Below are 111,562 nucleotides of genomic sequence, written 5' to 3' on the forward strand. Positions count from 1 at the left end.
GCTACCGGCCCGAGACCTTCGCGGAGGTCATCGGGCAGGAGCACGTCACCGAGCCGCTGCGGGCTGCGCTGGCCGCCAACCGGGTCAACCACGCCTATCTCTTCTCCGGCCCCCGCGGCTGCGGCAAGACGACGAGCGCGCGGATCCTGGCCCGGGCGCTCAACTGCGAGAAGGCGCCGATCTCCGACCCGTGCGGCGAGTGCGAGAGCTGCCGCGACCTGGCCCGCAACGGCCCGGGGTCGATCGACGTGATTGAGATCGACGCGGCCTCCCACGGTGGTGTGGACGACGCGCGCGACCTGCGCGAGAAGGCGTTCTTCGCGCCGGTGAAGAGCCGCTACAAGGTCTACATCATCGACGAGGCCCACATGGTCACCACGCAGGGCTTCAACGCCCTGCTCAAGCTGGTCGAGGAGCCGCCGCCGCACCTGCGGTTCATCTTCGCCACGACCGAGCCCGAGAAGGTCATCCCGACCATCCGCTCGCGCACCCACCACTACCCGTTCCGGCTGATCCCGCCGCGCCTGCTGACGTCGTACCTCACCGAGCTGTGCGACCGCGAGGGCGTCTCCATCGAGCCGGCCGCGCTGCCGCTCGTGGTCCGCGCGGGCGCGGGCTCCGCGCGCGACACCCTCTCCGTGCTCGACCAGCTGCTCGGTGGCGCAGGGCCACAGGGCGTGACCTACGACCTGGCCAGCGGGCTGCTCGGCTACACCCCCGACACCCTGCTCGACGACGTCGTGTCCGCGTTCGCGGCCGGCGACGGCTCGGCCGTCTTCGGCGTGGTCGACAAGGTGATCGAGACCGGGCAGGACCCGCGCCGGTTCACCGAGGACCTGCTGCGCCGGCTGCGCGACCTCGTCATCATCTCCGCGGTCCCCGACGCCGCCGCGTCCGGACTGCTCGACCTCTCCGGCGACCAGGCCGACCGGCTCGTCGCGCAGGCGGCCGCCTTCGGCCGGGCCGAGCTGACCCGCGCCGCCGACCTCGTCGCCGCCGGCCTCACCGACATGCGTGGCGCCACCGCGCCCCGCCTGCTGCTCGAGCTGATCTGCGCCCGGATCCTGCTGCCGGCCGCCGACCACACCACCGAGGGGGTGCTCGCCCGCCTCGACCGGCTCGAGCGCCGCGCCTCGATCAGCGGTACGACGTCCGCCGAGTCCGCTCCGGCCCCGGCCCCCGCCGCGGTGCCCGCCCAGGACCGGCCGGCGCCCTCCCGCCACGAGCGGGCCGCGCCCGAGCGGGTCGAGGCGCCGGCTGCCGCGGCTCCCGCGCCGATCGCTCCCGCGCCCGTCGCTGCGCCCACCCCCGAGCCTGCTCCTGAGCCGGTCCGCACGCCCGAGCCGGTGCCGGTCGCGGCTGCCCCGGAGCCGCCCGCTCCTGCTCCCGTTCCCGCCGCACCTGCTGCCGTGGCGCCCGCTCCCGTGGCTGCCGCTCCGGCGGAGCCTGCCGGAGGCGGCAGCGGTCTCACCCTGGTCGACGTCCGCCGGCTGTGGCCCTCGGTCATCGACCGCGTCAAGAGCGTCAAGCGGGTCACCTGGATCCACCTCACCCAGAACTCCCAGGTCGTCGGCTTCAACGGCAAGGTGCTCAGCCTGGGCTTCCAGTCCGACGGCCCACGCCGTTCGTTCGAGTCCGGCGGCCACGCCGAGATCGTCCAGCAGGCGGTCATCGACGAGATCGGTGCCGACGTCCGGATCGAGGCGATCGTCGACCCGGCCGCCGACCCCAATGCCCGCGTCCCCGAGCCGGCCGCTCCGCCAGCCCCCGCAGCGCCCGCTGCCCCGGCGGCCGACGCCGGCGGCTGGCCCGAGGTCACCGCGCCGCCGGGGGCCTCGGCCGCTCCCTCTGCGCCGGCGCCCGCGTCGGTCCAGGACGCCGCCCCGGCGCCGCCCGCGCAGCTCGCGCCGCAGGACGACCCGCCGCCGTGGGCCACCGAGCCGCCGCCGACGGACGGGCCGCCCGAGCCGGAGCCCGAGTACGAACCGGGCGCGCGCCGGCAGATGATCGCCGACATCCAGGCCCGGGCCGATGCCGCCGCGGACGCGCCGCCGGAGGACCCCGACGCCGCCGTCGACTTCAACGACCAGGAGGTCGACGCCGAGTCCAGCGCGGAGCTCCTGGCCCGCGAGCTGGGCGCCCAGCTGATCGAGGAGATGCCGCGCGGCGACTGATCCGCCCGGCCCTCGACGTACCCCACCACCTTCCGCACAGACACAGAGAAGAGTCCCCATGAGCCAGAACCCCTTCGACGCGCTCGCCGGTGGCGGCGGCCTCGGCGGCCTCGACCTGGGCGCGCTGCTCCAGCAGGCCCAGCAGATGCAGGACCAGCTCCAGGACGCCCAGCAGCGCCTGGCCGAGACCACCGTCGACGGCACCGTCGCCGGCGGTGCGGTGACCGTGACGCTCACCGGTTCCGGCGAGCTGACCGCCGTGCAGATCAAGCCCGAGGCACTCGACGGCACCGACGCCGAGGCGCTGGCCGACCTCGGCGACCTGGTCGTCGCGGCCTTCCGGGACGCCCGCACCAAGATCGACGAGCTCGCCGAGCAGACCCTCGGCCCGCTGGCCGGCGGGATGCAGGACCTGGGCGGCGGCCTGCCGTCGCCCGGCCAGCTCGGCTTCTAGTACGGCGACCAGCCATGTACGAAGGCGTCGTCCAGGACCTCATCGACGAGCTCGGGCGGTTGCCCGGGGTCGGGCCGAAGAGCGCCCAGCGGATCGCGTTCCACCTGCTGCAGGCCGACCCGGCCGACGTACGCCGCCTCGCCGAGGTCCTGATCGAGGTCAAGGACAAGGTGAAGTTCTGCTCGGTCTGCTTCAACGTGGCCGAGGACGACCAGTGCCGGATCTGCCGCGACCCGCGCCGGGACCCGACGGTGCTGTGCGTGGTCGAGGAGTACAAGGACGTCGTCGCGATCGAGAGGACCCGTGAGTTCCGCGGCCGCTACCACGTCCTGGGCGGCGCGATCTCGCCCATCGACGGCATCGGGCCCGAGCAGCTCCACATCCGCGAGCTGCTCACCCGGCTCGGCGACGGCACCGTCGTCGAGGTGATCCTCGCCACCGATCCGAACCTCGAGGGCGAGGCCACGGCGACGTACCTCACGCGCATGCTCGGCCCCCTGGGGTTGCGCGTGACGCGTTTGGCCAGTGGACTTCCGGTGGGAGGAGACCTCGAGTACGCCGACGAGGTCACCCTCGGTCGGGCATTCGTGGGAAGGCAGGCAGCGACATGAACGGGAACATGAGCGACAACAGCACCACCACCGAGCAGCTTCCGGGCCTCGCCGCGCTGGAGGCGCTGATCGCGGTCGAGACCGAGACCGTGCGCTTCGCCGACGACATCGCGGCGTCCGTGCGCTCCTTCCTCGACGGGGTCAGGGTCGTCGCCGCGCAGGCGAGCGGCGGGCAGGCCGTGTCCCTGCTGCTGCTCCAGATCAGCCAGATCGCCCTCACCGGTGCCCGGCTGGGCGTGCACCGCGACTTCGCGCCGCGCGACGAGTACCAGCCCGACGACGGCCCGGACCCCGACGACATCGACGAGCTGCGACTCCAGCTGGCCGCGCTGCTCGGCGAGCTCGACACCTACAGCTACGTCTTCGACCCGTACGCACCCGAGGTGGTCGAGGGCCTGCTCTCCGACGACCTCACCAGCATCGCGGCCGACCTCGCCGTCGGCGTACGCCACTACGACGCGGGTGACGTCGAGGAGGCGCTGTGGTGGTGGCAGTTCTCCTACGTCTCCTCGTGGGGGACCCTGGCCGGCTCGTCGATGAAGGCGCTGCTCTCGGTGGTCGCCCACGACCGCCTCGACGTCGATCTCGACACCACGCAGGAGCTCGCGCTGGTCGAGGTGGCGTCCGCCGTGCTGGACAGCGCGGAAAACGGCTAGCCCGCTCTCGTAGAATCGGGGGTGGCCCCGTCGTCGTGGCCTTGCCCTAGAAGTAGCACCTTCCCCCGAGACCACCGCCAGGAGTGAGCCCCCGTGGGCATTGTCGTGCAGAAGTACGGCGGCTCGTCGGTCGCCGATGCCGCCGGGATCAAGCGCGTCGCGCAGCGCATCGTCAACACGAAGAAGGCCGGCCACCAGGTCGTCGTCGTCGTGTCCGCGATGGGGGACACGACGGACGACCTGATCGACCTCGCCAACGAGGTCTCCCCGCTGCCCCCCGCGCGCGAGCTGGACATGCTGCTCACCGCCGGTGAGCGGATCTCGATGGCCGTGCTGGCCATGGCGATCCACGACCTCGGCCACGAGGCGCGCTCGTTCACCGGCTCCCAGGCCGGCGTGATCACCGACGCCGAGCACGGCCGGGCGAAGATCATCGACGTCACGCCGGGCCGGATCGAGGCCGCCATCGGCGAGGGCGCGATCGCCATCGTCGCCGGCTTCCAGGGCGTCTCGCAGACGACCAAGGACATCACCACGCTCGGCCGCGGCGGCTCCGACACGACCGCGGTGGCGCTCGCCGTCGCGCTCAAGGCCGACGTGTGCGAGATCTACTCCGACGTCGACGGCATCTTCACCGCCGACCCGCGCATCGAGCCGCGCGCCCGCAAGGTCCCGCGGATCTCCTACGAGGAGACCCTCGAGATGGCCGCGCAGGGCGCCAAGATCCTGCACCTGCGGTGCGTCGAGTACGCCCGCCGCTACGACATGCCCATTCACGTCCGCTCCTCCTTCTCCGACAAGGAGGGCACCTGGGTCGTCAAGGCCGAGGATGTAGTCCAGGAGGGTTCCATGGAAGCCGCGATCATCACCGGCGTCGCCCACGACCGCAGCCAGGCCAAGATCACCGTGGTCGGCGTACCGGACAAGCCGGGCGAGGCGGCCGCGATCTTCCGCGCCGTCGCCGAGGCGCAGATCAACATCGACATGATCGTGCAGAACGTGTCGGCCGCGGCGACCAGCCTGACGGACATCTCCTTCACGCTGCCCGCCGGCGAGGGCCAGACCGCCATGACGGCGCTGTCGCGCCTGCAGGACTCGGTCGGCTTCGAGTCGCTGCTGTACGACGACAGCGTCGGCAAGGTGTCCATCGTGGGCGCCGGCATGAGCTCGTCGCCCGGTATCTCCGCGCGCTTCTTCGAGGCGCTCTCGGAGGCCGGCGTCAACATCGAGATGATCTCCACCTCGGAGATCCGCGTCTCGGTCGTCGTGGCCGAGACCCAGGTCGAGGCGGCCGTCAACGCCGCCCACGCTGCGTTCGACCTCGGGTCGGACGAGATCGAGGCCGTCGTGTACGGCGGAACGGGGCGCTGAGCCATGGGCATCAACATCGGAGTCGTCGGCGCGACCGGCCAGGTCGGCGTCGCCATGCGCCAGATCCTGCTCGAGCGGAACTTCCCGGTCGACCAGATCCGCTTCTTCTCCTCGGCCCGCTCGGCCGGCAAGGTGCTCCAGTTCGGTGACCGCGAGGTCGTCGTCGAGGACGCCGAGACCGCCGACCCGACCGGGCTCGACGTCGCGCTGTTCTCCGCCGGCGCCACCGCGTCGCGCGCGCTGGTGCCCCGGTTCGTCGACGCCGGCGTGATCGTCGTCGACAACTCCTCGGCCTTCCGCAAGGACCCGGCGATCCCGCTGGTCGTCTCCGAGGTCAACCCGGAGGCCGCGGCAGCGGTCATCGAGGCCGGACGCGGGATCATCGCGAACCCCAACTGCACCACCATGGCCGCGATGCCGATCCTCAAGCCGCTGCACGAGGAGGCCGGCCTGGTCCGGCTGATCGCGTCGACGTACCAGGCCGTCTCCGGCTCCGGCATCGCCGGCGTCGAGGAGCTCGCCACCGGCGTGACCGCGGCCGGCGACAAGGCCCGGGAGCTGGCGTACGACGGCGAGGCCGTCGCGTTCCCCGAGCCGGGCGTCTACAAGAAGACGATCGCCTACAACGTGCTGCCGTTCGCGGGCAACCTCGTCGACGACGGCCTGAACGAGACCGACGAGGAGCAGAAGCTCCGCAACGAGTCCCGCAAGATCCTCGGCATCCCCGACCTGCGGGTCTCCGGCCTGTGCGTCCGGGTCCCGGTCTTCACCGGCCACTCGCTGGCGATCAACGCCGAGTTCGAGCGCGCGCTGACCCCCGAGCGGGCCCGCGAGCTGCTCGCCTCGGCTCCGGGCGTGGAGTTCGCCGACATCCCCAACCCGCTCGCCGCAGCCGGCAAGGACCCGTCGTACGTCGGCCGGATCCGCCAGGACCCGGGCGTCGACGGGGACCGCGGCCTCGCGCTGTTCGTCTCCAACGACAACCTGCGCAAGGGCGCCGCGCTCAACACGGTCCAGATCGCGGAGCTGATCGCCGCCTCGCGCTGACTGCGTCGGATTCACCACGGGATGTAGGTGAACTCGCGCTTCTGTAGTGGAGTTCCGCTACAGAAGCGGGGATTCGGCTACATCCCGTGATGAACAGGCGAAGCTCGCGTCGACTACTCGTTGGCCGGGTCCACGAAGGTCTTCGTGACCCAGACCGAGGCGAGGTACGCGCCGATGCTGAGGATCGGCACGATGATCAGCGTCGACCAGTGGTCGAGCAGGTCGATGAGGAACAGCAGCGCCACCACGGCGACCAGGCCGACTGCCAGGAAGCTGCTGCTGCCCGGGTCGGGGATCGCGAACGCCTTGAGCAGCTGGGCGCCCAGCACGACGCACAGGGCGAACGTGGCGACCAGCAGCAGGAAGCCGGGGCCGCCACCGCACGAGGACGTCCCGCGGACGGCCTCGCAGCCGCGCAGGGACAGCCAGGTCAGCACGACCATCGCCGCGCCCACCACGAGCCCGGTGAGCGCTGCGGCGCGGTAGACCGTCAGCAGCGTGCCGCCGTCGCCCAGGGCGGCGATCTCGGCGTCCTCCAAGGCCGCGGAGCTCACCGGCTCGGGCTCGACGTCCACGACGACGGGCTCGGGCTGGGGGACGGGCTTCGGGGCCGGCTTGGGCGCGGGCTTCGGCGCGGGCTTGGGTGCGGGCGTGGGTGCCACGACGACCGGCTCGGGCTCGGGCTCGGGCTCGGGCACCAGCTCCGGCTCGGGCTCCGCGATGACGACGGGCTCCGGCTCGGGCTCGGGCTCCGGCTCCGGCTCCGCGATGACGACAGGCTCGGGCTCGGGCTCCGGCTCGACGACCTCGGGCAGGACCGCGGTCGGCTCGGACTCCGGCTCGGGCTCCGGCTCGGGCGTGACGACAGGACGAGCAGCGCGCTCCTCGGCGACCCGGGCGGGCGCCGGGGCGGGCTCGGCGGGCTTCTTCTTCCGCCCGAACAGCTTGGGCGGCTCCAAGCTGAGCTTCAGCTTGTCCTGCTCGTCTGACATGGCATGCAGTGTGTCACGAACGCGCAGGTGAGCGACGCGTGGCCGCAGGGCGACACGGCGACGGGCGCTGGGTAAAGAATCGCAGCAAAACGTCGAAGGGCGGACCCGGTCTCACCGGATCCGCCCCTCGCGCTGTCGGGCTGACAGGATTTGAACCTGCGGCCTCCTCGTCCCGAACGAGGCGCGCTACCAAACTGCGCCACAGCCCGCCGATCATGAGCTCCGAAGAAGCCCACTCACAAGCACGGGAGCATAGCGGAGCGAGGGCCCGGACCCGCAATCGGGATACCCCTCCCGACCGATCCGCCGGGCAATCACCGCGGCTGGAGAGTGAGCAGCGTGGCCTCGGGGCGGCAAGCGATCCGGACCCGGGTGTAGGGGTTGGTGCCGAGGCCGGCCGACACGTGCAGCCACGCCGAGCCGGGCTCGCCGGGGCGCGAGTCGGCGGGGTGGCGGTGCAGGCCGCGGGCGCGGGCCGGCTCGAGGTCGCAGTTGGTGGCGTAGGCGCGCGAGCCGCCCGGCCACGGCAGCCGGACCTGGCCGCCGTGGGTGTGGCCGGCGACGATGGCGTCGTACCCGTCGGCGGCGAACTGGTCCAGCACCCGCAGGTACGGCGCGTGCGCGACCGCGAGCCGCAGGTCGGCCGTGGTGTCGGCGGGGCCGGCGACCGCGGCGAGGTCGTCGTACTCGAGGTGCGGGTCGTCGACCCCGGCGAAGGCCAGCACCGCTTCGCCGACCTTGACCTGCTCACGGCGGTTGGTGAGGTCGACCCAGCCGGCGCCGGTGAGGCCGGCGCTGAGGTCGCGCCACGGCAGCTGGGGGACGTGGGTGTGGCGGGTGCCGTCGTCCGGGAGGAGGTAGCCGATCGGGTTGCGGAAGCCGGGCTCGAAGTAGTCGTTGGAGCCGTGCACGAAGACGCCCGGGCGGTCGAGCAGCTCGCCGAGGCTGTCGAGCACGGCGGGCACGGAGTCGCGGTGGGCGAGGTTGTCGCCGGTGTCGATGACCAGGTCCGGCTCCAGCCGGGCGAGCCCGCGCACCCACTCCTGCTTGCGGGTCTGGCCGGGGGTCATGTGGAGGTCGCTGAGGTGCAGCACCCGCAGCGGCCGCATCCCGGCCGGCAGCACCCGCAGGTCGAGCCGGCGCAGCGTGTACTGACGCGCCTCCCAGAGCGCGTACGACGTCACCGCCGCCCCGAGGGTCCCCCCGGCGCCGGCCGTCCGCAGCAGCGTCGTCCCGAATCCCATTCGTCCAGTCTCGCCCACGGCGGGCAGAATCAAGGCATGAGCACCCTCAAGGACCAGCTGCGCACCGACCTCACGACCGCCATGAAGGCCCGCGACGAGGTCCGGTCGTCGACGCTGCGGATGATCCTGACCGCCGTCACGAACGCGGAGGTCGCCGGCAAGGTCGCCAAGGAGCTCACCGACGACGAGGTCCTCACCGTGCTCTCCGCCGAGGCCAAGAAGCGCCGCGAGGCCGCGGTCGCGTTCGAGGAGGGTGACCGGCCCGAGAGCGCCGCCAAGGAGCGCGCCGAGGCCGCGGTCATCCAGGACTACCTGCCCGAGCAGCTCGGTCCCGACGAGATCGCCGCGATCGTCACGGCCGCCGTCGAGCAGGCCGGTGCCGCGGGCGCCGGGCCCAAGGCGATGGGCCAGGTGATGGGCATCGTGCAGCCGCAGGTCAGGGGTCGCGCCGACGGCGCCGCCGTGGCCGCGGAGGTACGCCGCCAGCTCGGCTGACGGCGTACAAACGGCGACGGTCGGGGTCAGCCCCGGCCGTTCCCGCGGCCCTTGTTCTTCTTCCCCTTGCCCTTCTTCTGCTTGGGCGTGCCGTCGGAGACGTAGAGCGTCACCGTGTCGCCCGAGGCGAGCCGGGCGCCGGTGCCGGGGGCGGAGTAGGCGACCAGGCCCTGGCCGACGGCGGAGTCGACGATGCCGCCGTTGACGACGGTGAAGCCGAGGCCCTCCAGGGTCGCCTTCGCGTCGTCGTACGACTTGCCGGACACGGCCGGGACCGTGATCAGCAGGCCGCGGACGTCGGACGAGGACGGGCGGGTGAAGTCGACGTCGTCGAGGAACGGGGCCACGGCCTTGAACGCGTCGCCCCAGATCGGGCCGGCGGTCGTGGAGCCGGACGACGAGTAGAGGGTCCGGCCGCCCACGGCCTTGCCGTCGAGCGACTCGGGGTGACCCTGCGGGTTCACGCCGGCGACCATCGCCGCACCGGCGAGGTTGGGGGTGTAGCCGACGAACCACACGGCCTTGTTGTCGCTGGTCGTACCGGTCTTGCCGGCCGCCGGCTGGCCCGGGTACTGCGCGGCGGCGAAGCCACCCGAGGACACCACGCCGCGCAGGACGTCGTTGACCGCGTTGGCGACGGGACTGGCGAGCACCTGGGTGCACTGCTTCTCGTACTTCTTGAGCACGTTGCCCTGGGCGTCGGCGATCTCGGTGACGGGCCGGGCGTCGCAGTGCAGGCCCTGGGCGGCGAAGGTGGCGTAGGCCTCGGCCATCTCCAGCGGGCTCACGTCGGCGATGCCGAGGGTGAACGACGGGACCTGCGCGGCCTTGGTGAGCTCGGTGATGCCCATCTCGCGGGCCAGCTTCCACGGCTCGCAGATGCCGGTCGCCTTCTCGAGGTTGACGAAGAAGGTGTTGACCGACTTCTGGGTGCCCTCGTAGAGGTTGGGGGAGGCCGAGGCGCTGGTCGAGTTCTTCGGGCTCCACGTCTCACTGCTCTGGTAGGGCCCGTCGCAGGTCGTGAAGTCGCGGAGGTTGACGGTCAGGGTCGGCGGCGCGGGGAAGCGCTGGGTCAGCGGGATGTCCTGGTTGATCGCCGCTGCGAGCACGAACGCCTTGAACGTCGAGCCGGGCTGGAAGCCGGCCGCGTCGCCGTACTGGGTCGGCACGGCGTAGTTGAGGAAGGTCTCGCCCTTCTTCTTGCCCATCGGCCGCGACTGGGCCAGGCCCTTCACGTCGCCGGTCCCGGGCTCGATCAGCGCGAGACCGCCGATGGCCTGGTCGTCCTTGTAGACGTGGGAGGCGACGGCCGCGTTGGCGGCCTTCTGGTAGCGCAGGTCGACCGTCGTCTTGATGGTGAGGCCGCCGTTGAAGATCAGCCGCTTGCGCTCCTGCTCGGTGGCGCCGAGGGCGGGGTCGGCCATCAGCCAGCGAACGACGTAGTCGCAGAAGAACTGGGCCTCGGAGTTCACGCAGCCGTTGGGCTGCTCCTGCACGTGCAGGCCGAGCTTGCGGTCCCTGGCCTTGTCGGCGTCGGCCTGCGAGATCACGCTCAGCTGGGCCATCCGCTCGAGCACGATGTCGCGACGGACCTTGGCCTGGGCGGCGTTCCGGGTCGGGTTGTAGGCCTCGGGGCTCTGCACGAGACCGGCCAGCAGCGCGGCCTGGCGCAGCTTGAGGTCCTTGGCGTTGACGCCGAAGAAGTGCTGGGCGGCCGCCTGGATGCCGTACGCGCCGTCGCCGAAGTACGCCGTGTTGAGGTACCGCTCGAGGATCCAGTCCTTGCTGTGCCGCTTCTCGAGGGCGATCGCGTAGCGCAGCTCGCGCAGCTTGCGGCCGTAGCTGTCCTCCTTGGCGGCCCGGATCGCCTCCTTGTCGCCCTCGGCCTGGGTGATCAGGGTCAGCTTCACGAGCTGCTGGGTGATCGAGGACCCACCCTGGGCGACGCCACCGGCTGCCTGGTTGGTGAGCAGGGCGCGCAGCGTGCCCTTCAGGTCGAGCGCGCCGTGCTGGTAGAAGCGGAAGTCCTCGATCGCGACGATCGCCTCGACCATGGTGCGCGAGATCTGGCGCAGCGGGACGTTGACCCGGTTCTGGTCGTAGAGCGTCGCGATCGTCTTGCCCTCGGCGTCCTGCACCTCGGTGCGCTGCGGCAGCTGCTCGGTCTCCAGCTCCTGCGGCAGGTCGTCGACCGACTCGGACACGTTGCGCGCGGAGAAGCCGAGCACGCCGGCGAACGGGATCGCCAGGCCGGAGACGACGACGCCGAGCACGACAGCGACGAGCAGCATCACGCCGAGGTGGGATGCGACCTTCCCTGGGGGCAGGCCGTCGAACCGGGTGCGAGACATGCGGTCAGGGTACGGGACCCTGCCCCACGTCCCCGACTCGTCGGGGGTCAGGCACTCGTCCCCTGTCTAGTCCGATGTGACTAGACAGGTTGGGCCCAATGAGCGATATCAGTATTGGCGATCCTCCTTTACTTTGGTCCAGTCGAGGAGACCGAGCGCTGTGGGGGCGACGGCTCTTCGGATGTGGGAAGTACAGGGGACACACATGTGGGTTGAGGATTGGGCGCCGCGCGCCGCCTGCCGGGACCAGCAGCCGGACCAGCTGTTCGTCCGTGGCGCTGAGCAGAACAAGGCGAAGCAGGTCTGCACCAGCTGCGCCGTACGCACCGAGTGCCTCGCCGAGGCACTCGACAACCAGATCGAGTGGGGTGTCTGGGGCGGTATGACCGAGCGGGAGCGTCGTGCTCTCCTCCGGCGTCGTCCCGCTGCCTCGTGGCGCAAGGTCCTCGAGGACGCGCGCGACGAGCAGATCATCCCCGTCGTCTGACGGAGACAACTGACGGAGACAACCGCCTTCTCCGGCGTTGCTGACCTCGGTCAGTGGCGCCGGGCGAGGAGGTTGCCGACCCGGCGCAGGCCGTCGAGGTCGTGCACGTCACCGGCGAGCGCCGGTACGACGGCCGTCGCCACCTGGGGGTGCGCGGTCGCGAACCGGTCGCGCAGCGTGCGCTCGCGCTCGACCATGCGCACCCGGTCGGCGTGCAGCCGGAGCAGCCCGGCGGTCAGCGAGCCGTCGTCGGTACGACGCAGCCGCTCGGCCGCGGTCATCGCCTCGTCGGCCGACAGCGCGTCGCCCGGGTCCGGGCTGGCGCGGTTGACGACCAGGCCGGCCAGCGGCATGTCGTCCTCGCTGAGCCGCTCGACGAAGTACTCCGCCTCGCGCAGCGCGTCCGCCTCGGGCGCGGCGACCACGAGGAACGCCGTACCGTCGGCCTTGAGCAGCGAGTAGGTCTGCTGCGCCCGCTGCCGGAAACCGCCGAAGACGGTGTCGAGCGCGGTCACGAAGGTCTGGAGGTCCTTGAGGAACTGAGCGCCCAGGATCTTGGTCAGCGCGTTGGTGATCAGGCCGATCCCAGCCGTCATCAGCTTGGCCGGACCCTTCGCGGGCATCAGCAGCAGCCGCACGAACCGGCCGTCGAGGAAGCTGGAGAGCCGCTCGGGGGCGTCGAGGAAGTCGAGCGCCGAGCGCGACGGCGGGGTGTCGACCACGATCAGGTCGTAGGTCCCGGCGTCCTGGCCCCCCGCAACAGCCGTTTGCGGAGAAACGTTTTCACGGTACAGCTGGCCGAGCTTCTCCATCGCCATGTACTCCTGCGTGCCCGCGAACGAGCTCGACAGCGCGATGTAGAAGGGGTTGGCCAAGATCTGCCTGGCCTTCTCCGGGCTGGCCTGGGAGAGCACCACCTCGTCGAAGGTGCGCTTCATGTCGAGCATCATCGCGTCGAGGTGGCCGCTGCCCTCCACGCCGGTGACCGGCCGCGGGGTGTTGTCGAGCTCCTCGATGCCCATCGACTGCGCGAGCCGGCGGGCCGGGTCGATGGTGAGCACGACGACCTTGCGGCCCCGCTCGGCCGCACGCAGCGCGAGCGCGGCGCTGGTCGTGGTCTTCCCGACGCCGCCGGAGCCGCAGCACACGATGATCCCGGTGCCGGGGTCGTCGAGCAGGGCGTCGATGTCGAGGGGGTCGGCGTGGTGGCCGGGGCCGGTGGCCGGGCCGACGCGGGAGGGACGGTGGGCGCTGCTGCGGGCCATTACGCCATTCCCTGCTCTCGGAGGAGGCCGGCGAGCTCGTAGAGCCCGCCGAGGTCGATGCCGCCGGCCATCCGCGGCAGCTCGTACGACGGCACGTCGAGCCCGGCGACCAGCTCACGTTGCGAGTCCTCGAGCGCCCGGCGCTCGGCGTGGTCGGCGGCCTCGGCGAGCAGGCCGTCGACGAGGGTCGGGCTGACGGTGATGCCGCCCGCGGTGAGGTCGGCCTCGATCCGGCCGCGGTCGAGGGTGCCGGCGCGGGCGGCGGCGAGGTCGTCTGCGTCGAGGTCGCGCGGCCGGACCTGGTTGACGATCACGCCGCCCACGGGCAGCTTCGCCGCCCGCAGCTCGGCGATGCCGTCGGCGGTCTCCTGCACCGGCATCTCCTCGAGCACGGTGACCAGGTGCACCGCCGTGCGCGGCGAGCGGAACAGGGTCATCATCGTGTCGGACTGGGCCTTGATCGGCCCGACCTTCGCCAGCCCGGCGAGCTCGTTGCTGACGTTGAGGAACTGGGTGATCCGGCCGGTCGGCGGCGCGTCGAGCACGACGGCGTCGTACTCGATGGCGTTCTTGTTGCGGCTGTTGCGCTGCACGGCCTCGTAGACCTTGCCGGTCAGCAGCACGTCACGGACGCCGGGCGCGATGGTGGTGGCGAACTCGATGACGCCGAACCGGTCGAGGGCCTTGCCGGCGCGGCCGAGCCGGTAGTACATCGAGAGGTACTCCAGCAGCGCGGACTCGGCCTCGATGTGCAGCGCGTGGACGACGCCGCGGCCGCCGTCGTCGTCCGGGAGGCCCGTCGTGAGGCGGCGCTCCTGGTAGGGCAGCGGGTCGACGTCGAACATCCGGGCGATGCCCTGGCGGCCCTCGACCTCGCACAGCAGCACGTTCTTGCCGCGGGTCGCGAGGGCGAGCGCGAGGGCCGACGCGACCGTCGACTTCCCGGTGCCGCCCTTGCCGGTGACGACGTGGAGACGCACCTTCGGCCAATCGCTCACCCGACGGAGCCTAGCGAGGCTCCGTCGGGTGAGGGAGTCAGTCCAGCGAGAGCCCTGCGGCCGGTGTGATCCGGGACGCCTTGCGCGACGGGAGGACCGCGGCGACCAGACCGGCCAGGGCGGAGATCGTCACCACCGCCGCGAGCTGGCCCCAGGGCAGGACCAGGCTGGCGCCGTCGACCGCGGGCTGCACGATCGCTCGTACGCCGGTCCAGGCGAACAGCACGCCCAGCGCGGTGCCGATGAGCGTCGCCACGACGGACAGCAGGACCGCCTCGGCGGCGAGCATCCGGCGTACCTGGCGGCGGGTCAGGCCGAGCGCCCGCAGCAGCGCGTGCTCGCGGCCGCGCTCCAGCACGGACAGTCCGAGGGTGTTGCCGATGCCGACCAGGGCGATGAGGACGGCGATGGCGAGCAGGCCGACGACACCGCCGGTGAGCACGTCGAGCTGGGTGTCGACGTACGCCCGCCGGGCCAGGCCGTTCTCCACGCCCGCGTCGAGCGGCGAGGCCACCGCCTCGACCGAGCCGGCCAGGTCTTCCGGGTCGGCGTCCTCGGCGGCGCGCAGCCAGACCGCCTGGATGCCGGCGTCCGGGGCGAGCCGGTCGAGCGTCGTACGGCGGACCAGGGCGGCCTCGCCCCAGCCCTCACCACCGGCGACCCGGAGCTCGCGACTCCTGTCGCCGACGGTGACCCGGACGACGTCGCCGACCTCGATGCCGTCGCCGATCAGGTCCCACGGCACCAGCACCTGCCGCGGACCGGGCGTCGGGAGGTCGCCGTGCAGCACCTTCGCGGCTCCCGTGGTCGCGGCGGGCAGGAGGGGGAGCGGGGCGAGGTCGCCGATCCGGGCGACCGCACCGGGGACGGGTACGGCGGCCACGACCCCGTCGATCGCCCGCAGCCTGGCCTCCGCGTCGGCGGGCAGTGGAGCGGTGCCGGTGACGGCGAGGTCGATCGGGTGCTGCTGGTCCGTGTCGGCGGCGAGGGCACTGCGGGAGCTGGCCATGCCGGTGAGCACGGCGGTGGTCAGGGTGACGCCGACGAGCAGCGAGGCCGCGGTGGCGGCCGTCCGGCGGGGGTTGCGTACGGCGTTGCCGGCAGCGAGGCGTCCGGCCGGCCCGAGCAGCCGCTGCGTGAGCGGCCCGGCCGAGCGGATCAGGGCGGGCACCAGGACCGGTCCGAAGAGCAGCACGCCGGCGAAGACGAGGGTGCCGCCGACGGCGAGGGCGCCGACGTTGGCGGTGGCGATCGCCGCGGCCAGGCCGAGGGCACCGGTCGCGAGGGTGAGGGCGCCCAGTGCCAGCCGGATCCGGCCGGTGCGGGTGCGGACCCGGGTGCTGTCGTCGGGGCGCAGCGCGGCGAGCGGGCTGACCTGAACGGCCCGGCGGGTCGGCAGCCAGGCCGCCACGAGGGTGACCACGACGGCCACGGCAGCGGAACCGGCGAGCCAGGCCGCGGTCACGTGGGGCTCGCCGAGCCGGGTCTCCGGCCACTGCGCACGGACCAGTGCGACCAGGCCGTGCCCAGCCCCGAGCCCGGTCAGCACCCCGATGACGGCGGCGAGCACGCCGAGAGCGAGCGACTCGAGCCGGACCGAGCGCAGCACCTGGCGCCGGGTCGCGCCCACACAACGCAGCAGTGCGAAGTCGCGGCTGCGTTGCGCGAACAGGATCGTGAAGGTGTTGTTGATGACCAGGACCCCCACCACGAGGGCGATCGCGCCGAACAGCAGCACGACGACCTGCACGATGTCGACGCCGTTGTTGACCTGCTTCTGGAGGTCCTGGACGTAGCCGTCGACGGACTCCACCTCGGCGTCCGGCACGACGTCGTGGATCGTGGTGGTCGCGTCCGTCCCCGCCCAGGCGAGGCTGGTGACGAACAGCTGGTCCTGCCAACGGGCGAGGTCCGACCACAGCACGTAGACCGAGGCGTAGGCGTACGTCGACGGCGAGTCGACCAGGCCGACGACGGTGACGTCGAGGGCGTCGCCGCCGGTGCCGATCCGCAGCCGGTCGCCGACCGCGATCTTCTCGACCTTGGCGGTGTTGGTGTCGACGACCGCCTCGCCCGCGCCGCCCGGGAACCGGCCCTGCACGAGCTCCTGCCAGCGACGGCTCGGTCGGTCGGGCAGCTGGCCGATGTCGGTGTCGGTGTCGATCACCTTGCCGGCGACGGCCACCTGTTGCATCGTCCAGCCGATCAGCCACGCATCGGCGCCGTCCTGCTGGGAGGCGTCGAGGAGCCTGCCCGCGTCCGCGGCCGACGGGCTGTCGACGACGACGCTGGCGCCGTCGTACGGCTCACCGAGGCCCGCGGTCAGGCCCGCCCGCATCGACGAGGACAGGGCTGCGGTGACCACGATGAACGCGGAGCCGATGACCACGGCGAGGAGCGCGGCGCCGTACCGCCGGGTGTGGGTGCGCAGCGACGCCAGGATCACGGTGCGCATCAGGCCGCGACCTCACGGCGCTCGGTGATCCGGCCGTCGGCGAGGACGACGATCTCGTCGGCGTACTGCGCCGCCTCGATCTCGTGGGTGACCATCACGACGGTCTGGCCGAGCTCGCGGACGGACTGCCGCAGCAGCGAGAGCACCTCGGCCGAGCTGGTGCTGTCGAGGTTGCCGGTCGGCTCGTCCGCGAACACGATCGCCGGCCCCGCCAGCAGCGCCCGCGCGATCGCGACCCGCTGCTGCTGGCCGCCCGACAGCTCCGCCGGCCGGTGCCCGAGGCGTTCGGTGAGGCCGAGGGTCTCGACGATGGCGGCGAACCGCTGCTGCGCGTCGTTGCTGCGGACGCGGCCGGCGAGCTCGGTGGGCAGCCAGATGTTCTGCTCGGCGGTGAGCATCGGCAGCAGGTTGAACGCCTGGAACACGAAGCCCACGTGGTCGCGCCGGAACCGGGTCAGCGCGTCGTCGCCGAGGTTCTCCAGGGGCTGGCCGGCGACGGAGACGGTGCCGTCCGTCGGCTGGTCCAGGCCGGCCAGGCAGTGCATCAGCGTGGACTTGCCGGACCCGGACGGCCCCATGATGGCGGTGAAGCGGCCGGCGGGGAGGTCGAGGTCGACGCCGCGCAGGGCGTGGACGAGGGTGTCGCCGCGGCCGAAGGACTTGGTGAGGCCGCGAGCGCTGGCGGCGAGCAGGGAGGTCATGACACCGAGCCTCGCCGGGATCGGCGGGTGGATCGTCAGGCCACGGGTTGATCCGGGGTACGACGACGGGTGGACCTCAGGTGGACGTGAGGTGCGGTCTCGCCAGCGCCAGCAGGGCGGTGTGCGTGGACGAGTCCGCGGCCGCGACCAGCCCGCGACCGGTCTCCACGGCGTCGCCGTGCAGGTCGGTCACCACGCAGCCCGCAGCGCGGCACAGGGCGATCCCCGCGGCGAAGTGCACGCTGTCGACGACCTGCCCGTCGGTCACGTACGCCGCCCGCGCTCCGGTCGCGACCCACGCCAGGGCGAGCGTCGAGGACACCACCCGTGGCCCGAATGCCCGGCGGAAGGCGGGATCCGCGATCAGCTGCGCCCCGAGGAAGGGCCGGTCGGTCGGGCCGTCACAGTTCACGTCGACCAGTCCCGAGACGGGATCCGGGGCCGGCGGTGCGTCCGTCGACCAGGTCCGGTCGGCGATCGGGTCGACGACCACACCGACCGTGGTCCGGCCGTCGACCTGCAGGGCGACGTTCACCGCCACCAGCGGTGTGCCGGCGGCGAGGTTGAGCGTGCCGCACAGGGGGTCGACCAGCCACCGCCGGCGCGACGTCGCATCGCCGGTGCTGCCGCCCTCCTCGCCGATCCGCAGGTCGTCAGGACGCTCACGAGCCAGTACGGCGAGGATCGCGGCCTCGGCGTCGAGGTCGACGTCGGTCGCGAAGTCGGTGCCGGTCTTCGCGTGCCGGACCAGGCGGCCGCCGTACCTGCTCCGGACGACGGACGCACCCGCGGCGGCCGCTGCCCGGGCGACCTCGGCGTCGGAGGTCACGGCCGGACCAGCCCCGTCTCGTACGCCAGCACGACCAGCTGCACCCGGTCCCGCGAGCCGGTCTTGGCGAGCAACCGCCCGATGTGCGTCTTCACGGTGGCTTCCGAGACCACGAAGTCCGCGGCGATCTCGGCGTTGGACAGGCCGCGGCCGACGAGGACGAGGGTCTCGCGCTCGCGGTCGGTGAGGGCGTCGAGGCGGTCGTCGGGGGCCGGGGAAGCAGGGTCGGGCAGGGTGCCGGCGAAGTGGTCGAGGAGGCGGCGCGTCGTGCTGGGGGCGACGACGGAGTCGCCGGCGTGGACGGTGCGGATGGCGTCGAGGAGGGTGTCGGGGGTGGCGTCCTTGAGCAGGAAGGCCGCGGCACCGGCACGGATCGCGGCGAAGGCGTACTCGTCGAGGTCGAAGGTGGTCAGCACGATCACCTGGGGCGCCTCGGGCCACTCGGCGAGGCGGCGGGTGGCCTCGACGCCGTCGAGGCGCGGCATCCGCACGTCCATGAGGACGACGTCGCAGCGCGTCACCGAGAGCTGCTCCAGCGCCTGACCGCCGTCGCCGGCCTCGCCGACGACCGTCAGGTCGGGCTGGCTGTCGATGAGCATCCGGAAGCCCGCGCGGACCAGGTCCTGGTCGTCGACGAGGAACACCCGGATCTGCTCGCTCCCAAGGTCCGTCACAGGGGGATCCTCGCGCACACGCGGAAACCGCCGCCCGCCGACGGACCGGTCGTCAGGGAGCCGCCGTGGGCGTCGACCCGCTCGCGCATGCCGGCCAGGCCGAGTCCGCGCCCGTCGTCGTGCGCCGCCGCGCCGCGCCCGTCGTCGGTCACCTCGACCACCACGGCACCCGCCTCGACCCACACCCCGACCCGGGCTGCGGCGCCGGGGCCCGCGTGCTTGCGGACGTTGCTCAACGCCTCCTGCGCGATCCGGTACGTCGTCAGCGCGACCCCGTCCGACACGGACGGCAACGGGGCGAGCTGGGCGTCGACCACCGTCCCCGCCGCGCGCGCGTCGTCCAGCAGCGCCGGCAGGTCGGCGAGGCGCGGTTGGGGCACGGTCGTCGCCTCCTCCGCGCGCAACAGGCCGAGCATCCGGCGCAGCTCGGCGATCGCCTCCCGACCGGTGGCGGCGATGGTGGACAGGGCGGGACCGGTCACGCTCGGGTCGTGGGCGGCGGCGGCCCGGGCGCCGTCGGCCTGGACGACGATCGTGGTCAGCCCGTGCGCCACCACGTCGTGCATCTCGCGCGCGATCCGGTGCCGCTCCTCCATCGCGGCCAGCGCTGCCTGCTGGGCGGCCTCGCGCTCGAGCCGCTCGCCGCGCTCGACCAGCGCGTCGACGTACGCCTGGCGGGTGCGGCCGAGCGTGCCGAGCGTCCAGGCGACGACCACGAAGAGGCCGATCGTGACCGAGTAGGCCGCGATGTTCTCCGGGGTGAGCATGTTCGCGCCGAAGCCGCGCAACCAGTCGACGGCGGCGATCGCGGCGCCCAGCAGCCCGGTGCCGAGGGCCGCGGCCGCCCAGCGCGGGCCGGCATAGCGGGCGACGGAGTACAGCGCGATCGGGAACGCGAACTGGCTCCACAGCGGGTGGTCGGTCACCAGCGCCTGGACCGCGCTGCCCGCGGCGACGGCCGCGAACACCGGGACCGGCCGGCGCCGGCGTACGACGAGCGGGGTGATCTGGACGAGCATCAGCAGGCCGTCGGTGGCGTCGACGAAGAACAGGTACGGGAGCACCGGCAGCAGCAGGCACCCGGTCAGGCCGAGGTCGAACCACCGCTCGCCGCGCGGCCCGAGGCGCCAGGGTTGCCGATGCACCGGGCCACCGTAGACGGGCGCGGCCGCCCGGGCGTCAGACCACGGGTGGATCTGCCGCGGCTGACGTACCATCGAAGACGTCGGAAGGAGTTGCCATGGCCGAGCAGTCCCGGCTGGAGCGCTACAAGCACCTGCCGCCGCCGATCGAACCGGAGACGCTGCGCACCACGCAGGACGTCGACCCGCCGCCTCCGGACGATGACGACGCCTACCGCGAGCTGCTCTGGGTCGTGAACCGCTACGGCTGAGAGGCTCAGCCGGCGATCTTGTCGGCCAGCACCACCCAGGTGAAGAAGCCGATCCCGAGCAGCATCCCGACGTGCCCGAGGATCGACAGCGACGGTCCCTCGGCCCAGGTGTCGCCCGTGGTGTCGGCGGCGTGCTTGCCGGGCCGCGCGAACCACCGCGCCAGGATCAGGATCCCGAGCAGCACCTCGAGCCACCAGGCGACCAGCGCGAGCGCGCCGATGCCGCCGCTGGGCGAGGTGAGGTAGTAGATCCACACCGCCAGCGCGACCACCCCGATGAGCGTGTGGGCGTTGACCACGGCGAGGGGGACGACGGCGTGGCCGGACTGGGCGTGCTCCGAGGAGAGCCGCATCCTGGTCAGGAGCACGACGACCGCGGCCAGCGCGGTCAGCATCCAGACGGCGTTGTCGAGGCTCACCGCGGCATCGTTGCACACCCTGTGACCCGCGTCACATGACGCGCCCGCTGAGTAAGGTCAGCCCATGACCAAGTGGGAGTACCAGGTGGCGCCCGTCCTCAACCATGTCGCGGCGCAGATCCTCAACAACTTCGGCCAGGACGGCTGGGAGCTCGTGACCCTGATCCCGGGCCAGGGCGGCAACGACATCGCCTACTTCAAGCGCCCGGTCGAGGGCTGAGCCGTGACCGCGCACAGCACCCCGGACGAGCGCCTGGCCGAGCTCGGCCTGACCATCCCCGCTGTCGTTCCGCCGGTGGCGGCGTACGTCCCCGCGGTCCGCAGCGGCAACCACGTCTACACCGCCGGCCAGCTGCCGATGCGTGAGGGCGCACTGATGGCGACCGGCAAGGTCGGCGACACGGTGAGCGCGGAGGACGCCTACGCGTGCGCACGCCAGTGCGCGCTCAACGCGATCGCCGCGATCCGCTCCGTTGCTGGTGATCTCGCCAACGTGCGGATCGTCAAGGTCGTCGCGTTCGTCGCCTCGACGCCCGACTTCACCGGCCAGCCCGGTGTCGCCAACGGCGCCTCCGAGCTGTTCGGTGACGTCTTCGGCGACGCGGGCATCCACGCCCGGTCCGCGGTCGGCGTACCCGTGCTGCCGCTGGACTCGCCGGTGGAGGTCGAGGTCGTCGCCGAGATCATGGCGGCTCTGTGAGGATCCCCCTGCCGCCGATCCCGCTGCCGGCACACGTCGCGGACCTCGCGGCGGAGTACGGCGACGGGCGGCGCGAGGCTGCCGAGCCGAGGGATGCCGCGACCGTGGTGCTGCAGCGCCCGGACGCGCAGGGGCGCCCGGAGATCTACATCCTGCGCCGCCACACCACGATGGACTTCGCCGGGGGCATGTGCGTGTTCCCCGGCGGCGGTGTCGACCCGCGCGACTACGACCACTCCGTCGCCTGGGCAGGTCCGCAGCCGGCCGAGTGGGCGGCCCGGCTCGGTACGACCGAGGACGTCGCCCGCGCGCTCGTCTGTGCCGCGGTCCGCGAGACCTTCGAGGAGTCGGGCGTGCTGCTCGCCGGCACCTCCGCCGACTCCGTCGTCGCCGACACCACCGGTGACGACTGGGAGGCCGACCGGGTCATGCTGGAGTCGCGCGAGCTGTCGATGACCGACTTCCTGGACCGTCGCGGGCTGGTGCTGCGCACCGACCTGCTCGGCATCTGGAGCGGTTGGCTGACGCCGGTCTTCGAGCCGAAGCGCTACCGCACGTGGTTCTTCGTCGCCCACCTGCCCGAGGGGCAGGTCACCCGCGACGTCTCCTCCGAGTCCTCCGAGGTCGTCTGGCTCGCCGCCCACGACGCGGTCGCGCAGACCGAGGCCGGCGCGATGGCGATGCTGCCGCCGACGTACCTCACCTGCCTGGAAGTCGGCGCGATGGGCACGGTCGACGCCGTCATGGCCGCGACCCGGGACCGCACGGTCAGCATGTTCATGCCCGAGGTCGAGCCGCTCGGCGACGGGTTCACGCTGTCGATGCCCGACCAGCTGCGTCCCCTGCTGGCGGCGCGGAGGTCCTGACGTGGATCCGTGGACCGGAGGCGAGTACGGCGACCGCGGCCGCTGCGTGCTCGCCCCCAACGCCGGCATCATGACCCTCGACGGCACCAACACATGGGTGCTGCGCGAGCCCGGCTCCGGCCGCTCGATCGTGGTCGACCCGGGCCCGCTGCACGACGACCACCTCGATGCCGTGTCGGAGGTCGCCGGCCAGGTGGAGGCCGTCGTGGTCACGCACCACCACCTCGACCACACCGAGGCCGCGCGCTCGTTCGCCGAGCGGATGGGCTGCGGCGTCCGCGGCCTCGATCCCGCGCAGTGCTGGCGCTCCGACCCGTTGGCCGACGGTGAGGTGCTGTCGGTCGGCGGGCTCGACGTCGAGGTGCTCACCACCCCCGGCCACACCACCGACTCGGTCTCGCTGCTCGTCGAGGCCGACGGCGCGTTGCTGACCGGCGACATGGTGCTCGGCCGCGGCACGACCGTGATCGTCCACCCCGACGGCGACCTCGGCTCGTACTTCGACTCGATCGCCCGGATGCGCGCTCTCGTCGCCGAGGGCCGGGCGAGCTCGCTGTGGCCCGCCCACGGTCCGGTGCTCCCCGACGCCGCCGGCGTCCTCGACCACTACGTCGTGCACCGCCGCGAGCGCCTCGCCCAGGTCGAGTCCGCGCTGCAGCGCCTCGGGCTGTCGCCGGCCCGGTTGCCGGCCGACGTCGCCGAGGACCCCGCGCTGCCGCGGCAGGTCGTCGAGGTCGTGTACGCCGACGTCGACGAGTCGCTGTGGGGCGCCGCGGAGTCGTCGGTGCGAGCCCAGCTCGCCTACCTCGCGCGGCGCTGACCAAGTCGATCAATTGCGCGGTTGGCTCGTCTGTTGGTGCCGCTGACCCGGGCGAACCGATCAATTGCGCCAGTTGGGTGCGGGGTTTGCGTCGGCCGAACCTGCCGCCTGTGGATGACGCCTGCCGGAATGATCGCCGTTCATCATGCTCGAGTCCGTGACCGACGAACTCGACCTCAACCGTCCTTTCCTGACCAAACAGTTCGAAGCGGCAGGACGCCATCGACGCGAGCTCAGGACCAAGGAGTTCCGGCAGCTGACGAGGTGCGTATGGGTGCGGGAAGCGGCGTACGACAGCGACTCTCTCTACCGAGCGGCGCTGGCGTTGCACCCACCGTGGGCGTTCGTCAGCCGTCTGAGCGCGGTCGCTGTGTTGGGACTCCCGGTGCCAGACCACCCATTCGTCCACGTCACCGTCCGCAAGGAGTCCGAGCGTCGCTTCCGACCTCAGATCAAACCCCACGTCACGTGTCGAAAGCGGCGGATCATCGTGGTGCGTGGCATGCGGGTCAGCGATCCGTGTGAGACCTTCATCGATTGCGCCGGGACCTTGAGCTTCGTCGACCTGGTCGTGCTCGGGGACGCGCTCTGCCGGAAGTACAAGATCAAGGCCGCCGCCCTCCGCGAGGTGTGTGCCGGCACAGACGCCTACTACGCCGGCCTTGCGCGGGACGCCGCATCGTTCGTGCGGGACGGCGTGGACTCGCCGATGGAGACTCGTCTGAGGCTGCTGATCGTCCTGGCCGGACTACCGGAGCCCTCCGTCAATGTCATCCGGCGCTGGGAGGACGGAGCTTGGCGCCGGCGATATGACCTCTGCTACGAGCGCGTCAAGGTCGTCGTCGAGTACGAGGGCCGGCAGCACGCCGAAGACCCCCGGCAGTGGCAGTCAGATCTCGAGCGCCGCGAGGAGTTCGACGACGAGGGATATCGCGTCCTGGTCGTGACGGCAGATGGGATCTATCGGCGCCCGCTGCGGACGCTCGAGCGGGTACGCCGGCAGTTGGTCCTGCGTGGCTGGGGGGACGTTCCGCAGCTCAACGACCGCTGGCAGGTGCACTTCGCGGCGTGAGCCCCGGCTGCCGCCTCTCGGAGGCGAGACCCAACTGATCGATCGATCGGTTCGATCAGGTTCGAGGCCCCGAAAACCGATCAAGCTGCTCGATCGAGCAGCTTGATCAGGTGGTCGAGCAACGGGCTCAGCGCGCGCGGCGCGACATCCGCTCCATGTCGAGGATGACCACGGAGCGAGGCTCCAGGCGCAGCCAGCCGCGCGAGGCGAAGTCGGCGAGCGCCTTGTTGACCGTCTCGCGGGAGGCGCCGACCAACTGGGCGAGCTCCTCCTGGGTGAGGTCGTGGTGCACGTGGACGCCGTCGTCGGCGGTGCGGCCGAAGCGGTCGGCGAGGTCGAGCAGCGCCTTGGCGACGCGGCCGGGGACGTCGGAGAACACCAGGTCCGCGACGACGTCGTTGGCCTTGCGCAGCCGGGCGGCCAGCTGGGCGAGCAGCCCGCGGGCCACGGTCGGGCGACCCTCGAGCCAACGCAGCAGGTCCTCGTGGGACAGCGACGCGAACTCCGCGTCGGTCACGCAGGTGACGGTCGCCGAGCGCGGGCCCGGGTCGAAGAGCGACAGCTCGCCGAACATCTGGCCGGGGCCCATGATCGCGAGCAGGTTCTCGCGCCCGTCGGAGGAGGTGCGGCCGAGCTTCACCTTGCCCTCGAGCACGACGTACAGCTTGTCGCCGCTGTCGCCCTCGTGGAACAGAACCTCACCACGGCGCAGCCGGGTCGTGGCCAGCGACGTGCGCAGCCCTGCCATTGCCTCGTCGTCGAGGGCACTGAACAGTGGCGCCTGACGGAGTACGTCGTTGTCCACGCTTCCTCCAAAGAACGTAAAACCCGGTCGGCGGCATCCTAGCCAGTGCGGCATGTCACATCTAACCCGACGCGCAGGGCGGGACTGTCGTACCCACACCGTAGGGTGGCGTCCGTGCGGCCGATCGACACCACCGAGGAGACGTCGACCCAGCTCGTGAGGCGGGCGCGGAAGATCGACCGGGTGCTGGGGGAGACCTACCCCGACGCGAAGGCCGAGCTCGACTTCGACAACCCCTTCGAGTGCCTCGTGGTCACCGTGCTGTCGGCGCAGACCACCGACAAGCGGGTCAACGCGGTGCGCCCGACGCTGTTCGCGGCGTACCCCGACCCCGCGTCCATGGCCGCCGCCGACCGGGCCCACCTCGAGCAGATCGTCGGCCCGCTGGGCTTCTTCCGGGCCAAGACCGAGTCGCTGCTCAAGCTGAGCGCCGCCCTCGTGGAGAAGTACGACGGCCAGGTGCCCGCGAGGCTCGACGACCTCGTCACCCTCCCGGGCGTGGGCCGCAAGACCGCCAACGTGGTCCTCGGCAACGCCTTCGACGTCCCCGGCATCACCGTCGACACCCACTTCGGCCGGCTCGCCCGGCGCCTCGGCTTCACCGACGAGACCGACCCGGTGAAGGTCGAGCACGCCGTCGGCGCGCTGTTCCCCAAGCGGGACTGGACGATGCTGTCGCACCACCTGATCTGGCACGGCCGGCGCCGCTGCCACGCCAAGAAGCCCGCGTGCGGTGCCTGCCCCGTCGCTCGGTGGTGCCCGTCGTACGGCACCGGCCCGACGGACCCGGTCGAGGCCGAGAAGCTGGTCCGCACCGAGGGGCCCAACTGATGCGTCTGCGCGCCGCCGCGGTGGCCCTGCTCGCCGCCGGGGTCCTCCTCACCGGCTGCGACAGCGTCGCGCCGAGCTTCGCGTGCAAGGTCGACGTCGCCTCCAAGGACCTCGTCGGGGACCGGGAGGCGGCGGGCATCGCCAGCTGCCGGACGATCCCGGCGACGGGCACCGACACCGGGCTGCCGTCGGTCAACCTCGACTGCCTCGGCGAGAAGGGCAGCGTGCGGCTGAACGCGATCAAGGGGCCGGCGATCCTCAACTTCTGGGCGTCCAACTGCGGTCCGTGCCGCAAGGAGATGCCTGCCCTGCAGGACTTCTACGCCGCGCACGGCGACCAGGTCCAGGTGATCGGCGTCAACTACCTCGACACCTACCCCGGTGCGGCGATCGACCTCGCCCAGCAGAGCGGCGTCACCTACCCGTCGCTGGCCGACGCGTGCGGCGACCTGCAGAAGACCGACGCCGAGCTCGGCAAGGGCCTGCCGTTCTTCCTGTTCGTGTCCGCCGACGGCACCGTGTCCCGCCCCCACGTCGGCGGGGTCACCACGGCCGACGAGGTGGTCGCCCTGGTCCGCGAGCAGCTCGGCATCGACGTCACGAAGGGCGCGAAGTGAGCGACCTGCCCGCCGACCTTCCCGACTGGCTGCTGCCGGTCGCAGCCGGCGCGCGCGCCATCCAGGGCAGCGACCTGACCGCCTTCCTGCCGCCGAAGGACAAGCCCGTACGCCGCGGCGCCGTGCTCATGCTCTTCGGCGACCACGACGTGCTGCTCACCGAGCGGGCCCACGACATGCGCTCCCACCCGGGCCAGGTCTCCTTCCCGGGCGGCAGCATCGACCCCGGCGAGACCGTGGTCGAGGCCGCACTGCGCGAGGCCGACGAGGAGATCGGGGTCGACCCGGCCGGCGTGGAGGTCTTCGGCACGCTGCCCGAGCTGTGGCTGCCGCCGTCCAACTTCGCGGTCACCCCCGTCCTGGGCTGGTGGCGCGACCCGGCGCCGATCGAGGTCGCCTCCCCGGAGGAGGTGCACGCGATCCACCACGTCACGCTCGAGGAGCTGTTCGCCCCCGAGCACCGGATCCAGGTGCGCCACCCCGGCGGCTGGATGGGGCCCGGCTTCCTCATCGGCCCCGACAAGGACGTGATCCTGTGGGGCTTCACGGGCGGGATCCTGACCCGGTTCTTCGACTTCCTCGGGTGGCTCCCACCAGTGGCGGACCCGCCGGTGCATGATCTCCCGGACTACATGCTCGCCGAGCACGTCCGCCGGACGGCCGCCGCGGCAGCTGCCGACGAGGACGCGGGGGACGGCATGGACATCCTGGAGCCCAACGAGTGAGCCGCCGAGTGAGCCTCGCGTGAACGTCCTCGACTGGCTGCTCGTCGTCCTCGTCGCGGCGTACGCCCTGTCCGGCTACTGGCAGGGCTTCATCACCGGCGCCTTCGCGACGATCGGCCTGCTCTCGGGCGGTCTCGGCGGCATCCTGCTCGCGCCCTTCGTCCTCGGCAACTTCAAGCCGTCCCTGGCGGTCTCGCTCGGCGCGCTGTTCATCGTCATCCTGTGCGCCTCGCTGGGCCAGGCCGTGCTGCAGTACGCCGGCGCCCGGGTCCGCGAGCGGATCACCTGGCAGCCCGCGCGGGCGCTCGACGCCATCGGCGGCGCGCTGCTGAGCGGGCTCGCCGTCCTGCTCGTCGCGTGGGCGCTGGGCGTCGCGATCTCCGGCACCCGGATCGGCTCGGTCACCTCGATGGTGCGCAGCTCGGTCGTGCTCTCGAAGGTCAACGAGGTGCTGCCGGAGTCGGCGCCCAATGCGTTGCAGGCCTTCAACAACGTCGTCGGCACCGGCTTCTTCCCCCGCTACCTCGAGCCCTTCGCCCCCGAGCGGATCGTCGAGGTCGCGCCCGGCCCGACCGACCTGCCCGGCACCGAGCCGGTCAAGGCGACCCGGTCCAGCGTGGTCAAGATCCGCGGCGCCAACGACTGCGGTCGCGGCGTCGAGGGCACCGGCTTCGTCTTCGCCCCGGACCGCGTGATGACCAACGCCCACGTCGTGGCCGGCGTCGACGACCCCGAGGTCAGCATCGGTGGCGGCACCGAGCTGGCCCGGGTCGTGCTCTACGACCGCGAGCTCGACATCGCCGTCCTGGCGCTGGAGACCGACGACGCCCCGGTGCTGAAGTTCGACACCACCGTCGGCGCCGAGGACCCGGTCGCGATCGTCGGCTACCCGCAGGACGGGCCCTTCGACGTCCAGACCGGGCGGGTCCGCGCGATGCAGAACCTCCGCTCGCCCGACATCTACGGCAACGGCACCGTCGTCCGCGAGGTCTACTCGCTGCGCGGCCTGGTCCGCCCCGGCAACTCCGGCGGCCCGATCGTCACGCCGCAGGGCAAGATCGCCGGCGTCGTCTTCGCGGCCTCGGTGACCGACCCGGAGACCGGGTACGCCCTCACCGCCCAGCAGGTGCAGGCCAGCGCCCGTGCCGGCACCGCGCCCGGCACCGACGACGGCGAGGTCGACACCGGCGACTGCGCGTCCTAGCAATTGGCCGAGCGCGTCTCCGGCGACGCGAAAGCAAAGCAAGTTCCCGGAGGTCGCCTCCCGCCGCGCTGCCGGCATCCGCCCTGCGCCATCATGGGCGCCATGACCGACAGCTTCGTGCGCTACGAGTACGCCGCCGGCGTCGCCCGGATCACCCTCGCCGACGGTGACCGCGGCAACCCGATCCACCACGGCTCGGTCGCCCAGCTGCACGACGCCGTCCGCACCGCACAGCGCGACGGCGCGCGGGTCGTCGTGCTGGCGGCGGAGGGGCGGTTCTTCTCGGTCGGTGGCGACCTCGGCGCCTTCGCCGGTGCCGACGACGTGGCCGGCTTCATCGACGACCTCGCCGAGGCGCTGCACCGCGTCGTCAGCGAGCTGGTCCGCTCGGACGCGATCGTCGTCAGCGCCGTCCAGGGCACTGCGGCCGGCGCCGGCTTCCCGCTCGCCGCCGCGGCCGACGTCGTGATCGCCGCCGACAGCGCGAAGTTCAGCCTCGCCTACACGAAGGTCGGCCTCTCGCCCGACGGCGGCAGCTCGCTGCTCGTCCACACCCTCGGCCTGCACCGCGCCCTGCGCCTGGCCCTGCTCGGCGACCTGCTCACCGCCCAGGACGCGTACGACGCCGGCCTGGTCGCCCGCGTCGTACCCGCTGACGAGCTCGCCGCCACCGTCGACCAGGTGGTCGACGCCCTCGCCGCCGGCTCCGCCACCGCGAACGCCGCGGCCAAGCGGCTGCTGCGAGAGGTCGCCGCGCCGACGCCGGAGACCGCGCTGCGCAAGGAGACCCTGTCGATCCGCACCCTCGCCGAGAGCCGCGACGGGCGCGAGGGCGTGGCGGCCTTCGTGGAGAAGCGGGCGCCGAGGTTCAACGGCTGAGCCGGTCGCGCTGGAGGTACCGCGTCCTGCAGCCCGATCACCGTCGTACCTGACGATTGGGTTGCAGATCAGCACGTTGTGCAGCCCATTCGTCAGGTACGACGCGCTGACCCGGGCCACACTGACCCGAAATCCCCGTGAACCGAACGGGGGTCTCGACGGAACAGACCAGTGTGACCGAAGACCGACGTACCGACCGCGAGCTCATCGCGGCGATCGCCGAGCGCGACCGCGGGGCGCTGCACGAGCTGTTCGTGCGGCACCAGCCGTGGCTGTCGGCGCGCGCGTCCCACCGGTGCGGGGACCCCGAGATCGTCGCCGAGGCGGTCAATGACACCTTCCTCGTGATCTGGCAGAAGCCGGGTTCCTACCGCGGGGAGGGCGAGGTCGCCGCCTGGATCTGGGGGATCGCGATCCGGACCCTGCTCCACCACGTCCGCCCGCGGAAGTCCGTGGTCGAGCGGCTCACCCGGTTGCGGCACGACGACGTCGTGTCGACCGAGGAGACCGTGCTGCTCGCGCTGCACAACAGCGACGTGGGCCTGGCGCTCGGGCGGCTGGCGCCCGAGCTGCGCGCCGTCGTCGAGGCCACCGTCCTGGACGGCCTCACCACCCGGGAGGCCGCCCGGCTGCTCGGGATCCCCAGCGGCACCGTGAAGAGCCGGATGAGCCGTGCGCGGCTCCAGCTGAGAGAGGCACTGCTGTGACGACCCAGCCCACCTGGCACCTGTCCGCCGAGGACCTGCGGTCCTACCTCGGGTCGGCCGGCCAGCGCACCCTGCGCGACAGCTCCGCCGAGACCCACCTGCTGGCGTGCGCCGACTGCCGCTCGCTGCTGGCCACCCTGAGCGACACCAGCACGACCGAGGCGGCCTGGCTGCGTCTCGCCGACGACGTCGACCGGGGATCGCGGCACGGGGTGCTGCGGCTGGCGGGGACGCCGGGCCTGTTCCGGACCGCCGTCGCCACCCCGCCGCTGCTCCGTGCCGCGGCCGCCGCCGCGCTGGTCCTCGGGCTGGTGCCGCTGCTCGGCTCCGCGATCGCCGGTGAGGGCGGGCTGCTCGCGCTCCTCGTGCTCGCCCCGCTCACGCCGATGGCGGCGGTCACCCTCGCCTACCGTCCCAGCCACGACCCGGCCGGTGAGATCGGGCTCGCGACGCCGGTCGCCGGGCTGCGCCTGGTCGCGCTGCGGGCGCTCGTCGTCTCGGCGCTGGCGCTGCCCGTGGTCTACGGATCGCTCGCCCTCGTGAGCGCGCTCGGGCAAGCGGTCCCGGCCACCGACGTGGTCGCCTGGCTGCTGCCGGGCGCCGCCCTCGCCGCGATCACCCTCGCGCTCGGCACGACCCGGATCGACCCGCTCCCCGTCGCACTCGGCATCGCCGCCGTCTGGGCCACCGTCGCGATCGCGCTCGGCCGCTCCGGTGGGGGCATCGACGTCGGCTCGATCACCGCTCTGCTCGCGAACCCGGCCACCCAGTGGGGCGCGCTCGCCGTCGCCCTCGGCGGCGCGTCCCTGGCCGTCGTACGACGCGACGCCATCGGCTACCGGAGGAGCATGTGATGGGCATCAGCCTGGACCACGTCACCAAGCGCTACGGCGGGCAGACGGCCGTCGACGCCGTCTCGCTCGCTGCCGAGCGCGGGATCGTCGGGCTGCTCGGGCCGAACGGCGCCGGGAAGAGCACGCTGCTGCGGATGGCGGCGACGGTGCTCGCCCCCGACAGCGGTGCGCTGTCGGTCCTCGGCCGCGACCCCGCGGACCCGCGGGAGCTGGTCGAGATCCGGCGCCGGATCGGCTACCTGCCGCAGAACCCCGCCCTGTACGCGGGATTCACGCCCTTCGACTTCGTCGACTACGTCGCCGTCCTCAAGGAGCACAGCGACGCCACGTGGCGTCGTACCGAAGCCCGGCGGGTGCTGGAGGCGGTCGGGCTCGAGGACGTGATGCACCGCAAGATCCGGCGGCTCTCGGGGGGCATGCGGCAACGGGTCGCCCTCGCTGCGTCCCTCGTCGGGCGCCCGGAGCTGCTCGTCCTCGACGAGCCGGCCAACGGCCTCGACCCGGACCAGCGGCTGCGGCTGCGCGCGCTGCTCGCCGACACCCCGACCGTGCTGCTCTCCACCCACAACATCAGCGAGGTCTCGGCCCTGTGCCAGCACGTCGTCGTGATGCTCGAGGGGCGCATCGTGTTCACCGGTACGCCGTCCGAGCTGGCCGCGCTGGCCGCCGGCCGGGTCTGGGAGGACGATCGCCAGGACCCGCAGGCGCTGCGGAGCTGGCTCACGTCGGGCGGCAGCTACCGCCACCTCGGGGAGCCGCCGTCCGGCGCCACCGTGGTCGAGCCGACCCTCGACGACGGGTACCTCCTGCTCGCCCGCCGGGAGCACCGGTGACGGCCTGGGTGGTGCCGACCGCGCGCTCGACCCCGTGGTCCCCGCTGCTGGCCTCGGCCGCTGCCCTGGCTGCGCTGTCGCTCGCGACGGCTCCGCTCCACGTCGGGCGGGCCGGCCTGCTGGGCATCGCGTCCGCGGCGCTCGCCGCGGCGGTGGTCGGTGGGCTGCACGACCGTGCCGCGGACCTGCTGGCGGCCGTCCCCGTCTCGGAGGTACGACGCCGGTCCCGCCGGCTCGCGCTGCTCGTGCCCGCAGCCGCAGGCGCGTGGGGCGTCTACGTCGCGGTCGAGCACCTGCACGGGGCGCCGGGCTGGCCGCTGGGTCAGCCGGCCGCGCTGCTTGCCGCCGGCCTCGCCGTGACCGCGTGGGTCCCGGGCGTGACCGGGGTGAGCGCGGGCGCCGCCGTACCCCTGGCCTGGGGGTTCGCGGCCGTTGCCGCTCCCCGCGGGACGTTCGGCGAGGTGCTCTTCGCCTGGCAGTCCCACCCCTGGCCGGCCTGCCTGGCCGCCACCGCCGTCGGGCTGCTCGGGATCGCCCGCTCCATCCAGCATCCTCGGAGGACCCGATGACCACCGCTCCCCTCACGACCGACCGTCCCGGTGCGGTCCGTGCCCTGGCCCTGATCGAGGCCCGCCGCCTGCTGCTGCACCCGGCGCCCTGGCTCGGCATCCTGGCCACCGCGTGGTGGCTCCGCCAGACCGGCGACGACTGGGCCAGCGCCCGCTACCAGGGCTACCAGGCCGCGCTGGCGCCGATGTGGCTGGGCTTCTCGATCGCCATGACCGGCTGCTTCTCCCGGTGCCGGTCCGGCGTCGCCGACGACGCCCCGATGACGCCGGGCGCTCGGGCTGCGGCCCGCCTGCTCGCCGGGCTGGTCCTCGTGCTGGTGGCCGCTGTCGTCGTCGCTGCCGGCGCCCTGACCCTCGAGGCCACCGGTGGCGTGCGCCTGGGCGACGAGCCGGGTCGTACGGAGCACGCCTTCTACACGCCTCCCGAGCTGGTGCAGCTCGTCCTGCTCGCCGCCTTCGCGGTCGCCCTCGGAGCCGCGGTCGTGAAGGTCGTGCGCAGCAGGGTGGCGAGCACTGTGCTGCTCACGGTCTTCTGGTTCCTGTGCGGCGCGACGTACTGGGCGTTCTCCGGGGACCTCGCCCGGTTGATGGCGCCGCTGCAGGTGCAGCCGTTCCAGGTCCGGGTCGGCGCCTGGGACGCCGACCCGACGACCTTCCCCGCCGACTGGCTGCTGTCCGTGCCGGGTGAGTACCAGGACTACTGGGCCCGCCTGGTCGTGTCGCCCTGGCTCGCGGCCTGGCACGACCTGTACATCGTCGGCCTCGTCATCCTCGCCACCGGGATCGCGCTCGGTGGCCGGCCGCGCCGGGTGCTGCTCGTCGCCGGCCTGGTCGTGGCCGTGCTCGGCGTAGGGCTGCAGCAGGCCGTCGCTCCGTGAGAGCACCTGCTCTCGCGGCCATCCTGGGTGCTGCGTTGCTCGTGGCGTGCGCGCCGGTCGACGACGACGGGGAACGAGTGCCCACCGGGCCGCTCGAGCTGGCTGCGGCCAAGACCGCCGAGGCGCGGCCGGTCGTCGTCGACACCGACCTCGGCCGCGACGACCTGGTCGCGATCGCCCTGCTGGTGCGCCATCCCGACGTCCGCGTCGAGGCCGTGACGATCGCCCCGACGGGGCTGGTCGGCTGCGAGGAGGGCCGCCCGATCCTCGTCGCACTGTTCCGCGACCTCGACACTCCGGCGCCGCCGGTCGCCTGCGGTACGGCGGACCGCGGCCCCGGCGGCCACCCGTTCCCCGCGCAGTGGCGGGTCGACGCGGCCGCGGGGTCCGGCCTGGACCTCGACGTCGAGCCGGTGCCGCTCGCGGCCGCCGACGCCACGACGCTGCTCGCCGGCCTGGCGGCCAGCCGGCCCGGCCTCTCCGTCGTCGCCCTCGGCCCGCTCACCGACCTGGCCGAGCTCGCCCGGCGCGCGCCGGCGGCGTACCGCAGCCTGGCCGGGATCCACGCCATGGCCGGTACGACGCACAACGACGACGACGGCATCGCCGAGTGGAACGCCGCCGCCGACCCGGCCGCGCTCGTCGCGGTCCTCGACCCGGCGCTGGCCGCTCAGGTGCCGGTGACGCTGGTGCCGGCCGACGCCGTCCCTCTCGGTACGCCGGACGCGCTGGCGGCGCCGGTGGTGGGCGGGATCGCCGTGCCCGGCGCCCTCGACCAGTGGTGGGACGTCGCGGCCGCCGCGTCCTTCGTCGACGCTCGGCACGACAACACCCTGCGCGGCACCTGGCGCACCGACGGCAACGGGTTGCTCGTCCGTGACGGGGACGGCCCGGTCACCGTCGTCCGCGAGGTCCCGCGGGCGATGGTCGAGAAGGCCTGCGCAGCGGCGTTCTGAGCCGGGGCGGAGGTCAGGCCGTGGCGTCGTGTCGCACCGGGCAGCCACCGACGCCGGGAACCGGGAAGGTGCCGAGGTCGGAGAGCTGGAACCCGTCGGGGTAGCTCTTGATCCGCGGCAGGTCGGCCGTGTAGGTCGGCACGCGGTTCGACGGCGTGTAGCGCAGCAGGCGGGCCCGGACCCGCATCGCGCCGACGCTGAGCCGGCGAACGACCGGGCCGGGGTCGGTGTAGGCGAAGGCGTCGAGCAGCGGCTTGTCCATCAGCCCGCGGCTGAACAGGTCGACCGGCCTGCGCAGCGGGCGCGGGTAGAAGGTCGTGAGCAGGCGCAGCGTGGAGTCGGCGACCCGCCGCCCGCCCGCGTCGAAGTCGAAGTTCGCGCGCTCGTAGTCGTCCATCAGGTGCATGAACGCGTCGTACGTCTCCGGGATGTCCTTGATCCCCATGTGCCGCCCGAGCGCGCGGTAGTAGTTGACGCTCGCGCGCAGCTCGGTGTCGGTGAGCGCGCGCCAGCCGTAGTCGTCGAGCCAGCGCTTGGGTACGACGACGAAGGTCGAGAGCACGTAGCGGAAGTCGTCGTTGGAGATGTCGTACATGCGGTGCATCTGGTTGATCCGCCGCATCGCGGCCTTGCCGGCCTCGGAGTCGAAGCCGTGCACGAACGGCGCCTCGAGGAGCAGCGCCGTGTCGTCGTACCGCTTCTGGACGGCGCCGGTGAACGCACCGGTCTCGTCGAGGAGCCGGCCGATGCTCGGGACGGCGTAGGTCCGGAACAGTGCGAAGCTCAGCGCCTGGGTGAGGTCCCAGGTGAACTCGTAGAGCGCCAGGTTCTGGTAGATCTCGACGTAGTCCGTCTCCGGGTCGAGCGATTCGTTGCGGTCCCGCCAGAGCGTCTTGGCCATGCTCCGGAGCCTAGGACGGCGCCGCGTCCCAGCAATAGATGACGAGTTCTCACTTTTCTCTCGCTTTTCGCCCGGGCAACTTTCTAGAACGTGTTCCAGTTCACGACTAGAGTGCGCCGCGTGAGCATTCCCGACGTCTTCGCCCCCGTCGACCTGGGTCCGGTCCGGCTGCGCAACCGCACGGTCAAGGCCGCGACCTTCGAGGGGCGTACGCCGGACGGCGTCGTCACCGACGAGCTGATCGCCTACCACCGGGCCCCGGCTGCCGGCGGCGTCGGACTGACGACCGTCGCCTACCTGGCCGTCGCACCCGACGGCCGCACCCACCACGAGCAGATCGTCGTGGGGGAGCGCACCCTGCCGGGCCTGGCCCGGCTCGCCGACGAGATCCACGCGACCGGTGCTGCGATCGCCGGGCAGGTCGGCCACGCCGGCCCGGTCGCCAACGGTCGCTCCAACGGCGTGCACGCGATCGCGGCCAGCCGGATGCCGAGCCCGCTGTCGATGCAGATGATCCGCTCGGCGTCGGAGAAGGACCTGACCCGCGTCACCCGCGCGTACGTCGACACCGCCCGCACCCTCGTCCGCGCCGGGTTCGACGTGCTCGAGCTGCACATGGCGCACTCGTACCTCATCTCGTCGTTCCTCGCCCCCGGCCTCAACCGCCGCCGCGACCGCTGGGGCGGCTCGCTCGAGCGGCGGGCCCGGCTCGCGCGGCAGGTCGCGCGCGTCGTCCGCGAGGAGGTCGGGGACGCCGTCGCGGTGACCGCCAAGGTCTCCGTCTCCGACGGCTTCACCGGCGGCGTGACGACCGCGATGAGCATCGAGCTGGCCCAGCTGCTCGAGGCGGACGGCCACCTCGACGCCCTGCAGCTGTCGGGCGGCTCGTCGCTGATGAACCCGATGTACCTCTTCCGCGGCGACGCGCCGGTCGCGGAGTTCGCCGAGACCATGCCGCCGCTCGTGAAGTGGGGGATGAGGACGCCGGCGGGCCGCGGGTTCATGAAGCGCTACGCCTTCGAGGAGGCGTACTTCCGCCCCAAGGCGCTGGAGGTCCGCTCCGCCGTCGCGATGCCGCTCATGCTCCTCGGCGGCATCAACCGGCTCGAGACCATGCGGCAGGCGATGGCCGACGGCTTCGACTTCGTCGTGATGGGCCGGGCGCTGCTGCGGGAGCCGGACCTGGTCGACAAGCTGCGGGCGGGTACGGCGGCCGGCGGGATCTGCATCCACTGCAACCGCTGCATGCCGACCATCTACTCGGGCACCCGCTGCCCCGAGTGGTCGCCGACCGAGGTGATCCCGGGGCCGCGCTGACCCCCTGGCGTTGGCGGTATTTCGCCGTACACTGGAGACATGGCGACGAAGGTGGAGCGCCTCGATCTGCGGATGACCGAGGCCGAGAAGGACCTGATCGTGGCGGCGGCCGAGCTGCGCGGAACCACGGTGGCGGGATTCGCCCTCGCAACCCTGATCGGGCAGGCGCGGGTCGACATCGCGCGTCGCGAGGGCGTGACGCTGGCCCTGGACGAGGCGGCGTGGTCGGAGTTCTCGGCAGCACTCGACAAGCCGGAGGTTGCGGACGGAATGCGTGACCTGCTCACGACGCCCGGCATGTTCGATGCGGTGTGACTCCCCTGTCCACCTGGGAGACGAGCACGACCTGAGCGGCTTCGCCTGCGGAGTCGCTGAGCTCGATGACTGGCTTCGGCGCTGGGCGCGCAGGGCCGAAGCCGGCGCCACGGCGCGAACCTATGTGTCGGTGGAGCACGGAAGTGATCGGGTTCGCGGCTACTACTCACTGGCTGCGTCGGCGATCCGTCGCAGCGACATCGGAGGGGGAGGGCTGCAGCGCAATGCGCCCGATCCGGTGCCGGTGATCCTGCTCGGTCGACTGGCGGTCGACGAGCGCGCTCACGGACGCGGGCTCGGGCGGGCGCTGCTCAAGGACGCGGTCGTCCGTGCGGCCGGAGTGGTGCCCGTGCTCGGAGCGCGGGCTCTGCTCGTGCACGCCATCGATGACGCGGCTGTCGGGTTCTATTCGCGGTTCGGCTTCCGGGCGGTGCCGTCGAGTGCACGCACGCTCTTCCATGCGCTCGAGCCGATCGGGAGCTTGCTGTCCGAGGCCCTTCCCAGAAACTAGAACTCGTTCTAGATTGACCTGCATGTCACAGGTCATCCCGGAGAAGCCCCTGCGGGTCGTCGTCTGGTCCACGGGGACGATCGGTCGGCACGCGATCGTCGGCGTCGACGCCCACCCTGACCTCGAGCTGGTGGGGGTGTGGACCTCGACGCCCGAGAAGCACGGCCAGGATGCCGGCCTGCTCGCCGGGCTCGACCGTGAGCTCGGCATCAAGGCGACCACCGACCGCGACGAGCTGGTCGCGCTGCGACCGGACTGCATCGTGCACGGCGCGATGACCGACGACCGGGTCTTCGAGTCGATCGCGGACCTCACCGAGCTGGTCCGCGACGGCGTCAACGTCGTCTCCTCGGGGCCGGTCATCCTGCTCCACCGCGAGGGCACGCTGCCCGACGAGATGATCGAGGCCATCGACGAGGCTGGCCGGCAGGGCAACGCCAGCCTGCACGTCAACGGCATCGACCCCGGCTTCGCCAACGACGTGCTGCCGCTGGTGCTGACGTCGCTGTCCCAGCGGATCGACCACGTCGTGGTCAGCGAGATCGCCGACTACTCGACGTACTACCAGCCCGTCGTCATGCGTGACCTGTTCGGCTTCGGGCAGCCGATGGACGCCAAGCCGCTGCTGTGGGAGCCCGGGATCCTCACGACTGCCTGGGGCCCGGTGGTGCGCGTGATCGCGGCCGGGCTGGGCGTGACGCTCGACGAGCCGCTGATCGAGGAGGTCGACCGGCGGCCGGCCGGGCGGGACACGAAGACCGTGTCGCTGGACGTGGCGGAAGGCACCATGGGGGCCGTCCGCTTCCGCGTCATCGGCACCGTCGACGGGGTCCCGCGGGTCACCCTCGAGCACGTCACGCGTACGGCGCCCGACCAGGTCCCGGAATGGCCCACGCCCGCGGAGGGTGACGGCTGCTACCGGATCGAGATCACCGGCGAGCCCTGCATGAAGCTCGAGTTCACCCACCACGGCGAGCACGGCGACCACAACGTCTCCGGGATGATCGTCACCGCGCAGCGGCTGATCAACGCGATCCCCGCCGTCGTCGCGGCCAAGCCCGGCCTGATCACCGCTCTCGACCTGCCGCTGGTCACCGGCCGCGGGCTCGTCACCGGCACCGTCACGGGCACGAAGGAGAAGCGATGAGCATCCTCGACCGGTTCCGCCTCACCGACCACGTCGCCGTCGTCACCGGCGCCGGCCGCGGCATCGGTGCCGCCACCGCCGTCGCGCTCGCCGAGGCCGGTGCGGACGTCGTCATCTCCTCGCGCACCGAGGCCCAGCTCAAGGAGGTCGCGGTGCGGATCGAGGACGCCGGGCGCCGCGCGCTCGTCGTCCCCGCCAACCTCGCGCACACCGACGAGGTCGCCGCCCTCGCCGGGGCGGCCTTCGACGAGTTCGGGCGGCTCGACATCGTCGTCAACAACGTCGGCGGCACCATCCCGAACGCCTTCCTCGACACCGACGTGGCGTACCTGGAGGAGGCCTTCCACTTCAACGTCGCCACCGCGCACGCGCTCAGCCGGGCCGCCGTACCGCTGATGCTGAGGTCCGCGGGCGAGGGCCGGCAGAAGTCGATCACCTCGATCTCCTCGGCGATGGGCCGGCTGGCCGGGCGCGGGTACCTCGCCTACGGCACCGCCAAGGCGGCGCTCGCGCACTGGTCGCGGCTGGCCGCCACCGACCTCAACCCGGAGATCCGGGTCAACGGCGTCTTCGTCGGCTCGGTGATGACCAGCGCGCTGGAGTTCGTGGCCGGCGTGCCGGAGATGAAGACCCAGCTGGAGGAGTCGACGCCGCTCGGCCGGATCGGCGAGGCCGAGGACATCGCGGCCGCGGTGGTCTACCTCGCCTCGCCCGCCGGGAAGTACGTCACCGGCAAGCTGCTCGAGGTCGACGGCGGCATCCAGGAGCCGAACCTCGACCTCCGGCTACCCGATCTGCGGCCGGATGTGAACGCCACCTAGAGTGCGGTCATGAGCACTGGAGGGATCGCCACCGGACATGCCGTCTCGCCCGACTCGGGCCGGCACTGGGCCGACGAGGGCGCCTGGGAGGTCGCGGAGGGCATCCACCGGATCCCGCTGCCGCTCCCGATGGACGCGCTCAAGGCGATCAACGTGTACGTCGTCCAGGGCGACGACGGGCTCACGCTGATCGACGGCGGCTGGTCGATCCCGGTCGCCCGCGAGCTGCTCGACACGTCTCTGCGCTCGATCGGCTCGGGCTTCGGCGACATCAAGCGGTTCCTGGTCACCCACGTGCACCGCGACCACTTCACGCTCGCCACCGTCCTCGGCCACGAGTACGGCGCCGACGTGGTGCTCGGCCGCCACGAGCAGCCCGCTCTCGAGCTGCTCCACCGGGCCGGACGCGACGGACTGGAGGAGAGCCCGTTCCTCGCCGTGCTGCGCACTGCCGGCGCGGAGGAGATCGCCGAGCTGTGGGCGGCCGGCCCCGGCGAGCTGCCGAAGCCCGTCGACTGGGCGTTCCCCGACACGTGGCTCGAGGGCGACCGCACCTTCGACATCGGCCGTCGCCAGCTGGACGCCGTGCACACCCCCGGCCACACCCCCGGCCACTACGTCTTCGCCGACCAGGCCGAGGGCGTCCTGTTCTCCGGCGACCACGTGCTCCCCACGATCACCCCGTCGATCGGGTTCACCGTCCCGCCCGCCGACCAGCCCCTCGGTCAGTTCATGGCCTCCCTCGCCCGGGTCCGCGAGCTCCCCGACCTGCGCATCCTGCCCGCGCACGGCCCGGTCGCGCCGTCGTCGTACGAGCGCGTCGACGAGCTCCTCGCCCACCACGAGGACCGCCTCGACCTGTGCCTGGCGTCGCTGAAGGAGCGCCGCTCCGCGACCTCCCTCGTCGTCGCCAGGGACCTCGGCTGGACCCGCCACGAGCGGGCTTTCGGCGAGCTCGACGTGTTCAGCCAGGGCATGGCCGCGATGGAGACCAAGGCGCACCTCGACCTGCTCGTCGCTCGGGGGCAGGCCACTGCCGTCGACCTGCCGGACGGCGTGGTCTACAGCGCGTCATGACCGCGGGCGACTGGCTCACCGTGGCCGACGGCGCTGACGAGTCGACGGTCGCGGCGGCGTACCGCGGTGCGCTGGCGGCCGTTCGGCACCGGCTGGGGCGTGTCGACATCGACCTGGTCTCCGACAAGCCCTGGCCCGACGAGGTGCAGTGGGCGGTCCGCGAGGGCGCGCGGCTGGTCGAGGAGCGACGGCCGCGGCGACCCAGGTGGTGGCCTGTCGGGTCCTCGACGATCCTCGGGGTGGACCCGCGGGACGAGGACCAGCTCGCCGTGGCGTCCGCGCTGGCGCCGTACACGATCGGCGGCACCGGCCTGAGCGCCCGCGGTCGCACCGTGTGGAGCGTCAACGACACCGGGACCAGCGCGGCCTTCCGGCTGACCGACGACGAGCTCGCCGAGGTGCGTGCTGCGGTGGCGGCGGCCGGTGGCGATCCACGGATGCTGGTCTGCCTCGAGCCGCACGGCGGGCGCGTCCTAGACTGACGACGTCAGACAGGGGAGCACCATCCGGGTGCTGAGAGTGCGGCGTGGGCCGCAGACCCTCCGAACCTGATCCGGTTAGCACCGGCGAAGGGAGTCAACCGATGCGTACGCGCATGCTCACCGGCCGCCTCACCCTGGTGGCCCTCTCGACCACGGTCCTGCTCGCCAGCGGCTGCTCGCTGATCAGCAGCGAGAGCGACAACGAGAAGGCCGACGACAAGACGGTCACGCTGGTGACGCACGAGTCGTTCGCGATCCCTGACGAGCTGGTCAAGGCGTTCGAGATGGACACCGGCTACGACCTGAAGATCAGCAAGCTCGAGGACGCAGGCGCGCTGACCAACGAGCTGGTCCTGACCAAGGACAAGCCGGTCGGCGACGTCGTCTTCGGTGTCGACAACACCTTCGCGACGCGGGCGATCGACGAGGGCGTGTTCGCGTCGTACGCGCCGACGCTGCCGAAGGGCGCCGACGCCTACGAGCTCGACGGCGACGATGACCACGCGCTCACCCCGGTCGACACCGGGAACGTCTGCGTCAACGTCGACGACGCGTGGTTCCAGGCCAAGGGCATCCCGGCGCCCACGACCCTCGATGACCTCACGAAGCCCGCCTACAAGGACCTCTTCGTGATCCCGGGCGCCAGCACCAGCTCGCCCGGCCTGGCCTTCCTGCTGGCCACGATCGCGAAGTACGGCGACGACTGGGCGTCGTACTGGACCAAGCTCGTCGACAACGGCGCGAAGGTCGTCAAGGGCTGGTCCGACGCGTACTTCACCGACTTCACCTTCTCCGGCGGCGACCGGCCGATCGTCGTGTCCTACGACTCCTCGCCGGCGTTCACGCTGACCAAGGCGGGCGACCGGACGACGACCAGCGCGCTGCTGGACGGCTGCTTCGAGCAGGTCGAGTACGCCGGCGTGCTGCACGGCGACACGACCAACACCGCCGGCGCGCACGCCGTGATCGACTGGCTGCTCTCGCCCGAGGTCCAGGCCGCGCTGCCCGAGTCGATGTACGTCTTCCCGGTCGACGCGTCCGTCGAGCTGCCCGCGGACTGGGCGACGTTCGCGAAGCGGCCCGAGACCACCGAGCAGGTCGCGCCGGCCGAGATCACCGAGAAGCGCAAGGCGTGGCTGGAGCAGTGGACGGAGATCGTCTCGCGATAGGTGGTACGACGGTGACCCGACGACTCGCGCTGGGACTGCTCGCCGCGGTCCCGGTCGCGGTCCTCGCCGTCTTCTTCGTGCTGCCGGTCGGCGCGATGCTCCACCGCGGCGTGTGGCCGGAGGGCTCGTTCGACCCCGGCGCCGTGCTCGACGTGCTGCGGCGCCCGCGGACCGGCCGGGTGCTGTGGTTCACCGTGTGGACCAGCAGCGTCGCGACCACGCTCGCGGTGCTGCTCGGCCTGCCGGCGGCGTACGTCCTGCACCGACTGCGCTTCCCCGGCCGGGCCCTGATCCGTACGGCGCTGCTCGTGCCGTTCGTGCTGCCCACCGTGGTGGTCGGGCTGGCCGTGCGTGAGCTGATCTCGTCGTCGGGGCCGCTCGGGTTCCTCGACCTCGACGGCACCCCGGCCGCCATCCTGATCGGCCTGGTCTTCTTCAACGTGGCGGTCGTGATCCGCACGGTCGGCGTCGCCTGGGAGGGCCTCGACCGCAGGCCCGGTGAGGCCGCGGCCGCGCTCGGCGCCACGCCCCTCCAGGTGTTCCGCACCGTCACCCTGCCCGCGCTGCGCCCGGCGATCGTCTCCGCGGCCAGCGTGGTGTTCCTGTTCTGCGCGACCGCGTTCGGCGTCGTGCTCGTGCTCGGGGGCGTGCGGTACTCCTCGGTCGAGACCGAGATCTACCTGCTCACCGCCGACCTGCTCGACCTGCCGGCCGCTGCCGCGCTCTCGCTCGTGCAGATGCTGGCGGTCGTGGCACTGCTCGTCGTGGTCGGCCGACTGCGCGCCGTACCCGACCCGACGGTCCGCCGTGTCGCCGCCAGTCCCGCCCGCCCTCGCCCGCGTGACCTCCCGGCCCTCGCTGTCACCGCGCTGACCCTCGGGCTCGTGGCGCTGCCGGTGCTGGCGCTCCTGATCGGTTCGGTACGACGCGACGGCCACTGGACGCTCGCCCACTACCGCGCCCTCGGCGGCTCGGCCGACGGCCTGCTCCAGGTGTCGGTCACCCATGCGCTCACCGCGAGCCTGCGGATCGCGGTCGACGCGACCTGGATGTCGCTGTCGCTCGCGCTGGTCGTGGCGTTCGTGGTGACCCGGAAGGTCCGCAGCAGAGCGGGAAAGCGGGCGCGGACGATCCTCGACGGCTTCTTCATGCTGCCCCTCGGCGTCTCCGCGGTCACCCTCGGCTTCGGCTTCCTGATCGCCCTCGACCAGCCGCCGCTCGACCTGCGCGCGAGCCCGCTGCTCGTGCCGATCGCCCAAGCGCTTGTTGCGTTGCCCCTCGTCGTGCGAACGCTGGTCCCGGTGCTCGCCGGCATCGACGACCGCCAGCGCCAGGCCGCCGCGTCGCTCGGCGCGGGTCCGCTGCGTACCCTGCAGACGGTCGATCTTGCCGTCGTGTGGCGGCCGCTGCTGGCCGCGGCGGGCTTCGCGTTCGCGGTGTCGCTGGGGGAGTTCGGCGCGACGTCGTTCATCGTGCGGCCCGCCGAGCCGACCCTGCCGGTCGTGATCTACCGCTTGCTCGGGCACCCGGGCGCCCTCAACTACGGCACCGCCATGGCCGCCTCGGTGGTGCTCGCCGCCGTGACCGCAGGTGTCATCCTCGTCGTCGAGCGGCTGCGTGTGCCGGGAGTGGGGTCGTGGTGAGCCTGGATCTGCAGGGAGTGACCGTCGCCTTCGACGGGGCGGTGGCGGTCGACGCCGTCGACCTGGCCGTCGAGGACGGCCACGTGCTCGCGGTCCTCGGGCCGTCCGGCTGCGGGAAGTCCACGCTGCTGCGTGCGGTCGCCGGCCTCGAGCCGCTGTCGTCCGGCCGGATCGGCTGGGACGGCGCCGACCTCGCCGGCACCCCCACCCACCGGCGCGGGTTCGCCCTGATGTTCCAGGACGGCCAGCTCTTCGACCACCTCACCGTCGCCCGCAACGTCGGCTACGCCCGCCGGCTGCAGGGCGCCTCCCGCACCGCCGTCCGCGCCGAGGTCGACGACCTGCTCGGCCTCGTCGGCCTGGGCGGGTACGCCGACCGCCTGCCCCGCACCCTGTCCGGCGGCGAGCGGCAGCGGGTCGCGCTCGCCCGATCCCTGGCCGCACGTCCCCGGCTGCTGCTGCTCGACGAGCCGCTGAGCGCCCTCGACGCCGGCCTGCGCGGCCGGCTCGCGGCCGACCTGCGACGGATCCTCACCGAGTCCGGTACGACGGCCCTGCTGGTCACCCACGACCAGGACGAGGCCTTCGCGATCGCCGACCGGCTGGCCGTGATGCGGGACGGACGGATCGTCCAGGAGGGCCCCACCGGTGACGTCTGGGCGCACCCGGCCGACGCCGGCACGGCCCTGTTCCTCGGCTACGCCCGGGTCCTGTCGTCACCCGAGGCCAGCGCCCTCCTCGGCCGGACCTCGGGCGAGATCGCGCTCCGGCCGTCCGCCCTGCTCGCCGGTCCCGACCTCACCACCGGTCTCCCGGCCACGGTCGTCAGCTTCCGCCCGACCCCCGATGCCGGCCGGCTCGTGGTGACCGTCGACGGGGTCGGCGAGCTGGACGCCACCGGGGTGCCCGGGTGGGTCGCGCAACCGGGCCAGCGGGTCGTCGTACGTGTCGTAGAGCACGCCGTCGCTGTCCTGCCGGGCGGTGCCACCGAACCCGCTGGGACTGCACCGTAGGATCCCTCGCGTGTACCGCCGCGCCTACAGCCTGCTCATCGGCACGGCCGCGCTCATGCTGGGCATCGCGGTCTTCACCGCGTGGAAGCTCGATCGCCGGCTCCTCGACCCCGAGGGGAGCTTCCTCGGACCGTCGTACATCCGGCTGCCGCTGCTCCTGTTCGGAGCCCTCCTCCTCGACCTGCTGCCGCTGGCGCTGTGGAAGGCCCACGGCCGCCCCAGCCGTGTCGTGCCGGTCGTCCGCGAGCGGCTGCGCACGCACTGGACCAAGGAGCGCGCGACGCTGGTCGCGATCGGCGTCATCAGCTTCTACCTGACCTACGTCAGCTACCGGAACCTCAAGTCGTTCCTGCCGTTCGTGCGCTCCGACCCGAACGCCGCGCCCGGCGAGGTCCGCGCGCTGTCGTACGACCGCGAGCTGCACCTCCTGGACCGGGTCATCTTCTTCGGCCACGACCCGAGCGACGTGCTGCACGGCCTGCTCGGCAAGACGGTCACCGCCGAGATCCTCTCGCCGATCTACCTGATGTTCCTGCCGCTGGTGCCGCTCGCGGTCACCGCCTGGCTGGTGTGGTCGCGCAACCACTCCTTCGGCTACTGGTTCGTGACCTCGCAGTGCCTGGCCTGGTCCCTCGGCACGCTGTCCTACTACCTGCTGCCCACGCTCGGCCCCGGCATCGCCTACACGTCCGAGTACTACGGCGCCGGCGGCCTCGCCCACACCGGCACCACCGACCTGATGAACTCGATCGTCAGGGCACGCGGCAACGTGCTGTACGGCGGCGCCACCGAGTCAGTGAACTCCATCGCCGGCTTCGCCAGCCTGCACTGCGCGATCACCCTGCTCTTCGCGCTGATGGTGCAGTACACGCTGCGCTCGAGGGTCCTCAAGATCGTCTTCTGGGTGAACTTCGGCCTCACCGTGATCGCGACCCTGTACTTCGGTTGGCACTACGTCGCCGACGACCTCGCCGGCATCGCGATCGCGATCGTCTCCTTCTACGTCGGCGGCATCGCCAGCGGCCAGAAGTTCGACAAACGAGGGCGCTCGCACCCGACGACCACCACCTCCAAGGTGCCCGTCAACGTCGACTGAGCTGATGGAGCGAGCGCGTCGCTCGTCCCTCGCGCCGCACTGCCGCACGCGCGGTCGAGACCCGCGTCGGGCGGGTCCGCGTGGCGGCCACAGGGTCGGCTCGCGGAAAGGCTCGACTCCTCCGCTCCGGTCGCTCCTTCGTCGCTCTCTCCGCTCCGTCGCCATCGCTTCCCGCAACGACCGACGGCGCTGTCCCAAGGCCGTCTCGCGAATGACACCGTTGTAGTTCGTCAATGCGACACGCCGGTGGCGCGAGAGATTTCTGAGATTTTTGTTTCGGATGTGACAAAAGAGCACTACGGTGACGCGAGTGCGTTCCCCGAGCATCGGTACCGGCCTCGCCGCCCTCGTCCTGACGGCGGTGGTCTGCATCCCCGGGGCGCAGGCGGACCCGACCCCGCCGACCCCAGTCGTACCGAGCGCACCGAGCGCCGCCGACGTGCGGGCCGCGCAGGACCGGGCCGGTGCTGCCGAGGGTGACGTCGCGGCGATCCAGCAGCGGCTCGCCGATGCGGCCGCCGAGCTCGACACCGCGACCGTCCGGGCGGCACGGGCGACCGAGGCCTGGAACGGCGCTCGGTGGGCCGCGCACACCGCCCGGGCTGCCGAGCGGCGTGCGGTTGCGGACTCGACGGCTGCCGCCCAGGCGCTGGCCGAGCACGAGGACGCCTTCCGCGACGCCGTGATCACCGCCCAGGGCATGGGCCTCGAGCTGTCCCTGGTCGAGGCGATCGTGGACGCCGACGGGATCGACGCCCTGCTCGAGCAGACCTCGGCCAACGAGCACGTCCAGGCGCTCTTCGACCAGCGCCGCGACGAGTACCTCGCCGCGTCGAAGGCCGCCACCGAGGCCGCCGACGCGGCCACGTCGGCCGCGGCCGAGGCCGACCGGGCCCTCGCTGACGCGAAGGCCGCGCGCGACCGGGCCCGGACAGCGGCCCAGGACGCGGAGACGGTGACCGCGCGGATCGAGCGCCGTCGTACCCGGCTCGTGAAGCGGCTCGCCCGTCTCCAGGGCGTGAGCGTCGCCGTCGCCCGCGCCCACCAGACCGCCGTCGACGCGGAGGCGGCCGCGAAGGCCGCCGCCGATGCCAAGGCGGCGAAGGAGGCCGAGGAGGCCAAGGCCGCGAAGGACGACAAGGGCGACGCGCCCACCCCGGCGGCCGACCCGGCCGGAGACCCTGCGCCCGCCGACGGAGCCCAGGCTGCCGTCGCGTTCGCCCGCGCCCAGCTCGGTGAGCCCTACCGTTGGGGCGCGGCCGGCCCCTCCGCCTGGGACTGCTCCGGCCTGGTCGAGAAGGCGTGGGCGGCCGGCGGGAAGTCGCTGCCGCACTACTCGGTGGCGCAGTACGAGCAGTCCACGCCGATCACCCGCGACCAGCTCCAGCCCGGCGACCTCGTGTTCTGGTCGGACGGCGGCCCGGACGCGATCTTCCACGTCGCCCTCTACGTCGGCGGCGGGCAGATCATCCACGCCCCGCGCACCGGTCGCCCGGTCAGCCTGGAGTCGATCGACTACTGGCGCAGCCCGGACTTCTACGCGCGCCCCTGACCGGGACGCTAAGTTCGCCCCATGGCCGAGGAGTCCACTGCGACCGCGCCCCCCGAGCTGACGGTCGACGTCGCCGCGCTCACCGAGCTGCTCGACGGCAGGTACGCCGACGTCCGGCGCACGGTGCGCGAGCTGCTGCCGTCGTACGCCTCCGTGCTGGAGGACGCCGAGACGATGCCGCGCGACGAGTTCCGCGAGCGGGTCAAGGACGTCGTCATCGAGATCGCCGGCACCGGTGCCGCGGGGATGGGCTTCCCGAAGGAGTACGGCGGGGGCGGCGACATCGGCGCCTCGATCGCGGCCTTCGAGTCCCTCGCGTACGGCGACCTGTCGGTCCTGGTCAAGGTCGGCGTGCAGTTCGGCCTGTTCGGCGGTGCGATCCTGCAGCTCGGTACGAAGCGTCACCACGACGCGTACCTCGCCGACGTCGTCAGCGGCCGGCTGCTCGGCTGCTTCGCGATGACCGAGACCGGGCACGGCAGCAACGTGCAGGCGCTCGGCACGGTCGCGACCTACGACCCGGTGACGTCCGAGTTCGTCGTCACGACGACCACGCACAGCGCCGGCAAGGACTACATCGGCAACGCGGCGAAGCACGCCCGGGTGGCCGTGGTGTTCGCCCAGCTGGAGGTGGGCGGTGCGGGGCACGGCGTGCACGCGCTCGTCGTACCGCTGCGCGACGAGGACGGCGCGACGCTGCCCGGCGTCCGGATCGAGGACGACGGCCCCAAGATGGGCCTCAACGGCGTCGACAACGGCCGGATCTGGTTCGACGGCGTCCGGGTGCCGCGCGAGGCGCTGCTGAACCGGTTCGCCGACGTCACCGAGGACGGCGGTTACGTCAGCGACATCGAGAGCGCGGGCCGGCGGTTCTTCACGATGCTCGGCACCCTCGTCCAGGGCCGGGTCTCGGTCGGCGCGGCCGGGGTGAGCGCGTCGAAGTCGGCGCTGACGATCGCGGTCCGCTACGGCCTCCAGCGCCGGCAGTTCGAGACCGGGACCGAGGAGGGCGGCGCCGAGCAGCTGCTGCTGGACTACGGGCTGCACCAGCGGCGGCTCTTCCCGCGGCTGGCGCGGACCTACGCCCTGCACTTCGCCCAGGAGGTGCTCGCCGGCCAGCTGCACGACGTCTTCTCCGGCATCCGCGACGACGAGGAGACCCGACGTCTCCTGGAGTCCCGCGCCGCGGGCACCAAGGCGCTGGCGACCTGGCACGCGACCGACACGATCCAGGAGTGCCGCGAAGCCTGCGGCGGTGCGGGCTACCTCGCCGTCAACCGGTTCGCGGCGCTCAAGGCCGACACCGACGTCTTCACGACCTTCGAGGGCGACAACCACGTCCTGTTGCAGCTGGTCGGCAAGGGCCTGCTGACTGACTACGCCAGCGACTTCTCCGACCTCGACCAGCTCGGGATGGTCCGCTTCGTCGCGGGTCTCGCGGTCGACACCGTGCTCGAGCGGACCCGCGTGCACCGCCTGTTCGAGCAGATCCGCGACGCGCTGCCGGGCGGCAAGGACGACTGGCACACCGACAGCGGGCTGCGCGACCCCAACTACCACCTGGCGATGTACCGCTTCCGCGAGGAGCACCTCATCGGCGGCGTCGCCCGGCGGCTCAAGCGCGGCGTCGACTCCGGCATGAACCCGGGCGAGGTGTTCTCCCGCGTGCAGGACCACGTCATCCAGGCGGCCCGCGCCCACGTCGAGCGGCTGGTGCTCGAGGCGTTCACCGCGAAGGTCGCGGCGATGGAGGACGGCGACCTGAGGCTCACCCTCAACCTGCTCTGCGACCTGCACGCGCTGTCCGGCATCGAGGCCGACCGCGCGTGGTTCATCGAGCACGGCCGGCTCAACACCCAGCGCTCGAAGGCGATCACCCGCGAGGTGGCCGAGCTGTGCCGCCGGGTGCGGCCGCTCGCGCGCGAGCTGGTCGACGCGTTCGCCGTACCCGAGGCACTGCTGCGCTCCCAGGCCCTCATCGGAGGAGAGGCATGATCCGTTCCACCCTGTCCCACGTCCCCGGACTGGGCGGCTGGTCGGACGACCCGCTGTGGGCGTCCTTCTACGACTGGACGGTCGAGCACCCGACCGCTGGCGGCGCGGTCTGGCGCCTGGGCATCAACAGCGACCTGCGCCGGCTCTACCGCGCCGCCGACGAGATCGGCCGCCAGCCTGCGGGCAGCCGGATCCTCGACATCCCGTGCGGTGGTGGGGTCGCGTTGCGCGGCCTGCGGCCCGGTCAGGACGTGGAGTACGTCGCCGGCGACATCGCGCAGACCATGCTGGACCGCACGATGCGGGTCGCCGAACGCCGCGGCGTCGCCGACCAGGTCGTGCCGCGGATCGCCGACGTCGGCGACCTGCCGTTCGACGACGGCTCCTTCGACCTCGTCGTCACCTTCACCGGCCTGCACTGCTTCCCCGACCCCGAGCAGGCCGTGGTCGAGATGGCGCGGGTGCTCCGTCCCGGCGGGGTGCTCACCGGCAGCGCGCTGCTCAACGACACCGGGATCCGCTTCGAGCCGTTGCGCCAGGTCGGCCGGGTCGCCGGCCTGCTCGGTCCGGGCTGCACGAGCGACGACCTCGAGGACTGGTTCGCCCGCGAGGGCATCGCCGACCTCGTCCTCGAGCGCAGCGGCGCGATCGCGTACTTCCGTGGGGTCAAGCGCGGGGGCGCCCGGACGTGAGCGCCGTCGCGGAGCGCCGTACCGCCGTCTTCGCGGCCCTGCGCGCCCTCCTGCTCGAACGCCCCTGGGGCGACGTCACGCTCGAGGCCGTCGCCCGCGACGCGGGTGTCAGCCGGCAGACGCTCTACAACGCCTTCGGCTCGCGCTACGGCCTCGCGCAGGCCTACACCGTCCACCTCGCCGACGCCCTGTGCGCGCTCATCGCGTCGACGCTGGCCGAGCACGCCGACTCACCACGCACGGGTCTCGAGGAGGGGCTCCGGCTGTTCCTCGAGACCGCCGCCGAGGACCCGCTGATCGACCGGGTCCGCGCCGGCGACGCCCACCACGACCTGGTCCGGATCGTCACCACCGACGCCGGCCCGCTCCTCGTCCGGGTCGCCGAGCAGCTGGAGGCCGCCGCCGGCGCGGCCTGGCCGGGCACCGACCCGGCGTTGCTGCAGCAGCTGTCCCGGACGCTCGCCCGGCTGGCGCTGAGCTACGTCACGATGCCGCCGGAGAACGACGACAGCCCCGCGGCGATCGCCGCAGGGCTGGCTCTGCTGCTTGGTCCTCGCTAGCGGCCGGGCGCCCAGGTCCTCGGGCGCATGCGCTGCGTGAGGGACTCACGGTGTTGGTTTGGCTCGCTTCGCATGTCGGGCGCCCTTTGGCGCGTGATCTTCCCTCGCTGCGCTCAGTCCAGATCACGCGGGGCGCCCGACGAAAAACCACTCAGCCGCACCTCATGCGCGGGAGCATGACGTGCGGCTGAATGGCGCCCTCGGCTTGCGTGGGCGCAGCGAGCCAAACGGCTCAGTGAGTCTTGAAGCGCTCGAAGGACGCGACGATCTCGGCCTCGGCCTCGGTGCGGCCGACCCAGTCGGCGCCCTCGACGGACTTGCCGGGCTCGAGGTCCTTGTAGACCTCGAAGAAGTGCTGGATCTCGAGCCGGTCGAAGTTCGGCACGTGGTTGATGTCGCGCAGGTGCTCCATGCGCGGGTCGCCCGCGGGGACGCAGAGGACCTTGTCGTCGCCGCCGGCCTCGTCGGTCATCCGGAACATGCCGATCGCGCGGCACTTGATCAGGCAGCCCGGGAAGGTCGGCTCCTGGAGCAGGACCAGCGCGTCGAGCGGGTCGCCGTCCTGGCCGAGGGTGTCCTCGATGTAGCCGTAGTCGGCGGGGTACATGGTCGAGGTGAAGAGGAACCGGTCGAGGCGCATGCGCCCGGTCTCGTGGTCGACCTCGTACTTGTTGCGGCTCCCCTTGGGGATCTCCACGAGGACGTCGAACTCCAGCACAGTCTTCCTCCACACTCTCGGCCCGGTCGGGGCTGACGATCGGGTCTGGCGCGGACGTGCTCGCGGGAGCTGTGAACCTGCCCGGCGCCGTTGTTCGGAGCATTGTCCCGCACAATGTCCCGGAACGCGCAGTTGGGGAGCATCCTCGGGAGGAGAACCGTGGCCGAGAAGGACCGCGAGCCGGGCACCCGGCGAGGCCGTCGCGTGCTCTCCGGGGTGCTGGTGGTGGCGCTGCTCGTGGGAGCCGGGGTCGCCTGGCAGACCGGGGCCGCCGAGCGGTGGTGGCACGACCTGCGGGCCGACGCCGGTACGCCGGCCGATCCGGCCGCTGTTGCGCCGCCGCCGGAGGTCGACGTGCCGCCGGTCGTCGTACCCGAGGCGCTGGCGCCGACCGCCGACGGCACCGCCGCGCTCGATGCCCAGGCGGTGAAGCAGGCGCTCGCGCCGCTGGACTCGGCCGATCTGGGCCGCCACGTGATCGCCGCGGTCGGCCCGCTCGAGGGCACCGGCTACGCCTACGAGGCGGCCGAGGGCGCCGGCGTCGCCATCCCGGCCTCGACCACGAAGCTGGTCACCTCGGCGGCGGCGCTCTTCCTGCTCGGGCCCGAGCACACCTTCGCGACGACCACCGTCCTCGACGCCAGCGGTACGACGCCCCGCCTGGTCCTCGTCGGCGGCGGCGACCCGCTGCTGGCCCGCGAGCCCAAACCGGCGCCCACGGGGGCGACGTACGACCCCGCCCGGGCCGACGTCCGCACCCTCGCCAAGCGGACCGCCCGCAGCCTCGAGGCCTCAGGCGTGACGACCGTCGAGCTCGGCTTCGACGACTCGCTGTTCACCGGCCCGCAGGTCCACCCGACGTGGAAGCCGGACTACATCCCCGAGGAGATCAACCCGATCAGTGCACTGTGGGTCGACGAGGGTCGGGCGCTCCCCGGGCAGGGCCCGGTCGCCGACCCCGCGCTGGAGGCGACCACCGCGTTCGCGCAGGCGCTGGCGCGCCGCGGGATCACGGTCACCGGCAGCCCCACCAGGACCACCGCGCCTGCCGGCGCGACCGAGGTCGGCCGGGTCACCAGCCCCACGGTCGCCCAGATCGTGCAGCGCCTGATCGAGGTCAGCGACAACGCCGCTGCCGAGGTGCTGCTGCGCCAGGCCGGCCTCGCCGACAGCGGCGACGGCTCGTTCGCCGGCGGCCAGGAGGCCGTGAAGCGGGTGCTGACCGCCAACGGCATCGACCTGCGTGGCTCGGTCCTGCACGACGGCAGCGGCCTGTCCCGCGACAACCGGCTGGCCCCCGGCGTCCTCGTCGACGTGCTCCGCCTCGCCGCCTCCGCCGACCACCCCCAGCTGCGCCCGCTCCTGTCGGGGCTCCCTGTCGCCGGGTACACCGGCTCGCTCACCGACCGGATGGACCTCGGCCCCACCGCCGGCCGCGGCCGCGTGCGCGCCAAGACGGGCACCCTCACCGGCGTCACCTCGCTCGCCGGCATCGCCATCGACGCCCAGGGGCACCTGCTCGCCTTCGCGCTCATGGCCGACAAGGTCAAGAAGGACAAGGCACTCCTCGCCCGCACCACCATGGACTCCGCCGCGGCCGGCCTCGGCGCCTGCCTCTGCTGACCGACGGCGTTCCCGGCGACGTTCGACCCCACGGCCTAGGCTTCCGGCATGACCGCACCCGCCGCGCCACTGCCCCCGATGATCGACTGGGGCCTCGCCGTCGCGCTCGGGTCCAGGCTGGCGGGCGACGGGCCGGTGGTGAGCCGGGCCGAGGCGGACGAGGCGGTCGCCGAGCTGCGGGCGGGTGCGCACCGCTCGACCGGGCTGGTGCGGGAGTTCACCGGGCTGGACGCGCCGGACGGCACCGCACCGATCCTGGTCGTCGACCGGCCGGGCTGGGTGCAGGCCAACGCCGAGGGCTTCGCCGCGGCGACCCGGCCGATGATCGAGAAGATCGCCGCGAGCAAGCCGCCCAGCGGGATCGGGCTCAAGGTCGGCGCGAAGGTCACCGGCGCGGAGGTCGGCGGGCTGCTCGGGTTCCTCGCCGGCAAGGTGCTCGGCCAGTTCGACCCGTTCCACGAGCCCCACGGCCGACTGCTGCTCGTCGCCCCCAACATCGTCCACGTCGAGCGCGAGCTCGACGTCGATCCCCACGACTTCCGGCTCTGGGTCTGCCTCCACGAGGAGACCCATCGGGTGCAGTTCACCGCCGTACCGTGGATGCGAGAGCACCTGTTCTCGGAGATCCGCGCCATCAGCGACACCGTCGAGCCGGCCAGCTTCCTCGAGGGCGGGCTCGAGCGGATCACCGACGCGATCAAGGCCGGGCGCAACGGCGGCAGCATCGTCGAGATGTTCAGCACCCCCGAGCAGCTCGAGGTCATCGACCGCGTGACCGGGATGATGTCGCTGCTCGAGGGCCACGCCGACGTCGTGATGGACGACGTGGGCCCGACCGTCATCCCGAGCGTCGCCCAGATCCGCAAGAAGTTCACCAAGCGGCGCCAGGGCGTCGGTGCGCTCGACCGTGTGCTGCGCCGACTGCTCGGCCTCGAGGCCAAGATGGCGCAGTACCGCGACGGCGCCCACTTCGTCCGTTCCGTCGTCGACCGGGTCGGCATGGACGAGTTCAACGCCGTCTGGGCCGGCCCCGAGAACCTCCCCAGCAAGGCCGAGCTGAGCGACCCCGACGGCTGGGTCAAGCGCGTCCTGGCCTGACGGCTCGCTGACATGGGCCTGCACCCGGCGATCGCCGCCGTCCGCCAGGGCGTACGACGCGCGCTGGCCGACCTCGACCCCAACGCCACCGTCGTGGTGGCCTGCTCCGGCGGCGCCGACTCGCTCGCCCTGCTCGCGGCCACGGTCTTCGAGGGCCACAAGGCCGGGCTCCGGGTCGTCGGCGCGACCGTCGACCACGGCCTGCAGGAGGGATCGGGCGACCATGCGGCGCGTGTCGTCGCGCAGATGGCGGGTCTGGGCGCCGACGAGACCGCGACCGCCCGCGTGCAGGTCGACCCGGCCGGGCTCGGGATCGAGGCGGCCGCCCGCCGCGCCCGGTACGCCGTCCTCGACCAGCTCCGCGAGCACCTCGGCGCCGAGCTCGTGCTGCTCGGCCACACCCGCGACGACCAGGCGGAGACCGTCCTGCTCGGGCTCGCCCGCGGCTCGGGCGGTCGCAGCCTGGCCGGGATGCGCCGCGCGTTCGACCACTACCGCCGCCCGCTCCTCGACGTCGCCCGCGCCGACACCGTCGCCGCCTGCCTGGCCGACGGCATCGAGTTCTGGGACGACCCCCACAACAGCGACCCGGGCTTCGCGCGGGTCCGGGTCCGCCAGCGGGTGCTGCCCCTGCTGGAGGACGAGCTCGGCCCCGGCGTCGCCGCCACCCTGGCCCGCACCGCCGACCAGGTCCGGGCCGACGTCGAGGCGCTCGACGCGCTCGCGGCGACGGCGTACGACGGCCTGGTCGGTCCCGACGGACTCTCACTCGCCGGCGTCCAGGACCTGCTCCCCGCCCTCGCCAGCCGGGTGCTCCGCATCGCCGCCCTCGCTGCTGGTGCGGTCGACGCCGAGCTGTTCCACGTCCACGTCACGGCGCTCCGGCGACTGGCCTGCGGCGAGATCAGCGGTGAGGTGCAGCTGCCGGGTCACGTCACGGCGTACCGCGACCGCTCCCACCTCCGCTTCCGCGGTACCGCTGTGGCAGGCTGACGCCATGCATGCGAGCGACGTCGCGGACGACCTGGTCGAGGTGCTCTTCACCGAGGAGCAGATCCAGGCCCGGGTGGCCGAGATGGCAGCCGAGATCGAGCGCGACTACGAGGGCAAGGACCTCGTCCTCGTAGGCGTCCTGCGTGGCGCGGTGATGATCATGGCCGACCTCGCCCGTGCCCTGAACAAGCACGTCGAGATGGACTGGATGGCCGTGTCGTCGTACGGCTCCGGCACCAAGTCGTCCGGCGTCGTCCGGATCCTCAAGGACCTCGACGCCGACGTCGCAGGGCGCCACGTCCTCATCGTCGACGAGATCATCGACACCGGCCTTACCCTGTCGTGGCTGACGTCCAACCTCGGCTCCCGCGGCCCGGCGAGCGTCGAGATCGCCACCCTGCTGCGCAAGCCGGAGGCGCTCCAGATGCCCGTGAAGCCCAGGTACGTCGGCTGGGACATCCCCAACGAGTTCGTCGTCGGATACGGCCTCGACTACCGCGAGCGCTACCGCAACATGCGCGACATCGGCACGCTGTCGCCCTCGGTCTACTCCTGATTCCGGTCCTGATCCCGGCTCCAGCGCGCCGCCCAACCAGGGACCAGACAGAATGGGACCAGTCGGCGGCGTGTACCGTCGTCAGATCCTTGTCGACGGAGTTGGGGAGCGAGTAAGTCTGTGAAGCGCGTTTTCAGGGGGCCATGGCTCTGGATCGTGGTGGCGGTACTCGCCGTCGTCCTCGCTCTCGAGTTCCTCGCACCCGGAGGCGGGTACGACGAGATCCCGACCTCGCAGATGTCGACGTACATCGCCAAGGGCCAGGTCGACGAGATCACCTTCGTCGACGGCGACCAGTCGATCGAGGCCACGCTCGACAAGGGCACCCGCAAGCAGGGTGACAAGGTCCTCTCCTACTACGTCGACGGCGCCCAGCAGGGCCTGATCGAGCAGGTCGAGCAGCAGAAGGCCGACGGCAAGCTCAACAAGTACGACTTCAAGAACCCCAAGCCCAGCCTGCTGGGCTCGATCCTCGCGACGCTGCTGCCGTTCGCGCTGATCATCCTGCTGTTCATCTTCTTGATGAACAACGTCCAGGGCGGTGGCCGGGGCGTCATGCAGTTCGGCAAGTCCAAGGCCAAGATGATCAGCAAGGACATGCCGAAGACCACCTTCGCCGACGTCGCCGGGTGCGACGAGGCGATCGAGGAGCTCGGTGAGATCAAGGAGTTCCTCCAGGAGCCGGCGAAGTTCCAGGCCGTCGGCGCCAAGATCCCCAAGGGCGTGCTGCTCTACGGCCCGCCCGGAACCGGCAAGACCCTGCTCGCTCGCGCCGTTGCCGGCGAGGCGGGCGTCCCGTTCTACTCGATCTCCGGCTCGGACTTCGTCGAGATGTTCGTCGGTGTCGGTGCCTCCCGCGTCCGCGACCTGTTCGAGCAGGCCAAGGAGAACGCGCCCGCGATCGTCTTCATCGACGAGATCGACGCCGTCGGTCGCCACCGCGGCGCCGGCATGGGCGGCGGCCACGACGAGCGCGAGCAGACCCTCAACCAGCTCCTCGTCGAGATGGACGGCTTCGACGTCCGCGGCGGCGTGATCCTGATCGCGGCCACCAACCGGCCCGACGTCCTCGACCCGGCGCTGCTGCGCCCGGGCCGCTTCGACCGCCAGATCCAGGTCGACGCGCCCGACCTGGCCGGCCGCAAGCGGATCCTCGAGGTCCACTCGCGGGGCAAGCCGCTCGGCCCCGACGTCGACCTGTTGTCGGTCGCGCGTCGTACCCCCGGCTTCTCCGGTGCCGACCTCGCCAACGTGCTCAACGAGGCGGCGCTGCTCACCGCGCGCAACAACCAGAAGGTCATCACGTCCCCGATCCTCGACGAGGCGATCGACCGCGTCATCGCGGGCCCGCAGCGCAACTCCCGCCTGATGTCGGAGAAGGAGAAGCTGATCACCGCCTACCACGAGGGCGGCCACGCCCTCGTCGCGGCGGCGCTGCCGGGCACCGACCCGGTCCACAAGATCACGATCCTGCCGCGCGGCCGGGCGCTGGGCTACACGATGGTGCTGCCCGACGAGGACAAGTACTCCCAGACCCGCTCGGAGATGCTCGACAAGCTCGCCTACATGCTGGGCGGCCGGGCCGCGGAGGAGCTGATCTTCCACGACCCGACGACCGGTGCCGGCAACGACATCGAGAAGGCCACGGCGCTGGCCCGCGCGATGGTCACCCAGTACGGCATGACCGACCGCCTCGGCGCGATCAAGCTCGGCGAGTCCAACGCCGAGCCGTTCCTGGGCCGCGACATCGGGCACTCCCGGAACTACTCCGAGGACGTCGCTGCGATCATCGACGAGGAGACCAAGAACTTCCTCGCCACGGCCCACCAGGAGGCGTTCGACATCCTGGTCGAGAACCGCGACGTGCTCGACGCCCTCGTGCTCGCGCTGCTCGACAAGGAGACGCTCGACAAGGAGCAGGTCGCCGAGGTCTTCACCGCGCTCCGGCTGCGGCCCGCACGTCCCGCCTGGACCGGCTCCCCGACCCGGATCCCGTCGACCATCCCGCCGGTGGAGATCCCCGAGGAGATCCGCCGTCGCGCCGAGCAGAACGGCTCGGCCCCCGAGCCGGCCGGTGACGACAGCGGCCAGATCCTGACGCCGCCGGGACCCGGTGGCGACGTCTACGGTGGCACGCCGTCCGCGCCCCCGACCGACCCGCAGCCGCCGGCGCCCTCGGCATGAGCGAGGGCACGGGCGGCGCGTTCGACCACGAGCGCGCCGAGGCTGCCGTCCGCGAGCTCCTGGCCGCCATCGGCGAGGACCCGGACCGCGAGGGCCTCAAGGACACCCCGGCCCGCGTGGCCCGGGCGTACGCCGAGCTCACCGCCGGCCTGCGGATGACGGCGGAGGAGGTGCTGACCACCACCTTCGACATCGGCCACGACGAGATGGTGCTGGTCCGCGACATCGAGCTGTGGTCGATGTGCGAGCACCACCTGGTCCCGTTCACGGGTGTTGCCCACGTCGGCTACATCCCGGCCGAGACCGGCAAGATCACCGGCCTGTCCAAGCTGGCCCGCCTGGTCGACGTCTACGCCAAGCGTCCGCAGGTCCAGGAGCGGCTGACCACCCAGGTCGCCGACTCGCTGATGGAGCTCCTCGACGCCCGCGGCGTGATCGTGGTGATCGAGGCCGAGCACCTGTGCATGACGATGCGCGGCGTCCGCAAGGCCGGCGCCCGCACCATCACCTCGGCCGTCCGCGGCACCATGCTCAAGGACGCCGCCACCCGCGCCGAGGCGATGGCGCTGATCCACAGCTCGCGCGGCTGACGCCCTGCAGGAATACCCGGTGAAGCGGGTACTCCTGCACGCCTCCTGACGAAAACTGGCGCTTCCTGACGTGTGCAACGGTCAGGAAGCGCAGGGATACCCGCTGAAGCGGGTATCCCTGCACCAGAGTCAGCTCAGGAGAGGTACGCCGCCAGCGCCTCGTCGGCGTCGGTGCTGACGAACCCGGTGCCGGCGAGCTTGTCCAGCGCCAGCGTGCTGTACAGCGGCCGCGGGGACAGGTCCTTGCCGGCGCCGTACTCCTCGGTGGTCACCGTGCCGACCCGGGCTGGGTCGTGGCCGGTGAGCTCGAAGACCTTGCGGGCGTAGTCGGCCCACGAGCGCTGGGTGCCGCCGTTGGTGACGTTGTAGGTGCCGTACGGCGCCCCGGTGGCCACCAGGTGCGCGGTCGCGCGGGCCAGCTCGGAGGTGAACGTCAGTCGCCCGACCTGGTCGGAGACGACCGCCGGGTCGACGCCGTCGGCGGCGAGGCGGGCCATGGTGCGCACGAAGTTGTGGCCCTCGCCGATCACCCACGAGGTCCGCAGGACGTAGTGGCGCGGAGCGCCCGCGACCGCGAGGTCGCCGGCGGCCTTGGTCTGGCCGTAGACGCCGAGCGGCGCGAAGGCCTCGTCCTCGCGGTGTCCGCCCTCGACCTCGGAGCCGTCGAAGACGTAGTCGGTCGAGTAGTGCACGAGGGTGATCCCCCGGGCAGCGGCGATCCGGGCGAGCGCCGCCGGAGCGGAGGAGTTGGCGGCCCAGGCGACGGGGCGGCCCTCGGCGGTCTCGGCCTTGTCGACCGCGGTGTAGGCAGCCGCGTTGAGGATCAGGGCGTACTCGTCCCACGGCCAGGCGGCCAGGGCGGCGTCGTCGGTGAGGTCGAGCTCGTCGAGGTCGACCAGCGTCGCGCCGGGGTACAGCGGTGCGAGCGCCTGGCCGAGCTGGCCGCGGCACCCGGTGATGAGCGTCTTCTTCGGCGCCATCGGCTCGACGTCGCCCAGCACGGGGTTGGCCAGGTCCTTGGCCGAGATCTCGACCTCGTCGGACTCGAGCGGGATCGGCCACGGGATGGCGGCGGTCTCGTCCTTGAGGTTCAGCGCGGGGTAGACCCGGCCGGCGACGTAGTGGTCGTTGACCAGGTAGGAGTAGACGGTGCCGTCCTCGAGCGCCTGGTAGGAGTTCCCGACACCGCGCGGAACGAAGATCGCCTTGCCCTCGTCGACCTCGGTCCAGTACGTCGCCCCGAAGGTCTCGCCCTCGCGCATGTCGACCCAGGCGGCGAACACCGACCCGGTGGCGACGGAGACGAACTTGTCCCACGGCTCGGTGTGGATGCCGCGGGTCGCGCCCCGGGCGGCGTTGAAGCTCATGTTGTTCTGCACCGGACCGAAGTCGGGCAGGCCGAGCGCCACCATCTTCTCGCGCTGCCAGTTCTCCTTGAACCAGCCGCGGTCGTCGCCGTGCACCGGCAGGTGGACGACGAGCAGTCCCGGGATCGGCGTCGTCTCGACGCGCAGCTCGCCCACGTTCACTGGCCCTTCGCGGCGTAGGCGGCCTCGGTGGCGTCCTTCTTGGGGCGCCACCACGCCTCGTTCTGCTGGTACCACTCGACGGTCTGCGCCAGGCCGGCCTCGAAGTCGCCGTACTGCGGCGTCCAGCCGAGCTCGGTGCGCAGCTTGCCGGAGTCGATCGCGTAGCGCAGGTCGTGGCCGGCGCGGTCGGTGACGTGCTCGAAGTCGTCGGCGTCGCGACCCATCAGGGTCAGGATCAGCCGGACCACCTCGAGGTTCGACTTCTCGCCGTCGGCGCCGATCAGGTAGGTCTCGCCGATCCGGCCCTTCTCGAGGATCCGGAGCACGGCGGAGGAGTGGTCCTCGGTGTGGATCCAGTCGCGCACGTTCTCACCCGAGCCGTAGAGCTTCGGGCGGCGGCCGTCGGCCACCTCGGTGATCTGGCGCGGGATGAACTTCTCGATGTGCTGCCACGGGCCGTAGTTGTTGGAGCAGTTCGAGATCGTGGCCTGCACGCCGAAGCTGCGCACCCACGCGCGCACGAGGTGGTCGGAGCCCGCCTTCGAGGCGGAGTACGGCGACGACGGGGTGTACGGCGTGTCCTCGGTGAAGCGCTTCGGGTCGTCCAGCTCGAGGTCGCCGTACACCTCGTCGGTGGAGACGTGGTGGAACCGGACGCCGGCCTTGCGGACCGCCTCGAGCAGCGTGAACGTGCCGATCAGGTTGGTCTGGATGAACGGCGACGGGTCGTTGAGCGAGTTGTCGTTGTGCGACTCGGCGGCGTAGTGGACGACCGCGTCGTGCTGGTTGACCAGCGGCTCGACGAGCCCGGCGTCGACGATGTCGCCGACGACCAGCTGGACCCGGTCCTCGGGCAGCCCGGCCAGCGACTCGCGGCTCGCCGCGTAGGTCAGCTTGTCGAGCACCGTCACCGTGGCGTCGGTGTGGCGGACGAGGTGGTGGACGAAGTTCGAACCGATGAACCCGGCTCCGCCGGTCACGAGGATGCGCACGTCCGACAGTGTATGAAGGACAATGCCCTGTCGAGACATCGAGACGGGGCCGTCGGGGCGCCGAGGAGTGGGAGACGAGATGCGCGGGATCATCCTGGCCGGTGGCACGGGGAGTCGGCTCCACCCGATCACCCACGCCATCAGCAAGCAGCTGATGCCGATCTACGACAAGCCGATGATCTACTACCCGCTCTCGACGCTGATGCTCTCCGGCATCCGCGAGGTGCTGGTGATCACCACCCCCCACGAGGCCGACCAGTTCCGCCGCCTGCTCGGTGACGGCAGCCAGTTCGGCATCGAGATCAGCTACGCCGTGCAGCCCTCGCCCGACGGCCTCGCGCAGGCCTTCCTCATCGGCGAGGAGCACCTTGCCGGCGGCGGTGCCGGCCTGGTGCTGGGCGACAACATCTTCTACGGCGCCGGCCTCGGCACCCGTCTGCGCCGGTTCGAGGACCTCGACGGCGCCGCGGTGTTCGGCTACCGCGTGGCCGACCCCAAGGCGTACGGCGTCGTCGAGTTCGACGCCGAGGGCCGCGCCCTCTCGCTTGAGGAGAAGCCTGAGAAGCCGCGCAGCCACTACGCCGTGCCCGGCCTCTACTTCTACGGCTCCGACGTCGTCGAGAAGGCCAAGTCGCTGACGCCGTCGCCGCGCGGCGAGCTCGAGATCACCGACCTGAACCGGATGTACCTCGACGAGGGCCGGCTCCAGGTGGAGGTGCTGCCGCGGGGCTCCGCCTGGCTCGACACCGGCACGTTCGACGACCTCAACGACGCCAGCAACTTCGTGCGCGCCCTCGAGGCCCGGCAGGGCACCAAGGTCGGTGCGCCCGAGGAGATCGCCTGGCGGCTCGGGATCATCGACGACGCCCGGCTCGAGGAGCTCGCGAAGCCGCTGCTCAAGAGCGGGTACGGCCGCTACCTGCTCGACCTGCTCGCGGAAGCCGCCGACGCCGGCCCCAACCACCTGCTCTGAGCGCAGTCCGGGTGCTCAGCCCCGTCGCAGGCGGCTGAGCAACCCCTTGCGGGCGGGCGCATCCTCGGCAGGCAGCCGCAGGAGCAGCCCGTCCTGGGCGGAGCGGTCGAGCACGACCGGACCCACACGGGTGCCGGCCGGGAGATCGCTGAACGCCCGCTTGATGCCGGTGCGTCCGTCGAGCTCGCACATGCCGAGCACCAGGTGGGCGCCCGTCGGCAGCGCGCTGCCCATCGCGGCGCTCGTGGGGTCGAACCGGGCCGAGAAGGTGCCGGCCGGCTCGAGGGTGCCGTCCTCCTGCTCGACCAGGCTCACCTGCGAGGTGGACGGCAGCAGCCAGTTGACCCGGGTCGGGGCGTGCCGGATCGCCACGTCCACGAAGGCGTCCGAGACGTCGGCCGTCGGCGTGAGACCTCGCTCGGCGAGCAGGCTGGCCAGCGGCTCGGGCAGGTCGCGGACGACCTCGCCGGCCGGCGTACGACGGGCGAAGGGCTGCCCGGGCACGCGGCTCCAGGCGACGGCGCCCCTCACGGTGATGCTGCCGTCGCCGGCGTCATCGACCGCCGTGACCGTGAAGTCCGGCTTGCGGTCGATGCCGTCGCGCAGGTAGTCGGCCGCCGCATCCGCGTGGCCGGCGCGGAAGAGGGTGATCGCGACGCGGCTGCGCTCGGGAAGCAGCACGTCGAGCTCGGCCGGCACGTACTCCGCGAGCATCCGGGCGACCTCGGTCCGCGCCTCGGCGACGCTCGTGTGGTCGGCGTCGGTCGCGCGCTGGCCGAGCTGGGAGACCAGCCGGACGTGGACGTTCTGGGCGAGCAGCTCGTCGCGGATCTCCGGCTTCTCGACGCCGGAGACCAGCCGGAACAGCTTCTCGAGGTAGGGCCAGTACTCGGGATCGCCGCTGTAGTCGAGCCTGGTGCCGTCGGTGGACGTCGAGTTGTTCTCGGCCGTCTTGCGCCAGTGGTAGAACGGGGTCGAGCTCAGCAGGGCGACGGTCGGCTCGTGCCGGATCACGTCGACATGGAAGAAGAGGTCCTCCCACAGGTGTCGCGGGGCCTCGGGGAAGCGGACGTCGTGCTCGACGAGGAACGCCCGCCGGTACAGCTTGTGCGGCGTCATCGGCAGCAGCCCGCGCAGCGGCTCGGCGCTCGCGTCGTGCGTGTCGTGGGTGTAGTGCGTGAGTCCCCAGCGGGCGATCTGGGTCCGCACCTCCTTGCCGTTGACCACGTCGGCGCCGGCCGCGTCGCCCAGCGCGACTGCGGCCCGCAACGCATCGGGGTACAGCTCGTCGTCGTGGTCGAGGAAGAGCACGTAGCGACCGCGGGCCTCGCGGACGCCGATGTTGCGGGGACGGCTCGGCCACCCGGACGCCTCCAGCGCGAACGCCCGGTAGTTCGCCCGGCCGGCCGCGATCCGCTCGATCCGGGCCGCGGTCTCGTCGGGGGAACCGTCGTCGAGCAGCAGCACCTCGAGCTCGCCCTGCGGCAGGGTCTGCGCGTCGAGCGATGCGATCGCCCGGTCCAGCCCCGGACCGGAGCGGTAGGTCGGGATCACGACGGACACCGCAGGAGCCTCGGCCATGTCTGGAGTCTAGGGTTTCGGGCATGACAGGACCGTCGACGCCCCTCGTGATGGGGGTCGTCAACGTCACGCCCGACTCGTTCTCCGACGGCGGGCGGTACGACGACCCCGCACGCGCCGTCGCGCACGGCCGCGAGCTGCTCGCCGAGGGTGCCGACATCCTCGATGTCGGCGGCGAGTCCACCCGCCCCGGAGCGACCCGGCCGCTGCTCGCGGAGGAGCTCGACCGCGTCGTGCCCGTCATCGAGGCGCTGGTCGCAGAGGGGGCGACCGTCTCGGTCGACACCATGCGCGCCGAGGTGGCCGACCGGGCCGTCGCGGCAGGGGCGCGGATCGTCAACGACGTGTCCGGCGGTCTCGCCGATCCGGCGATCCTCGACGTCGTCGCCCGCACGGGCGTCACCTACGTCGCGATGCACTGGCGCGCCCACAGCGACCGGATGCAGCAGTTCGCGGAGTACGACGACGGTGTCGTCGCCGCGGTGCGCGCCGAGCTGGGGGAGCGGGTCGCCGCGATCCGTGCTGCCGGCGTACGCGACGACCAGATCGTGCTCGACCCGGGCCTGGGCTTCGCGAAGCTGCCGGAGCACAACTGGGAGCTGGTGCGCCACCTCGACGAGCTGGCGGACCTCGGGTTCCCGTTGCTGGTCGGTGGCAGCCGCAAGACCTTCCTCGGGCGCCTGCTCGAGGACGCCGCCGGCGAGCCGCGCCCGGTGGGGGAGCGGGAGGCGGCCGGCGTGGCGCTGAGCGCGCTGCTCGCCGCCGGGCTCGGTGGCGCGCCGGTGTGGTGCCTGCGGGTCCACGATGTGCGTGCCCACCGCGACGCCTTGGCCGTTGCGGCACAGTGGACCCCAGCCGCGGATCGGGCCGTGGCGCCGGAGAGGGATTGAGAATGACTGACGAGCTGAGCATCCTCGGCATCGAGTGCTTCGCCCATCACGGCGTCTTCGACCACGAACGACGCGACGGCCAGGTCTTCAGGATCGACCTGACCCTCGCGGTCGACACCGCCCCCGCGGCGGCCTCGGACGACTTGCACGACACCGTGGACTACGGAAGCCTCGTCGACCAGGTCGTGGCTGCCGTGACGAGGGACCCGGTCGACCTGATCGAGACCCTCGCGCAGCGGATCGCGGACACCTGCCTGTTGGACCCTCGTGTTGAATGGGTGCGTGTGACCGTCCACAAGCCGGATGCGCCGATCAAGGCGACGTTCGCCGACGTACAGCTCACCATCACCCGCCGCCGTGAGGCTGCAGGAGTGGGAGACCGAACCGGGAAGGCAGAGGGCCCAGCATGACCGAGACCCCCAATCCGAACATCGTCGACGCGGACACGTTGACCGGCGAGATGCGACCGATCCGTCGGGTGGTGATCGCCCTCGGATCCAACCTCGGCGAGCGGTTCGCGACGCTGCAGGGCGCGCTCGGCGTGCTCGCGGACACCCCGGAGGTCTGGATCACCGGTGTCTCGCCGGTCTACGAGAGCTCTCCGGTGGACTGCCCGCCGGATGCGCAGGACTTCCTCAACGCGGTCGTCCTGGCCGACACGACCCTGTCGGCCCACCGACTGCTCGACCGCGCGCTGGCCATCGAGGACGCCTTCGACCGCGAGCGCAGCGACGTCCAGAACGCCCCCCGCACGCTCGACGTCGACCTCATCACGGTCGGCGACCGGCGCAGCGACTCCGACGCCCTCCGCCTCCCGCACCCCCGTGCGCACGAGCGTTCCTTCGTGCTCAAGCCCTGGCACGACCTCGAGCCCGATGCCGAGCTGCTCGACCACGGTCCGGTCGCCGAGCTGCTCGAGAAGGTCGGCACCGACGGGCTCGAGCTGCGCGACGACCTGGTCCTCGAGTTCGAGTAGCTCCAGGGTGACGCGGGACCCCGTCCAGCGGCCCGAGGAGCCCGACCAGGACCCCTCGGTACCGTCCGGCCCGTCGCCGGACGGACTGCGACCCACCGGCCTGCCCACGGTCCTCGGCTGGGCGGTGGTCGGCGTGGTCGTCGGCTGGGCGGTGCACCCGCTGTGCAACCGCCTCGACGTCGTACCCCCACTCGTGTCGCCGGCGCAGCCGCTCGCCCTGCTGTTGCTCGCCGCGATCCTCGCGTACGTCGCGTGGGTGACCCACCGTGCCGTGCACGTACGCCGTGAGCGGCTCGAGGCCCACCAGGCCGTCAACCGGCTGGTGCTCGCCCGCGCCAGCGCCCTCGTGTCCGCCCTCGTCACCGGCGGGTACGTCGGCTACGCGCTCTCGTGGGTCGGCAGCTCGGCCGAGCTGGCCGACGAGCGGGTGGTGCGCTCGTTCGTCGCGGCCGGCTGCGCCCTCGTGGCTGTCATCGCCGGATTGCTGCTCGAGAGGGCGTGTCGGGTCCGCGACGACGGGTAGGAGGCTGCTCATGCGCCTCCTGATCGCTCTCGTCTCGTCGCTGGCGCTCAGCGTCGTCGCCGTTCCCGCCGACGCGCGCGGCACAACCGCGGCGCCTGACCCCGTGGCCGTCGCCACGCTGCAGGCGGCTGCCCGGGCGTCGTACCTGACCGTGTGGCGCAAGGTCGGTGGCACCTACGAACAGCACTGCACCGACTCGGTCGGCGATGGGCACACGTCGGTCGTGGAGCTCGACGCGAAGACCCACACGCAGCGGAGGCGGACCGGCGGGTCCGGCGCTGTGGACACGACGGTCTTCAAGGGGCGCTTCCGCTACGTCAAGGTGTCTGGAGCGGTACGGAGGTCGTTGCGCATCCACGGTGCGCCGATGAAGGCGGCATGGACGCGGGACCGCGCGGTCTGGGACGACGACCTGTGGGGCGGGGAGGACGGCCCCATCCTCGCCGACGTGAATGCTCCGTGGTCCGAGCTCGCGACGACGCCGCTGGCAGGTGGCGGAATGTCCTTCGTCGGGAAGATGACGCTGGCCGCCGGCAGCGACGCGGAATGGCGAAACGAGATCACCGCGCAGACGGATGCCCGAGGACGCCTGACCAGGGTCGAGTCGGTGAACGCCACGGTCAGCAGCGCCGGCGTCGTCCTCCGGTCGAGCGATTGCGTCGAGACCTGGGCATGGAGCCGTCCCCACCTCTCGGCTCCGCGGAGGTCGCAGCCCTATCGGATGGCCCGACTGTTCTGGGAGGTGTCTGCGATCACCAAGGCGGTCGGAGTCGTGACCCAGGCCAACCAGATGCTCGCCGCCGGAGACCCGGAGGCCGACGTGCTGGCCTGGCTGCAGGCGCAGGTGGGGTCGGGTCAGCGTCTGCCTGCCGGGATCCGTCTGGTGGTGAAGCCGCCCCGGAAGTCCACCGCGCGCCCGCCGGTCGCCTTCCGGATCACGGTCCGCGACGGACAGGTGTCGTACCGGCCCGTGCGCTGACGCCCGTCCTGTGACGGTTGGGACGAGTGTGACAAGCGTGTCTGCCGCGTCTCACGGGTCCGGAGGCCTACCGTGCAGGACATGACTTCCCCTGTCATGTCCGGCAACCGCCGTCGTCAGCGCTCCACTCGGGTCCTGGTCGCTGTGCTCCTCCTCGTGCTCGCGACGCTCGTCGTCGCTGGCACGGCCGTGACCGGCTCCTGGGTCCTCGTCACGATCGCCGCGGGCGCCGCCCTCGTCCTGGGCGCGGCCGCCACCAAGATCACCCACACCGAGCTCCTGGACTCCCGTCAGGAGGCTGCCCGCGACCGGGCCGCCCAGGCGCGTGCGTACGCCGCCCTGACCGAGGCCCGCACCGCGGAGAACGTCGAGTTCGCCGCCGACATGACGGGCAAGGTCGCCAAGCGCGACGCCACCATCGCCCGGCTCGAGAAGCGCCTCGGCGACGCCGCCGCCGAGCTGGCCGACGCCCGCCGCGAGCTGGCCGAGGCCGGCGACCGCGCCGAGGAGGCCCAGCGCGCCGCCGACCGGCTCACCAAGAGCCTCGCCGATGCCGAGGAGCGCGCCGGCCAGGCCGTCGTCCGGGTCGCCGAGCTCGAGGCCGAGCTCGACGTCCTCACCTCCCAGATCCACGCCCTCGAGGCCCGGGCCCGCGCCCAGGCCCGCCGCCCTGCCTGATCCCCTCGATTCCAGAGCGCCTCGGTAGCATCGGGCGACCCACCCGTCGACCCGGAAGGACGCTGCCGCAGTGGCACTCGACCGCGCCCGCGCCCAGCAAGGCCTGATCCGGCTCGCCAAGGCAGGTCCCGGACGACTGCGCGGCCCCGTCGGCCGCGCCACCCGCCGCTTCCGCGGTGAGTTCTCCGGCCCGCTGGTCACCGTCGTGCTGCCGGTCAGCGACGACGACACCACCCGGATCGGCACCTGCCTGGACTCGCTGAAGGTCCAGACCCACCGCAACGTCGAGATCCTCGTCGTGCGCTTCGGGCGTCACGAGCGGGTCACCGCGACCGTGCGCGAGCACGCCGCCGAGGACTGGCGGATCAAGACCCGGGTCAAGGTCGAGAAGTCCCTCGCCGCCGCCCGCAACGCCGGTGTCGCCGCTGCGTCCGGCGAGCTGGTCGTCGTGGTGACCAACGCCGGCGACGACTTCGTCCACACCGGCATCGAGCGGCTGGTCGAGGCCCACGCCCGCTCCGGCTCGCCGGTCGTGGTCGGCGCGATGCGTGAGCCCGACATCGCCGGCTGGATCCCCGACTCGGCGTACGACGCCGCCCACCACACGCCCGTCCGCGGTACGACGCTCGCCGCCACCCCGGTCGCCGTGACCGACCTCGGCCTCGGCAACAAGCTCTTCACGCGCACGTCCTGGAAGCAGACGGGCCTGCGCTTCTCCGACGAGTTCCCCGACGGCGCCGACGTCGCGCTCGGCCTGCTCGAGCAGGCGACCGCCTTCGACCTGCTGGCCGACTTCACCTACATCCCCACCGACCGTCGCGACGGCGTCCAGGTCGGCACCGTGCCGGACGTGCTCAGCGGCCTGGCCGGCTGGATCGACCGCAACGACCACACCTGGCACCGGGTCGAGGCGCTCGGCCTGCCCGAGGTGAGCGAGTGGTTCCTGTGGGGCGTGCTCGACACGGCCGTGCAGCCACTGATCGCCGACGTCGAGCGGGCCGACGACCACCAGTGGCAGACCCTGCGCGACCACGTCGCGATGCTGCTCGACGCCGCCGACGAGCACGTCTGGGCGCGGCTCAACGCGGAGGCCCGGGTCAAGCTCTGGCTGCTGCGCAACAACCATCGCAAGGCGCTCGAGGACTTCCTCGGCGCCCGGTTGTTCACCCGCGGCAACCGGCCGACCGAGGTCCGCGACGGCAAGGTGTGGGCGCTGCTGCCGCACCACGACGACGCCGAGCTCGGCATCCCGCCGGAGCTGTTCGAGATGACCGCCGACGAGACGAGGTTCCGCGCGATGCTGCGCGAGGCCCGCTGGGTCGACGCCGCCACCCTCGAGCTGACCGTCTTCGCGGCGGTCGACTTCGTGCACATGACCGCGTCCCCCGCGATCACCTGCGCGATCGTCGACAGCGCCACCGGGCGGCGGTTCCCGCTCGAGATCCGCCAGTTCCGCGATGCGCGTGCCAACCAGGCCCTGCGCCGCCACCAGGACTTCTCCTGGGGCGCCTTCGACGCCGTCGTCCCCGTCGCCGACGTGGTCGCAGCCACCGACGGCACCGCCACCTGGGTCCTCGAGGTCGACATCGACGTCGACGGCGTACGACGTTCCGGTGCCGTCCCTCTCATCGACGAGCAGGCCTCGGCCGGCTTCATCGGCCGTGACCACCTCGCCCCCCGGCCGGTCGCCGGCTCGGTCGTCGCGTTCAGCCCCCGCTCCGACGTGGTCGGCCTCCGGATCCGCCCCGACCACGCTCCGCGGCTGCGCTCCATCACGCTCGAGGGCCGCACCGTCGAGGGCACCCTCGACCCCGCCGGCACGACGGTCACGGCCCTCCGCGTCACCCAGGGCACCCAGCAGGTCCGCGCCGAGCTCGCCGACGGACCCGACGGCGCCCCGGCCTTCCGGCTCCAGCTCCCGGCCGCGTGGACCGGTCAGCGCCGCTGGCAGGTCCAGGCGCTCACCGCCGACGGCCGCGAGGTCCCGCTCGGCTGGGCTGCCGGCGCGCCCCAGTGGCTCGGCGTCGGCGAGGGCGAGCTGGTCGGGTCGCGCACCCCGTCGGGCGACACCGAGCTGTACGAGACCGCCGGCACGCTGGTCGTCGACGACCTCGTCGTCGAGGGCCTCCGCCTCGACGTCACCGCCCGCTGGCTCGGCGCCGCACCCGACCACGGCGCCCGACTGGCCCTCCTCGCCCAGGTCGGCGGCACCGAGGTGCTCAGCACCGACCTGCCGCCGGCCGACGAGGACGGCAGCATCTGCGCCAGCGTCACCCTCGCCACCGACCGCTGGGGCCTCGGCGAGCGCCCGCTCGCCCCTGCCTGGTTCTGGCTCGCCGTCACCAGTGACGGCACCACCACCCGCACCCTCCTCGGCGAGCGCGGCATCGACCGCCTCCACCACTTCATGGTCGGCTCCGACTACTCCGCGCGCGTCGTGCAGGAGGGGCGGGTCGCCGGTGTCGAGCTGCTCCCGGCGGTGCCGGTCGAGGAGCGCGTGCCCTACGGCCAGACCCGGCTCCAGGAGTGGTACGCCGACGCCGACATCCCGCTCGAGCCGGACTCCGTCTACTTCCAGTCCTACGTCGGCGCCACCGCCACCGACAGCCAGCTCGCGCTCCACCGCGAGCTGCGGCGCACCCGGCCCGACCTCACGCTCTACTGGGGCGTCGCGTCGACCGCGTCGTGGGTGCCCGAGGGCGCCGTGCCCGTCGTGATGACCACCCGCGAGTGGTACCGCGTGCTGGCCGCCGCCGGGCAGCTGTGCATGAACATCGACCCCGAGCGCTGGTTCCGCAAGCGTGCGGGCCAGCGGCTGCTGCAGACCTTCCACGGCTACCCGTCGAAGTCGATGGGCATCCGGATGTGGGATGCCAAGCACTACCCGCCGCGGCGCATCGAGCTCGAGCTCGCCCGAACCTCGCAGCAGTGGGACCTGGCCCTCACGCCCGACCCGGACATGGACCAGTACTACCGCCGCGAGTACGCCTACGACGGCCCGATCCACAACGAGGGCTACCCCCGCGACGACGTCCTCGTCGGCGAGCAGGCCGCAGCCGTCCGCGACGACGTACGCCGCCGGCTCGGCATCCAGCCCCACCAGAAGGCGATCCTCTACGCCCCCACCTGGCGCGACGACCAGGCGACCAACTGGCGCGCGGCCGACGCCGTCCACCACCTCGACGTCGCCGCCGCGGCCCGTGAGCTCGGCTCCGACTACGTCCTGCTGCTGCGCGGCCACCGGTTCCACAACCCCGCCGGCGACGGTGCCGGGGCCACCCGGTTCCTCGACGTCACCGAGTACCCCGAGATCAACGACCTGATCCTCGCCGCCGACGCTGCGGTGCTCGACTACTCCTCGCTGCGCTTCGACTTCGCGCTGACCCGGCGTCCGATGGTGTTCCTCGTCCCCGACCTCGACACCTACGTCGGCGGCGTGCGTGGCTTCCTCTACGACTACGGCCCCACCGCCCCCGGCCCGCACGTCGACACCGCCGACCAGGTGGTCGCCCAGCTGCGCGACCTCGACGGCCTCCAGCGCAGGTACGCCGACGCGGTGGACGCCTTCCACCAGCGGTTCAGCCGCTTCATGGACGGCCGCGCTGCCGAGCGGGTGGCGGCGGCCTTCTTCGGCGAGCAGTCCTAGGATCACCCGATGCGCTCTGTCGACCTGCCCGACGCCCTCCCGGACGGCTCGCGGTTCCTCCACATCGGCCTGCCGAAGACCGGTACGACGGCGCTGCAGGGCGCGCTCGACCGCGCCCGCCCCGAGCTCGAGGCGCTCGGCGCCCACAACGTCACCCACGGCCGGCACGAGATGCGGGTCGGCCAGGTCGCGGCCGGAGGCCTCGCCGACTTCTGGCAGGGCACCTGGGAGAAGCGCTGGCAGGCGCTCGCCACGGAGTTCCGTGAGTCCGAGGCCCGCTGCACCTTCTGGTCGAGCGAGTCGCTGAGCCACGCCAAGGGCGAGCGGATCTCCTACCTCGCCGACCAGCTCGGCGCCGACACCCACGTCGTCGTCACGCTGCGTCCGCTGGCGCCCCTCATGGTCTCCCAGTGGCAGCAGTGGCTGCGCCGGCGCGGCACCGAGTCCCTCGAGGAGTGGGCCGCCAACCAGTTCGCCGCGGTGAGCGTCGACGGCGAGGTGGGCATCGACTACCTCAAGTTCATGCCGTCCCTGCACCGGTTCAGCCTGCGCCGCATCGTCGAGGAGTGGGGCCCGGTGTTCGGTGAGGACCGGATCGTCCTCGTCGTCCCCGACCCGGTCGACCGGCTGCACAACCTGCGCGTCTTCGAGCGCCTGATGGGCGTCCCCGAGGTGCTCCGGCTGGTGCCCGAGGGCAATGCCTCGCTGCCCTACCCCGAGGCCGAGATGCTCCGGTACTTCAACCGCGCCTGGACCGACCACGGCGGCGACCACCCCACGTGGATGGAGGTGATCGGCGTGCTGGCCCGGATCCCGCTGCGCGACTACACGAACACCACCACGCCCCACCCGATCCGCGCGCCGCGCTGGGTCGCCGAGAAGGCCAACGAGTACGCCGCCGCGTGGAACACCGCCGTCGAGGCCTCCGGCGTCACCGTCGTCGGTGACCTGGCCGACCTGGTCGTCGATCCCGCCGACTACGCGGAGGAGGTGGAGGTGCCCACCGCCGTCGAGGTCGAGAGCGCCGGCCGGCTGATGGACGTCGCGTTCACGGCTGCGCTCCAGCACGCGGCGAAGACTCCCGCCGCGGCGCCGGCCGCACCCGATCTGTCGACGTACGGCGGCCGCGAGCTGCTCGGCGAGCTCGGCCGCCGCGCACGCCGACGGGTGACGCGCAAGTGAGCCTGCTCCACGTCCCCGACGCGCACGCCGGGATGAACGCCTTCGCGGTCCCCACCTGGTGGGCCTCACTCGAGGACGAGCGGGTCAGCCGCGACGACGACGAGCTCCCTGACGTGACCGTGGTCGAGGTGGACCTCGCAGCCGACCGGACCCTGCTCGTGGTCGGTGCCGTCGCCGAGCTGCTGTCCGAGCCGACCTCCGAGGGCCTGGCCGCGTGGGTGGCCGAGATCCGGGCGGTCCACACCGCCGCCGCGCCGGTGCACCTCGCCGTGTCCCTCGACGAGGTCACCTCGCTCGACGAGCTGCTCACCCTCGCCGCCGGTCGCCGCTGGCCGCGGTTCGACGTCGCCGCCGCGGCGGCGCACACCGATGCCGACCCGGTCCCGCCGCAGAGCGTGCCCGGCGGCCAGGACACCGCCCGCGCCTACGCCGACGCGATCGTCGCCCAGGTCGAGGTGCTGCTGCCGCCTGCCTGGCAGACCGCCGTCGACGGCGTCACCGACGCGACCGCCTGCATCAGCCGCGCGCTCGACACCGACCCCGACCTCGATCCTGCGGAGGCGCGCGCGATGCGCGACGCCTGCCGTGCGGCCCTCGCGGCCCTCGAGGCCGACGGGGTCACGATCAGCGGGCCCCGCGACGCGCTGCTCTGGCCCGTCCCGGCAGAGCGTGGCCTGGTCCCGCTCGACGTGGCCGCCGACGCCGCGCTCGAGGTGATGCTCGGCCAGGTCGAGCGACCGGCCGACCTCGCTGCGGACCGGGCGGTCGTCGTACCCGTGGAGGAGCTGCCCGCGCGCGCCCTCCTGACCCGACTGCGGGGGAGCCGATGACCGACGTCCAGCCGCTGCCCGACGGCACCACGCTGGTCCACATCGGGCCCTACAAGACCGGCACCACCGCGATGCAGGGCGCGTTCTGGGAGGCCCGCGACGTCCTCGCGGCCCACGGCGTCGCCTACCCCGGCGAGCTCGCCCACGAGATGAACGCCGCCATGGCGGTCGCCCTGGGCCGGGTCGACCCGGGCAAGGACATCGACGCGTTCCGCGAGCGCTGGTACGCCATGGTCGCCGGCCTCCGGGCCGACCGGCCGCGGATCGGCGTGCTCAGCAGCGAGGTCTACTGCGAGGCGACCGACGACGGCGCCCGCACCGTCCTCGACGTGCTCGGCCCGCTCACCCACGTCGTGATCACCGTGCGCCCGATCGTGCGGCTGCTCGGCTCGCAGTGGCAGCAGTACGGCCAGAACGTCCTCGTGCCGTCGTACGACCAGTGGCTGCGACAGGTCCTCGAGCAGGCCGATGCCCCCAACGGGGGCACGGTCACGCCGTCCTTCTGGCAGCGGCACCGGCACGACCGGCTGGTCGAGCGCTGGGTCGGGCTTGTCGGTGCCGACCGGGTCACCGTGATCGTCGTCGACGACCGCGACCACCGCGGTCTCCCGGCCGCCTTCGAGGGCCTCCTCGGGCTGCCCGACGGACTGCTCCGCCCGCCGGCCGACAAGACGAACCGGTCGCTCACCTTCGCCGAGGCGACGCTCATGCAAGAGCTCGTCGACCGCACCTCGCAGGCCCCCTGGACCAGCGCCGACCACGGCCGGTTCATCCGGTTCGGCGCGGCCCGCGGACTGCAGGCCGCACCGCCCGACCCGGCCGCCGAGAAGCTGCTGACCCCCGGCTGGGCCATCGACCGCGCCCTCGAGATCGGCGCCGTGATGGCCGCGCGGATCGGCGCCTCCGGCGCCCGTGTCATCGGCGACCTCGGTCTGCTCTCCGACCGGGCCCTCGCGCCTGCCGAGGGCGAGAACGCCCCCGTCACCGCGATCGACCCCGGCGCCGCCGCGGCCCTCGCCGTCGGCATCATCAGCAAGCTCACCGGCGTCCATCCCCGCCCCGAGCACCGTGACCTCGCCGGTCCGGTCGAGCGCGCCGTCTGGTCCCGGCACCGCGCGGTCGCCGAGCACTGGGACGCCGATCGCGACCAGGACGGCGCCCGTCGTACGGCGGCCCGTGAGCTCGCCCGCCGCGCCCGCCGGCGACTCGGCGGTTGACGGGGCTGCGTGGGAGACTGCCAGCCATGACGAGGAATGTCGCCGTCCTGCTCGCCGGTGGTGTCGGGAGCCGGGTCGGACTCGACATCCCGAAGCAGCTGATCAAGGTCGCGGGCAAGACCCTGCTGGAGCACACCCTGCTCACGCTGCACGACCACGCCGACGTCGACGAGGTCGTCGTGATGATGACCCCGGGCCACACCGACGCGGTCCGCGACATCACCCGCGGCGGCGGGTACCCCAAGGTCACCGCGATCCTCGAGGGCGGCGAGACCCGCAACGACACGACGCAGCGCGCCATCGACCACCTCACCGGGACCGGCGACGCCGCCGCGACCCGGATCCTGCTCCACGACGCGGTCCGCCCGCTCGTGACGCCGCGGATCATCGGCGAGTGCTTCACCGCCCTCGAGCGCTACCCGGCCGTCGACGTCGCGATCCCGTCGGCCGACACGATCATCGAGGTCGCCGCCGACGACACCATCCGCAGCATCCCGCCGCGCGCCTCGCTGCGCCGCGGCCAGACGCCGCAGGCCTTCCGCCTCGACGTCCTCGCCCGGGCCTACGAGATCGCCGCCGGCGACCCCGACTTCACCGCCACCGACGACTGCAGCGTCGTGCTGAGGTACCTGCCCGACGAGCCGATCATCGTGGTCCACGGCGACGACCGGAACATGAAGGTCACCGAGCCGATCGACGTCTTCATCGCCGACAAGCTGTTCCAGCTCACCGGCATCGACCTGCCCCGTGCGAAGGACGACGCCGGCTACCGTGCCGCCCTCGAGGGCAAGACCATGGTCGTGTTCGGCGGCAGCTACGGCATCGGCGCCGACATCGCCGAGCTCGCCCAGTCCTACGGCGCCACGGTGCTCACCTTCAGCCGGTCGACCACCAACACCGACGTGGGCCGGCGCGCCGACGTCGCCGCCGCGGCGAGGGAGGCGATCGCCAAGGCCGGCACCATCGACTTCGTCGTCAACACGGCCGGTGTGCTGCCTCGCGGCGAGCTCCTCGAGACCACCGAGGAGACGGTCTACGCCGCCACCGAGATCAACTACCTCGGCCCGATCTTCATCGCCCAGGAGTTCTACCCGCACCTGGCCGCCAGCAAGGGCGCACTGCTGCTGTTCACCTCGAGCTCCTACACCCGCGGCCGCAGCGGCTACAGCCTCTACTCCTCGGCGAAGGCGGCCACGGTCAACCTGACCCAGGCGCTCGCCGACGAGTGGGCCGACGCGGGAGTGCGGGTCAACTGCATCAACCCCGAGCGGACCGCCACCCCGATGCGCACCAAGGCCTTCGGCCAGGAGGCGCCCGGCACCCTGCTCGACTCCCTGACCGTCGCGCACACCTCGGTCGACGTCCTCATCTCCGACCAGTCGGGGCACGTCTACGACGTCCGCAGGGACGACCCCTTCAGCCTCGGCGACTGAACCGTGGCAACCGCCTGGTGGCGTCGCCGGGAGGCCCGCACCGCAGGAGGACGTGCCGCTCTGCTCCTCGCGGGAACCGACGCCCCCCGGATCGCGGTGCTGGCCCCACAGGACGATCCGGGCCTCGTGCAGGACCTGCAGCGGACGCTCCCGACGGCTCGCATCGTCGAGCCTGGCGCAGACCCGGTCGAGGCGCACCTCCTGCTGACCGCCGAGGGCCCCTTCGACCTGGTGGTGGACGCGTCGCCGGCGGCCGGGCGCGTGCGCCGCTTCTGGTCGTGCCTGTTCCACCTGCGTCCCGGCGCCCCGTACGTCGTACCCGGCGCCGCAGCGGAGCTCGGTCCCGGCAGCGGGCCGCTCGGCGACCTGCTGCGGTCCGTCTCCTCTCGTCCGGAGGCGGACGTGCGCCAGCCCGCCCTGCGCCTGGCCGAGAGTTCGGCGCGGGCACTGCGCAGCCACGTGGTCGCCCGTGCCGAGGGCGAGGACCTGGTGCTCTGCCATGACCTCCCGGACGTGCTGGTGAAGATCCGCGAGGAGGTCCTCGACGACTTCCTCGAGTCGTACGACAGCGAGCACCGGGTCCTGGACGTCATCTCGGCGGCCGCGCCCGAACCACCCGTCGGTGCGGCGTATCCCGCCCCCACGGGCAAGAACGTCGGCCGGCCGCTCGACGCCGTACCCCTCAGCCTCCGCGAGTACCGCGATGTCGTCGTCGCGCCCTTCCAGCTGGTCGTCAGCGGCCGGATCGCGCTGCCCGACAGCTATCGACGCAATCGCGACAGCTCACCGCGGAGCAACGCCCTCAACAGCCTCGCGCCGGACTTCGCAATCCCGACACCGGCGCTCCCAGCGCGGACGTCCCGGATGGCCGGGACGTTCGTGCACCTCGACAACGAGGCGCGTGGCCACTTCGGCCATCTGGTCGTCGAGTCACTGGCGAAGGCGTGGGTCTGGGACAGGGCGGTGCGGATCGACCCTGACGTCCGGGTCCTGGTCTCGGCGACGCCGAAGCGACCGACGTTGATGGGCTACGAGCTCGAGATCTACGAGGCGTTCGGGATCCCGCCCGACCGGATCGTGCTGATCGACGAACCGACCACCGTCGAGCGGCTGATCTCGGGGACGCCGATGATGAGCAACCCGCACTACGTCCACCCCCGCATCCTCGAGACCTGGCGGCGGGTGGGGGACGCGCTCGTGGCAAAGGTGCCTGATCGACCGTGGCCGGCGCGGATCTTCGTCGGCCGCCGGGAGTCCAAGCGGAGCTGCATCGGCGCGGAGCAGCTCGAGGCGGTCTTCGCCGAGCACGGGTTCGTGGTCGTCCACCCGGAGGAGCACGCTCTCGGGCACCAGGTCCAGATGTTCCGGGCTGCCGAGGTCGTCGCGGGATACGCCGGCAGCGGGCTGTTCGGCCTCGCGTTCGCGGAGCGACCGACCCGCGTCGTCCAGGTGGTCTCGGATGCCTACAGCCCGCGCAACGAGTACCTCATCGCCGCTGCCCACGGACACCGCCTCGACTCGTTGGTGTGCCGGTCGGTCGGCACCGGCGCCCGTGGGAACCTCGCTGACTTCGAGTACGACGAGCAGCGCGACGGCCCGCTCCTGAGGACCATCCTCGCCACCCTCTGACGAGGTGGGACGCCCGCCCGCCCGCTACGGAGAGCGGCGGCTCCAGCGGCGTGGCCTGGCGGGCGCGATCGGAGGTGACGGCGGCTGCCGCGGCTCCAGCGCGGCCGCCGCGAGGGCCAGGCCCGCGCCGAACCACCCGGCGACGCCGGCGTCGATCGTCGCCGGCGGCTCGGGTGTCGTGCTGACGCCGCCGGGTCGCGTCGCGGAGATCGAGTCGAGGTCGCCGTGGACCCGGGCACCGAGGCCGCGGATCGCGGCGGCCATCTCGGCGCCGATGGCGTTGGCCCGCTCGATCGCCCAGTCCGGCGTCACGAGGGGGGCCTCGGTGGGCGCCGGCTCACGCTCCTTGAGGTGGTCCTTGAGGTGGCGGAACAGCCGGACGTAGTGGTCGGGGGGCAGCCCGAGGCCCGCGTAGCTGGCGTTGAAGCGGCGGAGCAGCTCGGCCTCGTCGGCGGTCAGCGACCGGTTCTCCCGCGCGTCCCGGCCGGCGAGGGTCTCCGGCCGCAGCCCGAGGAGCTGCTCGAAGGTGTGGGGGAGGAAGGCGTGGTCGCGCGAGTCGAGGACGATGACGACCACCCGCTCGGCGCCGACGTGCCCGGCCCACCGGCGTGCGAGCGCGTCGTGGCGGTGCCGGTTCCAGAACTCCCGGGGCTCCGGAGCGGAGACGTCGTCGGCGAGCACCATCCGCAGCCAGGCGTCGTACGTGTGGGGACTCTGCCGCTGCAGGCCCTGCTGGTACTGCGACGACAGGATCCGGGCGAGCGGTCGCAGGGTGATCGCCACCCACAGGTCCTCGGTGCCGACCTCGCCGGCGATCCGGTCGATCTGCTCGTCGGTCGCGTCCGACAGGAACTCGCTGCTGAACACCCGGCGCTCGGGCCCGGGTGCGGTGAACCCCTCGACCACGGCCCGCCAGGCTTTCTCGGCGCGGGCCGGATCGCGGCCGGCGACCATCCGGCCGGTGACGTAGCGCGCCGCCCGCGCGTCGTGCTGGCTGCGCGACAGGTAGCGGACTCCCTGCTCGGCCGCGTCGCTCCGGGCCTGGTGGAACGCGCTCTGCAGTGCCGTCGTGCCGGTCTTGTGCGGGCCGACGTGCAGCAGGCGGGCGCCGGCGGGCAGGGCGGACGGCGTCGACATGGCTCCGAGCCTAGGAGACCGCCCCCGCGTGTGACGCAAGCCACCGGACCGACCCGTTCCCGGGCTCCGCGGGCAGGCGTACCGTTGAGCCGTCCCGGAACCCCGGGACGACACCATTGAGCACAACGTCCGGTACCCACACCGGCTCGCACCGCAGGGCGCGAGTGGTCGGCGGGACGGGAACGAAAGGTTCACGATGTCCCCCAAGCTCTCCGTGGGTGTGATCGGCGCGGGTCGCGTCGGCGCCGTCCTCGCTGCGGGTCTCCGCACGGCCGGCCACCCCGTCGTCGCCGCTGCCGGTGAGTCCGACGCCTCGCGCCGTCGCGCTGCCGACCTGCTGCCGGGCGTGCCGATGCACAAGCCCAGCGACGTCGCCCGCGAGGCCGACCTGCTGCTGCTCACCGTGCCCGACGACATGCTCCCCAACGTGGTGAAGGTGCTCGCCGACAGCGGTGCGCTGCACGCCGGCCAGGTCGTCGCCCACACCTCCGGCCGCCACGGCCTCGCCGTGCTGGCCCCCGCCGCGGCCGTCGGCGCCCGTGTCATCGCGCTGCACCCGGCGATGACCTTCACCGGCACCGCCGTGGACCTCGAGCGGCTCCACGGCTGCGTCTTCGGCCTCACCGCCGGCCCGGCCGAGCGTGAGCTCGCCGAGTCCCTCGTCGCCGACCTCGGCGGCCGCCCGACCTGGGTGCCCGAGGAGATGCGCACGCTCTACCACGCGGGCCTCGCCCACGGCGCCAACCACCTGGTCACCCTCGTCAGCGAGGCGATGGGCCTGCTCAGCGCCGCCGGCGTCGACGACCCGGCCGGCACCCTGCGTCCGCTGCTCGACGCCGCCCTCGACAACGCGCTCGCCCACGGCGACGCCGCGCTGACCGGCCCGATCGTCCGCGGCGACGTCCAGACCGTCGCGGCGCACCTCGAGGACATCTCGGCCAACGCGCCCGACACCGTGCCGTCGTACGTCGCGATGGCGTGGGCCACCCTCGACCGCGCGGTCACCGACGGCCGGCTGCTGCCGATCCGCGCTCGGGCGATCGGCACCGTGCTCAGCGCGTACGGCGACCGCCGGGTGCTCCCGACCCACCGGGTGGACAGCCGGTGACCACCGCGACCGTCCCGGCTGTCGCGCGCAGCCGGTCCGAGCTGCGCGACCTGCGCGGCACCGGCCCGGTCGTGTTCGTGCCGACCATGGGCGCGCTGCACGAGGGGCACGCGTCGCTGCTGCGGATCGCGCGTGAGCGCGCCGGCGCCGAGGGCACCGTCGTGCTGTCGATCTTCGTCAACCCGCTGCAGTTCGGGCCGGGGGAGGACCTCGACCGCTACCCGCGCACCTTCGACGCCGACCTCGCCCTCGCCGGGACCGAGGGCGTCGACGTCGTGTTCGCCCCGACCGTCGCCGAGATGTACCCCGACGGGGTTCCCCACGAGGTTTCGACAGGCTCAACCACCGAGATGACCGAGGCGGTCACCGTCCAGCCCGGCCAGCTCGGCGACCTGTTCGAGGGCGCCAGCCGCCCCGGCCACTTCCGCGGCGTGCTGACCGTGGTCGCCAAGCTGTTCGGCCTGGTCCGACCCGACGTCGCGATCTTCGGCGAGAAGGACTACCAGCAGCTCGCGCTGATCCGCCGGATGACCTCGGACCTGTGCCTCGGGATCGAGATCGTCGGCGCCGAGACCGACCGCGAGCCCGACGGGCTGGCCCGCTCGAGCCGCAACCGCTACCTCGACGACGAGGAGCGTCAGCAGGCCGCCACGCTGAGCCGGGCACTGCGCGCGGCGCAGGAGCGGGCGTCGTACGGCGTCCCGGCGGCGCGCTGGGCCGCGATGGGCGTCATCAAGGGCGAGCCGGGCGTCGAGCTCGACTACCTCGCGCTGACCACCACCGGTCTCGGCGAGCTGCCCGACTACCCCGAGCCCGGCACCACGGGCCGGATCCTCGTCGCCGCCCGGGTCGGCACCACCCGGCTCATCGACAACCTGCCGCTGCAGTTCTGACACCCAGGGGGAGTTCCCATGCTGCGCACCATGATGAAGAGCAAGATCCACCGCGCGACCGTGACGCAGGCCGACCTGCACTACGTCGGCTCGGTCACCGTCGACGAGGACCTGCTCGAGGCCGCCGACCTGCTGGCCGGTGAGCTGGTCCACATCGTCGACATCACCAACGGCGCCCGGCTCGAGACGTACACGATCGCCGGCGAGCGGGGCAGTGGCGTGATCGGCATCAACGGTGCCGCCGCGCGCCTGGTCCACCCGGGCGACCTGGTCATCCTGATCGGCTACGGCCAGATGACGACCGAGGAGGCGAAGGCCCACCAGCCGCACGTCGTGTTCGTCGACGCCGACAACAAGATCATGGCGACCGGGTTCGACCCCGCCGAGACCTTCGGCGACCCGAGCCTGTCCCGGGGCGACGTCACCGCCGGTCGCTGAGTAGCCTGCGGGGATGCCTGAGACGCTGCGCCTGCCCGGGTGCCTGACAGCCCCGAGCCCCGGCTGGACGACGCGCGCCGACGTCGTCATCGTCGGCTCCGGCATCGCCGGCCTCACCGCCGCCCTGCGGCTGCGTGGCCAGGTCGACAAGATCCTGGTCGTCACCAAGGACGTCCTCAACGCCGGCTCGACCCAGTGGGCGCAGGGCGGCATCGCTGCCGCGCTCGGCCCGGGCGACACCCCCGAGCAGCACGAGGCCGACACCCTCGTCGCCGGCGCGGGCGCCTGTGACCGCGAGGCCGTCCGGGTGCTCGTCAACGAGGGCCCCGAGGCGGTGCGCGAGCTGATCGCGCTCGGCACCAACTTCGACCACACCGCCGACGGAGAGCTGTCGCTGACCCGCGAGGGCGGCCACCACCGCGACCGGATCGCCCACGCCGGTGGCGACGCCACGGGTGCGGAGATCCAGCGGGCGCTGATCGCCGCGATCGAGGCGGCCCCCGACATCGAGGTCATCCAGCACGCGCTGGCCGTCGACCTGCTGCTCGGACCCGGTGAGGTGGCCGCCGACGGTACGACGGGCCCGTCAGCAGTTGCCGGCCTCACCCTGCACGTCATCGGCGAGGGCGAGCGTGACGGCGTCGGCGCCGTCCGCTGCCGCGCGGTCGTGCTGGCCAGCGGCGGCCTGGGCCAGGTGTTCACCCAGACCACCAACCCGGTCGTGTCGACCGGCGACGGGATGGCGCTCGCGCTGCGCGCGGGTGCGACCCTGCGCGACCTGGAGTTCGTGCAGTTCCACCCGACGGTGATGTACCTCGGTCCCGAGTCCCGCGGCCAGCAGCCGCTGATCTCCGAGGCCGTCCGCGGCGAGGGCGCCTTCCTCGTCGACGACGACGGCAACCGGATCATGCAGGGCGTCCACGAGCTGGCCGACCTGGCGCCGCGCGACGTCGTCGCCAAGGCGATCATGAAGCGGATGCTCCAGACCGGCCGCCCGCACATGTGGCTCGACGCCCGGCACCTGGGGGCGGAGTTCTGGGAGCGCCGGTTCCCGACGATCCTCGCCACCGCCCGCTCCTACGGGATCGACCCGGTCACCCAGCTGATCCCGGTCGCCCCTGCCTGCCACTACGCGTCGGGCGGCGTGCGCACCGACCTCCACGGCCGCACCGACGTGCCCGGGCTCTACGCCACCGGTGAGGTCGCCTGCTCCGGTGTCCACGGCGCCAACCGGCTCGCGTCCAACTCGCTGCTCGAGGGCCTGGTCTTCTCGCGACGGATCGCCGAGGTGCTGCCCGCGGAGCTGGCTGCCTGGCGCGAGCCGGCCACGGAGCGTCGTACCGCCGGCCTGGTCGCGGGCGACGTCCGCCGCGAGCTGCAGGAGACGATGAGCTCGCGGGTCGGTGTGCTGCGCTCCGCGCCCGGCCTGGCCGAGGCGGCCGCCGTGCTCGACAAGCTGGCCAGCCGCGCCGCCGAGACCGTCGACCAGGCCTCCTGGGAGGCCACCAACCTGGTCACCATCAGCGCTGCGCTCGCCGACGCCGCCGCGCTGCGCGAGGAGACCCGCGGCTCCCACTGGCGCGAGGACTTCCCCGAACGCGACGACGCCGACTGGGCCGGCCACTTCGACGTGACCATGGACGACGGCGCCACGACGGTGACCTTCGTGCGCTCGCCCGCGACCGACGGAGAGGACCACTCGTGATCACCCGGACGCCGTACGACGAGCTGCCGGACACGCTGGTCGCCGAGATCCGCGCGGCCGGGCTCGACCCGCAGGCGATCTACGACCACGTCGTGGTCGCCTTCGAGGAAGACCTGCCCGGCGGCATCGATGACGTCACCAGCGACGCGATGCCCGACATGGGCCGGGCCGTCGCCGACTTCGCCGCCCGCGAGCCGGGCGTCGTCGCCGGTCTCGCGATCGCCGAGCTCGCCTTCGTCTACGCCCTCGGCGACACCGTGGAGATCACCGACCGCGTCCCCGACGGCACGCGCGTGAAGCCCGGCGACGTCGTGCTCACCGTGTCCGGGCCGGTCCGCGGCGTGCTCACCGCCGAGCGCACGGCCCTCAACTTCGCCTCGCACCTCTCCGGCATCGCCACTGCGACCGCGCACTGGGTCGACGCCCTCGCCGGCACCCGCGCCCGGGTGCTCGACACCCGCAAGACCCTGCCCGGCTGGCGCGCGCTGCAGAAGTACGCCGTCCGGTGCGGTGGCGGCGTCAACCACCGGTTCAGCCTGGTCGACCGGGCCATGGTCAAGGACAACCACGCCGTCGCCGCGGGTGGCGTCGTGGCGGCGTACGACGCCGTGGTCGCCCAGCACCCCGGCCTGCGGGTCGAGGTCGAGGTGATGGACCTCGACGAGCTGCGCTCGATCCTGGCGGCCGGCTGCACCGAGGTGCTGCTCGACAACATGAGCACCGCCGACATGGCCGAGGCGGTCCGGATCAACCAGGACGCCGGTGGCAAGGCCACCCTCGAGGCCTCGGGCGGACTCACCCTCGAGCGGGCCCGCGAGGTCGCGGAGACCGGCGTCGACTTCATCTCGGTCGGCGCGCTCACCCACTCGGTCAACGTCTTCGACCTCGGCCTGGACTTCCGGACGAGCTGACCATGCCGCTGCTCGCCGCCGACATCGGCAACGCCCACACCGTCCTCGGGCTGGTGTCCGACGGCGCGGTGCTTGCCGACTGGCGGGTGTCGACGGCCGAGCACCGCACCGCCGACGAGTGGGGCGTGCTGCTGCGCGGCCTGCTCGGGACGCGCGAGGACGAGGTCACCGGAATCTCGGTGTGCGCGACGGTTCCGGCGGTCCTCAATGCGTGGCGAGAGATGCTGCCCGCGCATTTCCCCGACATTCCGTGCGTGATCGTCGAGCCCGGTATTCGCACCGGCGTCCCCATTCTCGTCGACAATCCGCGTGAGGTCGGCACGGATCGAATCGTCAATGCGCTCGCGGCGGCCGCCGATTTCGAGTGTCCGGCGATCGTCGTCGACTTCGGTGGCACCGCCACGACGTACGACGTCGTCGACGAGCAGGGCCGCTACGTCGGTGGCGCGATCACGCCCGGGATCGAGATCTCCCTCGACGCGCTCAGCCGTGGTGGCGCCCAGCTGCGGATGGTCGAGCTGGTCCGCCCGCGCGGGGTGATCGGCAAGAACACCGTCGAGGCGCTCCAGTCCGGCATGGTCTTCGGTGTCGCCAGCCAGGTCGAGGGCATGGTCGAGCGGCTGACCGCCGCGCTCGGCGCGAGCGCCGGCGAGGTGTCGGTGATCTCCACGGGATATCTCGCCCCGCTCGTCACCGACGAGTGCCGCTGCTTCACCCACCGGGCGCCCTGGCTGACCCTGCGCGGCCTGGAGAAGGTGTTCCTGCGCAATCAGCGTTGAACGCGATCACGGTGCGGCATAGGCGATCTTCCAGTCGAACGGGTCGCTCCCGGCGAAGTTCCAGCTCTCCGTGCGGGTGTTCGCCGGTTCGCTGCGCGAACCCGAATAGCTGAGGAGACTCGACGTGGACTGCCGGCTGCTGTCGAGGTAGAGCTCCTGGTGATATTCAGTCGGATCGCCGTCACAGGTGATCGGAAGCAATTTGGCGGCACCGGTGAGGTCGGCCCCGAGCACGTAGTCGTACGGGGCGCCGTCGTGATAAGTGCCGTAGAGGATCCGCGCACCTGAGCTGCTGGTGAATCCCGACATGGCGACCGTGCCGGATCCGGTACAGCCGTTGAAGGTGTTGTGATAGCTCCAGCTCAGTGTCGCGCTCTGCAGCTTCCATTCCGGGTGGTCGCGTCCGTCCCAGGTCGGGTCGTAGACATAGGTCAGGGTGCCGTTCCAGGTCATCGTCATGTCGTACGCCGGCCCCTTCTGGCCGGAGAAGGTGCCGGTGATGGTCCGGGGGATCCGGAGCGTCCCGTGACCGGAGTCGTTGCCTCCCGCCGAGCCCGACCCGCCGTCGTTGGCCCGGATCGTGACGGTGGCCGAGGCGGCCTTGCCGTGCGCGGGCCTGAACCGGACAGCGAAGGTCTCGTCGGGTTCGGGTCGGGTGTCGTTGAGGATCGCGACGGTGACCTTGCCCTTGCGGGCACCCTTCCTGATCGTCAGGGTGCCCTTGGTGGACCTGTAGTCGGCGCCCGCCGTTGCGGTGCCGGCCAGCGTCCTCCAGCGGATCCGGGTGCTCTTGCGGGCCGGCCCGGCGAGCCTCACCTTCACCGTGACGTGCCCGGCGGTCTCCGCCACGGACACCGCGGGCGCCGTCGCGTCGGTCGCTGCGGCAGCGGTCGCGGTCGGGATGGCGGGGACGGCGGCGAGCCCCAGCGACAGGAGCGCTGCGGCGGCACTGAGTCTGACGATCATGCCGTCCACGCTAGGCAGCGCGAGGAATGCGGACATTGGGGTACGACCCTGATCTTTCAGCCTCCGTTCCCCGGTTTCGGCGGCACGTCGGCGGCCTCGGCGAATCAGCCTGAATAACTGCTAGTGTGAATTCACTGAGCGATATCCGCGATTGTCGGTGTCCGTTCGAATATCCCTACTTCTCCCAGCGAGGAATTCATGGCACAGAAGGTCAACATCGTCCTCGTCGACGACATCGACGGCACCGATGCCACCCAGACCGTCAGCTTCGGGCTCGACGGCGCCAATTACGAGATCGACCTCAACGACGAGAATGCCTCGGCGCTGCGCGAGGCGCTGGCGGCGTACGTCGGACACGGCCGCAAGGTCGGCCGCGCCGGCGCGGGCGGCGGCGCGAAGCGGGGCGGCGGCCGGGCGGCGGCAGCCGGCGGCGGCACCTCCGCCAAGGAGATCCGCGAGTGGGCACGCGACAACGGCTTCACGGTGCCCGAGCGCGGCCGGATCCCGGCCGACGTGCGGGAGGCCTACGAGTCCGCGCACTGACCGTGCGGGTGGGCCGTTCGCTGACAGCGGACGGCCCGCGGCCGCTTCGGGGGAACGCGTAGGGTGTGAGCGGGGTTGTAGACCCTGAGAACAACCCCGTGCGACGTGTGAGGAGCGTGCAATGTTCGAGCGGTTCACAGACCGTGCCCGCCGGGTGGTCGTGCTGGCCCAGGAGGAGGCCCGCATGCTCTCCCACAACTACATCGGGACCGAGCACATCCTGCTCGGCCTCATCCACGAGGGTGAGGGTGTCGCTGCCAAGGCGCTCGAGTCGCTGGACATCTCCCTGGAGGCCGTGCGCGCCCAGGTCGAGGAGATCATCGGCCAGGGCCAGCAGGCGCCGTCGGGGCACATCCCCTTCACCCCGCGTGCCAAGAAGGTCCTCGAGCTGTCCCTGCGCGAGGCGCTGCAGCTCGGCCACTCCTACATCGGCACCGAGCACATCCTGCTCGGCCTGATCCGCGAGGGTGAGGGCGTCGCCGCCCAGGTCCTGCAGAAGCTCGGCGCCGACCTCAACCGGGTCCGCCAGCAGGTCATCCAGCTGCTCTCGGGCTTCCAGGGCAAGGAGGGCACCGCGGCCGCGGCCAGCACCGGCAGCTCCAGCAGCGGCGACCAGCCGTCGTCGTCGCTGGTGCTCGACCAGTTCGGTCGCAACCTGACCCAGGACGCCCGCGAGGGCAAGCTGGACCCGATCATCGGTCGTGCCCAACAGATCGAGCGCGTGATGCAGGTGCTGTCGCGGCGTACCAAGAACAACCCGGTGCTCATCGGTGAGCCCGGCGTCGGCAAGACCTCGATCGTCGAGGGCCTGGCCCAGGACATCGTCAAGGGCAACGTCCCCGAGACGCTCAAGGACAAGCAGATCTACACCCTCGACCTGGGTGCGCTGGTCGCCGGTTCCCGCTACCGCGGTGACTTCGAGGAGCGCCTCAAGAAGGTGCTCAAGGAGATCCGCACCCGCGGCGACATCGTCCTGTTCATCGACGAGATCCACACCCTCGTCGGGGCCGGTGCGGCCGAGGGCGCCATCGACGCGGCCTCGATCCTCAAGCCGATGCTGGCCCGGGGTGAGCTGCAGACGATCGGTGCGACCACCCTCGACGAGTACCGCAAGTACCTCGAGAAGGACGCCGCCCTCGAGCGCCGCTTCCAGCCGATCCAGGTGCCGGAGCCGTCGATCGCCGACACGATCGAGATGCTCAAGGGAATCCGCGACCGCTACGAGGCGCACCACCGGGTGACCATCACCGACGAGGCACTGGTCTCCGCGGCCACCCTCGCCGACCGCTACATCTCCGACCGCTTCCTGCCGGACAAGGCGATCGACCTGATCGACGAGGCCGGCTCCCGCCTACGGATCCGCCGGATGACGGCGCCCGCCGACCTGCGCGAGTACGACGAGCAGATCGCCGAGGTGCGCCAGCGCAAGGAGGCCGCCATCGACGGCCAGGACTTCGAGGCCGCCGCGCGCCTGCGCGACGAGGAGAAGCAGCTCATCCTGAAGAAGTCCGAGCGCGAGAAGCAGTGGCGTGCGGGCGACATGGACGAGGTCGCCGAGGTCGACGAGGAGCTGATCGCCGAGGTGCTCGCCGTGGCGACCGGCATCCCGATCGTGAAGCTCTCCGAGGAGGAGTCGACCCGACTGCTCAAGATGGAGGACGAGCTCCACAAGCGGGTCATCGGCCAGGAGGAGGCCGTCAAGGCGCTCTCCCGGGCGATCCGTCGTACCCGTGCCGGCCTGAAGGACCCGAAGCGCCCCGGCGGCTCGTTCATCTTCGCCGGCCCCTCGGGTGTCGGTAAGACCTGGCTGTCCAAGACGCTCGCCGAGTTCCTGTTCGGCGACGAGGACGCGCTGATCCAGCTCGACATGTCGGAGTTCGGCGAGAAGCACACCGTCTCGCGGCTCTTCGGCTCGCCTCCGGGCTACGTCGGCTACGAGGAGGGCGGCCAGCTCACCGAGAAGGTGCGCCGCAAGCCGTTCTCCGTCGTCCTCTTCGACGAGGTCGAGAAGGCCCACCCCGACATCTTCAACAGCCTGCTGCAGATCCTCGAGGAAGGTCGCCTGACCGACTCGCAGGGCCGGGTCGTGGACTTCAAGAACACCGTCATCATCATGACGACCAACCTCGGCACCCGCGACATCGCCAAGGGCATCAACCTGGGCTTCAACCAGGCCGGTGACGCGGCGGGCTCCTACGAGCGGATGAAGGGCAAGGTCTCCGAGGAGCTCAAGCAGCACTTCCGGCCCGAGTTCCTCAACCGGGTCGACGAGATCATCGTGTTCCCGCCGCTGAGCCCGGCGCAGATCGTGGCGATGGTCGACAACATGATCGCCTCGGTCGAGATCCGGATGCGCGACCGCGACATGCGACTCGAGCTGACCCAGAAGGCGAAGAACCTCCTCGCCGAGCGGGGCTTCGACCCCGTCCTGGGTGCCCGGCCGCTGCGCCGCACCATCCAGCGCGAGATCGAGGACGTGCTGGCCGAGAAGATGCTCTACGGCGAGGTCGGCCCCGGCCAGATCGTGCTCGTGGACGTCGACGGCGAGGGGCCGACAGCCACCTTCACCTTCGAGGGCCAGAAGGTCGGAGAGCTCCCCGACATGCCGCCGCTCGAGACGGTCGCCGAGACCATCGCCGAGCCCGGTGACCTCGGTGAGGGCGAGCTCCCGGTCGCCGGCAACGACTGACCCGTCGCTGACTGCAGCGCCGCCCCGCCCGGTTCGACCGGGCGGGGCGGCGTGTCTTTTGCTCAGTGCGCGCCGGCGAGGTTGAGCAGCACGACGCCGAGCACGATCAGTGCGAGCGCGGCGGCCTTCATCAGGTCGAGCCGCTCGTCGAGGAAGAGCACGCCGACCACGGCCATGCCGGCGGTGCCGAGACCGGCCCACACGGCGTACGCGATCGAGACGGGAAGCTGCTTCACCACGAGGGCGAGCATCCAGATCGACGCGGCGTACCCGGCCAGGACCAGTGCGGTCCACATCGGGTCGCGGAAGCTCTGGGTGCGGGGGAGCGCGGCGCTCGCCGCGACCTCGACCCCGATGGCGGCCATCAGGAGCGCCCAGGCGATCGCCATGGCGCACCGTCCTCTCTGCCCGTCCTCACGGGCTGTGTGTAGCAACTGCTACATACTGTAGCACCTGCTACATTCGTGATGTGGAAACGGCGACGCCCCGGGAGGGCGACCGGCGACGGCAGCTGGCCGAGGCGGCGACCGACCACGTCCTCGAGCACGGCCTGATCGGGCTCAGCCTGCGGCCGCTCGCGGCTGCGCTGGGGACCAGTGACCGGATGCTGCTGTACCACTTCTCCGGCAAGGACGACCTGGTCGCGACCGTCCTGCACACCTCGAACGAGCGGTCGATCGGACTGGTCCGCTCCCTGCCGCCGGCATCGTCGGTGCGCGCGGCCGTCGTGGCGTTGTGGGAGGCCTCGACGCAGGGGCAGCTCGAGCGCTGCCAGCGGCTGTACGTCGAGGCCGCGGCGCTCGGCCTGCTCGGCCAGGAGCCGTACGCCAGCGTGGTCGGCGACTCCAACCAGGCCTGGCTGCGCGCGCTCGCCGACCTGCTGGCAGGGGCGGGGTGCAGCGCCGAGCTCGCGCCGCGGGCGGCGAACCTGCTCGACGCGGCGATGATGGGGCTCCAGCTCGACCTGCCGCTCGACCGCGGCACGGCCGTCCTCGACGAGTCGGTGTCCGACCTCGCCGATGCCGTGGCGGCGATCGCGGCCTCCGGCGACTGAGGCCACCGGATCAGGGGAGCCGGTAGCGCCCGTCCGCGTCGAGCGCCGCCAGGCCGTCGTCGACCAGTGAGGCGAGGGCGCGCTCGCGTTGCTCGGTGTTCTCCCAGACGGCATCGAGGCGGGCCTTCGGGACGGCGCCGGGCGCGTCGCGCAGCACGGCGAGCAACCGGCCCCGGCACTGGCGGTCGGTGCCGGCGTACGTCTGCACCTGGCGTGGCGGTCCGTCGTACGCCGGAGCCCCGGCTCGCTGCCACGCGCACAGGTCGGTGACCGGGCAGCCGTCGCAGCGTGGCCGGTCGGCCGTGCAGACGAGGGCGCCGAGCTCCATCACCGCCACCGACCAGGTCGCCGCCGTCGGCGCGTCCTCCGGCAGCAACGATGCCCCCAGGTCACGTTCGGCGCGGGTCACCGAGCGCGGCGGGAACTCGGTCCCCGTCATCGTGCGAGCCAGGACCCGCCGGACATTGGTGTCGAGGACGACCTGGCGCTGCCCGTAGGCGAACGCCGCCACAGCCGCCGCCGTGTAGTCGCCGATGCCCGGCAGGGCCAGCAGGTCGTCGTACGACGCCGGGACCTCGCCGCCGTGCTGCTCGGTGATCGCGACCGCCGCGGCGTGCAGCCGCAGCGCCCGGCGCGGGTAGCCCAGCCGGCCCCACGCCCGCACCGCCTCACCCGACGACTCGGTCGCCAACGCAGCGGGCGTCGGCCAGCGCGTCAGCCACGCCTCGTGCACCGGCAGCACCCGCACCACCGGCGTCTGCTGCAGCATGAACTCGCTGACCAGCACCGACCACGGGCTTGCCTCGGGGCGGCGCCAGGGCAGGTCGCGGGCGTTCTCGTCGTACCAGTGCAGGACCGTCTCGACCAGGGTGCTCGGGGTGGCGCTCGTCGTCATGGGAGGTCCATTGTGACGTGGCCCCTGATCGCGGGTGACGTCGGCGGGTCAGCCGGGTTCGTGGGGCGGGGCTGACTACCGTCGTCCCATGCCCTCCTCCCGCCAGCTCCCGCCCGGGGTGTACTGGCGGCGCCGGGCGTTCGTGCTCGGCATCGCCTCCGCGCTGGTGTTCGTCATCGCGCGCCTGCTGACGGCGGGCAGCGACGGCAGCTCGGACGAGAAGCCCGCCGCGGAGCAGGCCGGCGGGCGGGTCAAGGAGACCGCGGCTGCAGGCAAGGGTGCTGACCGGACTACCGGTGCGGCCGACGGTGCGACCGATCCGGTCACGGCGCCCACGACCCCGGCGCTCGCCGTACCCGACGGTGAGTGCGAGGCCGCCGACGTGCTCGTCACGCCGTCGATCGCGCCCGGCGCCACCGCCGGCCGCGACGTCACCATCTCGCTGTCGCTGCAGACCCGCGAGTCGGAGGCCTGCACCTGGCAGGTCGGCGCCGACTCGCTCGTCGTGAAGGTCGCCCAGGGCGCCGAGGACGTGTGGACCACCCGCCAGTGCAAGCAGGCGATCCCGGCCCAGTCGGTCGTCGTACGCCGTGCGGTGCCCGCCACCATCCAGATCACCTGGACCGAGGCCCGTGAATCCACCGACGGCTGCACCCGGCGCGCCGGCTGGGCGGACGCCGGCGACTTCACCGTCGCCGCCGCGGCCCTCGGCGGCGAGCCCGCAGAGGCCGACTTCACGCTCAGCTCCCCCGTCGCAGCCACCATCCAGGTCACGCCGAAGGCCGAGAACACCACGAAGGCGAAGAAGTCGAAGACCCCGGTCAACTGAGGCCGTCCGCGGGTGAGGAACGAACCCGCGGTCAGCCGCCGAAGATCGAGGAGCGCCGGCGAGCTCGCGTCGCGAAGCAAGCGAGGTCGTGGCGCGTCACGAGATCAGGTGAGGCGGTGCCGGGACTGGCCGTGGACAGTTGCGAGAGCGAGTCGGGTGGTCTCGTGACGGTCGCTGCGCGACCTCCTCGACCTCCGGTCGGAGCTACACGTAGCGTTCGAGGATGGTCGACTCGGCGAGCCGGCTGAGCCCCTCGCGGACGCTGCGGGCGCGGAGCTCGCCCACGCCCTCGACGGCCTGCAGGTCGTCGATCCCGGCGGACAGCAGCTTCTGCAGGGTGCCGAAGTGGTCGACCAGGCCCTCGATGACGTTGGTGGGCAGCCGCGGAACCTTGGTGAGCAGGCGGTAGCCGCGCGGGGCGACCGCGCCGTCGAGGTGCTCGCCGGTGCCGATGCCGAGGACCTTCGCCACCGCCGACGGGTCGACCAGGTCGGTCGAGGACAGCTGCTCGAGCTTGCCGAGCAGGTCGCCCGGCTCCCGGCTGCGTCGCCGGGTCGGTGCGTAGTCGCGGATCACCAGCTCGCGCTCGGTGTCGACGCCGGTCACCAGCTCCTCCAGCTGGAGGGCCAGCAGGCGACCGTCGGTGCCGAGCTCGAGCACGTAGTCCTCGATCTCGCGGGCGATCCGGCTGACCATCTCGAGGCGCTGGGCCACGACCGCGACGTCGCGTACCGTCACCAGGTCCTCGATCTCCAGCGCGGACAGCGTGCTGGAGACCTCGTCGAGGCGCAGCTTGTAGCGCTCGAGGGTCGCCAGTGCCTGGTTCGCGCGGGACAGGATCTGGCCGGAGTCCTCGAGGACGTGGCGGGTCTCCCCGACGTACGCCGCGATGATCTGCATCGACTGCGACACCGAGATCACCGGGTGCCCGGTCTGCTTGGCGACCCGGTCGGCGGTCCGGTGCCGGGTACCGGTCTCCTCCGACGGGATGCTCTGGTCGGGCATCAGGTGCACCGCGGCCCGGATGATCCGGTTCACGGCACCGTCGATGATGATCGCGCCGTCCATCTTGGCCAGCTCGCGCAGGCCGGTCGCGGTGAACGGCACGTCGAGCTCGAAGCCGCCCGTGCACAGGCTGTCGACCAGACGGTCTCGCCCGAGCACGATGAGCGCTCCGGTCCGGCCGCGGAGGATCCGCTCGAGGCCGTCGCGCAACGGCGTACCGGGGGCGATGGACGCGAGGGCCTCGCGGAGTCGGGGATCGGCCGACGTGACCACTGGTGCTCCCTGCTGATGTGCTGCTCGGACAGGTCTCACCCTATCCGCGCAGGGTGCACCTCATGCCTGGATATTCGGCAGGCGGCGTCCTCGGATGTGAGTGTCGTTCCTATTCGACCACCTCCAGCGCGTGCTTGGTCCGCCGGTCGAGGTGCAGCGCGACCAGGGCGGAGGCGACGTCGATGACCTCGACCACCCGCATGCCGTCGACGGTCCGCTCGCGACCGCCGCCGCGGCGGGCGCCCTGGGCGGTGCCGGGATCGGCGGGGACGACGGCCATCGCGAAGCCGAGCCGGGCTGCCTCCGCGAGCCGTTGGGGGAGGTCGCGGACCCGGCGCAGCTCGCCGGAGAGGCCGATCTCGCCGAGGGCCACGACGCCGGCGGGTGGGGCGCTGACGAAGTGGGCGGATGCGATCGCGACCGCGAGGGCGAGGTCGGCCCCGGGGTCGCTGATCCGCGCGCCGCCGACGGTCGAGGCGAACACGTCGTGCTGGTGGAGCCGGATGCCGCAGTGCTGCTGGAGCACGGCGAGGATCATGGCCAGCCGGGAGCCGTCGATGCCGGAGGTGGTCCGCCGCGGTCGCTCGGCGGGGGAGAGGGTCACCAGACCCTGCACCTCGGCCAGCAACGGTCGGCGACCCTCCATCGAGACGGCGACGCAGGTGCCGGGGACCCGGCCGTGGTGCCGCTCGACGAAGATGCCGGTGGGGTCCTCGACGGTGCGGATGCCGTCGGGGCCGAGGTCGAAGCAGCCGACCTCGTCGACGGGCCCGAACCGGTTCTTGACCGCGCGCAGCATCCGGAACCGGGAGTTGCGGTCGCCCTCGAAGTGGAGCACGACGTCGACCAGGTGCTCCAGCACCCGCGGGCCGGCGATGGCGCCGTCCTTGGTGACGTGGCCGATCATCACCACGGTGATGTCGCGGCTCTTGGCCATCCGCACCAGCGCCTGCGCGACCTCCTTGACCTGGGTGACGCCGCCGGACACGCCGTCGACGCCGGAGGCGCTGATCGTCTGCACCGAGTCGATCACGACGGTGCTCGGCCGGACCTGCTCGATGTGGGTGAGCACCGCGCCCAGGTCGGTCTCGGCGGCGAGGTAGAGCTGGTCGTGGATGCCACCCGTGCGGTCGGCGCGCAGCCGGACCTGGGCGGCCGACTCCTCGCCGGTCACGTAGAGCGTGCGCTGCCGGTTGGCGGCGGTGCGAGCGGCCACCTCGAGCAGCAGGGTCGACTTGCCGACGCCGGGCTCCCCGGCGAGCAGCACCGCGGCGCCGGGCACCAGCCCGCCGCCGAGGACACGGTCGAGCTCGGGCACGCCGGAGCGGTGGTGGACGGCCCGCTCGGCCGACACCTGGCCGATGGGAACGGCGGCACTGGTGACCGGGGCGGCCGACGTACGGCTCGACGAACCGGAGCTCGCCACCGCGGTCTCGGACACCGAGCCCCACGCCTGGCACTCGCCGCACCGACCGACCCAGCGCGCCGTGGACCAGCCGCACTCGCCGCAGCGGTAAGTCGAACGTGTTTTCGAACCAGCCATGGCACGACAGTAGAACAGACCGCCGACGGAACCGTCCTGGCACGCGGCGGCTGTGGAAAACGGCGTGGGAGAATCGTGCGGTGGACACCCCTCGCCCGCCGGCCACTCTCGCCGACGTCGCCGAGCGGGCCGGCGTCTCCCGGCAGACGGTGTCCAACGCGATCAACAACCCGGACCTGCTCCGGCCCGACACCCTGGCCCGGGTGCAGGACGCCATCGAGCACCTCGACTACACACCCAACCAGGCCGCCCGGCACCTGCGGACCCGCTCCTCGCACCTCGTCGGCCTCCGGCTGAGCCCGGCGCAGGAGTTCACCGCCAACATGGCGATGGACCGGTTCGTGCACGCGCTGGTCGAGGCGTCGCGCGAGGCGGGCTACCACGTGCTGCTGTTCTCCGGCGGCCGCGCCGCGGAGGGCGAGCTCCCCGACCCCCTCGGTGGGTACGACGACCTGCTCCGCTCCACGGCGGTCGACGCGTTCGTCGTCACCGACACCTACCTCGGCAACCCGCAGACCGTCGGACTCGCGAAGCGTCGCGCGCCGTTCGTGGCGTTCGGGCGGCCGTGGGACGACCTGGGTGCGGCGCACCCGTGGGTCGACGTCGACGGTGCGGCCGGCATCGCCGCGGCCACCGAGCACCTGCGCGCGCAGGGCCACGAGCGGATCGCGTGGCTGGGCTGGCAGCCGGGATCGCGGATCGGTGAGGACCGACGTGCCGGCTGGCACCGCGCCATGACCGCGCTCGAGCTGCCCACTGCCGGCCTGGAGGCAGCGGTCGAGGACGGCGTGCTCGCCGGAGGTCGTGCGGCGGCGTCGCTGCTCGAGTCGAGCGCGCCGACGGCGTTCGTCTGCGCGTCCGACACGCTCGCGGTCGGCGTGCTCGGGGCGCTGGCCGACCGGGGCCTCAAGCCCGGCCGCGACGTCGGCGTCGTCGGCTTCGACGACTCGCAGGTCGCCCAGGTGATGGGCCTGACGTCCGTACGCCAGCCGCTCGAGGAGGTCGCGGTCCACCTGGTCGCCGCACTCCGCGCACTGCTCGCGCCCGGTCTCGCTGCCGAGAGCGGCGTGCTCCTCCAGCCGTCGCTGGAGGTCAGAAGCTCTTCGACCAGAGGTTGACCGCGTAGTCGACCTCGAGGCCCGGGTGCTCGCTGAGCACCTGGTCGGCGACCTCGCGCGTGAACTCGATGCGTACGACGGCCTCCAGGTCCGCGCGCGACGCGAACCGCCAGCCCATGTCGACCCGGTCCAGCGTCCACCCGCGCACGCTCCAGAACCGCTCGGTCTCCTCGGGCGGCTCCAGGTGCGGGTACCCGCGGCGGAACCAGCCGCCGAAGGTCGAGCGAGAGCCGTCGTTGTCGATGACCAGCGCGACCCCGCCGCGCCGTACGACGCGGTCGAGCTCGACCAGGCCGGGCTCGCAGCCGCGGCCGAAGAAGTAGGCCCATCGGGCGTGCACGACGTCGACCGACGCGTCAGGGAGCGGGATCTCCTGGGCCGTGCCCTGTCGGACCTCGGCGTTGGCGACCTGGCGGGTGCGCAGGCGGCGGGCCGCCAGCTTCGTCAGGCCTGCGTGCGGCTCGACGCCGATCACGTGCGCGGCGGTCGACGCGAAGGTGGGCAGGTGGAAGCCGGTGCCGCAGCCGAGGTCGAGCACGGTGCGCCCGGTCCAGTCGGCGCGTGCGGCCATGGCGGACCAGAGCCGGCCGTCGGGATCGGCGGCGCGGTTCTCGAGCTCGTACGTCGCGGTGTGGTGCCAGATGTTGGGGCTCGGGATGGTGCCTGGCTTCATCGACTCACTCCGCGGTGGGACCGGCTGCGGTGGTTTCGTCGCGCCGCCCGTCGATTCTGGACCGAGCGGGGGAGGAAGAAACGGCGTTGGCAGGCGGCGCGACATGCCCGAGCGCAGCGAGGGCCAATCAGATGCGGACGATGCCGCCGGGCGTCAGCACCTGGGCAGCGAGGATGCCGGGCGTGCCGTGCGGGGCGACCCACTCGACCTTGACGTCCTCGAGCGGGGCCTCGACGGTCTCGCCGAGCCACTCGCTGACCCGCTGCGGGTCGCCGGCGATCTCGATGCCCGCGAGCGACACGGTGCCGTCGGCGCCGGTCGAGGGGTGCAGGTCGGCGGGGACGTCCCACTGCAGGAAGAACGGCAGCTGCGGGTCGGCGATGAGGCCGTTGATGCCGATCTGCTTCCAGCGCAGCTCGGTGCCGTCGGGGCGGTGCCGCGAGCCCGGGACGGCGGAGCGGCCGAGGCGCTCCTCGACGATCGCGATGTCGGGGACCGCGACCGCCCAGCCGAGCCAGCCGCCGCCGAGGGCGGAGCGGGACTTGACGGCCTGGCCGAAGGGGGCCTTGTCGGAGGCCGGGTGGTCGAGAGCCTCGACGACCTCGAGGTAGGTGCCGTCGGTCAGCGGGAGGATCATGTTGCGCGTGCCGAAGCGGGGGTGGACGCCACCGTCGACGAAATCACGCCCGATCGCTGCACCCAGGCGGGCTGCCGTGCTCGCGAGTCCGTCGGGGCCGGCCGCGTAGGAGAGATGGTCCAGGCGCATACCTCATTCTGAGCATGTCCTGAGAGGTCCGACGAATCGGGGTCGCTGTCTCTTGACGTCGAGACGCTCAGCGAGGGTCGGCGGGGTGCAGTGCGAGGGCCGATCGCGAGCGCAGGTGGGCCTCGCAGTGGCGCACCAGCTCGTCGTACGCCTCCTGTCCCATCAGTGCCACCAGCTCGGCCTCGTTGGTGACGTAGACCGGCTCGACGCCGACGTGGGCCTCGGTGTTGCCGGAGCAGTACCAGTCCAGGTCGTGCCCGCCGGCGCCCCAGCCGCGGCGGTCGTACTCGGTGATGGTCACCTCGACGTACGACGTCCCGTCCATCCGCTCGATCTCGCGGAAGGTACGCCGGATGGGCAGCTGCCAGCACACGTCCGGCTTGGTCTCCAGCGGGTTGAGGCCGAGCTCGAGCGCGAGGCCGTGCAGGGCACATCCCGCGCCACCGGCGAAGCCGGGGCGGTTGGAGAAGACGCACGAGCGCTGCCCGTCGACCTCGTGCATGCGGGTCTTCCGCTCGCCGTCCTCGTCCTTCTCGACCCAGTCCTTGCGCTTGACCGGGCGGCCCGGGTGGGACTGCCAGTGCGCCGGGGTCAGCTGGTCGACGTACGCCGCGACCCGCTTCTCGTCGGCCTTGTCGGCGAAGTGCGCGCCGAGCGTGCAGCAGCCGACGTCGGGGGAGTCGGCGTAGATGCCGGCGCAGCCGCTGCCGAAGATGCAGGTGAAGGACGACGTGAGCCAGGTGAGGTCGCACTTGAGGACCTCGGACTCGTCGGCCGGGTTGGTGAACTCCACCCACGCACGGGGGAAGTCGAGCGAGACCTCTGGCACTTGCCCCAATCTAGTGGAGGCCCGGTCACTGCACCCATCGACGCTAGTACCGTGGACTCATGCGTCTGGGTGTGCTCGACATCGGCTCGAACACCGGCCACCTGTTGGTGGTCGACGCCCACGGAGGTGCGGCGCCGCTGCCGGCGTACTCCTACAAGGAGCCGTTGCGGCTGGCCGAGCACCTCGACGACGACGGCGACGTGTCGCCGACCGGCATCGCCGCGCTGACGGCGTTCACCGCGCAGGCGCTGGTGGTGGCCGAGGAGAAGGGCTGCGAGGAGATGCTCTCCTTCGCGACCTCCGCGGTCCGCGACGCCGGCAACTCCGAGCAGGTGCTGGCCCACGTCGAGGCCGAGACCGGGGTGCGCATCGCCGTGCTGCCGGGCGAGGACGAGGCCCGGCTGACCTTCCTGGCCGTACGCCGCTGGTTCGGCTGGTCGGCCGGCCGCCTTGCGGTGTTCGACATCGGCGGCGGCTCGCTGGAGATCGCGGCTGGGTCCGACGAGCGGCCCGATGTCGCGTGGTCGCTGCCGCTGGGGGCGGCTCGGCTGGCGCGGGCGGAGTTCGCGGCCCAGCCCGACGAGGACCAGCTGCGCCAGATCCGGCGTCGGATCCGTGCCGACATCGCCCGTGACGCGGGCCACCTCCTGCGCGCCGGTACGACGCACCGCGCCTCGGCGACGTCGAAGACCTTCCGGTCCCTGGCCCGGATCTGCGGCGCTGCTCCGTCCGCCGACGGCCCGCTGGTGCCGCGGACCCTGCCGCTCGCGGAGCTGCGCCAGTGGATCCCCAAGCTGGTCGCGATGACGCCCGAGGAGCTGGCCGCGCTGCCCGGCGTCTCCCCGAGCCGCACCCACCAGATCGTGCCGGGGGCACTGGTGGCCGAGGCCTGCATGGACATCTTCGACCTGGTGGAGCTCGAGGTCTGCCCGTGGGCCCTGCGCGAGGGCGTGATCCTCGAGCGGATCGACAAGCTCAGCGTCAACGACCCGTCATGAGCGCCCGGGCATGAGCGGCCGGGGCCGTCCCCGGATCGGGCTCTCCACGAGCTCGGTCTACCCGGAGTCGACGGCCCACGCGTTCGCGTACGCCGCCTCGGTCGGCTACGAGGCGGTCGAGGTGATGGTCGGCATCGACGCGCTGTCCCAGCAGGTCGACGCCGTGCGCCAGCTCTCCGAGCACCACGAGCTCCCGATCGGCGCGATCCACGCGCCCTGCCTGCTGTTCACGCAACGGGTCTGGGGCGTCGAGCCGTGGGGCAAGCTCGAGCGCTCGGCCGCCATGGCGAAGGAGGTCGGTGCCGAGGTCGTCGTCGTGCACCCGCCGTTCCGCTGGCAGAAGGAGTACGCCCGCGACTTCGTCAACGGGATTGCCGCGCTCGAGGAGTCCTCGGGCATCGCGTTCGCCGTCGAGAACATGTACCCGTGGCGGGCGTCGCGTCGTCGCCTCGAGATGTACCTGCCCGGCTGGGACCCCTCCGACGAGCCCTACGCCAACACCACGATCGACCTGTCCCACGCGGCCATCGCGCAGTCCGACCCGGTCGCGATGGCCGAGCGGCTCGGCCCGCGGCTGCGGCACATCCACCTCACCGACGGCACCGACTCCGCCAAGGACGAGCACCTCGTCCCGGGCCGCGGCGACATGGGTGCCGACGCCTTCCTGCGCCACCTCGCGGCGACCGGCTTCGCGGGTGAGGTGGTGCTCGAGATCAACACCCGGCGCTGCACGACGCGCGAGGAGCGGGAGGCCGACCTGCGCGAGTCGCTCGAGTTCGCGATCGAGCACCTGAGCGCCGTACCCGCCGACACCGGGGAAGGCTCGTGACCGCCGCGACCCGGGGCCGGCGGCGGGGAAGTCCGGACACCCGCGCGGCGATCCTCGCGGCAGCCCGCGCGCGGTTCGCCGAGTCGGGCTTCACCGGTACGACGATCCGTGGGGTCGCCGGCGACGCGGGCGTGGACCCCGCGCTGGTGCACCACTACTTCGGCTCGAAGGACGACCTGTTCGTGGCCGCGCTCGAGCTGCCCGTCGACCCGCGGGCCGTGCTCGCCGACCAGGTGGTCGGCCCGGTCGAGGGTGCCGGTGAGCGGCTGCTGCGGGCGCTGATCGGCGTCTGGGACGACCCGGCGGTCCGGCCGGCCCTGCTGGCGATGGTGCGCCGGCTGATCGAGCCCGGTGGCGACGCCCTGTTCCGCGGCGGCTTCCTCCCCGTCGTGCTGGTGCCGCTCGGCGAGGCACTCGGTGTCGACGATCCCGAGCGGCGGATGCAGCTGGTCGCGAGCCAGGTCGTCGGCGTGATCGTGCTGCGCTACGTCGTCCGCGCCGAGGCGATCGTGGCGATGGACGTCGATGCCCTGGTGGCGACGTACGCCCCGGTGCTGGACGGCTTCCTCGCCGGCCCCCTTCCCTGACCCTTGCGCGTACTGACAGGGAGGCGCATTATTCAACACATGATGAATTCCGTCGTCGAGGTCGCCGGGCTCCGCGTCGTGCGCGGCGGCACGACGGTGATTGACGGCCTCGACCTCGCCGTCGGCGCCGGTGTGACCGGCCTGCTCGGCCCGTCCGGCTGCGGCAAGTCCACGTTGCTGCGCTCGATCGTCGGCGTCCAGCGGGTCGCCGCCGGCACCGTGACCGTGCTCGGGCAGGCGGCCGGAAGCCCGCCGCTGCGCGACCGGGTCGGCTACCAGACCCAGTCCTCCAGCGTGTACGACGACCTCACCGTCCTCGAGAACCTCCGCTTCTTCGCCCGGGTGCTCGGCCTGCCGCCAGCCGCGGCCGAGGCCGCCCTGGCCTCGGTGGACCTGACCAGTCACCGTGACGCCGTCGTCGGACGCCTCAGCGGCGGCCAGCGCTCCCGCGTCGGGCTGGCCGTGGCCCTGCTCGGCAACCCGTCGTTGCTGGTGCTCGACGAGCCGACGGTCGGCCTCGACCCGGTGCTGCGCCGCGACCTGTGGGCGCTCTTCCACCGCATCGCCGAGGCGGGTACGGCGGTCCTCGTGTCCAGCCACGTCATGGACGAGGCGGAGCGCTGCGACACGCTGCTGCTGATGCGCGAGGGCCGGATCATCGCGCACGGCGCACCTGCGGAGATCAAGGCGGCGCAGGGGGTGACCGACATCGAGTCGGCGTTCCTGGCCCTCGTCGAGGACGGTGCGGCATGACGCCCCGGGTCACCCTGGCGATCGCCGTACGCGTGCTCACGCAGCTGCGCCGCGACCACCGGACGCTCGCGATGCTGCTCGTGCTCCCGTGCCTGCTGCAGGCCCTGCTGTGGTGGATCTTCCAGGACCAGTCGTTCGTCTTCGACCGGATCGGGCCCGCGCTGCTGGCGATCTTCCCGTTCTTCGTGATGTTCCTCGTCACCAGCATCACCACGCTGCGTGAGCGCTCCGGCGGCACCCTGGAGCGGCTGTTCACGATGCCGATGGGCCGCCTCGACTTCCTGGTCGGCTACGCGCTGGCGTTCGGCGCGATCGCCGCCCTGCAGGCTGCCCTCGCCGCGAGCGTCGCGATCGGGCTGCTCGACCTCGACGTGCGCGGTCCGGACGTGCTGCTCGTCGTGGTGGGCGTCGTCGACGCCGTCCTCGGTACGGCGCTCGGCCTGTTCGTCTCCGCCTTCGCCCGTACCGAGTTCCAGGCCGTGCAGTTCCTGCCGGCGATCGTCGTGCCGCAGATCCTGCTGTGCGGGCTGATCGTCCCGCGCGACCGCCTGCCGCAGGTGCTCGAGAAGGTCGCCGACGTGATGCCCCTGACCTGGGCGGTCGACGCGATGGAGCACCTCGCGACCACGACCCGCACGGGCGCGGTGTGGCGCGACGTCGGGATCGTGGTGGCGTTCGCGGTGGCTGCTCTTGCGCTCGGTGCGGCGACCCTCCGGCGTCGTACGGATTGAGGAAGCCCCGTACTTTTGGGGCATGCGACCGCTGCGGGACTCCCTGACGCTGCTGTCCCGCAGCGCGCCGATGCGCCGGGTCCTGCGCCAGCTCGTCGCCGGCGAGCGGGTCGAGGATGTGGTCCGCGCGGCCGAGGGGCTGGCCGCCGAGGGTTTCCCGGTCGCCATCGACCTGCTGGCGGCGCCGGCCCGGTCCGAGACGGAGGCCTTCGCGGCGGTGGCGGCGTACCGGACCCTCCTCGACCGGCTCGCCGACGCCGGTCTCGTGGCCGGCGCCGATGTGACCGTCCGCCCGGAGGTGCTGGGCGAGCCGCTGCTCGACGGCGCTCGCAAGGTCTGCAGGACCGCGGCCCGGGTGGGTGCCACCGTGACCGTCGAGCAGCCGGCGTCGGGGGACGTCGACGCGACCCTCGCCCTGGTCGCGGCGCTGCGGGCCGACTTCCCCGACGTCGGAGTGACCCTGCGTGCGGGAGAGCCCCGGACCGAGGACGACTGCCGGTCGCTGAGCGCCGCCGGCAGCCGGGTGCGGCTCGAACGTGGGGCCGCGACCGACCCGGGGGAGGTCGACAAGGCCTACGTGCGCTGCCTCAAGGTGCTGCTGGCGGGCGACGGCTACCCGATGATCGCCACCCACGACCCGCGCCTGGTCGAGATCGCGGGCGCCCTGGCCAGCAGGTACGGCCGCGCGCCCTCGACGTACGAGATCCAGATGCGTCACGGCATCCGCGTGCCCGAGCAGCGGCGGCTGGCGGCGAGCGGCGAGCAGGTGCGGGTCCGGCTGGCCTACGGCACTGAGTGGCACGGCTACCTGGTGGGACGACTGGCGGAGCGTCCCGCCGACCTGAGACTCTTCCTCACGTCGTTGGTCTCCAGAAGGTGAGTGAGCAGGTCGTGGGCGAGAAGCGGACCGCAGTCATCGGTGCCGGTGTGATGGGGGAGACCCTCCTGTCCGGCCTGATCCGGGCCGGCCGGAGCGCCGACGCGCTCGTGGTCGTCGAGAAGCGCCCCGAGCGCGCCGCCGAGCTCGCCGAGAAGTACGGCGTCCGCGTGGTCGACGACGTCACCGAGGCCGCGGCGGCCGACACCGTGCTGCTCGTCGTCAAGCCGCAGGACATGGGCGACGTGCTCACCGAGCTGGGCCCGGCACTGCGGCCCGGCCAGCTCCTCGTCTCCCTCGCCGCCGGCATCACCACCGGCTTCGTCGAGGCCCGCGTGCCCGACGGCGTCGCCGTCGTCCGGGTCATGCCCAACACGCCTGCGCTCGTCGACCAGGGCATGGCGGCGATCTCGCCCGGCACCCACTGCGACGAGAGCCACCTCGCCGAGGCCGAGGAGCTGATGGCGTCGGTCGGCCGCGTGGTCCAGGTGCCCGAGAACCAGCAGGACGCCGTCACGGCGATCAGCGGCTCCGGGCCGGCGTACGTCTTCTTCGTGGTCGAGTCGATGATCGAGGCAGGCGTCCACCTCGGCCTGCCGCGGACCATCGCCCAGGAGCTCGTCATCCAGACCCTGGTCGGCTCGGCGACCATGCTGCGCGAGACCGGCGAGCACCCGGCGGTGCTGCGCGAGCAGGTCACCTCGCCCGGCGGTACGACGGCCGCGGCACTGCGCGAGCTCGAGGTGCACCGCGTGCGCGCCGCCTTCCTCGCTGCCCTGGAAGCCGCGCGCGACCGCTCGCGCGAGCTCGGCAGCTGAGATCGCGCGTCACCACGCCGGAGGCGTGTTGACGTGAAGGGTGACCGATTCGCCCGCTAGGGCCTCCCAGCGATGGGGGCTCTCACTGCTGTGCCAGATGCTGTCGCCCTCGGCGAGCTCGTGCACCTCGCCGGAGACGAAGTAGCGCACCTGGCCGGCGACCACGAAGACGATCTCCTCGCCCGCGTGGCTGAAGGCCTCGAACCGGCCGCTGCCTGCCTCGGTCCGGTACAGGGTCGCCTGGAGCGCGGCGCCGGCGCGGGGGATGAGGGTCTCGGCGCGCGCCTGCAGCCCGCCGTTGGCCTCGCCCTGCAGCGCGGGACCTTCGCCGCTGCGTACCACCAGGGGCTTGGGGCCGGTCTCGCGCTGGAGGAGATCGACGATCTCGATGTTCCAGAAGCTCGCGATCTTGCGCAGGTTGTCGACGGTCACGCCCGTCTGCCCGCGTTCGAGGCGGCTGAGGAAGGACTCCGTGAGGCCCACGCCTCGCGCGAGCTCCGCGAGGGACTGCCCGTGCGACTGGCGCAGTCCGCGGATCCGTCGTCCGAGTTCGATGGCGTCCTCATCGTCATGGCTGGTCACCTTCCCAGTATCGCCCCATTTGAGTCGAATGCAAAAAAGTTGAATGACAGGTCTTGCCCTCCATGCAAGTGAATTGCATCATGTGCAACATGAAGCGATTCGAAGACCAGGTCGCCCTGGTCACGGGAGGCGCGTCGGGCATCGGTCGTGCGACCGCCGAACGACTCGTCGCCGAGGGGGCGCGGGTCTGGGTCCTCGACCGTGACGGAGCGCAGGCGCAGGCTGTCGCAGACGAGCTGCACGCGGTCGGCGGGTCCGCCGAGGGGGCCGAGCTCGACGTCACAGATGCCGATGCCTTCGCCGGTCTCACGGACGAGATCCTCGGGCGCGACGGGCGCATCGACGTACTGGTGAACAACGCGGGGGTGACGCTGGCCGCAACAGTCTGGGAGACGACCGCCGCGGACTGGGATCAGGTGGTCGGCGTCAACCTCACGGGAGTCTTCAACGGGATCAGGGCGGTCTTCCCCACGATGCTCGGGGCCGGCCGCGGCGCGATCGTGAGTACGTCGTCGGACGCTGGGCTCGTGGGCTGGCCCGGGCAGGCCGCCTACTGCGCGAGCAAGAGCGGTGTGCTCGGGCTGACGCGGGCGTCGGCCATGGACGGCGCCGCGCACGGCGTCCGGGTCAATGCCGTCTGCCCCGGATTCACCCGGACCCCCTTGGTCGAACGATGGCTCGCCGAGCGTCCGGACCCTGCCAAGGAGCTGCGGGAGATTGCCGCCGAGCAGCCGTTGGGCCGGGTCGCCGACCCCGCGGAGATCGCAGCAGCGATCGCCTTCCTCGCCTCCGACGAAGCGGGATTCATCACGGGCGTCGCGTTCCCGGTCGACGGCGGGGTCACGGCGCGATGACCCACGAGCATCCCCAGCAAGGAGCCCGCCTCGACGGGAAGGTCGCTCTCGTCACGGGAGCAGCGCAGGGCATCGGCGCCGCGGTCGCCGACCTCTTCCTCTCCGAAGGCGCCAGGGTCGGCTGCGTCGACCTCAACGGCGAACGGCTGCGGCATGCCTGGCCGGACCGGGACGGCGGCCGCATGATCACCGTCGCGGCCGACGTCTCCGTCGAGCAGGACGTCGTTCGCGCGGTGTCGGCGGTGACCGACGCGTTCGGGACGGTCGACATCCTGGTCAACGTCGCCGGTGTCGCCGGACCTCAGTCCGCCGCGGCCGAGACGCTGGTCGAGGACTGGGACCACACGCAGGCGGTCAACCTGCGGGGGACATTCCTGACCGTGAAGCACTGTCTTCCGCACCTGATCGAGCGGCGGGGTTCCATCGTCAACATCGCGTCGGCGCTCGCGCTGGTGGGTTGGCCGCAGGAGACGGCGTACGGCCCCTCGAAGGCAGGGGTGGTCCAGTTCACCCGGGGCGTGGCACTCGACTATGCGCCGCACGTGCGGTCCAACTGCGTCTGTCCGGGCGCCGTCCGCACGCCCATGATCACGGGGGTGCTCGAGGGCCACCCTGATCGCGAACGGGCCCTCGCCGAGTACGGCGCCATCCACCCGCTCACGGGCCGGCTCGCCGAGCCGATGGAGATCGCTCGGGCCGTCCTGTTCCTCGCGTCGGACGACGCCTCGTTCGTCACCGGTGTCGCCTTGCCGGTCGACGGCGGATTCACCGCTGCCTGAGATCTCGCGCAGCTTCCACGAAAGGGCTACACGCATGTCTGCCAAGGATGAGACCAACAACGGCCTGCCCAGCGGCGCGCTCGGCGTCGTCGGCATCGTCGTCATGTCAGCGGTTCTCATGGGACCGGCCATCTCGCTGTTCTTCAACAGTCCGGTCATGGCCGCCACCGCCGGTGCCGCACTGCCGCTCGCGTTCCTGGCGTCCATGGTCGGGATCCTGTTCACGGCGTACGCGGTGGCGCAGTACGCCGCCAAGATCGCCTCGGCGGGCTCCTTCTACGGATTCGTCCAGCGTGCCGCCGGCTCTCGCCTCGGCTTCCTGGTCGGCTGGTCCACGTTCGGAGCATATTTCGGCGCGACCATCGGAGGCGGCCTCATCACGGGAGCCTTCCTGTCCTCGATCATCGAGGCCGACTTCGGTATCAGCGTCTCGTACTTCTGGTGCGCGTCGGTCATCTTCGTCTTGACGGTCGCGCTCTCGATCCGCGGGATCAAGCTCTCCGAGCGCTTCAGCATCGTGATGCTGGCCATCGAGCTGGTCGCGATCGCGGTCGTCATCGGCGCGATCTTCGTCCACGGCGGGGCGGAGGGCTTCAGCGCCGCGCCGCTGGATCTCGGCGACAGCAGCCTCTCCGGCATCCGGCTCGCCATGGTGTTCGGTGTGCTCTCGTTCGTCGGCTTCGAGATCTCGGCGACCCTGGCCGAGGAGACGCGCAATCCGCTCCGCAGCGTGCCCATCGCGGTGCTGGGATGCACCGTCGTCATCGGTCTGATCTACATCGTCGGCAGCTATGCTGTGGTCATCGGCTACGGCCCGTCCCACATCGATCAGCTCGCCAATGACGCGTCGTCCTTCGACACGCTCGCCCGCCAGTACGCCGGCCCGATCCGCCCGTTGGTCGATCTGATCCTCATCAACTCCCTCATCGGAGCGGAGATCGCGGTGGTCAACAGCTTCGCGCGGGTGGCGTTCGCGCTGGGGCGCGAAGGCGTGATTCCTGCCGTGTTCGGGTCGATGAGCCGACGGCACCGCACGCCACACGTCGCCCTCATCGCGGGCGGAGCGGCCGGCGTGACGGCAACGCTGCTGCTGTCGCTCAGCCACGTCGACGGGCTCACCGCGTACACCTACGTGTCGACACCCGCGAGCCTCCTGCTCATCCTGGTCTTCATCGCGTCGAACCTCTGCCTGGCGCGCTTCTACCGGGTCCAGCACCACCACGAGTTCCGCGTTCTCAAGCATGTCGTCGTCCCCGTCGCCGGATCCCTGGTGCTCGTGATCCCGTTGGCCGCGCAGTTCTATCCCGCGCCTCCGGCACCGCTGAACCAGCTGCCGCTCTACGCTGTCGCCTGGATCGCCATCGGTGTGGTGCTCCTCGCGGTCAATCGCCGCCGCATCGACGCGCTCGACGCCCCGTTCAGTTCGGAGGACCAGCCCGAGGAGGCGACCCGATGACCACGAATCACCACCAACTGCCGGACGGGACTCGACTTGCCTACACCGAGGCCGGCCAGGGGCGCCCGGTCGTCCTGCTCCACGGCGTGCTCGGCTCGCGGCGCTTCTACGAGCGGAACATCGACGCGCTCGCGCAACGGTTCCATGTGTTTGCCCTCGACTTCCGTGGCCACGGGGACTCGGGCGACAGCCAAGGAGGGAACACCGTCGCGCAGTATGCGCGCGATCTCGACGACTTCCTGCGCGGCCGCGATCTGACGGACGCCGTCGCCGTGGGTTGGTCGATGGGCAACCTGGTCATCTGGGAGTACTTGGACCAGTTCGCGGACTCCAGCCGGATCGCCGCGCAGATCTGCGTCTCCCAGGGGCCGACGGACCTGAAGGCCGACGGGTGGGAGCACGGCTTCACCGACCGGGTCGGCCTGCGCGACCTGATCCGGTCGGCGCAGGGCGACTATCGCGCCGTGTGCGCCGAGGTGGCGACGATCTTCACTAGGGACCTGCCTTCGCCGGCGGATCAGGCATGGATGGTCGAGGAGGAGCTGAAGGTGCTTCCCAACACTGCCGCCTGCATCCTGGCGGACCAGACCCAGCGGGACTACCGCACGGTCGTTCCCCACCTCACGCTGCCGATTCTCGCGGTGTGGGGGCGCGACGAGAAGTGTCTGCCCGTCGCGGCCGGTGTCTGGCTCGCAGAGAGCGCCGAGAACGCCGAGCTGGTCGTCTTCGAAGACAGTGGGCACATGCCGATGTGGGAGGAGTCTGATCGCTTCAACCAGCTCGCGACCGACTGGATCGTGTCGCTCGGCGCGTTGGTCTAGCCGCGAAGGATCGAGGCTAGGCGACTTCCTCCAGGCCGCGCACGGTCCGCACCCGCACGCCCGTGCGCCGGGCGTCGTGGCGGCCGTAGCGGTCGAGCAGGCGTGCCTGCAGACCGGCCCGTTGCGCGCCGACGACGTCGTGGCGCAACGAGTCACCGACCATCAGCGTCGCGCCGGGCTCGGCGCCGAGTGACGCGCACGCGGTGAGGTAGGAGCGCGGGTCGGGCTTGGCGGCCGGGAGCGCGGAGGACGCGAAGACGGGGACGTCGGCGCGCAGCAGGCCGGTGCGACGCAGCTTCTCGGTCTGGATCGGCAGCTCGCCGTTGGTGAGGATGCCGACGGGCAGTCCCGCCGCGCGGGCGCGGGAGATCGCCGCCGCCGCGTCGTCGAAGGCTCGCCAGGCGGCCCGGTAGCAGCCGAGGAAGCCCGCGTAGACGTCGTCGGCGAGGGTGTCGTCGGCCAGGTCCCAGCCCGGCAGGAAGTCGCGGATCCGCGCCCGTCGGTGCTCCACGTAGCTCACCTCGCCTCGCTGGGCGCGCTCGTAGTGGCGCGCCTCGAGCACGAACCAGCGCTCCACGTGCTCCTCCAGCTCGGCCGGCGACTCCGCGAGGCCGAGCCCGGAAAGCCACGCGCGCAGACCCCGCTCCGAGGCCCCACGGTGGTCCACGAGCGTGTCGTCCAGGTCGAGGAGCAGGGCCCGGAACGTCATGCGGAGCAGTCTGCCAGCGGCCACCGACACTCCCGGCAGCCCCTCACAGCCCGATCGCGCTGCGCGCGGCGGCCAGCACGGGAGCGGTCACCTGGCGGCACCGCTCGGCGCCGCGGCGGTACACCTCGCTCACGTGCACCGGGTCCGCCGCGAGCTCCCGGTACCGCGCCTGGAGCGGCGCGAGCTCGGCGACCACCGCGTCGGTCACGGCCCCCTTGAGCGCGCCGTACGTCGTGATCTCCTCGGCCGATCCGCCGCACGCGGTGAGGATCTCGAGCAGGTTGGTGACACCCGGCTTGGCTGCACGATCGGACCGGACCGCCGCCGGCCCGGTGTCGGAGTCGGTGACGGCGCGCGCGACCTTGCGGCGTACGACGTCGGGTGGGTCGAGCAGCGCGATCGCCCCGGCGTCCGGCCCGGACTTGCTCATCTTGCCGGTCGGGTCGGCCAGGTCCATCACCCGTGCGCCGGCCGTGGGCACGGTGATCTCGGGGACCGTGAACACCTCGCCGTAGGTGGCGTTGAAGCGCAGCGCGAGGTCCCGGGTGAGCTCGATGTGCTGGCGCTGGTCGTCGCCGACCGGCACGTGGGTGGGCCGGTAGAGCAGGATGTCGGCGGCCATCAGCACCGGGTAGGTGAGCAGCGAGGTCCGTACCGACTCCTGGCGGCGCGACTTCTCCTTGAACTGGATCATCCGGCCCAGCTCGCCCGTGGTGGCGACGCACTCGAGCAGGTAGGACAGCTCGGCGTGCGCCGGCACCTGGCTCTGCCGGAACAGGGTGCTGGCGTCGAGACCGGCGGCCAGCAGCAGCGTCGACTGCTCGGTGATCGCCGCGCGCAGCTCCTCGGGGGAGCGGGGTGTGGTCAGGGCGTGCAGGTCGGAGATGCCGTAGAAGCACTCGGCGTCGGCCTGGGCGGCCCGCATCGGGCGCAGCGCGCCGAGCAGGTTGCCGAGGGTCAGCCGACCGCTCGGCGTGAGGAGGGAGAGACGTCGGGACAGCGTGGTGGACAGGGTGGTGGACATGGTGGTGGCTCCTGGGAGATGAGGCCCACGGGCGCCGGACCACGTCCGGTGAAGCACGACGGCCGCCCGTGGGCGGCCGGTGGTGAGGGTGTGTCGAGGAGGCGGCCGCCGTCAGGCGGGCCACCAGGTGAAGGTCATCGGGGTCGACACCCCCCGATCATCGCACGGGACCGCGTCCCGGATCGCGCTCGGGTCAAGCCGACACGCCGGTGCGGGAAAGTTTCACTGGTTCATCTCTTCCCCACGAGTCACATCTGGCCCTATTCTCACGCCAGTGGCGTCCGGCGGATCACAGCTGGGGAAGGCGGTGACCCCGGACGCGGAAAGTTGGTGTGTCATGGCTCCTTCGTCGCGCGAGCGCGCCGAGTCCCTTCCGGACCCGAAATTCCTCACCATCGCCGAGGTCGCCTCGGTCATGCGGGTGTCCAAGATGACCGTCTACCGCCTGGTGCACGGCGGCGAGCTCCCGGCCGTCCGGGTGGGTCGCTCGTTCCGGGTCACCGAGGACGACGTCAACGAGTACCTGCGCAAGTCCTTCTACTCCGCCGGCTGAGGTCGGATCCGGCGCACGCTGGCCGCCGCTGCAGGAATCGCCGCTTCAGCGGTGGTTCTGTCGCTTACTGACTGTTGCAACGGTCAAGAAGTGAGGGAATCACCTCTTAAGAGGTGATTCCTGCGCCCTCCTGCCGCCCTCGGCGGCGGTGCGATCTTCGTCCCATCTCCTGCGCTGATTCACCGCGCTCACGAGGCTGCGGATAGGCTGACCCGGTGCTCCGGGGTTCCCCGGAGCGTCGTACGTCACGCCGAGCGCTGCCGCGCCCGGCGCTCTGGAGAGGTTCCACGTGGGTTCTGTCATCAAGAAGCGCCGCAAGCGCATGGCGAAGAAGAAGCACCGCAAGCTGCTGAAGAAGACGCGCGTCCAGCGTCGCAAGCTCGGTAAGTGACCCGAGCCAGCCAGTAGCTTCCTGATTCCGAGGAGTCGGTGGAGATGGGTGCCGGACGCACGGTCCTGGTCACAGGGGTCTCGCGAGACCTCGGCCGAACCCTTGCGCGCACGCTTGCCACCGACCCCGGGATCGACCGGGTCGTCGGAGTCGACGTCGTCCCCCCGCGGGGCGACCTCGGCGACGTCACGTTCGTGCGTGCCGACATCCGCAACCCGGTCATCGCGAAGGTCATCGCCAAGGAGGACGTCGACACCGTCGTCCACATGAGCGTGATCGCGACCCCCGGCTCCGCCGGTGCCCGCGGCACCATGAAGGAGCTCAACGTCATCGGGACGATGCAGCTCCTCGCCGCCTGCCAGAAGGCGGAGGGGCTGCGCACCCTGGTCGTGAAGTCCTCGACGACGGCGTACGGCGCCAGCAGCCGCGACCCCGCCATGTTCACCGAGGACATGGAGCCGCGGCGGCCCGCGCGCACCGGGTACGCGAAGGACGTCGTCGAGGTCGAGCAGTACGTCCGCGGCTTCGCGCGGCGGCGTCCCGACGTGACGACCACGCTGCTGCGCTGCGCCAACGTGATCGGCCCGCGGGTCGTGAGCCCCCTGGCGTCGTACTTCCGGCTGCCGGTGATCCCGACCGTGCTCGGGTTCGACCCGCGCCTGCAGTTCCTGCACGAGCTCGACCTCAACCGGGTGCTGCGCCACGCGGTCCGTGAGGACGTCGGCGGCACGTTCAACGTCGCCGGCGACGGCCTGCTCATGCTGTCCCAGGCACTGCGCCGCTCCGGTCGGCCCAACGTCTCCGTTCCTGCCGTCGCGTTCGGTGGCCTCGGCTCCGTGCTGAAGTCGGTGCGCCGCGCCGACCTGTCGCCCGAGCTGGTCGCCTTCCTGACCTACGGCCGCGGGGTCGACACCACGCGGATGCGCAGCGAGCTCGGCTTCGAGCCGCACTACACGACGGCCTCGGCGTTCGCCGAGTTCGCCGCCTCGCTCCCGCCCGGCTCGCGCCGCACCGACCGGGTGCTCGGCTCGCTGGCCGAGCGCCTCCCTGCGGTCGACGACGACCGTCCCGCCCAGCTCACCCTCGCTGGAGGCACGGATGGCTGACGCCGAGATCATCCCGATCGGCACCCGCGGCCAGCCCGGCCGCGGCACGGGCAAGCGCCCCTCGGCCGCAGCCCGCGGGCTCGCGCCGAAGGGCGCTACGCCGCGCAAGGCGCCCGCGAAGAAGCCGGCCGAGCCGGCCGCCAAGGCTCCGGCGAAGGACGTCCCGGTCGAGGAGCGGCCCGTCGTCGACGACGCCCCCGTGATCGAGACGCCGTCGCTGCTCGACCCGCCGGCCGACGTACCTGCTGCGCCGCTGGTGGCGGCGGCCCGCACCGAGGAGCGCGGCACCAGCCCGCTCGCCGGCATCCCGGTCGGCGACTGGCTGGCGGGCTTCCAGCACGCGAGCAAGGAGCTGTTCGGCGACCAGTGGGAGCCCCAGCTGGCGCGCTTCCTGGCCTTCCTGCGGCGCCGGGTGACCGGCGACTACTCGGTCGACGAGTACGGCTTCGACGCCGAGGTCACCGAGCGCTTCTTCATGGCTGCGCTGCGGCCGGTGG

The 111,562-nt window shown here is 72.2% G+C and carries 114 protein-coding genes, 1 tRNA gene and 1 riboswitch (2 of these 116 only partly in view); of the genes, 85 read left to right on the forward strand and 30 right to left on the reverse strand.

The window, feature by feature from the left end; genetic code table 11:
* The 6 genes from ACZYRU_RS19835 to ACZYRU_RS19860 form a co-directional block, all read left to right on the forward strand.
* Positions 1-2,174: the 3' portion of a DNA polymerase III subunit gamma and tau gene (locus tag ACZYRU_RS19835; protein WP_488958820.1), read on the forward strand. 28 nt of this gene lie to the left of the window's left edge; 2,174 of the gene's 2,202 nt are visible here — the last part of the coding sequence; its start codon lies off the left edge, out of view; the stop codon is at positions 2,172-2,174.
* Positions 2,175-2,232: 58 nt separating this feature from the next.
* Positions 2,233-2,628: a YbaB/EbfC family nucleoid-associated protein gene (locus ACZYRU_RS19840; RefSeq protein ID WP_488958821.1), complete on the forward strand. Its 396-nt coding sequence runs from the start codon at positions 2,233-2,235 to the stop codon at positions 2,626-2,628.
* Between the two features lie 14 nt (positions 2,629-2,642).
* Positions 2,643-3,239, forward strand: a complete 597-nt coding sequence (recR, locus tag ACZYRU_RS19845) for a recombination mediator RecR (protein WP_488958822.1) — start codon at positions 2,643-2,645, stop codon at positions 3,237-3,239.
* A gap of 8 nt (positions 3,240-3,247) precedes the next feature.
* Positions 3,248-3,895, forward strand: a complete 648-nt coding sequence (locus tag ACZYRU_RS19850) for a DUF5063 domain-containing protein (RefSeq protein WP_488958823.1) — start codon at positions 3,248-3,250, stop codon at positions 3,893-3,895.
* Between the two features lie 93 nt (positions 3,896-3,988).
* On the forward strand, positions 3,989-5,266 hold the full coding sequence (locus ACZYRU_RS19855) for an aspartate kinase (protein ID WP_488958824.1): 1,278 nt from the start codon (positions 3,989-3,991) through the stop codon (positions 5,264-5,266).
* Positions 5,267-5,269: 3 nt separating this feature from the next.
* Positions 5,270-6,313, forward strand: coding sequence for an aspartate-semialdehyde dehydrogenase (locus ACZYRU_RS19860; protein WP_488958825.1), 1,044 nt, complete (start codon positions 5,270-5,272; stop codon positions 6,311-6,313).
* Between the two features lie 113 nt (positions 6,314-6,426).
* Here the strand turns inward: ACZYRU_RS19860 and ACZYRU_RS19865 are convergent, their stop codons facing one another.
* From ACZYRU_RS19865 to ACZYRU_RS19875, 3 genes are all read right to left on the reverse strand, one after another.
* Positions 6,427-7,305 carry a hypothetical protein gene (locus ACZYRU_RS19865; protein ID WP_488958826.1) on the reverse strand — a complete coding sequence of 293 codons (879 nt, stop codon included), beginning with the start codon at positions 7,303-7,305 and terminating at the stop codon, positions 6,427-6,429.
* A gap of 135 nt (positions 7,306-7,440) precedes the next feature.
* Positions 7,441-7,514, reverse strand: a tRNA-Pro gene (locus tag ACZYRU_RS19870).
* Between the two features lie 105 nt (positions 7,515-7,619).
* Positions 7,620-8,549 (reverse strand): metallophosphoesterase, encoded by a 930-nt coding sequence (locus ACZYRU_RS19875; protein ID WP_488958827.1) that lies wholly within the window; start codon positions 8,547-8,549, stop codon positions 7,620-7,622.
* A gap of 36 nt (positions 8,550-8,585) precedes the next feature.
* On the opposite strand from ACZYRU_RS19875, the gene ACZYRU_RS19880 reads away from it, so the two are divergent.
* Entirely contained in the window at positions 8,586-9,044 is a 459-nt protein-coding gene (locus ACZYRU_RS19880; protein WP_488958828.1) for a GatB/YqeY domain-containing protein, read from the forward strand.
* Between the two features lie 26 nt (positions 9,045-9,070).
* Here ACZYRU_RS19880 and ACZYRU_RS19885 read toward each other — a convergent pair whose 3' ends face one another.
* Complete coding sequence (locus tag ACZYRU_RS19885; protein ID WP_488958829.1) at positions 9,071-11,395, reverse strand: transglycosylase domain-containing protein; 2,325 nt, start codon at positions 11,393-11,395, stop codon at positions 9,071-9,073.
* Between the two features lie 205 nt (positions 11,396-11,600).
* Between ACZYRU_RS19885 and ACZYRU_RS19890 the strand changes: the two genes are divergently transcribed.
* Positions 11,601-11,882 (forward strand): WhiB family transcriptional regulator, encoded by a 282-nt coding sequence (locus tag ACZYRU_RS19890; RefSeq protein WP_488958830.1) that lies wholly within the window; start codon positions 11,601-11,603, stop codon positions 11,880-11,882.
* A 50-nt stretch (positions 11,883-11,932) separates the two neighbouring features.
* Here ACZYRU_RS19890 and bagB read toward each other — a convergent pair whose 3' ends face one another.
* From bagB to ACZYRU_RS19925, 7 genes are all read right to left on the reverse strand, one after another.
* A complete protein-coding gene (gene bagB, locus ACZYRU_RS19895) occupies positions 11,933-13,147 on the reverse strand; it encodes an ATPase BagB (RefSeq protein ID WP_488958831.1) in 1,215 nt (404 codons plus the stop codon).
* Positions 13,147-14,145 (reverse strand): ATPase BagA, encoded by a 999-nt coding sequence (gene bagA / locus ACZYRU_RS19900; RefSeq protein WP_488958832.1) that lies wholly within the window; start codon positions 14,143-14,145, stop codon positions 13,147-13,149. The genes bagB and bagA overlap by 1 nt, the downstream gene beginning before the upstream one ends.
* 37 nt (positions 14,146-14,182) lie before the next feature.
* Positions 14,183-16,600, reverse strand: a complete 2,418-nt coding sequence (locus tag ACZYRU_RS19905) for an ABC transporter permease (RefSeq protein WP_488958833.1) — start codon at positions 16,598-16,600, stop codon at positions 14,183-14,185.
* The gene (locus tag ACZYRU_RS19910; protein WP_488958834.1) at positions 16,600-17,301 is read right to left on the reverse strand and encodes an ABC transporter ATP-binding protein; all 702 of its coding nucleotides are present in this window, start codon (positions 17,299-17,301) and stop codon (positions 16,600-16,602) included. The genes ACZYRU_RS19905 and ACZYRU_RS19910 overlap by 1 nt, the downstream gene beginning before the upstream one ends.
* 76 nt (positions 17,302-17,377) lie before the next feature.
* Positions 17,378-18,130, reverse strand: coding sequence for an inositol monophosphatase family protein (locus ACZYRU_RS19915; protein WP_488958835.1), 753 nt, complete (start codon positions 18,128-18,130; stop codon positions 17,378-17,380).
* Positions 18,127-18,804: a response regulator gene (locus ACZYRU_RS19920; protein ID WP_488958836.1), complete on the reverse strand. Its 678-nt coding sequence runs from the start codon at positions 18,802-18,804 to the stop codon at positions 18,127-18,129. The genes ACZYRU_RS19915 and ACZYRU_RS19920 overlap by 4 nt, the downstream gene beginning before the upstream one ends.
* Complete coding sequence (locus ACZYRU_RS19925; protein ID WP_488958837.1) at positions 18,801-19,949, reverse strand: sensor histidine kinase; 1,149 nt, start codon at positions 19,947-19,949, stop codon at positions 18,801-18,803. The genes ACZYRU_RS19920 and ACZYRU_RS19925 overlap by 4 nt, the downstream gene beginning before the upstream one ends.
* A gap of 95 nt (positions 19,950-20,044) precedes the next feature.
* Between ACZYRU_RS19925 and ACZYRU_RS19930 the strand changes: the two genes are divergently transcribed.
* Positions 20,045-20,197 (forward strand): hypothetical protein, encoded by a 153-nt coding sequence (locus ACZYRU_RS19930; RefSeq protein WP_488958838.1) that lies wholly within the window; start codon positions 20,045-20,047, stop codon positions 20,195-20,197.
* A gap of 5 nt (positions 20,198-20,202) precedes the next feature.
* Here the strand turns inward: ACZYRU_RS19930 and ACZYRU_RS19935 are convergent, their stop codons facing one another.
* A complete protein-coding gene (locus ACZYRU_RS19935) occupies positions 20,203-20,616 on the reverse strand; it encodes a hypothetical protein (protein ID WP_488958839.1) in 414 nt (137 codons plus the stop codon).
* Positions 20,617-20,680: 64 nt separating this feature from the next.
* Between ACZYRU_RS19935 and sp36 the strand changes: the two genes are divergently transcribed.
* From sp36 to ACZYRU_RS19960, 5 genes are all read left to right on the forward strand, one after another.
* Positions 20,681-20,836 carry a Sp36 family protein gene (gene sp36 / locus ACZYRU_RS19940; protein WP_179729038.1) on the forward strand — a complete coding sequence of 52 codons (156 nt, stop codon included), beginning with the start codon at positions 20,681-20,683 and terminating at the stop codon, positions 20,834-20,836.
* A gap of 3 nt (positions 20,837-20,839) precedes the next feature.
* Positions 20,840-21,316 carry a RidA family protein gene (locus tag ACZYRU_RS19945; RefSeq protein WP_488958840.1) on the forward strand — a complete coding sequence of 159 codons (477 nt, stop codon included), beginning with the start codon at positions 20,840-20,842 and terminating at the stop codon, positions 21,314-21,316.
* Positions 21,313-22,182, forward strand: a complete 870-nt coding sequence (locus ACZYRU_RS19950) for an NUDIX hydrolase (RefSeq protein WP_488958841.1) — start codon at positions 21,313-21,315, stop codon at positions 22,180-22,182. The genes ACZYRU_RS19945 and ACZYRU_RS19950 overlap by 4 nt, the downstream gene beginning before the upstream one ends.
* Position 22,183: 1 nt before the next feature.
* Positions 22,184-23,002 carry an MBL fold metallo-hydrolase gene (locus tag ACZYRU_RS19955; protein WP_488958842.1) on the forward strand — a complete coding sequence of 273 codons (819 nt, stop codon included), beginning with the start codon at positions 22,184-22,186 and terminating at the stop codon, positions 23,000-23,002.
* Between the two features lie 157 nt (positions 23,003-23,159).
* Positions 23,160-24,074 carry a DUF559 domain-containing protein gene (locus ACZYRU_RS19960; protein WP_488958843.1) on the forward strand — a complete coding sequence of 305 codons (915 nt, stop codon included), beginning with the start codon at positions 23,160-23,162 and terminating at the stop codon, positions 24,072-24,074.
* A gap of 127 nt (positions 24,075-24,201) precedes the next feature.
* Here ACZYRU_RS19960 and ACZYRU_RS19965 read toward each other — a convergent pair whose 3' ends face one another.
* Positions 24,202-24,879, reverse strand: a complete 678-nt coding sequence (locus ACZYRU_RS19965; protein ID WP_141800618.1) for a Crp/Fnr family transcriptional regulator — start codon at positions 24,877-24,879, stop codon at positions 24,202-24,204.
* A gap of 114 nt (positions 24,880-24,993) precedes the next feature.
* Here ACZYRU_RS19965 and nth point away from each other — a divergent pair, with 114 nt between their 5' ends.
* The 11 genes from nth (at position 24,994) to ACZYRU_RS20020 (ending at position 33,932) form a co-directional block, all read left to right on the forward strand.
* Positions 24,994-25,710: an endonuclease III gene (gene nth, locus ACZYRU_RS19970; protein WP_179729042.1), complete on the forward strand. Its 717-nt coding sequence runs from the start codon at positions 24,994-24,996 to the stop codon at positions 25,708-25,710.
* The gene (locus tag ACZYRU_RS19975; protein ID WP_488958844.1) at positions 25,710-26,327 is read left to right on the forward strand and encodes a TlpA family protein disulfide reductase; all 618 of its coding nucleotides are present in this window, start codon (positions 25,710-25,712) and stop codon (positions 26,325-26,327) included. The genes nth and ACZYRU_RS19975 overlap by 1 nt, the downstream gene beginning before the upstream one ends.
* Positions 26,324-27,052 carry an NUDIX hydrolase gene (locus ACZYRU_RS19980; RefSeq protein WP_488958845.1) on the forward strand — a complete coding sequence of 243 codons (729 nt, stop codon included), beginning with the start codon at positions 26,324-26,326 and terminating at the stop codon, positions 27,050-27,052. The genes ACZYRU_RS19975 and ACZYRU_RS19980 overlap by 4 nt, the downstream gene beginning before the upstream one ends.
* 19 nt (positions 27,053-27,071) lie before the next feature.
* Positions 27,072-28,256, forward strand: a complete 1,185-nt coding sequence (locus ACZYRU_RS19985) for a MarP family serine protease (protein WP_488958846.1) — start codon at positions 27,072-27,074, stop codon at positions 28,254-28,256.
* A gap of 102 nt (positions 28,257-28,358) precedes the next feature.
* Entirely contained in the window at positions 28,359-29,135 is a 777-nt protein-coding gene (locus ACZYRU_RS19990) for an enoyl-CoA hydratase/isomerase family protein (protein ID WP_488958847.1), read from the forward strand.
* A gap of 173 nt (positions 29,136-29,308) precedes the next feature.
* A complete protein-coding gene (locus ACZYRU_RS19995; RefSeq protein ID WP_488958848.1) occupies positions 29,309-29,842 on the forward strand; it encodes an RNA polymerase sigma factor in 534 nt (177 codons plus the stop codon).
* Positions 29,839-30,696, forward strand: a complete 858-nt coding sequence (locus ACZYRU_RS20000) for a hypothetical protein (protein ID WP_488958849.1) — start codon at positions 29,839-29,841, stop codon at positions 30,694-30,696. The genes ACZYRU_RS19995 and ACZYRU_RS20000 overlap by 4 nt, the downstream gene beginning before the upstream one ends.
* Positions 30,696-31,529, forward strand: a complete 834-nt coding sequence (locus ACZYRU_RS20005; RefSeq protein ID WP_488958850.1) for an ABC transporter ATP-binding protein — start codon at positions 30,696-30,698, stop codon at positions 31,527-31,529. The genes ACZYRU_RS20000 and ACZYRU_RS20005 overlap by 1 nt, the downstream gene beginning before the upstream one ends.
* On the forward strand, positions 31,526-32,098 hold the full coding sequence (locus tag ACZYRU_RS20010; protein WP_488958851.1) for a hypothetical protein: 573 nt from the start codon (positions 31,526-31,528) through the stop codon (positions 32,096-32,098). The genes ACZYRU_RS20005 and ACZYRU_RS20010 overlap by 4 nt, the downstream gene beginning before the upstream one ends.
* On the forward strand, positions 32,095-32,976 hold the full coding sequence (locus tag ACZYRU_RS20015) for a hypothetical protein (protein ID WP_488958852.1): 882 nt from the start codon (positions 32,095-32,097) through the stop codon (positions 32,974-32,976). The genes ACZYRU_RS20010 and ACZYRU_RS20015 overlap by 4 nt, the downstream gene beginning before the upstream one ends.
* The gene (locus ACZYRU_RS20020) at positions 32,973-33,932 is read left to right on the forward strand and encodes a nucleoside hydrolase (protein ID WP_488958853.1); all 960 of its coding nucleotides are present in this window, start codon (positions 32,973-32,975) and stop codon (positions 33,930-33,932) included. Before ACZYRU_RS20015 ends, ACZYRU_RS20020 begins: the two co-directional genes overlap by 4 nt.
* 13 nt (positions 33,933-33,945) lie before the next feature.
* On the opposite strand, the gene ACZYRU_RS20025 is transcribed toward ACZYRU_RS20020, so the two are convergent.
* On the reverse strand, positions 33,946-34,833 hold the full coding sequence (locus ACZYRU_RS20025) for an oxygenase MpaB family protein (RefSeq protein ID WP_488958854.1): 888 nt from the start codon (positions 34,831-34,833) through the stop codon (positions 33,946-33,948).
* A 120-nt stretch (positions 34,834-34,953) separates the two neighbouring features.
* On the opposite strand from ACZYRU_RS20025, the gene ACZYRU_RS20030 reads away from it, so the two are divergent.
* From ACZYRU_RS20030 to ACZYRU_RS20100, 15 genes are all read left to right on the forward strand, one after another.
* On the forward strand, positions 34,954-36,150 hold the full coding sequence (locus ACZYRU_RS20030; RefSeq protein ID WP_488958855.1) for an oxidoreductase: 1,197 nt from the start codon (positions 34,954-34,956) through the stop codon (positions 36,148-36,150).
* Positions 36,151-36,189: 39 nt separating this feature from the next.
* A complete protein-coding gene (locus ACZYRU_RS20035) occupies positions 36,190-36,465 on the forward strand; it encodes a type II toxin-antitoxin system TacA family antitoxin (RefSeq protein WP_488958856.1) in 276 nt (91 codons plus the stop codon).
* Positions 36,455-36,976, forward strand: a complete 522-nt coding sequence (locus ACZYRU_RS20040) for a GNAT family N-acetyltransferase (RefSeq protein ID WP_488958857.1) — start codon at positions 36,455-36,457, stop codon at positions 36,974-36,976. Before ACZYRU_RS20035 ends, ACZYRU_RS20040 begins: the two co-directional genes overlap by 11 nt.
* A 22-nt stretch (positions 36,977-36,998) precedes the next feature.
* Positions 36,999-38,123, forward strand: a complete 1,125-nt coding sequence (locus tag ACZYRU_RS20045; protein WP_488958858.1) for an NAD(P)H-dependent amine dehydrogenase family protein — start codon at positions 36,999-37,001, stop codon at positions 38,121-38,123.
* Complete coding sequence (locus ACZYRU_RS20050; RefSeq protein ID WP_488958859.1) at positions 38,120-38,944, forward strand: SDR family oxidoreductase; 825 nt, start codon at positions 38,120-38,122, stop codon at positions 38,942-38,944. The genes ACZYRU_RS20045 and ACZYRU_RS20050 overlap by 4 nt, the downstream gene beginning before the upstream one ends.
* Positions 38,945-38,953: 9 nt before the next feature.
* Entirely contained in the window at positions 38,954-40,021 is a 1,068-nt protein-coding gene (locus ACZYRU_RS20055) for an MBL fold metallo-hydrolase (RefSeq protein ID WP_488958860.1), read from the forward strand.
* Positions 40,018-40,503, forward strand: coding sequence for a hypothetical protein (locus ACZYRU_RS20060; protein ID WP_488958861.1), 486 nt, complete (start codon positions 40,018-40,020; stop codon positions 40,501-40,503). Before ACZYRU_RS20055 ends, ACZYRU_RS20060 begins: the two co-directional genes overlap by 4 nt.
* Position 40,504: 1 nt before the next feature.
* A riboswitch (TPP riboswitch) is annotated at positions 40,505-40,613 on the forward strand.
* The gene (locus tag ACZYRU_RS20065) at positions 40,605-41,672 is read left to right on the forward strand and encodes a thiamine ABC transporter substrate-binding protein (protein WP_488958862.1); all 1,068 of its coding nucleotides are present in this window, start codon (positions 40,605-40,607) and stop codon (positions 41,670-41,672) included. It overlaps the preceding riboswitch by 9 nt.
* Positions 41,673-41,683: 11 nt before the next feature.
* On the forward strand, positions 41,684-43,315 hold the full coding sequence (locus ACZYRU_RS20070) for an ABC transporter permease (protein ID WP_488958863.1): 1,632 nt from the start codon (positions 41,684-41,686) through the stop codon (positions 43,313-43,315).
* Entirely contained in the window at positions 43,309-44,328 is a 1,020-nt protein-coding gene (locus ACZYRU_RS20075; protein ID WP_488958864.1) for an ABC transporter ATP-binding protein, read from the forward strand. The genes ACZYRU_RS20070 and ACZYRU_RS20075 overlap by 7 nt, the downstream gene beginning before the upstream one ends.
* Positions 44,329-44,338: 10 nt before the next feature.
* Positions 44,339-45,424, forward strand: coding sequence for a phosphatase PAP2 family protein (locus ACZYRU_RS20080; protein ID WP_488958865.1), 1,086 nt, complete (start codon positions 44,339-44,341; stop codon positions 45,422-45,424).
* A gap of 310 nt (positions 45,425-45,734) precedes the next feature.
* On the forward strand, positions 45,735-46,976 hold the full coding sequence (locus tag ACZYRU_RS20085) for a C40 family peptidase (protein ID WP_488958866.1): 1,242 nt from the start codon (positions 45,735-45,737) through the stop codon (positions 46,974-46,976).
* 21 nt (positions 46,977-46,997) lie between these two features.
* A complete protein-coding gene (locus ACZYRU_RS20090) occupies positions 46,998-48,971 on the forward strand; it encodes an acyl-CoA dehydrogenase family protein (RefSeq protein WP_488958867.1) in 1,974 nt (657 codons plus the stop codon).
* Positions 48,968-49,663 carry a class I SAM-dependent methyltransferase gene (locus ACZYRU_RS20095; RefSeq protein WP_488958868.1) on the forward strand — a complete coding sequence of 232 codons (696 nt, stop codon included), beginning with the start codon at positions 48,968-48,970 and terminating at the stop codon, positions 49,661-49,663. The genes ACZYRU_RS20090 and ACZYRU_RS20095 overlap by 4 nt, the downstream gene beginning before the upstream one ends.
* A complete protein-coding gene (locus ACZYRU_RS20100; protein WP_488958869.1) occupies positions 49,660-50,223 on the forward strand; it encodes a TetR/AcrR family transcriptional regulator in 564 nt (187 codons plus the stop codon). Before ACZYRU_RS20095 ends, ACZYRU_RS20100 begins: the two co-directional genes overlap by 4 nt.
* A 232-nt stretch (positions 50,224-50,455) precedes the next feature.
* On the opposite strand, the gene ACZYRU_RS20105 is transcribed toward ACZYRU_RS20100, so the two are convergent.
* Positions 50,456-50,938, reverse strand: coding sequence for an inorganic diphosphatase (locus ACZYRU_RS20105; protein ID WP_179730337.1), 483 nt, complete (start codon positions 50,936-50,938; stop codon positions 50,456-50,458).
* Positions 50,939-51,100: 162 nt separating this feature from the next.
* Between ACZYRU_RS20105 and dacB the strand changes: the two genes are divergently transcribed.
* The 6 genes from dacB to folE all read left to right on the forward strand — a co-directional run bounded on the left by dacB (position 51,101) and on the right by folE (position 57,985).
* Positions 51,101-52,564 carry a D-alanyl-D-alanine carboxypeptidase/D-alanyl-D-alanine endopeptidase gene (dacB, locus tag ACZYRU_RS20110; RefSeq protein WP_488958870.1) on the forward strand — a complete coding sequence of 488 codons (1,464 nt, stop codon included), beginning with the start codon at positions 51,101-51,103 and terminating at the stop codon, positions 52,562-52,564.
* 48 nt (positions 52,565-52,612) lie between these two features.
* Positions 52,613-53,662 (forward strand): zinc-dependent metalloprotease, encoded by a 1,050-nt coding sequence (locus ACZYRU_RS20115; protein ID WP_488958871.1) that lies wholly within the window; start codon positions 52,613-52,615, stop codon positions 53,660-53,662.
* A 12-nt stretch (positions 53,663-53,674) separates the two neighbouring features.
* Positions 53,675-54,655 (forward strand): tRNA lysidine(34) synthetase TilS, encoded by a 981-nt coding sequence (gene tilS, locus ACZYRU_RS20120; protein WP_488958872.1) that lies wholly within the window; start codon positions 53,675-53,677, stop codon positions 54,653-54,655.
* 4 nt (positions 54,656-54,659) lie between these two features.
* Entirely contained in the window at positions 54,660-55,211 is a 552-nt protein-coding gene (gene hpt, locus ACZYRU_RS20125; RefSeq protein ID WP_488958873.1) for a hypoxanthine phosphoribosyltransferase, read from the forward strand.
* Positions 55,212-55,331: 120 nt separating this feature from the next.
* The gene (gene ftsH, locus ACZYRU_RS20130) at positions 55,332-57,395 is read left to right on the forward strand and encodes an ATP-dependent zinc metalloprotease FtsH (protein ID WP_488958874.1); all 2,064 of its coding nucleotides are present in this window, start codon (positions 55,332-55,334) and stop codon (positions 57,393-57,395) included.
* Positions 57,392-57,985 carry a GTP cyclohydrolase I FolE gene (gene folE / locus ACZYRU_RS20135; RefSeq protein ID WP_488958875.1) on the forward strand — a complete coding sequence of 198 codons (594 nt, stop codon included), beginning with the start codon at positions 57,392-57,394 and terminating at the stop codon, positions 57,983-57,985. The genes ftsH and folE overlap by 4 nt, the downstream gene beginning before the upstream one ends.
* Positions 57,986-58,119: 134 nt before the next feature.
* On the opposite strand, the gene ACZYRU_RS20140 is transcribed toward folE, so the two are convergent.
* Positions 58,120-59,508: a sugar nucleotide-binding protein gene (locus ACZYRU_RS20140; protein WP_488958876.1), complete on the reverse strand. Its 1,389-nt coding sequence runs from the start codon at positions 59,506-59,508 to the stop codon at positions 58,120-58,122.
* 2 nt (positions 59,509-59,510) lie between these two features.
* Positions 59,511-60,500: a dTDP-glucose 4,6-dehydratase gene (gene rfbB, locus ACZYRU_RS20145; protein WP_488959009.1), complete on the reverse strand. Its 990-nt coding sequence runs from the start codon at positions 60,498-60,500 to the stop codon at positions 59,511-59,513.
* 85 nt (positions 60,501-60,585) lie between these two features.
* Here rfbB and rfbA point away from each other — a divergent pair, with 85 nt between their 5' ends.
* Positions 60,586-61,479: a glucose-1-phosphate thymidylyltransferase RfbA gene (rfbA, locus tag ACZYRU_RS20150; protein ID WP_488958877.1), complete on the forward strand. Its 894-nt coding sequence runs from the start codon at positions 60,586-60,588 to the stop codon at positions 61,477-61,479.
* A gap of 15 nt (positions 61,480-61,494) precedes the next feature.
* Here the strand turns inward: rfbA and ACZYRU_RS20155 are convergent, their stop codons facing one another.
* On the reverse strand, positions 61,495-63,060 hold the full coding sequence (locus tag ACZYRU_RS20155) for a glycosyltransferase family 2 protein (protein ID WP_488958878.1): 1,566 nt from the start codon (positions 63,058-63,060) through the stop codon (positions 61,495-61,497).
* 23 nt (positions 63,061-63,083) lie between these two features.
* Here ACZYRU_RS20155 and folP point away from each other — a divergent pair, with 23 nt between their 5' ends.
* The 12 genes from folP (at position 63,084) to ACZYRU_RS20215 (ending at position 77,043) form a co-directional block, all read left to right on the forward strand.
* On the forward strand, positions 63,084-63,950 hold the full coding sequence (gene folP / locus ACZYRU_RS20160) for a dihydropteroate synthase (protein WP_488958879.1): 867 nt from the start codon (positions 63,084-63,086) through the stop codon (positions 63,948-63,950).
* A gap of 2 nt (positions 63,951-63,952) precedes the next feature.
* Entirely contained in the window at positions 63,953-64,360 is a 408-nt protein-coding gene (gene folB / locus ACZYRU_RS20165) for a dihydroneopterin aldolase (protein WP_488958880.1), read from the forward strand.
* Positions 64,357-64,926, forward strand: coding sequence for a 2-amino-4-hydroxy-6-hydroxymethyldihydropteridine diphosphokinase (folK, locus tag ACZYRU_RS20170; protein WP_488958881.1), 570 nt, complete (start codon positions 64,357-64,359; stop codon positions 64,924-64,926). The genes folB and folK overlap by 4 nt, the downstream gene beginning before the upstream one ends.
* A 7-nt stretch (positions 64,927-64,933) precedes the next feature.
* Positions 64,934-65,449: a DUF3180 domain-containing protein gene (locus ACZYRU_RS20175; protein WP_488958882.1), complete on the forward strand. Its 516-nt coding sequence runs from the start codon at positions 64,934-64,936 to the stop codon at positions 65,447-65,449.
* 10 nt (positions 65,450-65,459) lie between these two features.
* Positions 65,460-66,428 (forward strand): hypothetical protein, encoded by a 969-nt coding sequence (locus ACZYRU_RS20180; RefSeq protein WP_488958883.1) that lies wholly within the window; start codon positions 65,460-65,462, stop codon positions 66,426-66,428.
* Between the two features lie 81 nt (positions 66,429-66,509).
* Positions 66,510-67,106 (forward strand): hypothetical protein, encoded by a 597-nt coding sequence (locus ACZYRU_RS20185; protein WP_488958884.1) that lies wholly within the window; start codon positions 66,510-66,512, stop codon positions 67,104-67,106.
* A 70-nt stretch (positions 67,107-67,176) separates the two neighbouring features.
* Positions 67,177-70,752, forward strand: a complete 3,576-nt coding sequence (locus ACZYRU_RS20190; RefSeq protein ID WP_488958885.1) for a CDP-glycerol:glycerophosphate glycerophosphotransferase — start codon at positions 67,177-67,179, stop codon at positions 70,750-70,752.
* A 9-nt stretch (positions 70,753-70,761) separates the two neighbouring features.
* Entirely contained in the window at positions 70,762-71,934 is a 1,173-nt protein-coding gene (locus ACZYRU_RS20195; protein WP_488958886.1) for a hypothetical protein, read from the forward strand.
* A complete protein-coding gene (locus ACZYRU_RS20200; RefSeq protein WP_488958887.1) occupies positions 71,931-72,764 on the forward strand; it encodes a hypothetical protein in 834 nt (277 codons plus the stop codon). Before ACZYRU_RS20195 ends, ACZYRU_RS20200 begins: the two co-directional genes overlap by 4 nt.
* Entirely contained in the window at positions 72,761-73,981 is a 1,221-nt protein-coding gene (locus ACZYRU_RS20205; protein ID WP_488958888.1) for a hypothetical protein, read from the forward strand. The genes ACZYRU_RS20200 and ACZYRU_RS20205 overlap by 4 nt, the downstream gene beginning before the upstream one ends.
* Before the next feature lie 26 nt (positions 73,982-74,007).
* Positions 74,008-75,414, forward strand: a complete 1,407-nt coding sequence (locus tag ACZYRU_RS20210) for an SDR family NAD(P)-dependent oxidoreductase (RefSeq protein ID WP_488958889.1) — start codon at positions 74,008-74,010, stop codon at positions 75,412-75,414.
* 3 nt (positions 75,415-75,417) lie between these two features.
* Positions 75,418-77,043 carry a glycosyltransferase family 61 protein gene (locus ACZYRU_RS20215; protein ID WP_488958890.1) on the forward strand — a complete coding sequence of 542 codons (1,626 nt, stop codon included), beginning with the start codon at positions 75,418-75,420 and terminating at the stop codon, positions 77,041-77,043.
* Between the two features lie 24 nt (positions 77,044-77,067).
* Here the strand turns inward: ACZYRU_RS20215 and ACZYRU_RS20220 are convergent, their stop codons facing one another.
* Positions 77,068-78,180, reverse strand: a complete 1,113-nt coding sequence (locus tag ACZYRU_RS20220; RefSeq protein WP_488958891.1) for a hypothetical protein — start codon at positions 78,178-78,180, stop codon at positions 77,068-77,070.
* 196 nt (positions 78,181-78,376) lie between these two features.
* Here ACZYRU_RS20220 and ACZYRU_RS20225 point away from each other — a divergent pair, with 196 nt between their 5' ends.
* From ACZYRU_RS20225 to ACZYRU_RS20250, 6 genes are read left to right on the forward strand one after another with little or no spacing between them, the layout of a single operon-like run.
* Positions 78,377-79,288: a Rossmann-like and DUF2520 domain-containing protein gene (locus tag ACZYRU_RS20225; protein ID WP_488958892.1), complete on the forward strand. Its 912-nt coding sequence runs from the start codon at positions 78,377-78,379 to the stop codon at positions 79,286-79,288.
* Positions 79,285-80,181 (forward strand): pantoate--beta-alanine ligase, encoded by an 897-nt coding sequence (gene panC / locus ACZYRU_RS20230; RefSeq protein ID WP_488958893.1) that lies wholly within the window; start codon positions 79,285-79,287, stop codon positions 80,179-80,181. The genes ACZYRU_RS20225 and panC overlap by 4 nt, the downstream gene beginning before the upstream one ends.
* A gap of 18 nt (positions 80,182-80,199) precedes the next feature.
* Positions 80,200-80,619 (forward strand): aspartate 1-decarboxylase, encoded by a 420-nt coding sequence (gene panD, locus ACZYRU_RS20235; protein ID WP_488958894.1) that lies wholly within the window; start codon positions 80,200-80,202, stop codon positions 80,617-80,619.
* Positions 80,620-80,632: 13 nt separating this feature from the next.
* Positions 80,633-82,324: an L-aspartate oxidase gene (locus tag ACZYRU_RS20240; protein WP_488958895.1), complete on the forward strand. Its 1,692-nt coding sequence runs from the start codon at positions 80,633-80,635 to the stop codon at positions 82,322-82,324.
* Entirely contained in the window at positions 82,321-83,235 is a 915-nt protein-coding gene (gene nadC, locus ACZYRU_RS20245; RefSeq protein WP_488958896.1) for a carboxylating nicotinate-nucleotide diphosphorylase, read from the forward strand. The genes ACZYRU_RS20240 and nadC overlap by 4 nt, the downstream gene beginning before the upstream one ends.
* Before the next feature lie 2 nt (positions 83,236-83,237).
* The gene (locus ACZYRU_RS20250) at positions 83,238-84,014 is read left to right on the forward strand and encodes a type III pantothenate kinase (protein ID WP_488958897.1); all 777 of its coding nucleotides are present in this window, start codon (positions 83,238-83,240) and stop codon (positions 84,012-84,014) included.
* 6 nt (positions 84,015-84,020) lie between these two features.
* Here the strand turns inward: ACZYRU_RS20250 and ACZYRU_RS20255 are convergent, their stop codons facing one another.
* Positions 84,021-84,980 carry a Calx-beta domain-containing protein gene (locus ACZYRU_RS20255; protein WP_488958898.1) on the reverse strand — a complete coding sequence of 320 codons (960 nt, stop codon included), beginning with the start codon at positions 84,978-84,980 and terminating at the stop codon, positions 84,021-84,023.
* A gap of 198 nt (positions 84,981-85,178) precedes the next feature.
* Here ACZYRU_RS20255 and ACZYRU_RS20260 point away from each other — a divergent pair, with 198 nt between their 5' ends.
* On the forward strand, positions 85,179-85,523 hold the full coding sequence (locus ACZYRU_RS20260) for a histone-like nucleoid-structuring protein Lsr2 (RefSeq protein WP_488958899.1): 345 nt from the start codon (positions 85,179-85,181) through the stop codon (positions 85,521-85,523).
* A 121-nt stretch (positions 85,524-85,644) separates the two neighbouring features.
* Positions 85,645-88,212, forward strand: a complete 2,568-nt coding sequence (locus ACZYRU_RS20265; protein WP_488958900.1) for an ATP-dependent Clp protease ATP-binding subunit — start codon at positions 85,645-85,647, stop codon at positions 88,210-88,212.
* Between the two features lie 62 nt (positions 88,213-88,274).
* On the opposite strand, the gene ACZYRU_RS20270 is transcribed toward ACZYRU_RS20265, so the two are convergent.
* Entirely contained in the window at positions 88,275-88,601 is a 327-nt protein-coding gene (locus ACZYRU_RS20270) for a DMT family transporter (protein ID WP_488958901.1), read from the reverse strand.
* Positions 88,602-88,681: 80 nt separating this feature from the next.
* Between ACZYRU_RS20270 and ACZYRU_RS20275 the strand changes: the two genes are divergently transcribed.
* On the forward strand, positions 88,682-89,266 hold the full coding sequence (locus ACZYRU_RS20275) for a TetR/AcrR family transcriptional regulator (protein WP_488958902.1): 585 nt from the start codon (positions 88,682-88,684) through the stop codon (positions 89,264-89,266).
* A gap of 10 nt (positions 89,267-89,276) precedes the next feature.
* Here the strand turns inward: ACZYRU_RS20275 and ACZYRU_RS20280 are convergent, their stop codons facing one another.
* Entirely contained in the window at positions 89,277-90,161 is an 885-nt protein-coding gene (locus tag ACZYRU_RS20280) for an HhH-GPD family protein (RefSeq protein WP_488958903.1), read from the reverse strand.
* An 88-nt stretch (positions 90,162-90,249) separates the two neighbouring features.
* On the opposite strand from ACZYRU_RS20280, the gene ACZYRU_RS20285 reads away from it, so the two are divergent.
* Entirely contained in the window at positions 90,250-90,990 is a 741-nt protein-coding gene (locus ACZYRU_RS20285) for a hypothetical protein (protein ID WP_488958904.1), read from the forward strand.
* A gap of 204 nt (positions 90,991-91,194) precedes the next feature.
* Here the strand turns inward: ACZYRU_RS20285 and disA are convergent, their stop codons facing one another.
* Together disA and radA are read right to left on the reverse strand one after the other, a co-directional pair.
* The gene (gene disA / locus ACZYRU_RS20290) at positions 91,195-92,268 is read right to left on the reverse strand and encodes a DNA integrity scanning diadenylate cyclase DisA (RefSeq protein WP_488958905.1); all 1,074 of its coding nucleotides are present in this window, start codon (positions 92,266-92,268) and stop codon (positions 91,195-91,197) included.
* A 109-nt stretch (positions 92,269-92,377) separates the two neighbouring features.
* Positions 92,378-93,811 (reverse strand): DNA repair protein RadA, encoded by a 1,434-nt coding sequence (gene radA / locus ACZYRU_RS20295; protein WP_488958906.1) that lies wholly within the window; start codon positions 93,809-93,811, stop codon positions 92,378-92,380.
* Positions 93,812-93,891: 80 nt separating this feature from the next.
* On the opposite strand from radA, the gene ACZYRU_RS20300 reads away from it, so the two are divergent.
* Complete coding sequence (locus tag ACZYRU_RS20300) at positions 93,892-94,929, forward strand: LacI family DNA-binding transcriptional regulator (RefSeq protein WP_488958907.1); 1,038 nt, start codon at positions 93,892-93,894, stop codon at positions 94,927-94,929.
* Here ACZYRU_RS20300 and ACZYRU_RS20305 read toward each other — a convergent pair.
* The 3 genes from ACZYRU_RS20305 to ACZYRU_RS20315 form a co-directional block, all read right to left on the reverse strand.
* Positions 94,904-95,602 carry a class I SAM-dependent methyltransferase gene (locus ACZYRU_RS20305; RefSeq protein WP_488958908.1) on the reverse strand — a complete coding sequence of 233 codons (699 nt, stop codon included), beginning with the start codon at positions 95,600-95,602 and terminating at the stop codon, positions 94,904-94,906. The genes ACZYRU_RS20300 and ACZYRU_RS20305 overlap by 26 nt on opposite strands.
* A gap of 127 nt (positions 95,603-95,729) precedes the next feature.
* Entirely contained in the window at positions 95,730-96,368 is a 639-nt protein-coding gene (locus tag ACZYRU_RS20310; protein ID WP_488958909.1) for a VOC family protein, read from the reverse strand.
* Positions 96,369-96,435: 67 nt separating this feature from the next.
* On the reverse strand, positions 96,436-97,197 hold the full coding sequence (locus ACZYRU_RS20315) for a DUF3109 family protein (protein ID WP_488958910.1): 762 nt from the start codon (positions 97,195-97,197) through the stop codon (positions 96,436-96,438).
* Between the two features lie 59 nt (positions 97,198-97,256).
* Here ACZYRU_RS20315 and ACZYRU_RS20320 point away from each other — a divergent pair, with 59 nt between their 5' ends.
* Genes ACZYRU_RS20320 through proC form a run of 7 tightly spaced genes read left to right on the forward strand, consistent with a single transcriptional unit; the run spans position 97,257 to position 102,790 of the window.
* On the forward strand, positions 97,257-98,195 hold the full coding sequence (locus ACZYRU_RS20320) for a Ppx/GppA family phosphatase (RefSeq protein ID WP_488958911.1): 939 nt from the start codon (positions 97,257-97,259) through the stop codon (positions 98,193-98,195).
* 10 nt (positions 98,196-98,205) lie between these two features.
* A complete protein-coding gene (locus ACZYRU_RS20325) occupies positions 98,206-99,024 on the forward strand; it encodes a sugar phosphate isomerase/epimerase family protein (RefSeq protein WP_488958912.1) in 819 nt (272 codons plus the stop codon).
* Entirely contained in the window at positions 99,021-99,611 is a 591-nt protein-coding gene (locus tag ACZYRU_RS20330) for a TetR/AcrR family transcriptional regulator (RefSeq protein ID WP_488958913.1), read from the forward strand. Before ACZYRU_RS20325 ends, ACZYRU_RS20330 begins: the two co-directional genes overlap by 4 nt.
* A 39-nt stretch (positions 99,612-99,650) precedes the next feature.
* Entirely contained in the window at positions 99,651-100,364 is a 714-nt protein-coding gene (locus ACZYRU_RS20335) for an ABC transporter ATP-binding protein (RefSeq protein ID WP_488958914.1), read from the forward strand.
* Positions 100,361-101,095: an ABC transporter permease gene (locus tag ACZYRU_RS20340; protein WP_488958915.1), complete on the forward strand. Its 735-nt coding sequence runs from the start codon at positions 100,361-100,363 to the stop codon at positions 101,093-101,095. Before ACZYRU_RS20335 ends, ACZYRU_RS20340 begins: the two co-directional genes overlap by 4 nt.
* A 22-nt stretch (positions 101,096-101,117) precedes the next feature.
* The gene (locus ACZYRU_RS20345; RefSeq protein WP_488958916.1) at positions 101,118-101,975 is read left to right on the forward strand and encodes a proline dehydrogenase family protein; all 858 of its coding nucleotides are present in this window, start codon (positions 101,118-101,120) and stop codon (positions 101,973-101,975) included.
* A complete protein-coding gene (proC, locus tag ACZYRU_RS20350; RefSeq protein ID WP_488958917.1) occupies positions 101,972-102,790 on the forward strand; it encodes a pyrroline-5-carboxylate reductase in 819 nt (272 codons plus the stop codon). Before ACZYRU_RS20345 ends, proC begins: the two co-directional genes overlap by 4 nt.
* Positions 102,791-102,799: 9 nt before the next feature.
* On the opposite strand, the gene ACZYRU_RS20355 is transcribed toward proC, so the two are convergent.
* On the reverse strand, positions 102,800-103,372 hold the full coding sequence (locus tag ACZYRU_RS20355) for a helix-turn-helix domain-containing protein (protein ID WP_488958918.1): 573 nt from the start codon (positions 103,370-103,372) through the stop codon (positions 102,800-102,802).
* 89 nt (positions 103,373-103,461) lie between these two features.
* On the opposite strand from ACZYRU_RS20355, the gene ACZYRU_RS20360 reads away from it, so the two are divergent.
* The 4 genes from ACZYRU_RS20360 to ACZYRU_RS20375 are packed head-to-tail and all read left to right on the forward strand — an operon-like array spanning position 103,462 to position 107,282.
* Complete coding sequence (locus ACZYRU_RS20360) at positions 103,462-104,226, forward strand: SDR family NAD(P)-dependent oxidoreductase (RefSeq protein ID WP_488958919.1); 765 nt, start codon at positions 103,462-103,464, stop codon at positions 104,224-104,226.
* Positions 104,223-105,005, forward strand: coding sequence for an SDR family NAD(P)-dependent oxidoreductase (locus tag ACZYRU_RS20365; protein WP_488958920.1), 783 nt, complete (start codon positions 104,223-104,225; stop codon positions 105,003-105,005). The genes ACZYRU_RS20360 and ACZYRU_RS20365 overlap by 4 nt, the downstream gene beginning before the upstream one ends.
* A gap of 34 nt (positions 105,006-105,039) precedes the next feature.
* Complete coding sequence (locus ACZYRU_RS20370; RefSeq protein ID WP_488958921.1) at positions 105,040-106,461, forward strand: APC family permease; 1,422 nt, start codon at positions 105,040-105,042, stop codon at positions 106,459-106,461.
* Positions 106,458-107,282 (forward strand): alpha/beta fold hydrolase, encoded by an 825-nt coding sequence (locus ACZYRU_RS20375; protein ID WP_488958922.1) that lies wholly within the window; start codon positions 106,458-106,460, stop codon positions 107,280-107,282. Before ACZYRU_RS20370 ends, ACZYRU_RS20375 begins: the two co-directional genes overlap by 4 nt.
* Positions 107,283-107,298: 16 nt before the next feature.
* On the opposite strand, the gene ACZYRU_RS20380 is transcribed toward ACZYRU_RS20375, so the two are convergent.
* Both ACZYRU_RS20380 and trpS read right to left on the reverse strand, forming a co-directional pair.
* Positions 107,299-107,991 (reverse strand): HAD family hydrolase, encoded by a 693-nt coding sequence (locus ACZYRU_RS20380; protein ID WP_488958923.1) that lies wholly within the window; start codon positions 107,989-107,991, stop codon positions 107,299-107,301.
* A 43-nt stretch (positions 107,992-108,034) separates the two neighbouring features.
* Entirely contained in the window at positions 108,035-109,015 is a 981-nt protein-coding gene (trpS, locus tag ACZYRU_RS20385) for a tryptophan--tRNA ligase (RefSeq protein ID WP_488958924.1), read from the reverse strand.
* A gap of 337 nt (positions 109,016-109,352) precedes the next feature.
* Between trpS and ACZYRU_RS20390 the strand changes: the two genes are divergently transcribed.
* The 4 genes from ACZYRU_RS20390 to ACZYRU_RS20405 form a co-directional block, all read left to right on the forward strand.
* On the forward strand, positions 109,353-109,568 hold the full coding sequence (locus ACZYRU_RS20390; RefSeq protein WP_203044008.1) for a helix-turn-helix domain-containing protein: 216 nt from the start codon (positions 109,353-109,355) through the stop codon (positions 109,566-109,568).
* A gap of 289 nt (positions 109,569-109,857) precedes the next feature.
* Positions 109,858-109,959 carry a 30S ribosomal protein bS22 gene (locus tag ACZYRU_RS20395; RefSeq protein WP_008356322.1) on the forward strand — a complete coding sequence of 34 codons (102 nt, stop codon included), beginning with the start codon at positions 109,858-109,860 and terminating at the stop codon, positions 109,957-109,959.
* A 44-nt stretch (positions 109,960-110,003) separates the two neighbouring features.
* Entirely contained in the window at positions 110,004-111,065 is a 1,062-nt protein-coding gene (locus tag ACZYRU_RS20400) for an NAD-dependent epimerase/dehydratase family protein (protein ID WP_488958925.1), read from the forward strand.
* Positions 111,058-111,562, forward strand: the start of a protein-coding gene (locus ACZYRU_RS20405) for a lysophospholipid acyltransferase family protein (RefSeq protein ID WP_488958926.1). Its footprint extends 698 nt past the window's final position; the window shows 505 of its 1,203 coding nt (coding positions 1-505); the start codon lies at positions 111,058-111,060; its stop codon lies off the right edge, out of view. Before ACZYRU_RS20400 ends, ACZYRU_RS20405 begins: the two co-directional genes overlap by 8 nt.

The sequence above is a fragment of the Nocardioides sp. F233 genome, assembly GCF_057813895.1.

Bases quoted from the DNA above. Each gene is read 5' to 3' on its own strand.
- ACZYRU_RS19840 (WP_488958821.1), top strand. From the start codon at position 2,233: ATGAGCCAGAACCCCTTCGACGCGCTCGCCGGTGGCGGCGGCCTCGGC.
- recR (WP_488958822.1), top strand. From the start codon at position 2,643: ATGTACGAAGGCGTCGTCCAGGACCTCATCGACGAGCTCGGGCGGTTG.
- ACZYRU_RS19850 (WP_488958823.1), top strand. From the start codon at position 3,248: ATGAGCGACAACAGCACCACCACCGAGCAGCTTCCGGGCCTCGCCGCG.
- ACZYRU_RS19860 (WP_488958825.1), top strand. From the start codon at position 5,270: ATGGGCATCAACATCGGAGTCGTCGGCGCGACCGGCCAGGTCGGCGTC.
- ACZYRU_RS19865 (WP_488958826.1), bottom strand. From the start codon at position 7,305: ATGTCAGACGAGCAGGACAAGCTGAAGCTCAGCTTGGAGCCGCCCAAG.
- ACZYRU_RS19875 (WP_488958827.1), bottom strand. From the start codon at position 8,549: ATGGGATTCGGGACGACGCTGCTGCGGACGGCCGGCGCCGGGGGGACC.
- ACZYRU_RS19880 (WP_488958828.1), top strand. From the start codon at position 8,586: ATGAGCACCCTCAAGGACCAGCTGCGCACCGACCTCACGACCGCCATG.
- ACZYRU_RS19885 (WP_488958829.1), bottom strand. From the start codon at position 11,395: ATGTCTCGCACCCGGTTCGACGGCCTGCCCCCAGGGAAGGTCGCATCC.
- ACZYRU_RS19890 (WP_488958830.1), top strand. From the start codon at position 11,601: ATGTGGGTTGAGGATTGGGCGCCGCGCGCCGCCTGCCGGGACCAGCAG.
- bagB (WP_488958831.1), bottom strand. From the start codon at position 13,147: ATGGCCCGCAGCAGCGCCCACCGTCCCTCCCGCGTCGGCCCGGCCACC.
- ACZYRU_RS19905 (WP_488958833.1), bottom strand. From the start codon at position 16,600: ATGCGCACCGTGATCCTGGCGTCGCTGCGCACCCACACCCGGCGGTAC.
- ACZYRU_RS19910 (WP_488958834.1), bottom strand. From the start codon at position 17,301: ATGACCTCCCTGCTCGCCGCCAGCGCTCGCGGCCTCACCAAGTCCTTC.
- ACZYRU_RS19930 (WP_488958838.1), top strand. From the start codon at position 20,045: ATGGCCGAGCAGTCCCGGCTGGAGCGCTACAAGCACCTGCCGCCGCCG.
- sp36 (WP_179729038.1), top strand. From the start codon at position 20,681: ATGACCAAGTGGGAGTACCAGGTGGCGCCCGTCCTCAACCATGTCGCG.
- ACZYRU_RS19975 (WP_488958844.1), top strand. From the start codon at position 25,710: ATGCGTCTGCGCGCCGCCGCGGTGGCCCTGCTCGCCGCCGGGGTCCTC.
- ACZYRU_RS19990 (WP_488958847.1), top strand. From the start codon at position 28,359: ATGACCGACAGCTTCGTGCGCTACGAGTACGCCGCCGGCGTCGCCCGG.
- ACZYRU_RS20005 (WP_488958850.1), top strand. From the start codon at position 30,696: ATGGGCATCAGCCTGGACCACGTCACCAAGCGCTACGGCGGGCAGACG.
- ACZYRU_RS20015 (WP_488958852.1), top strand. From the start codon at position 32,095: ATGACCACCGCTCCCCTCACGACCGACCGTCCCGGTGCGGTCCGTGCC.
- ACZYRU_RS20025 (WP_488958854.1), bottom strand. From the start codon at position 34,833: ATGGCCAAGACGCTCTGGCGGGACCGCAACGAATCGCTCGACCCGGAG.
- ACZYRU_RS20035 (WP_488958856.1), top strand. From the start codon at position 36,190: ATGGCGACGAAGGTGGAGCGCCTCGATCTGCGGATGACCGAGGCCGAG.
- ACZYRU_RS20040 (WP_488958857.1), top strand. From the start codon at position 36,455: ATGCGGTGTGACTCCCCTGTCCACCTGGGAGACGAGCACGACCTGAGC.
- ACZYRU_RS20045 (WP_488958858.1), top strand. From the start codon at position 36,999: ATGTCACAGGTCATCCCGGAGAAGCCCCTGCGGGTCGTCGTCTGGTCC.
- ACZYRU_RS20050 (WP_488958859.1), top strand. From the start codon at position 38,120: ATGAGCATCCTCGACCGGTTCCGCCTCACCGACCACGTCGCCGTCGTC.
- ACZYRU_RS20055 (WP_488958860.1), top strand. From the start codon at position 38,954: ATGAGCACTGGAGGGATCGCCACCGGACATGCCGTCTCGCCCGACTCG.
- ACZYRU_RS20060 (WP_488958861.1), top strand. From the start codon at position 40,018: ATGACCGCGGGCGACTGGCTCACCGTGGCCGACGGCGCTGACGAGTCG.
- ACZYRU_RS20065 (WP_488958862.1), top strand. From the start codon at position 40,605: ATGCGTACGCGCATGCTCACCGGCCGCCTCACCCTGGTGGCCCTCTCG.
- ACZYRU_RS20090 (WP_488958867.1), top strand. From the start codon at position 46,998: ATGGCCGAGGAGTCCACTGCGACCGCGCCCCCCGAGCTGACGGTCGAC.
- ACZYRU_RS20095 (WP_488958868.1), top strand. From the start codon at position 48,968: ATGATCCGTTCCACCCTGTCCCACGTCCCCGGACTGGGCGGCTGGTCG.
- ACZYRU_RS20115 (WP_488958871.1), top strand. From the start codon at position 52,613: ATGACCGCACCCGCCGCGCCACTGCCCCCGATGATCGACTGGGGCCTC.
- tilS (WP_488958872.1), top strand. From the start codon at position 53,675: ATGGGCCTGCACCCGGCGATCGCCGCCGTCCGCCAGGGCGTACGACGC.
- hpt (WP_488958873.1), top strand. From the start codon at position 54,660: ATGCATGCGAGCGACGTCGCGGACGACCTGGTCGAGGTGCTCTTCACC.
- folE (WP_488958875.1), top strand. From the start codon at position 57,392: ATGAGCGAGGGCACGGGCGGCGCGTTCGACCACGAGCGCGCCGAGGCT.
- rfbA (WP_488958877.1), top strand. From the start codon at position 60,586: ATGCGCGGGATCATCCTGGCCGGTGGCACGGGGAGTCGGCTCCACCCG.
- ACZYRU_RS20155 (WP_488958878.1), bottom strand. From the start codon at position 63,060: ATGGCCGAGGCTCCTGCGGTGTCCGTCGTGATCCCGACCTACCGCTCC.
- folP (WP_488958879.1), top strand. From the start codon at position 63,084: ATGACAGGACCGTCGACGCCCCTCGTGATGGGGGTCGTCAACGTCACG.
- folB (WP_488958880.1), top strand. From the start codon at position 63,953: ATGACTGACGAGCTGAGCATCCTCGGCATCGAGTGCTTCGCCCATCAC.
- folK (WP_488958881.1), top strand. From the start codon at position 64,357: ATGACCGAGACCCCCAATCCGAACATCGTCGACGCGGACACGTTGACC.
- ACZYRU_RS20180 (WP_488958883.1), top strand. From the start codon at position 65,460: ATGCGCCTCCTGATCGCTCTCGTCTCGTCGCTGGCGCTCAGCGTCGTC.
- ACZYRU_RS20185 (WP_488958884.1), top strand. From the start codon at position 66,510: ATGACTTCCCCTGTCATGTCCGGCAACCGCCGTCGTCAGCGCTCCACT.
- ACZYRU_RS20195 (WP_488958886.1), top strand. From the start codon at position 70,762: ATGCGCTCTGTCGACCTGCCCGACGCCCTCCCGGACGGCTCGCGGTTC.
- ACZYRU_RS20205 (WP_488958888.1), top strand. From the start codon at position 72,761: ATGACCGACGTCCAGCCGCTGCCCGACGGCACCACGCTGGTCCACATC.
- ACZYRU_RS20210 (WP_488958889.1), top strand. From the start codon at position 74,008: ATGACGAGGAATGTCGCCGTCCTGCTCGCCGGTGGTGTCGGGAGCCGG.
- ACZYRU_RS20220 (WP_488958891.1), bottom strand. From the start codon at position 78,180: ATGTCGACGCCGTCCGCCCTGCCCGCCGGCGCCCGCCTGCTGCACGTC.
- ACZYRU_RS20225 (WP_488958892.1), top strand. From the start codon at position 78,377: ATGTCCCCCAAGCTCTCCGTGGGTGTGATCGGCGCGGGTCGCGTCGGC.
- panD (WP_488958894.1), top strand. From the start codon at position 80,200: ATGCTGCGCACCATGATGAAGAGCAAGATCCACCGCGCGACCGTGACG.
- ACZYRU_RS20240 (WP_488958895.1), top strand. From the start codon at position 80,633: ATGCCTGAGACGCTGCGCCTGCCCGGGTGCCTGACAGCCCCGAGCCCC.
- ACZYRU_RS20250 (WP_488958897.1), top strand. From the start codon at position 83,238: ATGCCGCTGCTCGCCGCCGACATCGGCAACGCCCACACCGTCCTCGGG.
- ACZYRU_RS20255 (WP_488958898.1), bottom strand. From the start codon at position 84,980: ATGATCGTCAGACTCAGTGCCGCCGCAGCGCTCCTGTCGCTGGGGCTC.
- ACZYRU_RS20260 (WP_488958899.1), top strand. From the start codon at position 85,179: ATGGCACAGAAGGTCAACATCGTCCTCGTCGACGACATCGACGGCACC.
- ACZYRU_RS20265 (WP_488958900.1), top strand. From the start codon at position 85,645: ATGTTCGAGCGGTTCACAGACCGTGCCCGCCGGGTGGTCGTGCTGGCC.
- ACZYRU_RS20270 (WP_488958901.1), bottom strand. From the start codon at position 88,601: ATGGCGATCGCCTGGGCGCTCCTGATGGCCGCCATCGGGGTCGAGGTC.
- ACZYRU_RS20280 (WP_488958903.1), bottom strand. From the start codon at position 90,161: ATGACGACGAGCGCCACCCCGAGCACCCTGGTCGAGACGGTCCTGCAC.
- ACZYRU_RS20285 (WP_488958904.1), top strand. From the start codon at position 90,250: ATGCCCTCCTCCCGCCAGCTCCCGCCCGGGGTGTACTGGCGGCGCCGG.
- radA (WP_488958906.1), bottom strand. From the start codon at position 93,811: ATGGCTGGTTCGAAAACACGTTCGACTTACCGCTGCGGCGAGTGCGGC.
- ACZYRU_RS20305 (WP_488958908.1), bottom strand. From the start codon at position 95,602: ATGAAGCCAGGCACCATCCCGAGCCCCAACATCTGGCACCACACCGCG.
- ACZYRU_RS20310 (WP_488958909.1), bottom strand. From the start codon at position 96,368: ATGCGCCTGGACCATCTCTCCTACGCGGCCGGCCCCGACGGACTCGCG.
- ACZYRU_RS20320 (WP_488958911.1), top strand. From the start codon at position 97,257: ATGCGTCTGGGTGTGCTCGACATCGGCTCGAACACCGGCCACCTGTTG.
- ACZYRU_RS20325 (WP_488958912.1), top strand. From the start codon at position 98,206: ATGAGCGGCCGGGGCCGTCCCCGGATCGGGCTCTCCACGAGCTCGGTC.
- ACZYRU_RS20335 (WP_488958914.1), top strand. From the start codon at position 99,651: ATGATGAATTCCGTCGTCGAGGTCGCCGGGCTCCGCGTCGTGCGCGGC.
- ACZYRU_RS20340 (WP_488958915.1), top strand. From the start codon at position 100,361: ATGACGCCCCGGGTCACCCTGGCGATCGCCGTACGCGTGCTCACGCAG.
- ACZYRU_RS20345 (WP_488958916.1), top strand. From the start codon at position 101,118: ATGCGACCGCTGCGGGACTCCCTGACGCTGCTGTCCCGCAGCGCGCCG.
- ACZYRU_RS20360 (WP_488958919.1), top strand. From the start codon at position 103,462: ATGAAGCGATTCGAAGACCAGGTCGCCCTGGTCACGGGAGGCGCGTCG.
- ACZYRU_RS20365 (WP_488958920.1), top strand. From the start codon at position 104,223: ATGACCCACGAGCATCCCCAGCAAGGAGCCCGCCTCGACGGGAAGGTC.
- ACZYRU_RS20370 (WP_488958921.1), top strand. From the start codon at position 105,040: ATGTCTGCCAAGGATGAGACCAACAACGGCCTGCCCAGCGGCGCGCTC.
- ACZYRU_RS20375 (WP_488958922.1), top strand. From the start codon at position 106,458: ATGACCACGAATCACCACCAACTGCCGGACGGGACTCGACTTGCCTAC.
- ACZYRU_RS20380 (WP_488958923.1), bottom strand. From the start codon at position 107,991: ATGACGTTCCGGGCCCTGCTCCTCGACCTGGACGACACGCTCGTGGAC.
- trpS (WP_488958924.1), bottom strand. From the start codon at position 109,015: ATGTCCACCACCCTGTCCACCACGCTGTCCCGACGTCTCTCCCTCCTC.
- ACZYRU_RS20390 (WP_203044008.1), top strand. From the start codon at position 109,353: ATGGCTCCTTCGTCGCGCGAGCGCGCCGAGTCCCTTCCGGACCCGAAA.
- ACZYRU_RS20400 (WP_488958925.1), top strand. From the start codon at position 110,004: ATGGGTGCCGGACGCACGGTCCTGGTCACAGGGGTCTCGCGAGACCTC.